Below are 112,970 nucleotides of genomic sequence, written 5' to 3' on the forward strand. Positions count from 1 at the left end.
TCCTGCCCCAGGAGCGGCTGGGCGCCGCGGTCTACGGGATCGCGCACGCCCGGCAGATCCTGGACGAGACGCTCGAGTACACCAAGGAGCGCACGGCGTTCGGTCAACCCATCGGCGCCTTCCAGCACAACAAGTTCCTGCTCGCCGAGCTGGTGACCAAGGCCGAGGTCACCCAGGCGTTCGTGGACGAGGCGGTGCTGGCCCACACCACCGGCGAGCTGTCCGCCGTGGACGCCGCCAAGGCCAAGTACTGGGCCTCGGACGTGCAGAACGAGATCCTGGACCACTGCGTCCAGCTCTACGGCGGCTACGGCTACATGAACGAGTACCGGGTGGCCCGGGCCTGGAAGGACGCCCGCGTGAACCGCATCTGGGCCGGCTCCAACGAGATCATGAAGGAACTCATCGGGCGCGACCTCGGGCTCTGAGCCCGCCGCCGGCGCACCGGTGCGTCAGCCATCGGCGTGGCGCCGCGGGGTGCCGCTCAGTCCTTGAGCCGGGTCAGCGCGCTGCCCTTGTGGGCGGCCACGTGATCCGTCTTGTCACTCTTGATCTCGTACTGCGGGTCCTCCGCCGAGGCCCGGCGGGTGTGTCCCTTGTAGTCGAAATCGCTGGTGTGGACCCTCGTGATGGTGCCCGAGACCCGACCGGCCTCGGAGTTCCAGCTCACGTGGTCTCCCACGGAGAACGGGGTGGACCGTCCGGACATGATCGCTCCTGGGGTTGCCGTCACACGCTCCGGGCGGGCCGGGGCGTCTCGTTGCGGCCACCCTATCCCCACCGGCCGCCGGCCCCCAGGCCGGGCCCGGGTGCCCACGTCCTCAGCCGGCCCGGTCGCCGATGCCTCAGCTGGGCCCGAGCGCCTCGCCCCGCGGGGCCTGGCCGACGCGCTTGAGCTCCACGAAAATCGCCCTCGAGGGCGTGTCCCCCGTGTTCTCGCCGGAATGACGCTGGGCGGGCACCCAGTTGACCGTCCCGGCGGGGATGTCCACGTCCCGCTGGTGCTCACCCGCGACCAGTCGGCGGCGGATGTGGCTGAGGGAGTACATGACGCTGTCGGGGTGGTCGTGCGGCGTCGTCCGGTCGCCGGGCCGGTCGGTGTATTCCAGCACCCGCACCTCGTCGTTCTCGAACAGGACGGAGTAGTGCTCCGGATTGGTGACCACGGGATCGAGTTCCACAGCAGCAGTGTCCTCCTGCCGCGGGCCCAGGCCCAGACCTGCCGACCGGAGGCGCGCCCACGGGCCCACGGCACGCACCGGCCCTTCCCCGCGGCCCGGTCGTGCACGATCCTGAACCCGGAGGTGCGTATGCCGGAATGGCTGCTGGCCGGCGGGGCCGGCCTGATCGCCGGTGCGGCGCTGCTGCTGGGCAGCGTCATCGCCTGGTTCGTCGACGTGCCGCGGCGGGTGGTGGCGGCCGTGATGGCCTTCGGCTCCGGCGTGCTGATCTCCGCCCTGACCTTCGAGCTCGTCGACGAGGCCCTGACCACCGGTGGACTCGCCGCCACGGTCATCGGCTTCGCCGTCGGGGCGGTGACCTACGTCGGACTGAACATCGTGCTGGCCCGGTTCGGGGCCCGGCACCGCAAGCGCTCGGGTCACCAGCAGTCCGGACTGGACGGGGACGGTGCCGGCGGGGCGATCGCGATCGGGGCCCTGCTGGACGGGGTCCCGGAATCCATGGTGCTGGGGCTGAGCGTGCTCGTCGGCGGCGGGGTCAGCCTGCCGATGTTCGTGGCCGTGTTCATCTCCAACGTCCCGGAGGGGCTCTCCAGCACGGCCGGCTGGAAACGTGCCGGGCGCGGGCCGGGCTACGTCTTCGGGATTTGGGGCGGCATCGCGGTGGCCTCCGGGCTGGCGGCGCTGGCCGGCTACCTCCTGCTGGACGGCGCCCCACCGGCCACGCTGGCCGTCGTCAACGCGCTGGCCGCCGGGGCCATCCTGGCGATGATCACGGACACCATGATCCCGGAGGCCTTCGAGGACGCCGCCCTGTACTCGGGGCTCATCGCCGCCGCCGGTTTCCTGGCCGCCTTCAGCCTGCACGCGGCGCGCGGGTGATGATGGGATGAGCAGACCACGACGGCGGCGGGAGACGCGCATGGACCGATGGCAGTTCACCGGCCACATCGCCGGGGCCGGGACCTCCGGTGGGACCCGGCTGGTGCTCGGCGCCTGGGACCACAGCCCCCACGGGCCGTTCGCGGACGTCATGGTGGAGCACCCGGACGGCCGGCGCGAGCTGCTGGCCCCGGACGACTGGGTCGCCGACTTCGTCTCGGCCACCTACGTGTTCGACGACGTCCGGCAGGTCCCCGTGTCCGTCGCCGTCGAGGGTCCCGCCTGGACCGTGCGGGCCGGGCCGCTGCACTGGGAGTTCACGGTGGGGCGGCGGACGGCCTGGGGGCACCTGTTGCGCGCCGTCCCGCCCCGGCTGGGCCGCACCCTGACGGTGGCGCGGGTCAGCGACCGGGTGGCCCGGGTGGTGATGCCCGGGGTGCGGACGCTGGGCACCGCGGGGAACGACCGGCTCGAGTGGTACTCCGCCCGGGACCTGCACCGCATCACCGCCTCCACGGCCTCCTGGGGCGGCCGGGACCTGGGCGGCCTGACGGAGATGGACCCGCCACCGCGGTTCGGGTTCAGCTCCACTCCGCGGGAGCCCATGCTCACCACGCTGACCAGCACGGTGCGGTTGCCGCGCTGACGAGGCCACACCCGGGCCGCCGCAGGACTGGCGCGGTTCCGGACGCGGTGCTGTGATGGACCCATGATCCGGCACGAGCGCATCGAGGACTACCTGAACCGCCTGGCCTCCGGCGAGCCGACACCCGGCGGCGGGGCCACGGGCGCGCTGATGGCCGCCCAGGGAGCGGCCCTGGTGGCCATGGCGGCCCGGTTCAGCGATCGGGAGGAACTGGCCGCCCGCTGCGAGCGGATCGCCGTCACCGCGCTGGGGCTCTCGGACGCGGACGAGTCGGGGTTCGCCTCCGTCGCCGACGCCTTCGCGATGCCCCGGGACACCGAGCCGGAGCGTGCCGAACGATCGCGGCAGATCCAGCAGGCCATCGAACGGGCCGCGGAACCGCCGGGGGCCATCGTGACGGTGGCGGCCGACGTCGTGGGCGTGGCGACGGAACTGCTGGAGGACTACAACCAGAACGTGCTCAGCGACGTGGGCGCCGCGCTGGGCGCCGAGCGCGCGGCCCTCATGGCCGCGGTGGTCACCCTCGAGACGGACCTGGCGCCGCTGAAGGATCCCGAGGTCGAGACGCGGTTGCGCAAGGACATCGACGGCGCCGCCCGGCTCATCGACGACGTGGACGCCCTGGTCACGCGGGTGCGCCGGTTGATCCGGGGCGGGTGAGCCGCCCGGTCATCGTCCGTCCGGGTCGAGAGGACATCGCCCCCTGCGTCTCCGCACGGACGTGTCCTCCCGATCCGGACGAACGGGCGGCGGGCAGGACCGGCCGGCGGCACCGCGGACCGGGGCGCGCTCCGGCCTCAGCCGACGTCCCGGGCCCGGGCCGCGGCCAGGCCGAGCGAGCCCAGCGCCGCGCCGGCCTCGAGCGCGGATCCCGCCGGGTCCTCTGTGCGGGTCCGCGGGTGGTAGGCGGCCACGCACGCGGCCGGCCGCCCGGTCCCGACGTCGGCCGGCAGGATCAGCACGGAGGCGCACCCGGGTGCCCCGGGGGGCGTCAGGAGCTCGAGGCCGGAGACGGTGCGGTGCGGGATGGTGCGCGGTCCGAAGCCGGGCAGGGCGCTGGCCAGTCCGGCCGGTTCGAACGCCGTGCCCATCCAGCCCAGGATCCGCTCGGAACGGGCCGTCCCGTCGGTGGCCAGGCGCTCCAGCAGGGTGCAGAGGTCGGCCGGGGTCGTCGTGCCGAGGAGGCCCTCACCCCAGCTCTCCCCCGGCGCGTCCGCGTCCCCGAGGACCGCGGGTTCCAGCGCGGTGAAGGCCGTCGCGTCGAGGCCCAGGCCGGCCACCGCCCGCTGGGCCTCGCCCAGGACGTCCGCTCCCCTGGCCGCCAGGAACTCGAGCAGCGCCACCACGCACGCCGCGTCGCCGGTCCCGACGACCAGGGCGATCGCGTCGTCCACGGTCAGCTGCAGCTCGCCATCCATCCGCCGCAGCGTCCCGGAGCGGGCGGCCGCGCGGTGCTCGCCACGGATGGTCACCGGCTCCGCCGGTAATTCCGGGTCGCGCTCCGCCAGTTGCGCCACGGCGACCGCGAGGAACAGCTTGCCGGTCCCGGCCAGCGGGTGCCGGTCCTCCGCCCCGTGCGCCACCGCGGCACGTGGCGCGCCCCCGGGCGCCGCGGGGAACCGGACGGCGAAGCGCAGCCCGGTCGCTGACGTCGTGAGGTCCTGCAGGGAGACCACGCCGGGGCCGAGCGGGTGCGGTGAGCCGTGTCCAGACATGTGTCCCAGCCTACGAGGGCCGCCCACGTCCGGGTGTGGGAGGCTGGCGGTCAGGCGGAGGGACGACGGCCGGCAGGAGGGACGCGGTGAACGGCACTGAGCTGCAGGACAGTGCGCGGGAGATGGCCGAGGAGTTGCCCGCGTCCACCGTGGGACACCCCTTCGGCCCCGAGCACGAGGTCTACAAGGTCAGGGGCAAGGTCTTCATGCTGCTGACCGACGTGGTGGGCGCGCCCGTCGTGACCCTGAAGGCCGAGCCGGAGGACTCCACGGCGCTGCGCGCGGCCCACGACGAGATCACGCCGGGGTACCACATGAACAAGCGGCACTGGATCACGATCGGCCCGGGCGAGAGCGTGGACAGGACCCTCGTGCGGGAACTGGTCACCGACTCCTACCGGCTCGTGGTGGCCGGGCTGCCGCGCGCCGAGCGTCCCGTGGACCCGGACACCTTCGGGGCCGCGCCGGCGTAGACCCTGCGGCCTGCCGGTCATCCGGCCATCCGATTAGCCGGTCACCCGGCCCGGCGGCCAGGCGGTCAGGCGGTCACGAGCGGTGAGACCGCGTCCTGCACGGCCAGGCCGACCGCGGCGAACGCCTCGAAGACGGCGTTGCGCCCGGGCAGCCCGTCCGGCAACCGGGTGGGGACCGACTCGGCGAACACCGCGAGCGCGGCCAGCGGCGTGCCGTCCCCGTCCAGCGCGATGCCCACCTGGGACAGCGAGCGCAGTCCGCGGCCGTTCTTCTCGGCGAAGCCGATGCGCCCGGTGGCGGCCCCCAGTCGCGGGGTGTGGATCCCCCGCATCAGTTCCACGGCGAACCGGCAGTTCCCGGCGGTCAGCCGCAACGCGGCCGCGGCCTCCTCGTCCGAGACTCCGCGGGCGATCGAGGCCAGCAGGTGGCACTGGTCCGCCGCCGTGGTGACGGTGATGGCGTCCAGCGGGTGGGACCACGTCAGGTCGCCGGTGCGCGGGAAGGTCTCGCGGTGCCACGTGGCGCGCATCCCGGCCCAGGCGCAGTAGTCGTTGACGAACTGCAGTGCGGCCTGCTCCGCGGAGGTCCCGGGCAGGACGAGGTCGACCGCCGAGCCGATCGCCTCGAACACCAGTTGCGTGCAGATGTTGTCACTGGTCGCCATCATCTGCACCAGGCAGTCGCGCAGGCTCAGCTCGATCCCGGCCGAGAGGTTGCGCATGATCCCGGCCTGCACCCCGTCCCTGAGGTCCTCCGTGACGGTCAGCCGCCGGTCCAGACTGAGCCGCCCGGTGCGCACGAGGGCGAGGGCCGCGCAGAGCACGCCCACCTTGCGCGTGGAGAAGGAGGGGACCACGACGTCGGCGCGGCGCGAGAGCGTGAGGCCCCCCGCCGGCGTCGGGAGGCCGCCGGCGGGTGCGGGCCGCGCGGCCCCCAGCGCGGGTCCCAGCAGGCGGACCCGGTAGTGCAGTGCGAAGGGAACGGCGTCGGCCAGGGCGGTGAGGCGGCGCTCCAGCGCGGTCGGTTCCATGGGCCCATCTTAAGTTGTCCAGCTCACACATCCTTCGTACCGTGGAGGCATACCAACGAGAGGAACGCGTCATGCGTCGTCGTCCGGTCGCCCTCGTCGCGGCCACTGCACTGGTCGTCGGGATCTCCGCGGGCGGGACGGCTCCGGCCGCCGCCGTGCAGGCCGGACCGCAGGACGCCGGTCAGGGGCCGCCGACGTCCCAGGGCCAGCCGTTCCTCGACCGGCTGGACCTGCAGGAGCGCCTGGACCTGCAGGAGCGCCTGGAGCAGCGGGACCGCCCGGAACAGCATCGTCAGGCGCCGGGGACTGAGGTCCCCGGGCCCACGCACGGGGACGGGGACCGCGAGTCCCGGCAGCTCGAGCGCGCACTGGACCGGGCCGCCCAGGGACTGGTCGACGACGGCGCCGTCGGCGTGACGGCCCGCGTGGACTCTCCGGACTTCTCCTGGCGTGGCTCGGCCGGGCACCGGGAGATCGACCGCAGGCCGCAGGCGCGGTCGCAGGACCGGTTCCGCGTCGGCAGCATCACCAAGACCATGGTCGCCACGCTGGCCCTGCAGGAGATCGAGCGGGGGCATCTGGCGCTGGACACCAAGGTCGAGGACATCGTCCCCGGCCTGTTCCCCGGTCAGCCGGACGTCACCGTGGAGCACCTGCTCAGTCACCGGTCCGGCGCACAGACCGCCTCGGTGGAACTGATCGCCACCCGGATGACGGACCTGTCCGACTGGAACCAGTTCATCGCCGCCCTCGGCGAGGACTACACGCCGCAGGACCACCTGGACGTCGTCAACGCACTGCCCTGGCTGTTCGCACCGGGCACCGACTTCAGCTACTCCAACGCGGGGTACGTGGCCCTCGGCGTGGTGCTCGAGGAGGTGACCGGGGAGGACCTCGGGGACCTGCTGGAGGACCGGGTGTTCGACGAGGCCGGGATGCGTCACAGCTCCTTCCCGGACGAGCCCCAGCACGGTGGGCGGTTCCTCACCGGGGCCATGTGGACGGGAGGGACCGACGTCGGCGGTCTCGGCTGGCAGTCCCTGCGCGGGTTCGACCCGGACGTCTTCGACGCGGCCGGCGCCGTGGTCAGCACCACCCGGGACCTGAACCGCTTCGCCGAGGCGCTGACCTCCGGAGAGCTGGTCGACGAGGACCTGGTGGAGGAGATGGTCACCCCGCGGACCGGGGACGTCGGCGGGTACGGGCTGGGGATCTACCGCGTGCCGGACCCCTGCACCGGACCGGGCGAGGCACCCCAGTGGCTGTACGGCCATGACGGGCTGACCTTCGGCACCGCGGCCCTGGTGTTCTCCTCCGCCGACGGCACCCGGCAGGTCTCCCTCGGCGCCACGGGCCGGGACATGACCACCGCCCAGCCCCTGACCTACGACGTCAACGAGTTGCTGGTGCCGATGCTGGAGGCGACCTGCGAGACCTGAGGACCCGCCCGCGGCGGGGAGGTCACCTGAGGGTCAGTCGTCGCACTCCGTCTCGAAGGTGAGTCCACTGCCCGGGTCGTAGTGGACCAGCAGCACCTCATCGGGTGCGGAGCCCTGACTGATCAGGTCCGCGCGATAGTCGAAGGTGTAGTCACCCAGGGCGAAGACCTCGCTGTGGCTCTCCTCGAGGACGTACTCGTTGCCCTGGTCACCGACCGCCGTGCCCCGGGCATCGCCCTCGACGCTGATCGACCAGTCGGGCTGGATCTCGTAGGCGGCCTGGAGGGTCCCCTCCCCCCGGATGGTTCCCCCCTCGCAGTCGTCGACAGTGAAGGAGAACGGTTCGACGCGTTCGGTGGCGGCGTTCGCGGCGCCGGCCGGGGCCAGCAGGCTCAGGAAGAGGGCCGCGGGGACAAGGGTTCGGAGGACTGCACGCATGATGACCTACCTAGGACACGGCTGAAGGGCTCTGTGGATGGAGGACGTGCATCGCGAGGGCGTGCACGGACGGGGCAGCATCACTGCCGTCTCACCGCGGTTGAGAAGCCACCCTAGGACCACGGTCGAGAGAAGCGGAAGGGATCAGCGCCCCGTGCCGTGGCCCCGGCTGCGGGGGCTCACCCCGGCTCGGGCTGGTCCCCCGGACCCCGGTGCACCCTGCGCGGCCGCGGCGTGGACCACGGTCGTGATCAGCCGGGCGGCCGTCCGGGCCGTGCGGCCGTCGACGTCGTACCGCGGATTGAGCTCGACGACGTCCAGCACCGCCGTCCTGCCGCTGGCGGCCACCTGCCGGCAGACGGCGTGGATGACGTGGACCGGCACGCCGAACCCGGCCGGGGCGCTCACCCCGGGGGCGACGGCGGCCGGCAACACGTCCAGGTCGACGCTCAGGTGGACGACGTCGGCCCGGCCCAGCGCGTCCTCGACGAACGCCGCGACGCTCTCGGGCCGGTCCGCGCAGTCCTCGTCGGTGAGGTAGTGGACCCCGAGGCGCTCGGCGGTGTCGAACAGCGCCCGGGTGTTGTTCGGTGGGCTGATGCCAAGCACCGCGTAGTCGACGGGGCGTCCGGCGGCGGCCTCGGCCTCGGCGATCTGCCGGAACGGCGTTCCCGAGGTGGCCCGGTCCGCGGCCCGCAGGTCGAAGTGCGCGTCGAGGTTCAGGATCCCGAGCCGGCCGCCGGCCGCGCGGGACGCGGGAGCCTCACCGGACGCGGCGGCCCCACCGGACGAGGCGGCCAGGCGCGAGGAGGCAGCCAGGCCCAGGTAGCTGCCGTAGGCCGCCTCGTGGCCGCCCCCGAGCACGACGACCAGCCGATGGTCCTCCAGCAATCGCGCCACCCGGCGGCCCAGGTGCACCTGGGCGGACTCGAGGTCCTCGCCGGCCACGGTGACGTCGCCGGCGTCGTGGAGGCCGAACTCTCCGTGCACCGCCAGGGGGGCGAGGGCCCGGCGCAACACCGCCGGTCCGGCGGCGGCGCCGGGCCGTCCGTGGTTGCGGCGGACGCCCTCGTCACTGGCGAAGCCGATGAGGGCGACCGTCGCCGGCACCCCGGAGAGGTTCGCGCCACCGGGCGGGCCCGGCACCTCGGACGGGCGGACGGCCCCCGGCCCGCGCACCACGTCGTGCCAGCGCCGGTGTTCCGGCCCCGGGCCGTCGGAGCGACCGGACCACGCCTCACCCCGTGCGCCGGGAGCCGGTTGCTCAGGCATGTCCCCCGTCCCCCTCCCGGTCCGGCCGGTGCCGCGGTGCCCAGCCGGTCAGGGTGTGGCCGAGGTCCATGGCCTCGGCCGCGGTGGCCACGACCGCCCCGCTGGTGACCAGCTCGACCACCGCGGCCAGGTCCGGGGACAGGAACCGGTCCGGCCCGGGCCCGGGCACCCGGCCGCGCACCAGCCGCAGGAGTGCCCCGGTGACCGGTGCCGGAGCGGCTGCGCGCAGCTCGAGGGCGCGGGTGGCGGCGTAGAGCTCGACGCCGATCACGGCGGCCAGGTTCTCAAGGGCGGTGCGCAGCTTCCGCCCAGCGTGCCAGCCCATGGACGCGTGGTCCTCCTGCATCGCCGAGCTGGGGATCGAGTCCACGCTGGCCGGCACCGCCAGCCGCTTGGTCTCGGCGACCATCGCGGCCTGCGTGTAGTGGGCGATCATCAGCCCCGAGTCCACGCCCGGGTCGTGCGCCAGGAACGGTGGCAGGCCCTGGTTCCGGGCGACGTCCATCAGCCGGTCCGTGCGCCGCTCGGTGATCGAGGCCACGTCGGCCGCCACGATGGCCAGGAAGTCCAGGGCGTGGGCCAGCGGGGCGCCGTGGAAGTTCCCGTTCGAGGAGACGGACCCGTCGTCGAGCACCACCGGGTTGTCGATCGCGGCGCGGAGCTCGCGCCCGGCCACCTGCTCGGCGAAGGCCAGGGTGTCCCGGGCGGCGCCGGTCACCTGCGGGGCGCAGCGCAGCGAATACGCGTCCTGCACCAGGTGGTCCGAATCCCGGTGCGAGGCCACGATGGCCGAGCCCCTCAGGGCGGCGAACATGTTGGCCCCGCTGGTGGTCTGACCGTCATAGGGGCGCAGGGGTCCCAGCACCTCCGGCCGGAACACCTGGTCGGTGCCCAGCAACGCCTCCACGCTCGCCGCGGCGGAGAGGTCCGCCACCGTCAGCAGGTTCTCCAGGTCGTCCAGCGCCAGGACCAGCATGCCCAGCATCCCGTCCGTGCCGTTGACCAGCGCCAGGCCCTCCTTCTCCTCGAGCCGCACCGGAGTGATCCCGGCGGCCGCCAGGGCGCCGGCGGCAGGGACGGGCCGGTCCTCGGCGTCCAGGACCTCGCCCTCTCCGGTCAGCACCAGGGCGCACGCCGCGAGCGGCGCCAGGTCCCCCGAGCACCCGAGAGAGCCGTACTCGCGGACCACCGGGGTGATCCCGGCGTTGAGGACCGCCACGTAACCGGTCAGCGTCCCGGGCCGCACGCCGGTCCGGCCCGTGGCCATGGTGCGGGCCCGCAACAGCATCAGCGCGCGGACCACCTCGCGTTCCACCGGCCGGCCCATCCCGGCGGCGTGCGAGCGGACGAGGGACCGCTGCATACGACTGCGCAGCGCACCGGGGATGTGCCGCTGGGCCAGGGCGCCGAACCCGGTGGAGACCCCGTACACGGGGCGTGCGGCCCCGGCGAGCCGGTCGACGTGTTGCCGGGTCGCCCGGACCCGGTCGAGCGTGGCGGCGCTGATCGTCACCGGCGCCCCGAACCGGGCCACGGCGACGACGTCGCGCAGGCTCAGGGCGTCCGGGTCCAGCTCGATCGGTGTCACGGCCAGTCCTGCCCCGCGATCAGGCGACCGCCCCGGTACACCCGCCGGACGAGGTCGACCCCGGGCCGGTAGGCCAGGTACCGGTGGCTGGGCGCGTCCAGGACGATGAAGTCGGCGCGGGCGCCGGCGGTGAGCCGGCCGACGTCGGGCCGGCGCAGCGCGGCCGCTCCCCCGGCGGTGGCGGCCCACACCGCCTGGTCCACGGTGAAGTGCATGTCCCGCACGGCCACGGCGATGCAGAAGGGCATGCTGCTGGTGAAGCTCGAACCGGGGTTGCAGTCGGTGGCCAGGGCGAGGGTGACCCCAGCGGTGAGGTAGCGGCGGGCGTCCGGGTAGGGCTGTCGGGTGCAGAACTCGGCGCCGGGTAGCAGGGTCACCACGGTGCCGGCGCCGGCCAGCGCGGCCAGGTCGGCCTCGGAGGCGAACGTGGCGTGATCGGCGGAGGCACAGCCCAGGCGCGCGGCGAGCTGCAGCGCCCCGCCGGCGGTGAGCTGGTTCGCGTGCAGCCGCGGCATCATCCCGTGCTCCCGGCCGGCCGTGAGGACGCGAGCGCACTGCTCCACGGTGAAGGCCCCCTCCTCGCAGAACGCGTCGACCCACCGGGCCCGTCCGGCCGCCGCCGGGATGATCCGCTCGACCACCAGGTCGACGTAGCCCTCGGGATCGTCGCGGTACTCCGGCGGGACCACGTGGGCGGCCAGCAGGGTGGCGTCCTCCGTGTGCCGGTTGATGATGTCCAGGGCGCGCAGTTCCTCCTCGAGGCTCAGCCCGTACCCGGTCTTGACCTCCACCGTGGTGGTGCCGGAGCGCTCGGCCTGCCGGAGCAGGCGGACGAGGTTCTCCTCGAGCTCTGCCGTGCCAGCAGCGCGGGTGGCGGCCACCGTGGCGGTGATGCCACCGGCCGTGTAGGGCTGTCCGGCCATGCGGGCGGCGAACTCCGCCGAGCGGTCCCCGGCGAACACGAGGTGGGTGTGGCTGTCGACGAACCCCGGCAGGACCGCACCGCCGCCGGCGCTGATGCCCTCCTCGGCCAGTGCCGCCTCGATCGGGGCCTCGGCGGCCGGACCGGCCCAGCGGACCCGGCCGTCCTCGAGGAGCAGGGTGGCGTCGGCGACGACGCCCAGCAGGCCGGGGGCGCCGGCGTCGTTGGTCACCAGCTCGGCGATGTCCGTCACGACGGTGCGCATCAGGTCCCGTTCCCACCGGGCTTCCCGGGCCGGACGGGTGCATCGGGTTCCTCGGCCATCGGGATCCGCACCCCGCGCTCGGCGGCGACCTCCCGCGCCCGGTCGTAGCCGGCGTCCACGTGGCGCATCACGCCCGTGGCGGGGTCGTTCGTCAGGAGCCGTTCCAGCTTCCGGGCGGCCAGCTCGGTGCCGTCGGCCACGCAGACCTGGCCGGCGTGGATCGAGCGCCCCATCCCCACGCCGCCGCCCTGGTGGATGGACACCCAGGTGGCGCCCGAGGAGGTGTTGACGAGGGCGTTGAGCAGCGGCCAGTCGGCCACGGCGTCGGTGCCGTCGAGCATCCCCTCGGTCTCCCGGTAGGGGCTGGCCACCGACCCGGAGTCGAGGTGGTCGCGGCCGATGACGATCGGGGCCGAGACCCTGCCCTCGGCCACGAGGCGGTTGAACAGCAGCCCGGCCCGGGCCCGCTCGCCGTAGCCCAGCCAGCAGATCCGGGCGGGCAGCCCCTGGAACTCGACGTGCTCGGCGGCGGCTCGCAACCACCGGTGCAGGTCCGCGTGGTCCGGGAACAGCTCCATCAGGGCACGGTCCGTGACGGCGATGTCGGCCGGGTCGCCGGACAGCGCCACCCACCGGAAGGGGCCGCGCCCCTCGCAGAACTGCGGGCGGATATAGGCCTTCACGAAGCCGGGGAAGTCGAAGGCGCGCTCGTACCCGGCCGTGCGGGCCTCGTCGCGGATCGAGTTGCCGTAGTCGAAGACCTCCGCGCCGCGGTCGGCGAACCCGACCATCGCCTCCACGTGCCGGGCCATCGACTCGCGCGCCCGCCGGGTGAACTTCTCCGCGTCCTGCGCGGCCTCGGCCCGCCAGGAGTCGACGTCCACGCCCACCGGCAGGTAGGACAGCGGATCGTGGGCGGAGGTCTGGTCGGTGACCACGTCGGCCGGGAACCGCCGGTCGAGCAGCTCGGGCAGGACCTCGGCCGCGTTGCCGACCAGCCCGACGGACAGGGCCCGCCCCTCCGCCCGGGCGGCCAGGACCCGGTGCACGGCGGTGTCCAGGTCCGGGGCGACCTCGTCCAGGTAGCGCTGGTCCCGGCGGCGCCGCAGCCGGGCCGCGTCGACGTCGACGATGAGGCAGGCTCCCCCGTTGAGGGTCACGGCCAGCGGTTGCGCCCCGCCCATCCCGCCGCAGCCGGCGGTGAGGGTCAGGGTGCCCGCCAGCGTCCCGCCGAAGCGCTTGCGGGCGACGGCGGCGAAGGTCTCGAAGGTGCCCTGCAGGATGCCCTGGGTGCCGATGTAGATCCAGGACCCGGCCGTCATCTGGCCGTACATCATCAGCCCCTCGGCCTCGAGGGCCCGGAAGTGCTCCCACGTGGCCCAGTCCCCGACGAGGTTGGAGTTGGCGATGAGCACCCGCGGGGCCCATTCGTGGGTGGTGAGCACCCCGACCGGCTTGCCCGACTGGACGAGCAGGGTCTCGTCGGCTCCGAGGGTGTCGAGCGTGCGCACGATCGCGTCGAAGGCCTCCCAGGACCGCGCGGCCCGGCCCGTTCCGCCGTAGACGACCAGGTCCTCCGGGCGCTCGGCCACCTCGGGGTCCAGGTTGTTCATGAGCATCCGCTTGGCCGCCTCGGTCTGCCAGGACCGGGCGGTGATCTGCGGCCCGCGCGGGGCGCGTACGACCCGCGGGCCCGACGCCGGCGGCGTGTGATGGGTGGCCACGGCTCCTCCTCGGGGTGAGGCGTTACACCCTCATGGTGGCGGAGGACGGCGGCGCCGGGAACAGGCGGGGTCCCGGAGGCGTGGAGGAACCGGGACGACCACTGGCCGGACTGATGACCACGCCCCACCGTCAAAACATTGTGCTCAATTGAATTGTGCGCAATACTTCTGGCATGAGCTCCGCCACGGCACCGAACCTGCACCTCGAGGACCAGGTCTGCTTCGCCCTGTACTCCGCGGCCCGGGCCGCCCAGCAGGCCTACCGCCCCCTGCTGGACGAGCTGGGCCTGACCTACCCGCAGTACCTCGTGCTGCTCGTGCTCTGGGAGCAGGACGGGCTGACCGTCACGTCCCTGGGCGAGCGCCTGCACCTGGACAGCGGCACGCTCTCGCCCCTGCTGCGCCGGCTGGAGGCCCACGGGTTCATCGCCCGCGAGCGCGCCGACGTCGACTCCCGCCGGGTGCTCGTCAGCCTGACCCCCGCCGGCGATGCCCTGCGCGAGCGGGCGGCGGACGTCCAGCGATGCCTGCTGGAGGCGGTCACGCTGGCTCCCGCGGAACTGCTGGCGCTGCGGGACCTGTCCCGGCGCTTCGTGAGCGCCGGAGCCTGAGGGCCCTCCGCCCGCGCGAACGGCGTCCGTCCCCGGGCGATCCGCGCCCATTCCCGATCCACCCCCTATCCATCCACCGAAGGAGATCCCATGAAGACGATCTACACCGCAGAGGCCCTGGCCACCGGCGGCGGCCGCGACGGCCACACCCGGACCGCCGACGGCACCCTGAGCCTGGACCTGGCCGTGCCGAAGGAGATGGGTGGCACCGGTAACGGTGCGAACCCCGAGCAGCTGTTCGCCGCCGGCTATGCGGCCTGCTTCCACTCCGCCCTGCAGATGGTCGCCCGCCAGGCCAGGAAGGATCTCGGCGAGTCCAGCGTGGGTGCCCGGGTGGGCATCGGCCCCAACGACGCCGGCGGGTTCGGCCTCGAGGTGACCCTCGAGGTGGTCATCCCCGGGCTCCCGCAGGACGAGGCCCAGGAACTGGCCGATGCGGCCCACCAGGTCTGCCCGTACTCCAATGCCACCCGGGGCAACATCGACGTCCACGTCACGGTGGTGCAGGACTGATGAGCACCCTGCACGACTTCACGGCCCGCACCGCCGCGGGTGCCGAACAGCCGCTGTCCGCATACACCGGCCAGGTGGCCGTGGTGGTCAACACGGCGAGCAAGTGCGGCCTGACCCCTCAGTTCGAGGGTCTCCAGGAGCTCTACGCGGAGTACAGGGACCGCGGGCTCGTGGTGCTGGGCTTCCCGTGCAACCAGTTCGCCCACCAGGAACCGGGCACCGACGCCGAGGCCGGCGAGTTCTGCCAGCTGAACTACGGCGTGGAGTTCCCCATGTTCGGCAAGGTCGAGGTCAACGGCTCCGGCTCCCATCCGGCGTTCGCCTGGCTGCGCCAGGAGACGTCCGGTCTGCTGGGCGATGCGATCAAGTGGAACTTCACGAAGTTCCTCATCGGCCGGGACGGCCGCGTGATCGAGCGCTTCGCCCCCACGACGGCGCCGGCCAGGATGCGCGGGGCGATCGAGGAGGCGCTGGGGACATAGTCCAACGGAGGGCCGGCGTGGGCCGGATCACGGTGCCCGGATGGTGACCGAGCAGGCCTGTTAGCCTCACCGAGTCCCTGATCCGTCCGTCCCGCCCCGAAAGGCGATACATGTCCTCCCCCGTTTCCGGGCCACCCCACACACTGTCCGACGACTCGAGCGCCGGTACTCCGCCGCCGCCCCGTGCGAAGATCCTCAAGCCGGTCTTCATCCCCGCGGCGGTGATCATCATCGGCCTCGTCGTGGCCTCGATCGTCTTCGCCAATGTGGCCGGTGACGCCCTCACCGAGGCCACCACCGAGCTCAACGAGGCCATCACGAGCGGCGTCGGCTGGTGGTACGTCATCGCCGTGAACGCCTTCCTGGTGTTCGTGCTGTACTGCGCGATCTCCAAGGTGGGACGCATCCGGCTGGGCCGGGACGACGAACGTCCCGAGTTCGGCCTGCTGTCCTGGTTCCTCATGCTGTTCAGCGCCGGCATGGGCATCGGCCTGGTGTTCTTCGGCGTGGCCGAGCCGCTGTGGAACTACGTGGCGCCGCCCGGAGCCTTCGGGAACGAGCCGCTGTCCTCGGACGCCGCCCGCGAGTCCGTGGGCCTGATGATGCTCCAGTGGGGTCTGCACCCCTGGGGGATCTACGCCGTCGTCGGCCTGGGGCTGGCGTACATGTCGTTCCGCCGCGGCCGCCCGATGTCCGTGCGGTGGCTGCTGGAGCCGCTGATCGGCCGCCAGCGCGTGGAGGGCTGGATCGGCCACGCCATCGACGTCATCGCGATCGTCGGGACGCTGTTCGGTGTGGCCACCTCCTTCGGTTTCGGCGTCAGCCAGGTGGTCGACGGGATCGAGTTCTACGGCTGGATGGAGCGCTCCCCGGCGCTGGTCATCGGGCTGATCGCCGTGGTGACCCTCATCGCCACGTGGTCCGTGGTCTCCGGCGTGCACAAGGGCCTCAAGTGGCTGTCCAACTTCAACATGTCCCTGGCCGCCGTCCTGGCGCTGCTCGTGTTCGCCCTGGGCCCGACGATCTTCCTGCTGCAGTCCATCCCCGAGAACCTGGGCCAGTACCTGAGCCAGCTGCCGCAGACCGCCCTGCACGTCGGGCCGTTCTCCGAGGACAACTGGGAGGGCATCTGGACCATCGCCTACTGGGGCTGGTGGACGTCGTGGGCGCCCTTCGTGGGCATGTTCATCGCGCGTATCTCGCGCGGACGCACCATTCGCGAGTTCGTCGTGGGCGTCCTGCTGGCCCCCACCCTGGTCAGCCTGGTGTGGTTCACGATCTTCGGCAACACCGGCATCCTGTACCAGCAGACGGGCCGGGAGATCACGGTGGCGGACGCGGAGACCGGTGAGCAGACGGTGAACAGCACCACCGCCCTGTTCCAGCTGTTCGAGCACTTCCCGGCCGGCATGTTCCTGGGCATCCTGGCCATGGTCGTGGTGATCTTCTTCTTCGTCACCTCCTCCGACTCGGGCTCCCTGGTGATCGACATGATGGCCCACGGCGGGGCGACGTCCACCCCGGTCGTGACGCGCGTGTTCTGGTCCGTCCTGGTGGGCGTGGCCGCGGCGGCCCTGCTCGTGGCCGGCGGCGACGTGGCCATGACGGCCCTGCAGACGCTGGCCGTGTCCACGGCGGCACCGTTCTCGGTGATCCTGGTGATCGCGTGCATCTCGCTGCTGCGGGCCTTCCGGCACGAGACACTGTCCATGCCGCAGCACATCGAGGTCATCCTGCCGGAGGGCGAGGCGGCGCCCCAGACCCCGACGACGGCCGGCGCGGTCGCTCCGGTCGCCCCTGCGGGTGCGGCACCGGCGGGAGCGCCCCGGCGGGACGAGGCCGTCGAGCAGCTGGGGGCGGCCGCCGTGGACGCGGCCAAGCCGCACCGTTATGGCCGGGAGGTGTTCCGCGGCCTGGGCGGGGCGTCGATGTCCCTCAGCGGCCTGGCCACCGTGGTGCCGACCCCCGGGGACGAGCCGGACAAGCACATCATCTCCTACCGCCGGGTGCGGCCCAGCGAGATCACCGTCAACCCGCAGACGGGCGCCGCCGAGCTCGCGGACACCGCCGGTGATCCCCTGGCCGGCGAGACCTTCGACACCCCGGAGTTCGAGTCCTCCCAGGAGTACCTGGACCAGGGCGGGCACCACGATCCCGCCCTGGATGAGATGAGTGCGGACCTCGCGTCCGAGGACGACGACGCGGTCCGGGACGCCCCCGTGGGACGCTGACCGTCCGGGCCACCTAGCCCACCGCGCTCCGCTGACATGACGGCGGCGGCACCCCAGGGGTGCCGCCGCCGTCGTCGTGTCCCCGGCCGGCGCCAGCGCCTCCGGCCGGGGAACCGGGGTTCAGGAACGGACCGCGGTGTCCTCGGCCGGCGCGACGGCAGGAGCGGTGATCTCCGAGCCGGCGGCGGTGGTCCCGTCCAGTTCCTGGATGTCCTCCGTCGAGCGGTCACGGGCCGCCAGCAAGGACACCAGGCTCATGGCCGAGAAGGCCATCCACAGGCAGGCCACCAGCCACAGGGATCCGCCGCCGGCCATGACCAGGGCCGTGGCGATCATCGGGGTGAAACCGGCACCCAGCGTGGAGGCCAGCTGGTAGCCGATCGAGGTGCCGGAGTAGCGCACCGAGGTGGGGAACAGCTCGCCGACGAAGGCGCCGTACGGCCCCGAGGTGAAGCCCTGGATCACGGACAGGCCCAGGAAGATCGCCAGCATGAAGGCCACGGTGGATCCCATTTCCAACAGGGACATCACCGGGAAGGCGAGCGCGATGGCGGCCAGGTTGCCCCAGATGAGCACCTTGCGCCGGCCCAGGCGGTCGGAGAGCCGGGAGGCGATGATGATCATCAGGATGGTGGCCACGCCGCCGAGGGCCTTGATGTTGAGCACCTCGGTCTGGGCCAGCACGGCCTGCTGGACCGCGAAGGAGATGGCCCACGCACCCATCAGGCCCTGGGCCATCTGTCCGGACAGGCCCGAGCCGATGGCGATCAGCAGGGACTTGGGGTGCTCGCGGAACAGTTCCGCGGCGGGGACGGGGCGCTTCTTGGCCTCCACGGCCGTGGAGAGCTCCTGGAAGACGCGGGACTCGGAGACCTTCATGCGGATGAAGATCGCCAGGCCCATCAGCACGGCCGACAGGATGAACGGCACGCGCCAGCCCCAGTTGAGGAACTGGTCCTGCGGCAGCATGGACATCAGCGAGAGCATCAGCGTGCCGACGATCGTGCCGGCGGGGGCGCCCATGTAGGCGAAGGACGCGGCGAACCCGCGGGACTCCTTCTTGGAGTTCTCGAAGGCCAGCAGCATCGCCCCGCCCCACTCCCCGCCGACGGCGATGCCCTGGGCCAGGCGCAGGGACACCAGCAGGATCGGCGCCCAGACGCCTATCTGCTCGGAGGTGGGCAGCAGGCCGATGAGGGTGGAGGCGATGCCCATGATCAGGACCGTGCCGATCAGGATGGCCTTGCGTCCGATGCGGTCACCCAGGTGGCCGAACAGGAGGCCTCCGAGCGGACGGGCGACGTAGCCGGCGGCGAGGGTGCCGAAGGAGACGAAGAGTGCCGCAGCGGGATCGAGACCGGAGAAGAACACCTGGTTGAAGACGATCCCCGCCGCCGTGGCGTAGAGGATGAAGTCGTAGTACTCCACGGCGGTGCCCAGGAAGCTCGAGAAGAGGATCCTGCGCATGTCCCGCGGAGAGGCGTGGTAGGTGCCCGCCGGCGTCGCCGGGGTGGGTGGTGGAGTCGTCATGGGATGTCCTCGGTTCCTGTCAGAGGCTGAGCGTAGGAGTGCCGGCGGCCTGCAGCGACGGGGTGTCGCCGGTGCCGCCGAAGGGGATGACGTCGAGATCCTCGGGGATGCTGAGGGGGCCGTCGAACGTGGTGCGGGCCTCGTCCCAGGCCTCGGGCGGCGAGTAGCTGGGGACGAGGTGGTGGAGTGCCAGGTGCCCGACGCCGGCCACGGCGGCGATGCTGCCGGCCTCGGCCGCCGTGGTGTGGGCGCGGCGATGGTGGTCCATGGTGGCCTGCATCATCTCGGCGTCCGTGTACTGCGCCTGCAGGATGTCCAGGTTGATAGCCTCGTGCAGCAGCAGGCTCGCTCCCCGGGCCAGGCGCACCATGTTGGCACAAGGGGCGGTGTCCCCCGAGATCACGACCGCACCGGCCTCGGCGTCGAACCGGAAGGCGTAGGCCGGAGCAGTGGGGTGGTGGGAGACGAGGATGGCGCTGACGGTGACGTTCTCGTCCCGGAACACCTCGATCGGCTCCATCTCCGGGGCGACGTCGGTGTCCGGGTCGAAGCCCAGGTCCCCCGGCAACTCGATCTCGCGGGGCTCGAACTGCTCGGCCGGGCTCTTGGCCAAAGAGTCGAAGATGCGGTCGTTGCAGTCCGTGGCGTAGGCGGCCAGCAGCCCGTGGACCAGCCCGTCGACCCCGGGGGTGGGTCGCTCCGGGGCGATGGGCGTCGGCACGGAGGCGGCCCGGGGGGACAACGGCGGCAGCTTGCCGCGGTCTCCCGGTCCGATGACGGGGATGGTCCCGGCGGGTGCGTTCTTCAGTTCGAACGCCCCGAAGAGCAACAGGGACGGCAGGTCCACCGTGTGGTCCGAGTGCATGTGGGTGATGAAGATCCCGCCGAGGTCGGCCATCCGCAGTCCGGCGGCCGCGGCCTGGCGGCCGGCGCCCTGTCCGCAGTCCACGAGATACCACGTCCCGTTCACGACGACGGCGGTGGCGATACCGAAACGGGGCTGGCCCTGGTGGTCGTTCCACCACCTCGGCCCGCCGGCCGTGCCGAGAGTGACCACGTAGGGCCGGTCCCTGTGCTGCTCCACGATGACTCCTGACGGGGGTGACTGAGCGGCTGGTCTCACAGTCGAGCCTCGTGGCGCGCGTCACATTTGTCTAGCTAAGATAACTGGTGAGAGTCATAAGGGGAGATGATGAGCGAACTGACCCTGCGCCAGCTGGAATACTTTGCCGCCATCGCGGAGACCCGGTCGATCACGGAGGCGGCCAGGAGGTGTCACGTCTCCCAGGCGGCCGTCAGCCTGGCGCTGGCACAGCTGGAACAGGCCGTCGGCGCCTCGCTGGCCATCCGCCGTCGGGGCCGCGGCATCGCCCTGACCGCGGAGGGGCAGGTCGTCGCCGCCCGCGCCCGGCAGGTGGTCGAGCAGGTCGCGGACATCGGCTCCGCCGTGGAGGGAGCACATGGCCGGCTCTCCGGCCGGTTGACCGTGGGGGTGTTCAGGACCCTGGCCCCCCATGTCATCCCTCCCCTGCTGGACTGGTTCACCCACCGGCACCCGGCCGTGGAACTGGACTTCATCGAGGCCGCCGGCCCCGAGGTGCAACAACTCATGCTGGGGGGCGTGGCCCAGCTCAGCGTGATCTACGAAGCCCAGGCGCTGCCGGACTGCGCGACCGAGGTGCTCCAGGAGGCGCGCCGCCAGGCCGTACTGAGCCCCGAGCACCCGCTGTCCGACCGGGAGACCGTGAGCCTTGAGGAGCTGGCCGCCCACCCGGTCATGCTGATGAGCGAGGAGCCGGCCCTGCAGCGCACGCTGGCCGAGTACGCCAAGGCCGGGGTGGAGCCCCATGTGCTCGGCCGGTCGGCCAGCGTGGGCGCCATCCACAACGTCGTGGGCCGGAACCTCGCCTACTCCCTGCTGATGCAACCGGCAGCGGCCAGCCCGGAGGGCAGGCCGCTGGTCTTCCGCCCCCTGCAGGGAAACGTCCGGACAAACTCCGTGGTGGCCGCCCTTCCCATCGGCGTGACCCGCAGCGCCCTGGTCACGGAGGCGATCACCGCCCTGCACGAGCACTGGGGGACCGCCACCCCGGAGGACCGGCACGCGCCACCGCCCCCTGGGTAGCGCCTCGTCGCAGGGTGTTTCCGGGACCGTCAACAGGTCGGACCGGCACCCGTTTAGGACCGGTTGCGTCTCATCCGGCGTGTCGCCCGGCGTGGCGTTTTCGCGCCTCCGGGGACGCGTGTAATGTCCTGCCCAATGCCCGCTCTGGGCAGGACCAGAGGCCATATCTTGGCCGGTTCAGATCCCACTCATGGAGGACGCTCATGTCCGCTTTCCTGCCCTCCTTCACTCCCGTCTCCCGAACCGCGCTGACCGGTTCGCCGAGCACCGACGTCGCCGCGTTCTGGGCGATCACCGGCGTCGTCACGCTCGCCGCGGCCGCCGGCGTCGTCGAGGTCATCGTGCACATGATGGGGTAGACCGACTGACGGCATGACGTCCTGAGCACGGCCCCCGGCGATCCTCGCCGGGGGCCGTGCCGCATCTTGAGTCAGGTCCACTCACCTTTCTTGACCTCCTCGCGGTGGTTCGGGAACATTTCCTGGAACACCCGCGTTACTTGAGCTGAACACACTCAACTCTCGCTGAGCATGTCTCGAGGAGGACCAATGCCCGCATTCTTCGGCCCCGCCGGCTCCCACGGCGATTCCTTCGACGAATTCTTCACCCGCTACCTGCAGGGTCAGCGGGTGGGCCGTCAGGGACGCCCCGTCGACATCACCCGCCTGCTGAGCAAGCGGACCCACGACGTCATCGCCGCCGCCGCGCGGTTCGCCGTCGAACGCGGCCAGACCGAGGTCGACGCCCTGCACGTCCTGCGCACCATGCTCGGCGAGGATCCGGCCGCCGCCGGCGTCCGCGCCTCCGGCGCCGACCCCCAGGCCCTCATCGCGGCCGTGGACGAGCGCCTGCCCGCTCCCGTCGAGGGGAAGGACGAGACGTCCGCGGCCCTGAACGCCTCGGCGCAGAAGGTCCTGCTGGACGGCTACCAGGTGGCCCGCGCCTTCGGCTCCACGTACATCGACCCGGAACACGTGTTCTTCGCCTTCGTGCTGAACCAGGACTCCCCCGCCGGGCACCTGCTGGCCCAGGCCGGTGTCACCCCCCAGTCGTTGCAGGCCGCCGCCCAGCAACAGGCCCAGCCGGGACAACCGAGTCACGGGCCGGGTGAGGGCCCGGGTCAGACCGGCGCCGAGGGATCCGTGCTGGAGAAGTTCGGCCTCGACCTGACCGAGGAGGCCCGCGCCGGCCGGCTGGACCCGGTGATCGGCCGCGAGGACGAGATCGAGCAGACCATCGAGGTCCTGGCCCGCCGGACCAAGAACAACCCGGTGCTGATCGGCGAGGCCGGCGTCGGCAAGACCGCCATCGTCGAGGGCCTGGCCCAGGCCATCGCCGACGACGAGGTGCCCGCCCAGCTCAAGGGCCGGCGCGTCATCACGCTGGACCTGGCCGGCATGGTCGCCGGCACCCGCTACCGCGGCGACTTCGAGGAGCGGCTCACCACCGCGATGGATGAGATCGCCGAGGACGGCAACACCATCGTGTTCATCGACGAGCTGCACACCGTCGTCGGCGCGGGGGGCTCCGGGGAGTCCGGCGGCATGGACGCCGGCAACATCCTCAAGCCGCGGCTGGCCCGCGGGGACCTGCACATGGTCGGCGCCACCACGCTCAAGGAGTACCGCAAGATCGAGAAGGACGCCGCCCTGGAGCGCCGCTTCCAGCCGGTCACCGTCCCGGAGCCCTCCGTGGAGGACACCGTGCAGATCCTGGCCGGGCTGGCCGGCCGCTACGCGGACCACCACCGGGTGACGTACACGGACGAGGCGCTGCGCGCCGCCGTCGTGCTCTCGGACCGGTACATCACCGACCGGTTCCTGCCGGACAAGGCGATCGACCTGATCGACCAGGCCGGGGCACGGTTGTCGCTGCGGCGCGGCCCGGTCGAGGGCGGCGCACCGGTGGACGTCGACGCGTTGCGCGCCACGCTCGCGGGGCTGGAGGCCGAGAAGAACTCCGCCGTCAACGCCGAGAACTATGAGCGCGCCGGCGAGCTGCGCGACGAGGTCAACCGGATCAACGAGCAGCTGGCCGAGGCCGCCGCACGGCAGAACGCGGGCGGGGCCGGTGACGTCGTCGACGAGGGCGCCATCGCCGAGATGGTCTCCCGCGCCACCGGCATCCCGGCCGCGCGGATGACCGAGGCCGAGAAATCGCGCCTGGCCCGGCTCGAGGATGAGCTGCACCACCGGGTGGTCGGCCAGGACGACGCGGTCACCGCGATCGCCCGGTCCGTCCGACGGTCCCGGACCGGGATGGCCGACCCCTCGCGGCCGGTCGGGTCCTTCCTGTTCCTCGGTCCCACCGGCGTCGGCAAGACCGAGCTGGCCAAGGCGCTGGCGCAGTCGCTGTTCGACGACGAGCACGCCATGGTCCGGTTCGACATGTCCGAGTTCGGCGAGCGCCACACGGTCTCGCGCCTGGTCGGTGCCCCTCCGGGGTACGTCGGCTATGACGAGGCCGGGCAGCTCACCGAGCAGGTCCGGCGCCGCCCGTACTCGGTGATCCTGCTCGACGAGATCGAGAAGGCCCACCCGGACGTGTTCAACCTGCTGCTGCAGGTGCTCGACGACGGCCGGCTCACCGACGGCCAGGGCCGCACCGTGGACTTCCGCAACACGGTGCTGATCATGACCTCGAACTTGGGGTCCGAGTTCCTGTCCTCGGGCGGGACGTCCCTGGGGTTCGCCTCCGCCGACGCGGCGGCCGCCCAGCGGGACGTGCGCCAGAAGGTGATGGGCCGGGTGAAGGAGTTCATGCGGCCGGAGTTCCTGAACCGGATCGACGAGACGGTGCTGTTCTCCCCGCTCTCGGCGGCGCAGTTGCGCGAGATCGTGGGACTGCAGCTGCGGGCCTCCGAGGCCCGGCTCGCCGCCCAGGGCATCGCCCTCGAGGTCGATGACGCCGCCCGCGACTGGATCGCCGAGGCCGGGTACGAACCGGCCTACGGTGCGCGCCCGCTGCACCGGGTCATCCAGCGCGAGCTGGACGACCGGGTGGCGGACCTGCTGGTCTCCGAGACCGTGGCCGAGGGGGACGCGGTGCGGGTGACCGTCGAGGACAGCCAGCTGCGCGCGACGCCGGTCCGCACGCCGGAGGCGCTGGCGGCCTGAGCCGCGGCCCGCGCGTCGTGCTCCCGGCGGCGGCGCTCCCCGCACCGTGCTCTTGGGTCACGGTCACGCCGCGCGGTGGGACACGCCAAGGAAACCACCGCGCGCCGTGATCATGACTGCCGGGGCCGGGGTGTTCGTTGACTCGCGTCAGCGAACACCCCGGGCACGTGCGGGGCGGCGCGGGCCCCGGCACGCTCACCGGGGCAGCCCCCAGTTCCCGGGCGGTTGAGACTAGCCTTGAACCGTGACCGGCCTCGAGGACTTCGCCGACGCCGCAGACGTGCTCGCCTGGGTCAGCCCGGGGATCGGGCTGCCATTGTTCGTGCTGGGCATGCTCCTGCGTTCCACCGACCGTGGGTTCGTCCCCACGCAGATCGTCATCATGGGCCAGCCGCACCAGCCCCGGGCACGGTGGTTCACCGCCGAGGACATCTACGAACGGCGCCTCCGTGCCCCGGAACGCGCCCGCCTGGGCGGCAGGGACCACGCCCTGGCCTACGTGAGCCCGGACAAGCCCACGCTGATGAGCCTGGGGCGTCGCCGGCCCATCACCAGCGTGTGCCTGTCCCTGGGGGCGACCCTGATCGTCATCGGGGTGGGCGGGCTCGTGCTCTCCCTCATCCGGGCCTTCACCCTCTGAGGACCCGCCCACCCCGCCCGGGTCAGCCCTTGGCGGCGGCGGTGCGGCGCAACCGGGTGTTGACGAACTCGCCCATCCCCCAGCGGCCGAGCTCGCGGCCGAAACCCGAGCGCTTGACGCCGCCGAAGGGCAAGCCGGGCAGCGTGGTGCCGTGCTCGTTGACGTAGGCCATGCCCACCTCGAGACCGTCGGCGACCTCCTGGGCGCGATCGATGTCCTGGCTCCAGACGGATCCGCTGAGACCGAAGCTGACGTCGTTGGCGAGCTCGAGCGCCTCCTCCACGGAGTCCACGCCGTAGACCACGGCCACCGGCCCGAAGATCTCCTCCGAGTAGGCGTCCATCTCCGGGGTGACCCCGGTCAGCACGGCCGGGGCCATGAAGGCGCCCTCGCCGTCCAGCGGCTGGCCACCGGTGTGCAGGGTCGCACCCTGGTCCACGGCCCTCTGCACCTGCTGGACCACGGTGTCCCGTGCCGTGACGGAGGACAGCGGCCCGACGGCGGTGCCGTCCTGGGTGGGATCGCCCACCGCGGCGCCCTCGAACGTGGACACCACGGTGGCGACGAACTGGTCGAGCTTGTCGTTCGGGACGATCATGCGCTTGGGCGAGTTGCAGGCCTGGCCGGCGTTGGAGAGCCGCCCCTGGGCCGCCGTCCTGGCCGTCGACTCGACGTCGGCGTCGTCCAGCACGATCATCGCGTCCGAGCCGCCGAGTTCCAGGACGGCCTTCTTGAGGTTCTCGGCCGCCGTCTTGGCGACGGCGGTACCGGCCCGCTCCGAGCCGGTGAGCGAGACGCCCTGCACGCGCGGGTCGGCGATCATCGTGGCGACCTGCTCGTTGGTGGCGTAGACGTTGATGTAGGCATCCTGCGGGACCCCGGCCTCGTGCAGGATCTGCTCCATCACCGCGGAGGACGCACCGCAGATCGGGGCGTGCTTCAGGATGACGGTGTTGCCGGCCATCAGGTTGGGGGCGGCGAACCGGGCCACCTGGTAGTAGGGGTAGTTCCACGGCATGATGCCCACGAGCGAACCGAGCGGCGTGGTCTGCACGATCGACTCGACGGCGCCCTGCGGGTCCAGGGTCTCCGTCTGCAGCAGTTCGGGGCCGTGGTCGGCGTACCACTGGTAGATCTTGCCGGCCAGTTTGGCCTCGCCGATGGCCTGGCGCAGCGGCTTGCCCATCTCGGTGGCGATCAGCCGGCCCAGTTCCTCGGCGCGGTCGCGGTAGGCCTGGGCCACATCGGCCAGCACCTTCGCCCGGTCCTGCGGGGAGGTCGACCGCCATCCGTCGTAGGCGGCATGGGAGCGGGCCAGGACCCCCTCGACCTCGCCGTCCTGCAGGGTGGGGAACTCGCGTTCGATCTGTCCGGTGGTCGGGTTCGTGGTGGTGTACTTGCTCATCCGTCCACCCTAGGGACCGGTGGGGTGCGGACGAAAGGGGGTCCGCTCCACGCGGACATGACCTCTCCCCGGGGTGGGCCGGTCCGCGGGCGACACGGACCGCGGACGCCGTGCCACGGGCAGGACCGGCTGGTTCACCCGTGAGACGTCGCGGTCACCGGCCTGTCTCGGACATGTCGTACCTGCACGCGGCCACGATGGACCGGACCAGGACGTCGAGCATGGGCTGGGGCTGAACCAGTTCGGGGCTGGCGACGTAGAGCATGCTCAATCCATCGATCCCGGCGATGAACAACTGCGTGATCAGCAGCAGGTTGTTGGGTACCGGTTCTCCCGCCTCCTCGGCTGCCCTCGCGTAGATCGAGGACGTCGACCGGAACCAGGCCTGGTACATCTCCAGGTTCGCCTGGGCCTGCGACTCTGAATCCTCCTGGCTCTGCCGATAACGGCGCAACAGCAGCTCGAAGGTCGCCACCTGTTCTTCGGGATGCTCGGTGATCCGCTGCCACACCCGGTCGGCATGGGCCGCTATGGCGGCCTCCAGGCCACGGACCTCCGGCGGCAAAGGGGGCAACCGCGAGGCGAAGTCACGGCTCAGGTACTCCTGTACGGCCTCGAGGAGCTCCTCCTTGCTGTGGAAGCAGTAGTGGAGCGCAGCAAGCGGGGCGCCCGCCTCCTGGGCGATGCGACGCGTAGTCGCCCGCTCGACCCCCTCCTGGGCGATCACCCGCGCCGCCGCCTCGATGAATTCCTTTCGGCGCTGCTCAGCGGGAATGCGCTTCGACATGCGTGCTCCGTTCTCTCAGGCGGTCTCGGGACCGTGGGGTCACTTCGACGTGCCGTGCATGGAATACATCGTACGACCGAAGTTGGTCATATGTCTTGATCACTTGACCAACTTAATGCTCCAATGTGAGGGCGCTCACATCCGTGGGTCACCACCGCGCAGTACGGACAGGAGGAACCCATGACCCCCAGGGCGGACCTGTACATCCATGGCGCGGACCTGCCCACGGTCCTGCGGGCCCCGGGTTCTGGTCCTGCCCCGGATGCCGTCGCCGTCTCACAAGGGCGCATCACCGCCGTCGGCCCCTCGTCCGAGGTGGGCGCCCTGGTCGGACCGGGCACCCGCGTCGTGGATGCCGCTGGTGGCGCGCTGATCCCGGGCATCAATGACGCCCACCTGCACTTCACGGTGCTCGCCAGCATCCTCTATGGCTGCGTCGACGTCTCGGCGCATCGCTGTCCCACGTGGAACGAGGTCGCCCACGCGCTGCGCCAGGCGGCGTCGGCGCGACCGGCAGTCGTCAAGGCGCACGGGTGGGATGAGTTCCGCCTCGGCGCCGCCGGGGTGCAGATGCTCGCCGGCCTCGGTGTCGACGTCCCCGTGGTCGCCTTCGACCAGACGGGTCATCAACTCCTGGCCAATGAGGCGCTGATCCGGATGGCCGGCGTCACGAGTTCGACTCCGGACCCGCCCGGCGGTGTCATCGGACGCCACCCAGACGGAAGGCCGAACGGGCTGTTCGTCGACGCCGCCATGGAATTGCCCCTCAGCGCCATTCCCGCCCCGAGCACTGCTGAACTGCGCCGGGTCCAGTTGAAGTGCCAGTCGTTGCTGCACTCCTGGGGTATCACGTCACTGACGGAGCCCGGCCTCGGCCCCGGGGGCTCCGGACTGCTGGATGGCTCTCCCACCACGGGAGCCCTCGAGTCACTGGCGGCACTGGCGCAGTCACAGGAGCTGGCCCTGAGGGTCAACGTCCTGATGCTGTTCGCCGGCACCGGTGGCATCAGCTCCGAAACCGTCCGCAGCGGCCTTGAATCAGACCTCCCCCGACTGCTGGAGGAGCGCGCCATCGACCCCCAGTTGCTGCGCATCGGTGGAGTCAAGGTGTTCGCCGATGGGACCCCGCGCAGCGGCACCGCGTGGATGTCCGCTCCCTACGGGACCGAGTGCTCGCACGGACAGCTCGTCGTGGCCGGCGCGAGCGACGAGGCGCGCATCACCGAGCTCAAGGAGATCATCGCCCTCATCCACCGGGCGGGGCTCCAGTCGGGGGTGCACGCCACGGGCGACGCGACCACATCAGCGGTCGTCGACGCGGTGGCGGCAGCCCAGGAAGGCGGCCCGTCCGACCGCCGGCCGGGGGCCACAGGGGATCCGAGACACTATGTCATCCATGGCGCCTTCAACGGTCCGGACGCGCCCCGGGAACTCGCCCGCATGGCAGCTCACGGCGTGGGCCTGTGCACGAACCCACTGATCCGTTTCGGCGGTGGCGCCTCCCTGGAGCGGCTTCTCGGCCCGGAACGCTTCGCCTGGCATCAGCCCCTCGCCAGTGCGGCCAGAGCTGGCGTGCGGTTCACGGCGACCTCGGACGCACCCGTCTCGTCAGTCGACTGGCGCGGCGAGATCATCGCGATGGTCACCCGGATGACGCGGGACCACGATCTCCCCGTCAACCCCGCCGAGCGGATCAGCTCGCGCGAGGCACTGGCGGCGATGACCTCCACTCCCGCCTGGCAGGACCATGCCGAGACCCTCAAGGGAACCCTGGCCCCCGGCCAATTCGCCGATCTCTGCCTGCTGGAGAGTCCGTGGCCTTCCGACCACGAGATACAGGACCTCAGTTCCAACCCCGTCCGATCCACGTGGCTGGGTGGGCGCCTGGTCCACGGACCGGCCTGACACGGGCCATCGACCAGTCCATCCGTCCCCCGATGCCTCCTCCGGCATCGGTTCCACCGTCTCCACCTCGATTCCCATACCCCAGGAGAACACCATGAACACCCGTCGAACCTTCCTGTCCGTCGCCGCCGTCACGTCTCTGGGCCTCGGCCTGGTCGCCTGCGGCGGCAGCACCACGGCCGAGTCAGGACAGACCCAGTCCGGCTCGTCGGGGGGCACCGTGACGGTCGGGGCCCTCGGCCTGGCATCCGATGCCTCGCTGCGCCTGGCCGAGGAGCAGGGATACCTCGAGGAGGCCGGCATCAACAGCATCGAGGTGAAGACCGTGGCCAACCCGCCGGCCGCCATCGCCGCGGTCCAGAGCGGTGACATCGACGTCGCCTACACCCCCTCGGTTCCCTTCTTCAACGCCCTCAACCAGGGCATCGACCTGACCGTCGTCGCCGCCGCCGACGGTTACCCCGACGACGCCCTGGAGATGGATGCCGCCGAATTGGACGACACGGGCGTGTACGTCGCCGCCGGAAGCGACATCTCGTCCCCGGCTGACCTCGAAGGACGCAAGGTCTCCGTCCCGGCTCGCAAGGCCCAGATGGAGGTCACCATCAGCGAGACCATCCGCCAGGACGGTGGCGACCCGTCCAAGGTCCAGTGGATGGTGCTCGACCCCGCCTCGGCACTGGACTCCCTGAAGAACGGCCGGATCGATGCCGCTGCCCTCGTCTCCCCCTTCACCGAGCAGGCCGGCGCCCAGGGGAACACCCTGCTCTCCTCCCCGGGCGTGGCCTTCTTCGAGAAGGGCGCCGTGGGGCTGTGGGTCGCCGGAACCGACCAGGTGGAGCAGGACCCCGCCAAGTACGAGGCCTTCCGTGAGGCCATGGTCAAGGCCTTCGAATACGGCAACGAGAACACGGAGGAGGCCCAGAAGCACGCGGCGGAGATCACCGGCGTGGACCTGGAGACGATCCGCCAGGGAGCCACCACCTACTGGCCGCTGGAGACGAGGCTCGAGGACATCAACCGTGCCAACGAGAAGATGACCGAACTCGGTTACCAGCCGCAGAACGCGCCGCTGACCGAGGACTCGATCCTGGGGGCTGAATGATGACGGGGCACTACTGGCGCCACAACTCCCGGCCGCTGGCCTATGGCGCAGCCGGCGTGGGCCTGTTGCTCATCGTCTGGCAGGTGCTGGCGACTGGTCCGCTGTCCGGTACGTCCCTGCCCACCGTGGGGCAGGCGCTCAGCGCCCTCGGGGAGATGCTGGGTGACGGTGCGTTCTGGGAGGACACCGCCGTCACGGCGGGGACGGCCCTGATCGGGCTGGCGGCCTCGATCGTCGTCGGGGTGGTCCTGGGCATCCTGATCGGCACCTCACAGCTGCTGCGATTCGCCACGTCCGCGGTGCTCGAATTCCTGAAGCCGATCCCGCCGATCGTGATCCTGCCCATCGTGGTGCTCATCCTGGGTCCGACGACGGAGATGACCATCGTGCTGGCCATCATCGGTTGCGCGATCCCGATCCTGATCCAGACCGTTGCCGGCGTCTTCGATGTCGATCCGGTGCGCACTGACACCGCCCGCTCGTACGGCATGGGCCAGGTCGAGATCCTGGGGCGGGTCATACTCCCGGGCGCCTCGCCCTTCATCGCCACCGCCATCCGCGTCTCCGCACCGGCAGCCCTGGTGGTGACCGTCGTCGCCGGGCTGCTCGGGGGCGGACCGGGTCTGGGCCAGAGCCTGTACCAGGCCCAGACCGCCGGGGACTCGGCGCGGATGTACGCGCTGATCATCGTGCTCGGCGTCCTCGGCATGGCCTTCCAGGCCGCGTCCCAGCTGGTCGAGGCCAAGGCCCTGCACTGGCATGAATCGAAACGTGAGGTGCAGGCATGACCACCGCAGACATCACCGTCAACCACCTGACAGCGCGTCGGCGTCCCCGCCGGAGGTCGCGTCGCGTACCGTCCTGGCTGAAATGGGCCCTGGCCGTCGGCACGCCCACCCTGCTGCTGGCCGCCTGGTGGGTGGCTTCAGCGAGGTCCTCCAGCACCTTCTTCCCGCCACTGGAAGAGATCCTGACCAGGTTTCAGCAGTTGTGGCTGTTCGCCCACTTCCCCACCGATGTCGTCCCCAGCCTGGCCAACCTGGCCGGGGGTTACGCGCTGGCGGTCGTGGTGGGCATCGTCCTCGGGTTCGTCCTTGCCCTGGTCCGGCCGCTGCGCTGGTTGCTGGAGCCGATCATCCACTTCGTGCGGTCCATCCCGCCCGTCGCCCTGGTGCCGATCTTCATCACCATGATCGGCTTCGGCAACGACATGCGCATCACCTCGATCGCCCTGGCGGCGACGTTCCCCACCCTCATCGCCACCATGGACGGGATCCGTTCCGTGGACGGCACCCTGAAGGACGTCAGCGTCGTCTACCGGCTGACCCGTACGGAGAAGTTCACCCAGGTGTACCTCCCGGCCGCTGCACCCCAGATCTTCGCCGGGTTGCAGGTGAGCCTGCAGATCGCGTTCATCGTGATGATCGCCTCGGAGATGCTCGGTGCCTCGACCGGCATCGGTGCGTTGACGCTGACCGCGCAGCAGTCCTTCATGATCGCGGACATGTGGGCCGGGGTGCTCCTGCTCGGTGTCCTGGGATTCGTGATCAACAAACTTTTCGACCTCGTCAAGGCCAGGATCCTGGCCTGGTACTTCGGCGCCAAGGAGGCCCAGCGTGACTCTTGACTCCACCATCCGCACTGACACCCGACCACACCACGGCGCCACGTCCGCCCACACCCGAGGAGCTTCCATGGACCACGCCACACCCGTCCCTCGACTGGCCGTCGACAGGCTGTGCAAGTCCTACGGGAGCGGCCCCCAGGCCAAGGAGATCATCCGGGACCTGTCCTTCGAGGTCGCCGCGGGAGAGGTCGTCTGCATCGTGGGGCCCTCCGGTGTCGGCAAGACCACGCTGCTGAAGTGCATCACCGGACTGCAGCCACTGACCTCCGGCGAGGCCAGGATCGACGGCCAGCCCATCGACGGGCCACCGGAGCAGATGGCCCTCGTCTTCCAGGACTACCACCGCTCCCTGATGCCGTGGCTGACGGTACGCAAGAACATCCGGCTTCCGTTGCGGCACCTCCGACTGGGCCGGGCCGAGGAGAACCAGCGCATCGACGAGGCGATCGAGGCCGTGGGGCTCAGCCATGCCACCGAGCTCTACCCGTGGCAGCTCTCCGGTGGCATGCAGCAGCGCGTGGCCATCGCCCGCGGCCTGGCCTACCGGCCGGAGATCCTCATCATGGACGAGCCGTTCGCCTCGGTCGATGCCCAGACCCGGTTCGAGCTCGAGGACCTCTGCCTGCGGATCCGGGAACAATTCGGCATGACCATCCTGGTGGTCACGCACGACATCGACGAGGCCGTGTACCTCTCCGACCGCGTCGTCGTGCTCGGTTCCAAGCCTGCCCACGTGGTCGAGGTCGTCACCGTGAACCTGCCCCGGGAGCGGGACCAGATCACCACGCGCGCCACCAAGGCGTTCGTGGACGAGCGCACGCGCGTGCTGTCCCTGATCAAGAACCCCCACCGTCAGGAGATGGCCGATGCGTGAGCGACCTGACCCGAACCCCGCAGCCGGCCGCCCCAACGTCCTGGTGATCATCGCGGACCAGCTCCGCCCGGATCACCTGGGCTTCGGTGGCCACCCGCTGGTGTCGACGCCCCATCTGGATGCCCTGGCCGCCGAGGGCGTGGCCTTCGGCAACGTCCACGTCACCAACCCCACGTGCATGCCCAGCCGGGCCAGCCTGATGACCGGTCGGTGGCCCCAGCAGCACGGCACCCGGTGCAACGGGTTGCCACTCGACCCGGACGTCTCGACCCTGCCGGGAGACCTGGCGTCGTGCGGCTACCGCACCAGCGCGGTGGGCAAGCTGCACCACCAGAACATGGGCTGGGACTTCGAGCCGGAGCAGCGCGAGCAGATCATGCTCTCCGAACCCCAGTTGCTGGAGGACTGCCTCCCGGATGCCCGCCGACCCGTCCGCGACGCCGGCTGGGACCGCTGGGAGGATTCCCTCCTCCACAGCGAACAGCCGGTGACGATGCCCGGTGACTACTACGGCTACCAGGAGGTGGACCTGGTGGTCGGTCATGGGGACCGCCCCAGCGGTCACTACGTGCACTGGGCGCGCGAGCGCGGTTTCGACCCCTTGACGGACGCCGGACCGCAGCGGGCACTGGACGATCACGGCGGGCACTGGGCGCAGGTCTACACCTCGGCCGTTCCGGCCGGACTGCACCCCAGCGCGTACGTCGCCGAGCGGACCTGCGCCCGCCTCGAGGACCATGCCGCGGACGGCGAACCGTTCTTCCTGTTCGCCTCCTTCCCCGATCCCCACCATCCGTTCGCGCCGCCGGCCGGATACGACCGCCTGTACGACCCGGCGGACGTCCCGGTACCTGATACGTTCCACCAGGATCACTCGGATTCTCCCGAACACGTCCGGCGCATGGCCGAGCGACGGGGGATGCCCGGCGAGGACCCGACCATGACGTGGATCGCCACGGAGGAACAGTACCGGGTGGCCTGCGCGGCGGAACTGGGTCTGATCACCTTGCTGGACGACCAGGTGGGCAGGATCCTGCAGACGCTGGAACGCACCGGACTGGCGGAGAACACGGTGGTCGTCTTCACCTCGGACCACGGGGACATGTTCGGCGACCACGGCATGATGCTCAAGCACTTCACCCACTACCGGGGCGTGACCAACGTGCCACTGGTCATGAGGGTGCCCGCGGGACTGCCGGGGGCCGGCGTCGGGATCTCCCCGGCGGCGCGGACCGCGGCCTCGACGGCCCTGGTCTCGAACGCGGACCTGGTGCCCACCCTGCTGGAACTCACCGGGGTCTCGGGACACCGCGGCATCCAGGGCCGCAGCCTGGTCCCGCTGCTGCGGGGCGAGGCCTCCGTCCACCGCAGGGCACTGATCGTCGAGGAGGATCAGCCGTTCGGCCTCGACGGGCTGCCGGCCCCCGTGCACATCCGTTCGGTCATCACCCCCGAGGCCCGCTACACGCGGTACTTCGGCACCGACGCCGAGGAGCTGTACCTGCTCGACTCGGACCCGGAGGAGGCCCACAACCTGGCCGCCAGGCCGGGGTGCGAGGAGGTCGTGGACCGCATGCGCCAGCTGATGCTGGACGAGTTGCTGGCGCTGACCGACCACGGGGTCCGGGTGCGGGCGGCGGCCTGACCCGTCAGCCGACGGTCCGGAAGCCGCAGTTGCTGCTCGAGGAGTCCGGACTGTTCCTGCTCCGCGCTGCCACCCGGTACCGGTTGCAGTAGGAGTCGTGGCAGAGGAACGACCCTCCGCGCATGACCCTGCCCTCGCCGAACGGCGGCCCGGGGGGATTCTCCTCGGGACTGCGCCGGTAGTAGCGCGGCAGGAACCAGTCCTGGCACCACTCCCAGACGTTCCCGGCCATCTGGAACAGGCCGAACCCGTTGGCCGGGAACGTCCGCACCGGGGCCGTGGAGAGGAAACCGTCGTCGATCGTGTTCTCCACGGGGAAGCGTCCCTGGAAGATGTTGCAGTGGTGCTCGCCGCCCGGCACGAGCTCATCGCCCCAGGCGTAGCGGTGGCCCTGCAGCCCGCCGCGGGCCGCGTACTCCCATTGCGCCTCGTGCGGCAGGCGGCGCCCGGCCCACGCGCAGTAGGCCTGGGCGTCATTCCAGCTGACGTGGACCACCGGGTGGTCCTCGTCCGCCCGGGATCCCGGTCCGAGCGGGGCATGCCAGCACGCCCCGGGCACGTTGACCCACCAGGCCGTCCCCGGGACCGGGTTCGCGCCCGCCGGGTTCAGCCGACGAGCAATGAGTTCCAGGTGGAAGACCGCCGAGGACCCGAACCGTTCCGCCTCCGTGACGTACGCGGTCTGCTCCACGAACCGCCGGAAGTCGTCGACCGTCACGGTGGTGGCGTCCATGGAGAAGCCGTCCAACCGCACCGCGTGCACGGGCGTCTCACCGTCTGCGGGGTACCCCTCACCGAAGTGGTCCCCCATGAGGAACCGACCGGCGGGAACCTCAACCTGCTCGATGCCGTGGGTGGAGCTCGACTGGACCGGGCCCGTGTGGACGGCCCGAGACGCAGGCTCCCGCGGATCCATGTGCTGCGCACGTCCCGGCTCGGTACCGCCGGCAGCGGGATGACAACAGTCCACATCCACCTCTCAGGGCCGATTCGTCGTGCAGGTGCTCAGCCGGACAGCTCAGACAGGCAGGGCTTTTCCATTATGGTGCGCCGCCACGGCCGGTCACGTCAGCCGACCGAGATGACCCCGCCCCTCCCCCGGCACTAGACTGAAGGTTCAACGACAGGGGAGCGCCAGGCCGGCGCTGAGAGTGCGCACACCGCAGACCCTCGAACCTGCCCGGTTAGCACCGGCGAAGGAAGTCGAGCTTTCTCTCCTCGGGTCGGCGCACCCGCCGCCCCGTCCCCTCCAGAGGTATTGGAGGAACTCATGCACCACCTTTCCGCAGCGCCCACCAGCAGACGCCGTGCCCGTGGCGCCCTCGCGATCCTGGGCATCGCCGCGCTGGCCCTGACCGGCTGCTCGGTCGCGGACCAGTCCGGCGCGGGCGACGGCACGGCGCCGGCCACCACCGACGGCGCGAGCGGCGCCTCGGGAGCCGGCACCGGTGGCACGGTGACCGTGATGACCCACGACTCCTTCAACATCACCGAGGAGCAGATCGCCGCCTTCGAGCAGGAGTCCGGCTACGAGCTCACCACCACCGCCCCGGGCGACGCCGGCACCCTGGTCAACCAGCTGATCCTGTCCAAGGACAACCCCACCGTGGACGCGGTCTACGGCATCGACAATCTCTCGGCCCAGCGCGTCATCGACGAGGGCGTCGTCGCCGAGTACGCCTCCGGGGCGCTGCCGGAATCCGCCCAGGACCTCGTCGTCGAGGACCGGCTGACCCCCATCGACCAGGGCCAGGTCTGCGTCAACGTGGACGAGCAGTGGTTCGAGGAGAACGACCTCGCCGCGCCGACCACCCTGGAGGACCTGGCCAGGCCCGAGTACGCGCGGCTGTTCGTCACCACCAATCCGGTCACCTCCTCCCCCGGCCTGGCCTTCCTGGCCGCCACCGTGACCGAGAAGGGCGAGGACGGCTGGCAGGACTACTGGCAGCGGTTGCTCGAGGGCGGCACCAAGGTCGCCGCCGGCTGGTCGGACGCCTACTACTCCGACTTCTCCGCCGGCGAGGGCCAGGGCGCCTACCCGCTGGTGCTCAGCTACTCGTCCTCCCCCGCCTTCGCCCCGACCACCGGGGTCGTCGAGGACACCTGCACCACCCAGGTCGAGTACGCCGGCGTCGTGGAGGGCGCGAAGAACCCCGAGGGCGCGCAGGCGTTCATCGACTTCCTGCTCGCCGAGGACTTCCAGGCCTCGCTGCCGGAGAACATGTTCATGTACCCGGTGGACGAGTCCCTCGAGCTGCCGGCCGAATGGGCGCAGAACGCCACCCTCGTCGAGGACCCGATCGAGGCGGACCTGCGGCAGATCGCCGAGAAGCGCGAGGCCTGGCTCGAGGACTGGAACGCACTCTACGAGGCCGCGAGCTGATCGGCATCCCCCACCGGACAGGACGCGACGGATGAGCCTGGTCCCGGGAGACCCGGCCCTGGTCCCGACGCCGGCCCCCACCCGGGTGCCGGCGTCCGGTCGGGCCCCGGAGACCGGAACCGCCCCGCCGGGCGGTGACCGGGCGGACGTCGTGCCCGGGCGGTGGAGGCGTGCCGCCGGCCCGGTGGGCCGCGGGCTGGTGTGGACGGTGGTCGCCGCCGTCCCGCTGGCGTTCCTGGCGGTGTTCTTCCTGTGGCCCGTCGGGTCGATGCTGGCCCGTGGCGTGACGAACGCCGCCGGGCAGCTCGACCTCGGCGCCTTCGCCGAGGTGCTGGCCGAGTCGCGCACCTGGCGGCTCGTGGGGCAGACGCTGGGACTGGCGGTGGCCGGAACACTGGGATCGCTGCTGCTGGGGCTGCCCGGGGCGTACGTCCTGTACCGGTGCCGGTTCCCCGGGCGGAACCTGCTGCGCGGGCTGTCCACGGTGCCCTTCGTGCTGCCGACGGTGGTGGTGGGCACCGCGTTCCGGGCGCTGCTGGCCGAGAACGGCCCGCTGGGGTTCCTGGGGCTGGACCAGACGCTCACGGCCGTCGTGCTGGCGATGGTGTTCTTCAACTTCTCCGTGGTGGTGCGCCAGGTCGGTGCCCTGTGGTCCACGCTGGACCCGCGCACTGGGGAGGCCGCCCGGATGCTGGGGGCCTCGCCGTGGCGGACGTTCGTGACCGTCACCGTCCCGGCGCTGGGACCGGCGATCGCCTCGGCCGGGTCGCTGGTGTTCCTGTTCTGCTCGACGGCGTTCGGGATCGTGCAGACCCTGGGCCGGCCGGGCGTGGGCACCCTGGAGACCGAGATCTACATCCAGACGACGGCGTTCCTGGACCTGCGCACGGCGGCGGTGTTCTCCACGCTGCAGTTCGTGGTGGTGATCCTGGCGGTGACGCTGGCCAACCGGTTCCGCGCCGGGACCGAGACGGCGCTGCGGTTGCGCGAACCGACCTCCCACCCGCTGCGGCGCGCGGACGCGGTGCCGTTCGCGGTGACGATGCTGACCGTGGTGCTGCTGATCGCCGCGCCGATCGTGGCGCTGGTGGCGCGGTCCTTCCAGTCCTCGCAGGGCTGGGGGCTGCGCAACTACGAGCTCCTCGGCTCGAGCGCCGGGTCCGGGTTCGCCGGCGGGACCACGGTGCTGCAGGCCCTGGAGCACTCGGTGAAGATCGCCCTGGACGCCACGGTCATCACGCTGGTGGTCGGGGTGCCGCTGGCGCTGCTGCTGACCCGGCCGGTGCGCTCGCGGTGGGCGGTGCGGGCCCAGCGGCTGTTCGACGCGGCGATCATGCTGCCGCTGGGGGTGTCCGCGGTGACGGTGGGCTTCGGGTTCGTGGTGTCCCTCGTGGCCTCCGCCCCGCAGCTGGCGTACTCGGGCGCGCTGGTGCCGCTGGCCCAGGCCGTGGTCGCGCTGCCGCTCGTCGTCCGTTCGCTGGTGCCGGTGCTGCGGGCCGTGGACCCGCGGTTGCGGGAGGCCGCGGCCGTGCTGGGTGCCTCTCCCGGGCGGGTGCTGCGGACCGTGGACGGGCCGTTCCTGGCGCGCGGACTCGGGCTGGCCGCCGGGTTCGCGTTCGCGGTGTCCCTGGGCGAGTTCGGGGCGACGACGTTCCTCGCCTCCCCCGACTACCAGACCCTGCCGGTGCTCATCGTGCGCCTGCTGGGCCGGCCCGGGGAGGACAACTACGGGATGGCGATGGCCGGGTCGGTGATCCTGGCGGTGCTGACCGCGACGGTGATGCTGGTGTGTGAGCGGTTGCGCCCGCGGGGCGCGGCCGGGACGGGAGCGGGGTTCTGATGGGTGTCGAGACAGAGCGGGCGCTGGTGTGCGAGGGCGTGTCCGTGGCGTACCCGAACGGGTTCGTGGCGGTGCGGGACATGGACCTGGCCGTCGACGCCGGCGAGATCGTCGCGCTGCTGGGCGCCTCGGGCTCGGGCAAGTCGACGCTGCTGCGCGGGATCGCCGGGCTGGAGCGGGTGTCCGCCGGAAGCCTGTGGATGCGCGGCCGGCGGATGAACCGGGTGCCCGTGCACGAGCGCGGGTGCGGGATGGTGTTCCAGGACGGGCAGCTGTTCCCCCACCGGTCGGTGGCGCGGAACATCGGCTACGGACTGGAGACCTCGGGACTGAGCCGGGCCGAGCGGCGCACACGCGTGGACGAGATGCTGCGGCTCGTGGGACTGGAGGGCTACGGGAACCGCGCCGTGCAGACGCTCTCCGGCGGCCAGGCCCAGCGCGTGGCCCTGGCCCGCTCCCTGGCGACCAGGCCGCGGCTGCTGCTGCTGGACGAGCCGCTGTCCGCCCTGGACCGGGCGCTGCGCGAACGCCTGGCCGTGGACCTGCGCAGGATCCTGACGAGCACGGGGACGACCGCCGTGTACGTGACCCATGACCACGCCGAGGCCTTCACCGTGGCGGACCGGATCGCCGTCATGGGCGAGGGCCGGGTGCTGGCGGTGGGGACGCGGGCGGAACTCCTCGGTGTCGCGGCGGGAGCGGCCGGCGGCCCCGGGCGCGCGGACGGCACGACGACGGTGGCCGGATCCGCGGACGGCCGGTCCGCGCTGGCCCCGGACGCGGGTGCCGCCGGCGTGGCCGAGGTGCTCGGCAGCAGCGGGCGGCTGCGCGGGGTGGTGCTGCGCCCCACGGACGCCGGCGCCGTCGTCGAGCTGTACGCCACCGAGGTGGAGGTGCCCGGCCTGCGGGCCGAGCCCGGCGCCGAGGTGCTGTTGCGGGTGGGGTGACGTGCACGCCCCCGGCCGCGCACCGAGGGCGGTCGGGGGCGTGCACGTCACCGGAGCAGGAGCGGATCCCGGTGGGGTCGCACCGCGGCCTCAGGCGGCGTCGTCCGCGTAGTCGCGGTGGGTGCGGTACCGGGTCAGCGCCAGGGTGCACGCCAGCATGACGAGGCAGGCGACGACGACGTATCCGGCCACCGACCAGCTGGTCCCGGTGCGGGCCAGCAGCGTCGTGGCGATCAGGGGTGCGAAACCCCCGCCGACGATGGCACCGAACTGGTAGGCCATGCTGATGCCGGAGTAGCGGACCCGCCCCGGGAACGCCTGCGTGAGGATCGGCGGGACCACGGCCCAGGCGAAGGACGTGGAGGCGTGCGCCAGCAGCGTGGCCAGGGCGGCCAGCCAGATGTTCCCGGTGTTGAACAGGGGGAAGAACAGCAGCGCCCCTGCGATCATGAGGGTGGCCCCCGCCACCGCCATCCTGGTCAGGCCGGTCCGGTCCGCCCGCCGGGCCAGGAGGGGCACCATGACGATCTGCAGGACGCAGCACGCGATGCCGATCCAGAGCAGTGCGGACTGGGAGTAACCGATCTGAGTGGTGCCGTAGGAGAGGGCCCAGGTCAGCACGATGTAGGACAGGATCGAGGGCACGCCGGCCACGAAGACCGTCAGGAGCAGTTGCGGGGTGAAGCCCCTGAAGACCTCCAGGAAGGGCACCTTGGCCGGTTCGTTCTTCACGGACTCCTCGAACAGCGGGCTCTCACCCAGCCGGCGGCGGGCCCAGATCCCCACGACGACCAGCAGGAAGCTGATCACGAAGGCGATCCGCCAGCCCCACTCCAGGAAGGCCGGACCGGTCACGGCCATCAGGATGATGAGCATCAGGTTGGCGAGCATCAGTCCGGCCGGCAGCCCGATGGTCGGGGCGGCACCGTAGAGGGACCGCTTGTTCGCGGGGGCGTGCTCGATGGCCATCGTCACGGCACCACCCCACTCGGCGCCCACGCCGAGGCCCTGGATGAGCCGCAGCAGCGTCAGCAGGATCGGCGCCCAGATGCCGATGGTGGCATAGGTGGGGATCAGGCCGATCAGCACGGTGGCCCCGCCCATCAGGTACAGGGACAGGATCAGCATCCGCTTGCGGCCGATCCGGTCTCCGAAGTGGCCGGCGAGGATGCCGCCGATCGGCCGGGCGATGAAGCCGAATGCGAAGGTCGCGAAGGCTCCGATCTGGCTGGCCGTGGCGTTGTCCGAGGGGAAGAACTGGGGTCCGAAGATCAGTGCGGCGGACGCCGCGTAGAGGAAGAAGTCGTACCACTCGATCGTGGTGCCCAGGAACGTCGCACCGATGACGCGGCGGGCCTCCCGGGCCCTGGCCGGGTCGGTCGCGGATACCGGGGTGCCGGGGGCCCGGGGTATCGGGCCGGCCGCCGTCGGGCTGTCCGGGGATTGCTGACGGGTGTGTTCGGGAAGGTGCGTCATGGAATGCTGCTCCAGTTCATCCGGCCTGCGGCGCAGGGGTGGTGAAGAGGGACTGATGGGTGAGGTGATGAGAGGGGTGAAGGGGGTGGGAAGAGGTGATCGGAACCCTCCTGTCTGCTAGACGAAGGCCCCATGGCCGGTGATGTCCCGTCCGACGATCAGGGTGTTGATCTGGTCCGTGCCCTCGAAGGTGTAGAGGGACTCGGCGTCCGCGTGGAACCGGGCGGCCTGGTGCTCCAGCAGGATGCCGTTGCCGCCCAGCAATTCCCGGCCCAGTGAGGCAGTGTGGCGCATGTGGCGGCACACCCAGGTCTTGGCCAGGGCCGCCTGAGCGTCGCCGACGCCGTCGCCGTCGGCGAGCTGCGCCAGGCGGACCGCGAGCGCCAGGGAGGCGTTGGCGTTGCCGAGCATGGTGACCAGCTGGTCCTGGACCAGCTGGAACGACGCGATCGGCCGGCCGAATTGCTCTCGCTGCCGCGTGTAGTCGAGCACGGTCTCGAAGAGGCCGATCTGCAGGCCGGTGGCGTTCCACACCGCGTCCGGACGCAAAATCCGGAAGGCCCGGTTGAGGTCGGCGAAGGAGTTGATCTCCTGCAGGCGGTGTGAGTCCGGCACCCGGACGCCGTCGAGGGTGATGTCGGCGTTGTCCACCATGCGCAGGGAGGTCTTGCCGCGGATCGTGGTGATGGTCATGCCCGGATCGTCGGTGCGGGCCAGGAAGACCTTGACCTGGTGGTCCTCGGTGTCGCGGGCGGCCACTGCTACGTAGTCGGAGGACGCAGCGTTGCCGATCCAGCGTTTGGCTCCGGTGAGTACCCAGTCGCCACCGTCGCGGCGGGCCTCGGTCTGGACGCCACGGGCGATGTCGGAACCGTGCTCGGGCTCGGTCAGGGCGAAGCACCCGGTCATCCGGAACTCCGCGATGTCCTCGTCCCATGCGGAAAACTGTTCCGGGCTGGCCCCGGCCTGCACCACGGTGCGGAACATGCCGGCCTGGCCGCCGAACAGGATGGCCAGGGACCCGTCGACGCGGGAGAACTCCAGGTTCCGGAACCCGGTGAACAACGGCCGGACGGCCTCCCCGGCGTCGCGGATCTCCGCGGGGTCCACCAGGTCCAGCCTCGCCAGTCGGTCCCGCAGGAACAGCGGCGCCTCGCCCCGTTCCCAGTGGTCGGCCAGGACCGGTGCGGCCTCGGTCAGCAGGAACTCCCGCAACCGCCGCAGCACGGTGCGTTCGGCCCCGCTCAACTGCTCGGCGAACCCGTAGTAATCGGCCGTGCCGAGGAGGCCGGTGCTCATACCGTGCCCGCCCGCTTCGGGCCGGCGTCCGCCACGGCGGTCTTGATCGCCCTCATGTCCAGCTTCCCGCTCGGTCTCCGCTCGAGGGTGTCGCGCAGGACCAGCGTGCGCGGTTTCTTGTATCCGGCCAACCGGGGTGCAACGTGGTCCAACAGGTCCTGTGCGGTAGTGCCCGACCCCGGGGCCACGGCGACGACGGCGGCCACTCGCTCGCCCCAGCGCGGGTCCGGCACCCCGAAGACGACGGCATCGGTCACCGCCGGGTGGTCCAGCAACGCCTCCTCGACCTCACCCGGAAAGACCTTCTCCCCGCCCGTGTTCACCACGGAACTGCCCCGCCCGAGCAACTCGATGAAGCCATGCTCGTCTACCCGGACGTAGTCCCCGGGTGAACAGTGACGGACCCCGTTGATGACCGGGTAGCTCTCCTCCGACTTCCGCGGGTCGTCCAGGTAACCCTTGGGCAGGGCCCCGCGGTAGGCCAGCACGCCGGTCGCACCTGGCACGTCCTGCACCTCGCGCCGCGCCTCGTCCAGCACCACGGCGTCCTCCGCGAGACGGAACCGAGCCGGGAGGTCCTCGGCGCGCGTTGTGGTGGCGATGGCGTAGGGACCCCCTTCCGTGGAGGCGAGGATGTCCACGATCGCCACCTGCCCCAATCGGTGGATCCGGCGCTTGGTCTCGTCACTGAACCGCATCCCCGAACTGATCACGGACGTCAGTCCGGACCGGGCGCCCTGCAAGCGTGTTTCAAGGGCCTCGACGATGGGCACGGCCACGGCGTCCCCGGCTACGATAAGCCGGCTCACCCGTTCGTCGATGATCAGTCGCACCACGTCCTCGGGGACCAGGCTGGGGTCCGGGTTGATGATCACCGTGCCGCCCAGGGCCAGGGTGTTCATGACGCTGAAGAGGGCGGTGGCGTGGATGAACGGCGCCAGCGGCAGGGTGGTCACGGCCGGGCGGTCCGCGGACACCGCCACGGCGACGGCGGCCTCCACGTCCGCGGGATACTCCAGCCCCAGTGGTGCGTAGATCGAGGACTGCTGGATGTGCAGGAGGTCTCCGATCCCCCAGACCACGGCCTTGGGAGTGCCCGTGGTCCCGCCGGTGAAGATGTAGACCTCGGCGTCCCGGCCCGGGTCGGGCAGCGAGGCCGGGACTGCGGCCACCAGGTCCGCATAGGCCAGGCGCGCCACGCGGGGAGGAAGGACCACCGGCTCCCGGACCGGTGCCCCGTCCGCACGTCCGCCACCGGCCACGACCACGAACCGTGGTGAGGCCTCCGTCCCGGCGACCCGCTCCAGTGCGTCCTGGACGACGGCAACGGTGCCCGGGGCGTGGACGAGCGCGGCGGGGCGGGCCACCGCCAGTAATGCGGCCACCTCGGCACCGCGGTAACGGTAGTTGATGGACACGGGAATGGCCTCGAGCTTGAGACAGGCGTAGAAGAGCACGAGGTACTCGACGGTGTTGTGCAGGAAGAACGCCACCCGGTCCCCGGCGCACAGGCCCTGGTCCCGCAGCGCCGTTGCGGCGGCCCCGGCTCGAGCCTCGAACTCCTCGTAGCTGACGGACTGCCCGTCGGACCGCAGCGCGACGAGCTCCGGGCGGCGTCTGGCTATCCGGTTCCAGAGGACTGCGTAGTTGTCGTACATCCGAACGCTCCTGTACCGCGAGGGAGGACGCCGCCCATGTGACGGATCCCACAAGTAGTTTCAGGTGTCCTGAAATAATCGTCAAGGCCCTCGAGCCCTGGCCTGCTTCCAGGAGCGCAGCGCACCGTCAACGCGCAGAGTGGTTCGGCCCTGCGGTCCCTGCGCGCAGGTCCGACCAGCCCCGGGGTACGCACCCGAACGCCAAGGGGGCACATCCGCGGCCCCAGCACTGCCAGCACTGGAAGTGGAAGGTGTGGTCCTCAGAGGCTGAAGATCTGCCGGTCGGCCGCCAGGGTGTACGAGCCGTCGTAGTGCGCGCCGATGCCGGTCAAGTCCGCATGCGAGAACACCCCTGCCACGTGGCTGACCACCACGCTCTTCGCACCGGCCTCGGTGGCGATCCGCCCAATACCCTCTGGGGACGTGTGGCTGGACTCCAGGTGATGCAGGTATTCCTCGGTGAAGCCCCGGTCGCGGTAGTAGTCCATATTGATGACCTCGTGGACCATGATGTCCGCATCACGACTCAGCCGCGCCACGTTGGAGTGCTCGGCGGTGTCCCCGGAGAACGAGATGACCCCGTGGTCGGACTCGAACCGGAATCCGAAAGAAGGAAAGACCGGCAGGTGTTCCACGAGTGTCGCCTGAACTCGAACGCGGTCGTCCTCATAGATGGTGAACGGCTCCATCTCCGGCACAGGATGACGGTCCGGGTCGGCCTTCAGTCCGCGAGGCAGGTCGATGTCCACGCCTTCAAAGAGTTCGTCGAGCGGAATGCGCGCCTCGTCGGTGGTGCGGATATTGATGTCATAGCCATTGGCCTTCAGCAGATGGTCGACGACATCCTTCATGCCGGTCTGGCTCGGTTCGACAACAGGCCGGAACCCTTGGGGCAGGCGGGCTCGGCCGGGCCCCATGATCCCCACCCTCGACGTCACGCCCTGCACCGGGGTGTCCCAGTTGTAGAGCATGTAGGCGCTCAGCTCGGAGACATGGTCCGAGTGCAGGTGGGTGACGAACGCCTGGCGAAGCGTACTGCCGGTCAGCCCGGCCTCGCTGACCTGCCTCGGCATGCCCAAACCGAAGTCCACGAGGTAATGCAGGCCATCCACGATGACAGCGCTCGATATCCCGTGCCGCGACCCGCGGATGGCCGGGCCGGCTGCGGTGCCCAGGGTGACCAGGTGCATTCCCGCCTCCGGGACCTTGCCCGGAGCAGCGAGCACCGGGGTCTCGTCCGCTGACGCGCCACCAGCGGCCAGGAAGGGGGCACCAAGGGCCATCGCTCCCCCAGCACCCAGAATGGCGCGGCGAGACGGTCGAGGGGATCGCGGGGTGGATGCCATGGTTCCTCCAAAGGGTTGAGAGCCAGAACGCCGAGCTGCCTATATTTCAGGCTGGCTGAAACATTCGGCTGCTCACCCACTATGGAGGAGGGGTTCTCCTGAGACAAGGCCCCGGGAGGCTGCGCTCCCCGCCCGAAGACATCAGGGCTCCCCGATACTCACGCGCGGTGATGCGGCCTTCCCACGATGGGGTCACCGTGGATCGCGAAGAACTGCCCCGTGGACCCCTGGATCGCCCTGGCCACCGTGGTGAAGATCCAGTCCAGTGCCGCCGTCTGCTGCGTGGTCGCCCGACGGTAGAGGCGGACGTCCACGGCCGGCATCTCGAAGGGCAGGGGCTGTACGACGATCGGCCACGTGGTCGCCCATCCGGCGGCGATGGTGTCGGGGACGGTCGCGATCAGCCCCCGGTCCCCCGCCAGCAGGGACGGCAGGGAGGTGAAATGGTTCACCGTCACCTGGGGGGTGATGACCGCGCCCAGCCGGCCCAGGGCGGCTGCGAGGTTGGGCAGGCCGGAATCACTCCCCACCGCGACGTGCTCGGCCGAGACGTAGTCCGCCAGGGAGACCGGCGCCATGGCGAGCGGATGGTCCGCGGACATCGCCACCCCGTACGACTGCGACTTCAGGGCCACGTGGTCGAAGCCACCCGGGACCGGGGAGGGCGTCACAGCCAGGTCGACGGTCCCCCGGGAGAGCCATTCCGGCAGCGCCTGGACGTCCATCGCCACGACATCGACGCCAACCCGGGGCGCCCGCGCCCGGACGGCCCGCAGGATGGACGGCGCCCACCCGATCTCCCCGAGTTCGGACATGGCGATGCGGAAACGACGGTCCGTGAGTGCCGGGTCGAAGCCGTGGATCTCGTCCAGGGCACGGTCGACCCCGGACAGCGCCTCACGGAAGGCCGGGAACACGGTGGAGGCCACCGGGGTGGGACGCATGGTCCTGCCGTCCCGCTCGAACAGCGGGTCGTCGAGTTCGCGGCGCAGCCGACCCAGGGCCTGGCTCACCGCCGGCTGGGTCACGAAGAGCCGGCGCGCCGCCGTGGTGAGGCTGCCCGTCTCGTAGACCGCGACGAATACGCGCAACAGGTTCAGGTCCACGCCACGCGCCTCGTGCCACTAAGTCCCGCTGCTCGATTCATAAGCAATCATTATCCCCAACCCCTGGGAACATGCGTCTGGCTACGTAACATGGATCACAGCCCGCCGTGCTCGACCCCTTCACCCGCATTCCAGGAGCAACCATGACCGTTTACGCCCCGCAGGCCGCGACGACCGAATCCGCGGCCCAGGCCATCGCCCGCGTCGGGAGCCCCGTGGAGATGCTGCGCAACGCGCAGTCGCGCCCCACGATCTTCCCCGTCACCCCAGAGTTCAGCAATTGGCGTTCGGAGCAATTGGCCTGGCGCGACTCGGTGGCCCTGCTCGACCAGTCCCACCACATGACCGACCTGTTCATCTCCGGCCCGGATGCACTCAGGCTGCTCAGCGACACCGGCGTGAACAGCTTCGCGACCTTCGGCGTGGACAAGGCCAAGCAGTTCGTCGCCGTCAACCACGAGGGCTACCTCATCGGCGACGCCATCCTGTTCCACCTCGAGGAGGACCGTTTCGACCTCGTGGGCTGGTTCATGGTGCTCGACTGGGTCCAGTACATCGGCGAGACCGGTGACTACGACGTCACGTTCGAGCGCGACGCCAACTCCCTGATGCGCACCCCGGGTCAGGATCCCGCCCTCTACCGCTACGAGGTCCAGGGCCCCCGGGCACTGGACCTGATGGAGAAGGTCACCGGGGCCCCGGTGCCGAAGACCAGGTTCTTCCACATGACCACGTTCACCATCGCCGGCGTCGAGGTCCGCTCGCTGCGCCACGGCATGGCCGGCCAGCCCGGCTTCGAGCTCTTCGGCCCCTGGGCCGAGGGCCAGCGTGTCCGGAAGGCACTGATCGAGGCCGGCGCCGAGTTCGACCTCGTGCCGGTCGGGGCCAAGGCCTACTCCTCGGCCAACCTCGAGTCGGCCTGGGTGCCCTCTCCGCTGCCGGCGATCTTCACGGGCCAGGGCATGGACGCGTACCTCGACTGGCTGCCCGCCGCCCGGACCGGTTCACTCGCCGGAAGCGCTACCTCCGAGGACATCGAGGACTACTACCTCACTCCCTACGATCTCGGTTACGGCCGCAGCGTCGCCTTCGACCACGACTTCATCGGGCGCCGCGCCCTCGAACGCCTGGCGCAGGAACCGCAGCGCACCAAGGTCACGCTGGTGTGGAACCCCGAGGACGTCGCCGCCGCCCAGCGTTCGCTGTACGAACCGGGGACCCCGGCGAAGTACATCGACTTCCCCAAGGCCCGGTACGGCGTCTATCAGGTCGACCGCGTGCTGGCCGGGGGCGCGGACATCGGCATCTCACACGACGCCGGGTACATCACCGGCGAGCAGGTCTTCGTCTCCCTGGCGAGCGTCGAGGCCTCCCACGCCGAGCCCGGGACCGAGGTCAGCGTGATGTGGGGCGAGGAGCCGAACTCCGCCAAGCCGACGGTGGAGCGTCACCGTCAGGTGCAGATCCGCGCCACGGTGTACCCCGCCCCGTACTCGTCCTACGCCCGGGAGGACTACCGCAGGGACTGATCCTCCCCGCTACCGGGGCCTCGTGTCAGTCGAGACCGAGCAGTGCCACCGCGTTGTCCTTGAGGATCTTCCGGGTGGCGCCGTCGGGGATCTGGAGCTCCCGGTAGTCGCGCATCCACCGCTCCGGCGTGATGGCCGGGTAGTCCGACCCGAACAGGACCTTGTCCTGGAGGTACGTCCGGGCCGCGCGCACGAGTTTGGGCTCGAAGTACTTCGGCGACCACCCCGAGAGGTCGATCCACGTGTTGGACTTGTGCGTGGCGATGGCGATCGCCTCGTCCTGCCACGGCACGGAGGGGTGGGCCATGATGATCCTCAGTCCGGGGTGCCGGGCGGCGAGGTCGTCCAGGTGCATGGGGTTGGACAGGGACAGCCGGATGCCGTATCCCCCGGGCATCCCGGCCCCGATGCCCGTCTGTCCGGTGTGGAAGACGCAGGGCACCCCGAGCTCCTCCAGCACGGTGAAGAGCGGGTCGAATTGCGGGTCGCTGGGCAGGAAGTCCTGGACGCTCGGATGGAACTTGAATCCCCGGACGCCAGAGTCCCCGTGCAACCGACGGGCGTCCTCGATGGCCGCCGGCCCGCACCATGGGTCGACGCTGCCGAAGGGGATCAGCACATCGTTGTTCCGGGCGGCCCCCTGCGCGATCTCGGTGCTGCTGTTCGGCATGGTCTTCATGGCCGTGCGGGCGTCCACGGTGAAGACCACCGCCGCCATGGACAGCCCCCGGTAGTAGTCGGCCACCGCGTCCAGGCCCGGACGGTCTCCGTCGCGCTTGAAGTAGGCGTCCATCGCCTCCGTCAGCTCGCCCGGCAGGGCCCCGTGTCCGCAGGCGTCGGCCTCGATATGCACGTGGGTGTCGATGGCGACGATGGACTCCAGGTCGATCCGTGGTTCGTACACGGGGGCCTCCTCGGTTCGGTTGATAACGGTGCGGGAGTTCACGCGTAGTACCGCAGCAGCAGGTCGGCCACGCAGGCAGGTTTCGCCGAACCCTCCACCTCGAACGTGACGCGCACGGTGACCTGCTGTCCGGCAGCGAGGGGGACGGTGCCCAGGACCTCGCCCCGCAGACGGATAGTGCTGCCCACGGGCACCGGAGCCGGGAACCGCAACCGGTCCAGGCCGTAGTTCATGCCGGTGCCCATGTCGGTCACCTCGAATACCTCTGCCATGAGCGGCACCACGAGGCTCAGGGTCAGGTAACCGTGGGCGACCGTGCGCCCGAAGGGGCTCCGCGCCGCTGCCTCCGGGTCGACGTGGATGGGGTTGTGGTCCCGCGACACCTGCGCGTAGGCGTCCACGTCGTCCTGGGTGACCCGGAACCACGAGGATGGGCCGAAGGTGCGACCCACCAGTTCCGGGAGCCCGTCGATCGTTGTCCTGAGCGTGCCGCTCTCGCGTACGTCCATGAGGCCCTCCTACGCTTGACGACCACGGCCGATGGGTAGCGGCCGGCCACGATGCCGACACTGCTCCTAAGTTTCAGGTAACCTGAAATGACTGTCAAGGACGTTCGACTGTGAGGGCCGACTGGAGCGGGGACCCGGAGGACGCGGGGCGGGAGGCCACCGGGATGCCCTAGCGACGCCGGTTGACCGGCGGCAGGCGGCGGTGGCCCGCGTGCTAGGTTGACCCCGAGCGCGGGTGGTTCCCGCCACAACGGACGAGGGAGTGGAATGGACACCGAGCCGGATCAGGAGAGCCACTCACCAGCCACCGCGCCCCCGGGCCTGGTCGAGGGATGGTTCATCTACACCATCAAGCAGCTGGAGTCGGGGTTGCGCGCCCCGCTGGAACAGGCCGCTCAACAGGCCGCCGGACTGACCACCGCCCAGTACACCGCACTGGCCGTCCTGGCCCGCTGGCCGGGGATCACGTCCTCCGAGCTGGCGCGTCGCTCCTTCGTCCGGGCCCAGACGATGGCCGAGACCATGACGCCCCTGCTCGAGGCGGGGTACGTGCGCCGGTCCGAGGATGCCGCCAGCGGCCGCCGCATCCCCCTGTACCTCACGGACGCCGGCCGCGAGGTCCTGGAATCCCTGAGCGGACCGGTGTCCGCGCTCGAGTCCGCCCTGCTGGCGGCGATCCCGCCGGCCGAACGCCAGTCGTTCGCCAGCAACCTCCGGGCCTGCCGCACGGCGCTGGCCGGACTGCCGCGCTGAGCACGGGGCCCGCCGCGCCCGACTACGCTGGCCCCGTGCCCTTCACCCTGGAGACCCGTGAGGCCGGCGGCATCACGGCCGCCGAGCTGTACGCCCTGCTGCGCCTGCGGACCGACGTGTTCGTCGTGGAGCAGGACTGCCCCTACCCCGAGCTCGACGGCCGGGACCTGCACGAGGGCACCCTGCACGCCTGGGCCCACGAGGGCGGCGACGTGCTCGGGACGATCCGCGTCCTGGACGTCCACGGCACCGCCCCGGCCATCGGTCGCGTGGCCACCGCCCCGGCGACGCGGGGCCGCGGCGTCGCCGGCCGGCTGATCCGCCATGGCATCGACCTGTGCCGGCCGGACGCCGTCATCCACCTGCACGCCCAGGCCCACCTGGAGGGCTGGTACGAACGCTTCGGCTTCCGGCGCGCGGGAGATCCCTATGACGAGGACGGGATCCCGCACGTGCCCATGCGGCGCGCCCCCGCCGCGGGCTCCGGAGGATAGGCGGACGCGATGGACCCCTTCCGTTTCACGCTGCGGCAACTGCAGCACTTCCTCGCGGCCACGGACGCGGGGACCGTGACGGCGGCCGCCGAGTCGGTGCACATCTCCCAGGCCGCGATGTCCCAGTCCCTGACCGAACTCGAGCGGGCGGTCGGCCAGCAGCTCATGGTCCGCACCCGCTCGCACGGCATCCAGCTGACCTCGGCCGGGCGCCGCTTCCTGGTGGACGCACGCGAGCTGGTGCGCCGTGCCGCCGACGTCCAGCAGGAGATGGCGGACCGGGCCGGCCAGCTCGTGGGTCCGCTCAGCATCGGGTGCTACACCGCCGTGGCGCCGTTCTGGGTCCCGTTCATCGCCGAGCGGTTCATCGTGCCCCATCCCGAGGTGTCCGTCCAGATCGTGGAGGGCGACGGCCGGGACCTGCAGCGGCAGATGCTGGAGGGACGGTTCGACGCCGTCATCACCCACACCGGGCACCTGATCGACGGCGTGCACCACGAGGTGATCCGCCGGGGTCAGGGGTACGCGCTCGTGCACCCCGGGCACCGCCTGGCGTCCCGGGAGGCGGTGGAGGTCGCCGAGTTCGGTGACGACCCGTTCGTGCTGCTGGACGTGCCCGCGGTCCGGGACAACCAGATCCCCAAGCTGCGCGCCCTCGGCCTGGAGCCGAACATCCGCTGGCGCTCCACGAGCCTCGAGGCGGTCCGCGGGCTCGTCGGGCGCGGGCTGGGGTGGAGCGTCCTCGTGCAGCGTCCGCCCGTGGACATGTCCTATGACGGGTTCCCCATCGTCCCCATCCCCCTGCTGAACTTCGAGCCCAGTGACATCTGCTTCGCCTACGTGCAGGAACGCCGCAGCCGCCGGCTGCGGGAGCTCATCTCGCTGTGCACGGCGGAGGGCGCGCGGCTGGACGAGCAGATGCCGTCCGGCCGCGCGCCCGGGCACGGGTAGGAGCTGTCAGCGCATGTCGCCCTCGAGGTCCGCGTCGCGGCCCTCCTTGACCGCCAGGGTCGCCAGGACGGCCACCAGGTACACGACGATCCACACGGCGCCGATGAGCCACAGCGAGCCGCCGGCGAAGGCGACCAGGCCCGAGGCGATCATCGGGGTGAAGCCGGCGCCCAGGGTCGAGGAGGCCTGGTAGACCAGCGACGAGCCGGTGTACCGGATGCGGGTGGGGAACAGTTCGGCGCAGAAGGCACCGAAGGGACCGAAGATGGTGCCCTGCACGAAGCCCTGGGTCAGGATGAGGGCCAGCAGGAACGCCCAGAGGGTGCCCAGGTCCAGCAGCTGCATGACCGGGAAGGCGGCGGCCGCGCCGATCAGCATCCCGACGATCATCACGGGGCGCCGGCCCACCCGGTCGGACAGCCGGGACGCGAACCACACGACGACGACGGTCGAGGCCGCCCCGAGCGCCTTGACCCAGAGCGTGTGCGTCTGGTCCAGGCCCTCGTTGATGACGTAGGAGATGGCCCAGACGGTCATGAGTCCCTGCACGGTGTAGGAGCTCATCCCGGCGACGATGCCCAGGGTGAGGTTCTTGGGGTACTTCGTGATCACCTCGAGCAGCGGGATCTTGCGCTCCTCGGCCGTGTCCTCGAGCTTGGCGAACAGCGGTGACTCGTGGACCTTGAGGCGCACGACCAGGCCGATCAGGACCAGCACCGCGCTGAGCAGGAACGGGACGCGCCAGCCCCAGCTGATGAACTGGTCGTCCGGGAGCATGGTGAACACGGACATCACCACGGTGGCCAGGATCGCCCCGGCGGGACCGCCCATGTTGGCGAAGCTCGCGGCGAACCCGCGACGCTGGGCCGGGGCGTGCTCCAGGGCGATCAGCATGGCCCCGCCCCACTCCCCGCCGACCGCCAGGCCCTGGATGACCCGGAAGACGGCGAGCAGGATCGGCGCGGCGATGCCGATCATGGCCGTCGGCGGCAGCAGGCCGATGGCCACGGTCGTGGCGCCCATGAGCATCATCGAGGTCACGAGCACGCCCTTGCGGCCGAGCCGGTCGCCGAAGTGGCCGAAGACGACGCCGCCGAGGGGACGGGCGATGTAGCCGACCGCGAGGATCGTGAAGGAGACGAACAGGCCGAGTCCGGGATCGATGCCGGCGAAGAAGACCTGGCTGAAGACGATCGAGGCCGCGGTGGCGAAGAGGATGAAGTCGTAGAACTCGATCATCGACCCCAGGAAGCTCGAGGCGAGGATGCGGCGCATCATCGTCGTGTTGAGCGAGGTCGAGATCTCCATGGCCTCCGGGCCGGGCGTCGTTGCAGTGTGCGTCATCGCAGGGCACCTACCTTCAGGGCAGCAGTATGGGCGTCCGCAGTCGTGCGGGCAAAGGGGATGGTGGCCAGGTCCTCGGGGACGAAGAACTCGCCGGAGAACTCCGAGGCCAGGTCCCGCCACCGCTGTTCCGGCGTGTGGCCCGGGACGAGGTGGTGCAGGGCCAGGCGGGCGGCGCCGGCCCGTTCGGCGAGCTCGACGGCCTGTTCGGGGCTCGTGTGGGACTTGCGGTGGTGGTCGATCGAGGCGCGGTCGGCCTCGGTGGGGCTGCCGCCGTACCGGGCCTCGACCCAGTCGAAGTCGATGGCCTCGTGGAGCAGCAGGTCGGTGTCCCGGGCGAGGGTGACGAGGTTGTCGGTGGCCGTGGTGTCACCGGAGATCGTCACCGAGCCCGCCACGGTGTCGAAGCGGAAGGCGAAGGCCGGGGCGACCGGCGGGTGCTCGACGAGGATGGCCGTGACCGTCACCAGCTCGTCGCGGTAGACCTCGAAGGGGGCCATGCCCGCGGGGGTGGGGTTGGCGTTGGGGTGGTATCCGATGCCCTCGGGGATGGCGATATCGGTGGCGGTGAAGCAGTCGAACGGCGAGGGACGCAGCGCGTCGAGCACCCGGTCGTTGACGTCGGTGGCGTAGGCCTGCACGAGCGAGTCCACCATGCCGCGGATGCCCGGCGTCGGGTTCTGCGGGAACACCGGCTGAGGGGCGACGTCGGCCCGCGGCGAGACCGGGGGCAGCGCACCGCGGTCGCCGGGGCCGATGATCCTGATCGGGTCGAGGGCCGCGAGGTCCCGTTCGTACAGGCCCATGAGCAGGAGGCTGGCGAGATCGACCGTGTGGTCCGAGTGCAGGTGGGTCACGAACACCGCGCGCATGCCGTCGAAGGACAGGCCGGCCTTCTCGAGCTGCCGTCCGGCACCCAGCCCCACGTCCACCAGGTAGTACGCGTCCCCCACCACCACGGCGGTGGCGATGCCATGCCGATGGCGGCCTTCCTGCGAGGCCCACCAGCGTGGGCCGCCGGCGGTGCCGAGGGTGACGATGCGCGGCGCGAGGCCGTTCTCCGGTGCTGGCTGCACGGGTACTCCTTGAGGACAGCGGATGGGGATGCCGCGTCAGCGCGGCGTGATGTAGACCACTGTGTCCCCGATCGCTGATGAAGTAAAACTGAATCATTCAATAACTCTCATAGGATGAACCTATGAAGTCCCGACACCTTGTGACAGCGCAGGTCAGACTGTAGCCACCGGGGCACGGCCACCGCGCCCGGCCCGGCCCGTGAGCCAGGTCAGCGGGAGCAGGAGGATGAGGGCCAGGAATCCGGCCAGCACGACGGTGACCACCGCGGCGGAGTCCCCGAAGTTCGCCACGGCCACCAGCGTGGCCACGCCCATGTTGCGCTGGGAGGCGGAGATGCCCACGATCGGGCCAACCCCGGGCTTGATGGCCCCCAGCGCCCACCCGGCCGCGAGGTTGGCCAGGGTGAACAGCACGATCGCCAGGACGGTCCCGGTCCCGATGAGCCCGGCCAGTTCCCGGTGGCCGGCGAGGAACTGGTTGGCGAGCATCACGAGCATGGACCAGAAGCTCAGGCGCTGGACCGGCCCCTGCAACCGCGCCGCCAGTCCTGGACTGAGCTGGCGCACGGCGATGGACGCGCCGAGGGGCAGCAGCATCGTGGGCAGCAGGACCGCGGCGATGCTGGCCGGCGAGACCTCCGCCCCCGGCAGCAGCATCGGCAGCACCACGGGCATGAACAGCGTGGTGGCCACGAGCATGACGGCCAGCAGCGCGGAGGCGGAGGGCATGTCCCCCCGGGCCAGCCGGGTCAGCTTCAGCGCGAAGGGAGCGCCGGCCGCGCAGGCCAGGACCATCAGCCCCATGCGGGCGTCCGCGGGGATGGGCAGGACGGCGGTCAGCACCAGGGCCAGGGCCGGGGCGATGAGGAAGTTGGCCACGGCGCCGGAGACCAGGAGCCGGCCGCTGCGCAGCGGGGCGATGAACTGGCGCACGGTCTGGCCGAGCCCGACGGCGGCCATGCTGGTGACGGCGAACAGGGGGACCGACACGGCGCCCACGAGGTCACTGATCGCCTGAAGGTCCATAGGGTCATTCTGGCCACCGGGGCCCGTAGACTATCCCCAGTTTTCCATCCAGTGATAAGGCGGGTCCGTGGCCGGCAACGCACACGCTCCAGGACGCTCCGTGACCTCGCGGGCGCTCGAGGTGCTGGGCTCCTTCGACGCCCAGCACGTCCGCCAGAACCTGTCCCAGATCTCCCGCCGTACCGGCATGCCCGTGGCCACCTGCTACCGGCTGCTGCGGGACCTGGCCGAGTGGGGGGCCCTCAGCCGCGGCGAGGACGGCTCCTACGCGGTGGGGCCGCGCATCGCGCAGCTGGGCCTGCTCGCCCCGCTGGAGCGCGGGCTGCGCCAGACGGCCGCGCCCTACATGCAGGACGTCCTCTTCGCCACCCGGCAGATCGTGAACCTGTTCATCCTCGACGGCACCGAGGCCCTGTTGCTGGACCGGATCGCCGGCACTCGCGTCGGCGCCCCGATCGCGCGCCCCGGGGACCGGTTGCCCCTGCACACCAGCGCCGGCGGGAAGGTGCTGCTGGCGCACGGTCCCGCCGAGGTGGTCGAGGCCGCCGCCGCGCGGTTGACCCCGGAGACCCGCAAGAGCATCGCCGACCGGCCCCGCCTGGACGAGGAGCTGGAGCGGGTGCGCGAGCGCGGGTACGCCACCACGGAGGGGGAGCACTCCTCCGGGGCCTACGGCCTGGCGGTGCCGGTCCGCGGGATGGAGGGCGAGGTGATCGCCGCGCTGGGGATCGTCAACCTGTCCCGTATCACGGACTTCCAGCGGATCGTGCCCGCCCTGCAGGTGGCCTCCGCGGCGATCACCCGGTCCCTGAACCGGTCGGTCTAGGACGGCTCAGGTGGACGTGCCCACACCCGCTCCCGCCAGGGTCCCGCTGCCGACGACCTCGAAGACCGTGCCCGGCCGGGCCACGGTGACCGGCCCGTCGTACTCGGTCCGCACGCCCGCCGTCCACTGCTCGTCCGTGGCGACGCCGGCCAGGTGGGAGAGCACCACGCGCCCCGCCCGGGCCGCGGTGGCCACCCGGCCGACCCCCTCCGGGGTGGTGTGGGCGATGAGCTGGTGATTGAGGAACTCCGGGCCGAAGTCCCGTGCGCGGTAGAAGTCGAGGTAGACGCTCTCGTGGATGAGCAGGTCCGTGCCGGCGGCGAGCCGGACCATGTTCTGGGACTCGGTCGTGTCCCCGGAGACCACCACGGATCCGTAGGCGGTGTCGAAGCGGAACGCGTAGGCCGGGAAGATCGGCGGGTGCTCCACCAGGATCGCGCTGACGCGCACCCGCTCGTCCGCGTAGACGAGGAAGGGCTCCATGGCCGGCGTCGACTCCCCCGTGGCGCCGGCGGCGGAGCCCGGCAGGCGGATCTCCTCCACGGTGACGAGGTCGTACAGCGGCGGGCGGCCCTCGTCGACGATGCGCACGTCGATGTCGTAGGAGTAACCGCGCAGCACGTGGTCGACCAGCCCGGCCAGGCCCACGGCGCCCGCCTCCGGGTCCGCCGAACCGGGCCCGAGGATCTTCACGGGCTCGGTGAAGCCCTGCACGGGCTGGCCCCAGTTCCACAGCAGGTAGGCGGGCAGCTCGGCCACGTGGTCGGAGTGCAGGTGGGTCACGAAGCAGGCCCGCAGGTTCTCCCCGCGCAGTCCGGCCTCGTGGGAGGCCCGGGTGATCCCCAGGCCGAAGTCCACCAGGTAGTGGACCCCGTCCACGATGATCGCCGTGGCGATGCCGGCGCATTCGGAGCGGATCGCCGGTCCGGCCGCCGTGCCCAGGGTGACGACCTTCAGCCCGGTCCGGTCCTGGTCGGGGTGCGCGGTGCTGCGGTGGTCGTCCATGTGGGGGCCTTCCGTGGTTCCAGTGGTTTCCCCCACTGTGCCCGACCATCCGCCTCCCCCTCAGGCCCACTTCTCACTGGACGAAAAGCCACCTATGTGCCCCAGTTCACACGCTCCTAGATTCGCCTGCAGACGTTCCTCACCGACCCCCACGGTCCCCTCACAGGAGAATCCGATGACCCTCACCCAAGCGCCCACGGCGCAGACCCGCTTGCCGAGCGCCCCGCCCTTCGACAGCGGCGACCCCCGGTACTGGTCCCCCCGCAAGCGCACCCGGTACGCGTGGATGCTGACCGGGCTGCTGCTGTTCCTGATGATGCTGAGCTGGGCGGACAAGGCCGTGCTGGGCATCGCCGCCGTGCCGCTGATGGAGGAACTGGACATCACCCCGGAGCAGTTCGGCCTGGTCTCCAGCGCCATGTTCCTGACCTTCGGGCTGGCCCAGCTCGTGGCGGCCCCCCTGGCCAACAGGATCAAGGCCAAGACCCTGCTGCTGGTGATGTGCCTGATCTGGTCCCTGTCCGTGATGCCCGTGGTCGTCTTCGCCACGCTGCCCGCCCTGTGGATCAGCCGGCTGGCCCTGGGCGCCGGCGAGGGCCCGCTCGCACCGGTGCTGATGCACGCCATCTACAAGTGGTTCCCCTCCAAGAAGGGCGCCACCCCCGCCGCGGTGGCCTCCTCGGGCGTGACGCTCGGCATCGTGGCCTTCGCGCCCGTCCTGGCCTGGGTGGTCACCCAGCACGGCTGGCGCACCGCCTTCGTGGCGCTGGCCGTGGTCGGCGTGGCCTGGTGCGCCGTCTGGATGTGGCTGGGCAAGGAGGGACCGTACACGTCCCTGGCCGTGGAACGGGAGATCGAGGGCACCGCGGTGCAGGCCCCGCTGCCCGAGGCCCCGCGCGTGAGCGAGGAGAAGGTCCCGTTCTTCAAGACCATCGCCAATCCCACGTGGCTGTTCGCGGTCCTGGCGTCCTTCTTCGGCTACTGGACCTTCACCCTGGCCATGTCCTGGGGCCCGGCCTACTTCCAGAACGTCATGGGCTTCTCCGGCCAGCAGGCCGGTGCGCTGATCGCCCTGCCCGCCGCCTGGGGCGTCGTGGCGACGATCGGGCTCAACGCGATGATCCAGCGCCTGGACCAGCGGGGCGTGCCGAGCCGGCGCTCCCGCGGCTGGACCCTGGGCCTGGCCGGCACCGCGGCCGGACTGTCCCTGCTCACCTCCACCCTCGTCGCCTCCCCGGTGCTGGCCCTGGCCCTGATGAGCTTCGGCTTCGGCACCGCCCCGGCGCTGTTCGCCATCACCTACCTGATCGTCGGTGAGCTGACCACGATCTCCCAGCGCGGGGCCCACCTGAACGTGGCCAACGCGGTGCTGACGACCGGCGGCGTCTTCGCCCCGGCCATCGGCGGCTTCCTCATCGGTCGGGCCGTGACGCCGGCCGACGGCTACCAGCTGGCCTTCCAGGTCACCGCGGTGCTGCTGACGGCCTTCGGTCTGCTGGCCCTGGTCTTCGTCAACCAGCAGCGCCAGCGCCGCAAGCTCGGCATCGAGGCCTGAGCCCGCCCGACGACGGCCAGGCCGCGTCGCAGGGCACCGCGTGCCAGAACGCCCGGTGGGGATCTCCCCGCCGGGCGTTCCGCGTGGGCGGCCCGCCGGAGCGGCCTGCGTGGGCGGCCCCTGTACCACCGGGGCGCCGAGGGTCGAGGGCCGAGGCGTCCGCCGCTGGCCCGGCACGCAGGGACGGACGGCACGCAGCACAGTGGCCCCGCACCGTTGGGTGCGGGGCCACTGTGCTGCGTCTGGGGACCGACGCGCGGTCCGCGAGCCGGCCGTGCGGCTCGCGGACCGTGGGGCTCAGTCCGTGTGGGACCGGGCGTTGACGGTGCGCGGCTCGAGGTACTCCGCCAGGCCCCAGCGGCCGCGCTCGCGGCCCAGGCCCGAGCCCTTCCAGCCGCCGAAGGGCGCGTCCAGCTCGACGACGGTGTGCTGGTTGATCCACGCGGTGCCGACCTCGAGGCGGGAGGCCACCGCGTGGGCCCGGTCCAGGTCCGGGGACCAGACCGAGGCCCCCAGGCCGAACTCCTGGGCGTTGAGTCCCTCGATCGTGGCGTCCAGGTCGTCATAGGCGACAACGGGCAGCGCGGCGCCGAACTGCTCGCAGGAGACCAGCTCCGAGGACGCCGGGGCGTCGGCCACGATCGTCGGCTCCAGGAAGTACCCGGGGAGGGTCGTCCCGTGCCGGCCGCCGTGGGCGATCCGCCCGCCCTGGGCGACGGCCTGGTCGACGTAGTCGTTCACCAGACGCTGCTGGGCCTCGGTGTGCATCGGGCCCATGGTGGTGCCCTCGGCCACGCCGTGGCCCACGCGCAGCGCGGAGGCCGCGGCCACGAGCGCCTCGGTCAGCTCCGCGCTCTGCGCACGCGGGACGTAGACCCGCTTGACGGCCATGCAGACCTGTCCTGCGTTGCGGAAGGCCGAGGCCACGATCCGCCGGGCGGTGACCTGCAGGTCGGCGTCCGGCAGGACGATGGCCGGGTCGTTGCCGCCCAGCTCCAGGGTCACCTTCTTCACCGTGGGGGCGGCCTGCGCCATGATCGCGGCCCCGATCTCGGTGGACCCGGTGAAGGAGATCTTCCGGACGCCCGGCATCTCGGACAGCGCCCGGGACAGGACGCCGCGGCCGGTGACCACCTGCAGCACGTGTGCCGGCAGGAAGCGGTTGAGCACCTCGGCCAGGGCCAGGGTGGACATCGGGGTCGACGGCGAGGGCTTGGCGATCACGGTGCACCCGGTCACCAGGGCCGGGGCCAGCTTCACGGCCAGCAGGGAGATGGGGAAGTTCCACGGGGTGATGGCCCCGACGAGCCCGACGGGGGCGTACTGGACCTGCACCTGGCGCCCGTCCCGCGGGGGCAGCGTCTCGGACAGGTCCCAGTCCAGGTCCGCGTAGTGCCGGAACAGCCCGGCGGCCACCCGGAACTCCTGGGTGGCCTCGGTCCACACCTTGCCCTGCTCCAGGGACAGGACGCGCCCGAGGTCCTCGGCCTCCGCGGCGATGGCGTCGGCGGCGGCCCGCAGGGCCGAGCGCCGGGCCTCGCGGTCCGCGGCCCACGCGCGGGAGGCCTGCCGCGCGGCGGAGATGGCGCGCTCGACGTCCTCGGGCTGGTGGAGCGGAACGTCGCCGACCGGCTCCAGGGTGGCGGGGTCGATCACTGCATAGGTCGCGGTCACGCGTCCTCCTCGGTTCAACGGCTGAAGCACCCACCGGCCGGCGGGCGCGCTTCCTGGGGTCCAGCTTGCGCGCTCGGCTGTGAGCCACCCCACGTGTCTTTTCGTCCAGTAAAAAGTTGGGCTGATGTCCGCGTGCTTAACGCCACATAGTGGGTGGAAACACCGTCACCAGGCATCATCATCCTGTCGCATCCCGCACTCCGGGGCGTCTCGGGAAGGATCGGATGCGGACCACCGGAAGGACATACCCATGAATCTCGATGGGAAGACCCTCGTCGTCACCGGCGTCGCCTCGGGCATCGGCGCCGCCACGGCGTCCCTGCTGCAGCAGAACGGGGCCACCGTGATCGGCGTGGACCGCAATGTCCCCGCCGAGTTCAGCGGCACCTTCATCCAGGGCGACCTCTCCACGCCCGAGGGCGTGGCCGCCGTCGCCGACCGGGTCCCGGAGGGGGTGGCCGGGCTGCTCAACATCGCCGGGGTGCCCGGGACCGCGCCGTGGCAGACGGTGCTGGCCGTCAACGTGTTCGGCGTGCGCGACCTGACCCGCCTGCTCGCGCCGAAGATCGCCGACGGCGGCGCCGTCGTCAACCTGGCCTCGAACGTGGCCGCCGGCTGGGCCGCCCGCCAGCTCGAGGTCGCCCGCTTCGTCCAGGCCGCGGACGCCGCGGAGGCGCTGGCCGCCGTCGCCGGGGATCCGGAGGTCACCGGGAACTCCTACCGCTTCTCCAAGGAGTGCGTGCGCTGGCTGACCCAGGTGCAGGCCTCGGAGCACCTGGGCCGGGTGCGGGTGAACTCGGTCAGCCCCGGACCGGTGCAGACCCCCATCCTGGAGGACTTCAAGAAGGACCACGGCCGCGAGAAGGTGGAGGGCGCGGTGGCCCTGCTCGGCCGGGCCGGCCAGCCGCAGGACATCGCCGAGGTGATCGCGTTCCTGCTCAGCCCGCAGGCGTCCTGGATCAACGGCACCGACCTGTGCGTGGACGGCGGGCTGTCCGCCCACCGCACCGTCACCACCCTGGCCTCCGCGGCCGTCTGAAGGAGGCATCATGCAGAGCATCCCTGACACCGGTTCCAGCACCGCCGCCACGGCCGTGGCCCCTGGGCCGGAGCACGCCGGCCGCTTCGGGCACGACCTCGAGGAGGTCGTGGTCGAGCGGCTCGAGACCCTCGCCGAGGGGGTCCGCCGCCTCACGCTGCGCACCCTCGACGGCTCGGAGTTCGCACGCTGGGAGCCCGGCTCCCACATCGACCTGGTGCTGCCGGACCACGTGCGCCAGTACTCCCTGTGCTCACCGCTGGCCGACCGCAGCCGCATCCAGGTCTCGGTGCTGCACACCCGGGACTCCCGCGGCGGCTCCGAGTACGTCCACCGGTCCCTGGCCGAGGGCGACGTGATCCGGATCAACGGACCGCGCAACAACTTCCCCTTCGTGGACTCCCGGAAGTACCTGTTCATCGCCGGGGGCATCGGCATCACTCCCATCCTGCCGATGATCGAGGCCGCCGAGGCCGCCGGGCGCGAATGGCGCCTGGCCTACGGCGGGCGCTCCCGCGCGTCGATGGCGTTCGCGGACGAACTCATCGAGCGGTACGGCGAGCGGATCCTGCTCTTCCCCGAGGACGAGGTCGGTCGGATCGACCTCGAGGGCCTGCTGGCCCTGCCGCGGGCCAAGATGCTCGTGTACGCGTGCGGCCCGGAGCCGCTGCTGCGCGTCATCGAGGACTACTGCATGGGCTGGCCCCCCGGGGTCCTGCACACGGAGCGGTTCGTGGCCGCGAGCCTGGACGCCGGCGCGAGCGCCGAGCCCTTCGAGGTCGAGCTGACCCAGACGGGCAAGACCGTCACCGTGGCCCCGGACCAGACCATCCTGGAGGCCGTGGAGGAGCACGGCGTCCGGGTCCTGTCCTCCTGCCGCGGCGGGATCTGCGGCACCTGCGAGACCCACGTGGTCAGCGGGGAGGTCGAACACCGCGACGCCATCCTCAGCGAGGACGAGAAGCGGTTCGGCGACTGCATGATGGTCTGCGTCTCCCGCGCGGCCGCCGGTTGCCCCAAGCTCGTCCTCGACCTCTGACCCGACGCCACCAGGAGAATCCATGACCGTCACGATGTCCCCCACCAGCGTCGTCTCCCTGCCGGACGACCCCTTCACGATCGAGAACATCTCGAACCCCTACCCGCTGCACGAGAAGCTGCGCGAGGCCGGACCGGTGGTCTGGCTGGAGAAGCACGGCTGCTACGCCGTCACCCGCTACGAGTGGGTCTACGAGATCCTCACCGACTTCGAGTCGTACTGCTCCAGCGGCGGCCTGGGCCCCAAGGACATCCGCAAGGAGGCCGAGTGGCGCCCGCCGTCGATCCTGGAGTCCGACCCGCCCACGCACACCGTCATGCGCCGCGGCCTGGCCGGGGTCATCTCCCCCTCGACCATGCGCCGACTGCGCGAGCAGTTCGCGCCGTTCGCCGAGGAGCTCGCCGAGGAGGTGGCCCGTCGCGGTGACGTGGACGGCATCGTGGACATCGCCGAGCGCTACCCGCTGAAGGTGTTCCCGGACGCCGTGGGCCTGCGCCCGGACGGACGCGAGAACCTGCTGCCGTACGGCTCGATGGTCTTCAACGCCTTCGGGGCGGACAACGACATCCGCGCCGCGGCCTTCGAGGAGGGCGAGCGCGTGGCCGCCTGGGTCATGGACAGCTGCGAGCGGAAGAACCTGACCGAGACCGGGCTCGGGGCGGACATCTGGACGGTCGCCGACGAGGGGCGGATCGAGCCCCAGCAGGCCACCCTCCTGGTCCGGGCCCTGCTCTCCGCCGGCGTGGACACCACCATCTTCGGCATCGGCAACACCCTCTACAACCTGGCCAAGTACCCCGAGCAGTGGGAGAAGCTCAAGGCCAAGCCACAGCTGGCCAAGTTCGCCGTGGACGAGGCGCTGCGCGTGGAGTCGCCCTTCCAGATGTTCCACCGCACCAGCACCGTGGACACCGAGATCGGTGGGGTGCACATCCCGGCGGACTCCAAGATCCTGCTGTTCATGGGGGCCGCGAACCGGGACCCGCGCAAGTGGGGCGAGGACGCCGACGTGTTCGACCTGGACCGCAACGCCTCCGGCCACGTGGCCTTCGGCATGGGCCTGCACCAGTGCGTGGGGCAGCCGATCGCGCGCACCGAGATCGAGCTCATGCTGCAGGCGCTGGCCACGCGGGTGGACCGGATCGAGCTGACCGGTGAGGTCACCCCGTGGATCCACAACGTGCTGCGCGGCTTCGCCCGGATGCCGTTGCGGTTGGTGCCGAACAGCTGACACCCGGCGTCGCCCGGCGAGAAGGCCGCACTCCCCCACGGGCGTGCGGCCTTCTCCGTGCTACCTCACTCGCACATCCTCACTCGTACATCGCGATGAACCGGCCGATCACGCCGCCGGTGCGCAGCTTGTCGATCGCCTCCGGGATCTCGGCGTGGGAGATGTGGTTGATCGGCGGGGTGAGCTGGCCGGAGCGCATCAGCTCGTAGATGCCCGCCAGGTCCTCCTTGGTGCCGGACTTCGAGCCCTTGATGCTCAACTGGTTGACGATCAGCGGATAGGTGTTGATCGTCGACTCCAGCCGGCCCATGCCGACCTGCACGAGCGTGCCGAACTCCGCCAGCGTCTCGAGCGCGGCAGAGGTGGTGGTGCCGAAGCCGGCGTAGTCCACGATCAGCTCCAGGCCCTGGTCCTTGAAGGCGTCGATCGAGTCGGCCACCCCGGCCAGTCCGATCTCGTCGGCCAGCTTCTGCGTCTCGGGGTTGATCTCGGCGCCGTAGACCTCCGCGCCCGTCAGCGCGGCCACCCGGGCGCCGATGTAACCCAGCCCGCCCAGGCCGATCACGCCGACCTTCATGCCCTTCCTCGCCCCGCCCACCGTCATGATCGCGTGGTAGGAGGTCAGGCCGGCGTCGGTGGCCATGGCCCCGAGGTCGAAAGGGACCTCGTCCGGCAGGGCGACGAGATTGTCGTCCGTGGCGCGCAGCTTGGGGGCGAAGCCGCCGTCCCACTTGCCGTAGCCGAGCGCGTCTCCGTCGGACATCACCGGGGCCAGGCCCACGCGGTCCCCGACCTTCCAGTGCTCCATGCCCTCGCCGACCTGGCTGATCACGCCGGCCGACTCGTGGCCCATGGTGCGCGGCAGGCCGTGCGGGAACAGCGCCATCCAGCCGGGATCGTCGATGGTGGTGACGTCCGAGTGGCACACGCCGGAGGCCTTGACGTCCACGACCACCTCACCGGGGCCGGCGGTCGGCTCCGAGACCTCGTTGAACTCCAACGGCTCGTCCGTTCCCACGAATTGCCAGGCCTTCATGCCATCAACCTCTCTCCACACTGAACTGCGGGGCGATGTCCGTCCCGGCGTCGCCCTCGACGGCGGCGCACACGGCCAGCGTAGACCCGGGTGAGGTGGCGATTCCGGGGGCTCCGCTACCGGCGCAACCCCGCCCCGCTCCTCGCTCCGGTCATCCCGGGACGAGGGTCAGGGCGCGGGGACGACCTCGGCCAGGCTGCCGGCACCCTCCCCGGCCGGGGCCTCCAGGTGCAGCTGCACGCGCTCGCCGCCCTCGGCGGTGAACGCCGTGTTGACCACGTCCCGCCCGCACCGCAGCCGACTGGCGGAGACCTCGAGGCCGTCCACCGTCAGCCGGTAGCGCATCCAGTCGTGGCCGGCGCAGGCGGCGTGGACCACGTAGGTCACCCCGGCCGCGGCCGGGGTGAGCGTGGCGGCGACGACGCGGTGTTCGGAGCCCTCGGCGACGGCGATGGCGTCCTGGCGCCGCTCACTGACGGTGAACTCCTCCCCCGCGGCGTTCGAGGTCCCATCAACCGCCGGGTGGGGGGTGGCCTGCCCGCTCGCGACGGGGGTGGCCGGGGTGGCGGCCTCGCCGGGATGGGTGGGCGTCGCGGCCTGCGGCGAGGCCACGGAGCAGGCGACCAGCAGGGCGCCGGCCGCGGCCAGGCCCAGGATCGTGGACAGCGCGCGCACCCGGTCACGCCGCAGTCCGGGAGTCAGTCCGCCTGCACCCGCGCCCGGGCCCGCGTCCATGGCCTAGCTCCCCGTCTCCCAGTAGTACCAGCCCTCGGAGTCGCTGGGGTACTGGATCCTGCCGCTGGCCAGCGTGGTGCGGGTGCAGTCCCGGTTGATGCGGAACTTCTGGTAGGAGACCTCCTGGCCCCAGGAGACGTACCGGGCGTTGCCGTACCGGTCCCGGGAGATGTGGCGCTCGTAGGTGTTCGTGGAGGCGGTGGAGTTCGCGCTGGCCAGGGACGTGCTCAGGGACGCCGTGGCTCGGGCCAGCACCGCGCCGACCTCGGCCTCCGCCCCGGCCACCACCTGCGCGGAGACGCTGCCCGAGTACGACCGGGCGACGACCATCTTCCCGCCGGGGCCGTTCTTGAACGTCGGCACCCCGCTGAAGGGCATGCGCACGCCCTTGCTGGCCAGCGAGTAATTCGTCTGGGTGACGCAGCAGACCCCCGTCTGGGCGCTGTCCGGGTGGGAGGTTCCGCTCCCGGCCATACAGGCGTCGGTCTCCGATGAGGCGGTGGCGGGGGCCAGGAGCGTGGCGCTCAGGGACAGGGCGGCCAGCACTCCCACGGCCCCCCGGTGAAAGAACATTGTCTACTCCGGTGGAACGCTATAGGTGCTCCCATGATGAAATCATTGCTTCACACCGTCAATGGACATTGCGTACCGATCCGGTCACGAGGCACCAGCGATCTCCGAGAGACGGCGGCTGCGCGCGGGCGCACCGCGCGGCCCGGTTTCCGGGCACAGCAAAGCGGCCGCCCTCCCGATGGGGAGAGCGGCCGCTTCGTGCGTCTGACTAGATCAGAGCGGGCGGACCGAGGAGGCCTGCATGCCCTTGGCGCCCTGGGTCGCCTCGAACTCGACCTTCTGGTCCTCCTGCAGCTCCTTGAAGCCGGAGCCCTCGATGGCGGAGAAGTGAACGAAGATGTCAGCGGAGTTGTCGTCCGGGGAGATGAAGCCGAAGCCCTTCTCAGCGTTGAACCACTTGACGGTACCGGTGGCCATGGTGGCCTCTTTTCTATTCGGGGTGTAACCCACTGAAGGTTCCAGCGGGGGCGAAGCGGCATGTTGCGAACCGCTTCTCGACGCCCCGTTCGGCCCCGAGGGGCTTCCCGGTCCGCAAATGTGACGGACTTACTGCTACTACTACTTCTGGTACCACCGTACGGCACAAATCGTCAGGGACCTAATGCGCTCCCCGACGCGTGCTGCACGCCCGCGCCCACCGGCGGACCGGCGAGCGCGGGCAGCGGTCAGCGGGTGTGCGTGCGGTTGCGCCCCACCAGGGTCTCCGCGACGCCGATCAACAGCACCGCGGCGATCACGGCCACCACGAAGCCCAGGACGTTGAGCTCGAAGATGTCCCCCGTGCCCAACAGGTTGGCCACCACACCGCCGATCACCGAACCCGCCAGCCCCAACAGCAGGGTGGCCACCAGGCCGAGGTTCTGCTTGCCGGGCTTGATCAGGCGGGCAAGGGCGCCGATGACAAGTCCTGCCACGATAAATCCGATCACACTGGGTCCTCTCTCGATGATGAACTGGTCTGTTCCGGCCCCGATGAACCGGGTCTCGCCTCGTCAGGGCCGACTCTCGAACCTAGCGGACATCTTCATCGACGCCGCACGCGAACCGGTGTGACCTTCGTTCCGGGGCCGCGGCCGGGACGCCTCCCCTAGGGGGTGGGGGCCGCGAGTTCGTCGTCGATGTACCCCGGGCGGCTGGCACGGAATCCGGCGATGGCCATGGCCACGGTCCCGGCGACCAGGGCCAGCAGGATGGCCGACCACTGGCCGGTGACGTCGTAGACGATGCCGACCAGCAGCGGGCCGGCGGCGGCCACGAAATACCCGAACGGCTGGACGAACCCGGACAACCGGGCCGTGACCAGCGCGGTGCGACTGCGGGCGGCGATCAGTGCCAGGGCGGTGGGGAAGCAGAACCCGCCCAGGCCCAGCAACAGCGCCCACAGCAGGGGCATCAGGTCCGCAGCGACGTACAGCCCGAGGTACCCCGTGGCCGAGAGGGCGGAGAACAGGACGGGGAACAGGGTCAGGTTGTGCACCCGGCTGATGAGGAAGGGCATGACCAGGCCGCCCACGATGTTCAGTGCGCCGATCAGCGCAAGGGCGACGGCTCCCACGGAGGCCGGGGCCCCACTGTCGATGTAGATCTGCGGCAGCCAGCCCATCTGCACATAGGCGTTCATCGACTGCAGGCCGAAGAACGCCATGAGGAACACCGCCGTCGGGGCCTTCCACAATGACCCGCCCGGTTCGGCCCCGCTCACGCTGACCGAGGGGAAGTCGAAGCCGGTGCGCGCCGAGATGATCACCCACACGACCACCTGCACGGCCGCGAACGAGGCCCAGACGAACAGGGCCCACCGCCAGGCGTCCTCGCCGTGGAAGAACAGGGCGCTCAGCGGGCCGATGGCGCCTGAGACCCCCAGGACCCCGGTGTAGACCGTCATCAGCACCACCGTGCGGTGCCGGCCGTGGTTCTTGATCCAGGCCGGCAGGAGCACGTTGGCCAGGGCGATGCCCGCCACCACGAACGCGGTGAGGACGATGAACACCCAGATCTGCCCCACCCAGGGGCGCACCGCCAGTCCGATCAGCGTCAGGACCATGCCGGCCGTCAGGGCGGTGCTCAACCCCAGCCGTCGCGCCAGCGGAACGGCGGCCAGGCCCATCAGGGCGAAGAACAGTCCCGGGATGGCCGTCACCACTCCGGCCAGCCAGCCGGCGGCGTCGAAGGCGTCCAGGACATCGCCGAGGACGGGCCCCAGGGAGGCGATGCCGGCGCGCAGGTTGATGGCCGCCACGAACACGGCGATCACGGCCAGCAGGACCGGGACGGTCCCCAGGGTGCGCCGCGACTGCGCAGCACGGGCCGGAGCCACACCGTCCGCTGCGCGAGCAGCACCCGGCCGGTCGCGGGGAGCGAGGAATCGCACAGCGCCTTCTTTCATCGATCAGCAGGTCGCGGGCCGCCCGCACGCATGCGGGCGGAGTCTACTCCCATAATGCCCACGACCGGGGGCGAGCTCGCTGCCACCTACGGGGAGCTGCCCCGGGGCCCACGACGCGGAAGGGGCCCGCGCCCGACGAGGGAGGCCCGGCATGGGACCGATCTCACCACCTCTCGCCATCACCCCTCGTCACGATTGTGATGGCGGTCACAACATCGGCTAAGCTGGTGCATCATGAACGGGAACGATGTCACGCGAGCGCTCCATGAGCTGTTCGAGACTCAGGTGATCAATCACGGGGACTACAGCGTGGTCTACGCGGAGTCCTGCACCCCCGGCGCGGCCCTGATGGTCGGATACCGCCACACGCCCCTCGAGCTCGTGCTCGTCCCGGTCGAGTTGACGCGCCCGCCACAGGCCGGTGGCGACGAGCCCCGCGTGACGGCCCGTGCGGCCGGCCCGGTCTCCAGCATCGACCTCTCGAACGTGGCCACCCTGGCGGACACCGGCACCGGGTACCGCGTGGAGACCGTCACCGGTTTCCGCACGGGCTTCGAGGTCGAGGACACCGCGCGCATCTCCCTCGGCGCTTCTGCCGGCGACGACGCGCAGATGCTGCGGCAGGACCAGGAGGCCGAGGACTTCCACGAGTTCATGACCCACTTCATGGACGTCCTGGACGGGTTCTATCACGTGCCCGAGGCCCCCGAGTTCCTCGAGGACGCCACCGCGCACTCCCTGGCCGCCTGAGGGCCACGGGCACCCTCCAGTCATCACCACCGCAGCCCGCAGCCCCAGGACTCGGGGAAGCCCGCACGCCCCCATGACGGCGCCGCGCCGCTCCAGGAGTCCCACCGGCCCCTCAGCGGACAGCCGCGACCGCGGCGCGCCACGAGGATGCGCCCACCGTCCACCAGGCGCGCCCACCCCACCCCATGGCGTCATGTGATTGACCGCTCCGGTGACCACTGATACTTTCCTGTGACGTGGATCACTGACCGAACGGTCAGTCAGCCACGCGATCGCAGGGGGCTCGCATCCGAGCCGAGGGGGCCCGGCATCCACCAGCTGCCGGGAGCGCGATCACCCGCTATAGGCACTCGAGTGAGGTACTCACGCATGAACAACGTCAAGCGCACCGCTGGTGTGGCGCTCACCCTGACCCTGTCCCTGGCCGCGCTCGCGCCGGCCGCGGCCACGACCGGCACCGGCGCCGGCACCACCGCTGCCCCTGTGGCCTCGGCCGCCACCGCGGGCGAGGTCCAGCACCCGTCCGAGGACGTCACCATCAAGCGGGACCAGTACGGTGTCCCCCACGTCTACGCGGACACCACCTTCGACCTGTTCTACGGCTACGGATACGTGGTGGCCCAGGACCGGTTGTTCCAGATGGAGATGGCCCGCCGGGCCGTGCTCGGCACCTCGGCCGAGGTGCTGGGACCGGACTACGTGGAGATCGACCGCCGCACCCGCGCCACCTTCGATCCGGCCGCCATCCGCGCCCAGCTCGAGGACCTGCCGAAAGAGCACATGGACGTGCTGGCCGGTTACGCCGAGGGCATGAACCGGCACCTGCGCCAGGTCGAGGCGGACCCCGGCACCCTGCTGCCCAAGCAGTTCTCCGACCACGGTTTCACCCCGCAGGAGTGGACCGCGTACGACGTCGCGATGATCTGGATCGGCACCATGGCCAACCGCTTCTCCGACTCGACCGGTGAGGTCGCGAACCTGCAGACCCTGCAGTCCCTGATCGACGAGCACGGCGAGGAGAAGGGCCGGGAGCTGTTCGACCAGATCCTGTGGACCGAGGACCCCACCGCGCCCACCACCCAGCCACGCAAGGACACCCGGGCGCCGAAGCACCTACCCAGCGGGCAGGCACGCGAGGCGGCGGCACCGGTGAGCGCGACGGCGTCGGGCCTGTCCCCCATCGACACGAACCTGAGCGACGACGGCGTGGAGCGGATGCGCGCCAACGGCGGGGGTTCGGCTCCCGGTGACCGGCCGGAGGCCTCGAACCTGTGGATCACGGGGGAGAAGAAGACCCGGGGTGGCGGCTCCACGCTGGTCAACGGCCCGCAGTTCGGCTGGTTCAACCCCTCCTACGTGTACGGCATCGGCCTGCACGGCGCGGGGTACGACGTCACCGGGAACACCCCCTTCGCCTACCCGGCGGTCATCTTCGGCACCAACAAGAAGACCTCGTGGGGTGCCACGGCCGGGCCGCTGGACGTCAACGACGTCTACCAGGAACAGCTGAACCCCAAGGACCCCACGCAGTACCGGTACCAGGGCCAGTGGCGGCAGATGGAACAGCGGCAGGAGACCATCGAGGTCAAGGACGGCGAGCCGGTGACCCACACCGTCTACTCGACCGTGCACGGCACCGTGACGAGCATCGACACGGAGAACAACTCGGCGTACGCGAAGAAGCGGTCCTGGACCGGTACCGAGGTGCAGTCGCTCATGGCGTGGGTGGACGTCACCAAGGCCCACGACTGGGACGACTTCCTGGACGAAGCCCAGAAGATGGGCATCAGCATCAACTGGTACTACGCGGACCGGCGGGGCAACATCGGCTACGTCTCCCCCGGCCGGATGCCGAAGCGCCCCGAGGGTCAGGATGCCCGGGTGCCCGCCACCGGTGACGGCTCCATGGAGTGGGAGGGCATCCGGGACTTCTCGGAGAACCCGCAGACCTACAACCCCAAGCAGGGGTACATCGCCAACTGGAACAACCAGGCCGGCCCGGGTGCCGTGGGTGACAGTGGCAACTGGTCTCCCGTGGACCGGGTCCAGGAGATCATCGCCGAGCTCGAGTCCCAGCGGAGATTCACGCCCGAGGAGTCCTGGGACATCATCGAGACCACCAGCTTCGCGGACCTGAACATCCGCTACCTGCGCCCCTCCCTGGAGAAGGCCGCGAAGACGTACCACCCGCGCAGCCAGGAGCGCGAGCTGATCGACCTGGTCCTGGACTGGGACGGCCAGGCCCGGGACGACGACGGCGACGGCCTCTACGACGATCCGCAGCCGGCGATCATGCGCGCCTGGCTGCCGCGGCTCTTCGAGGAGGTCCTGGCCGACGACCTGCCCGAGGATGTCTATCGGCAGTACGCCCAGAACATCTATCCCGAGGCGGGCGTCGCCCGGCCGGCCAACGGCACCAAGCTGGTCTACAACGCCCTGCTGGGGCGCAAGGCCGGCGTGGAGCAGCACGTGGACCTGTTCGACGGCGAGCACGGCCCGAGCGTGCTGGCCGCCACCTACCTGGAGGCGATCGACCAGCTCGAGGCCGAGCACGGGAGCGATCCGGCGGACTGGGAGGCGCCCATGGCCCAGCACACGTTCAGCCATCAGAACTTCATCGGCGTGGACCAGGCCGGTGAGGACGAGCGGTTCACGGCACTGAATTACATGAACCGCGGCACGGAGAACAACATGGTGCACCTGGACGGGCGCGACGCCGAGATGTGCACCGTGGCCCCTCCGGGCCAGAGCGGGTTCATCGCCCCGGACGGCACCCGGGACGAGCACTACAGCGACCAGCTGGAGATGTACGGGGACTTCGAGTGCAAGGACGAGCACCTGACCCGCCGATCGGTGGACCGGGCCGCGGAGTCCACGACCGTGCTGACCGAGGACGGGGAGGTCATCGAGTCCGCACGCTGAGCGGGGTCAGGTCCCGCCCGGAGCCCGCGCCCCCGAGCCGCGCGCTATCGGGCGGGACCGCTGGCCGGCTGCGCCGCGCCCCGAGTACTGCGCTGCCCGATCCAGGCCAGCGCCGCATCCACGGCCATGGCGAACCCGTCCAGCTTGCGCGTCTCGGTGTCACGGCTCGCCACGGGGCCCGTCAGCCGGGTGAACTCCGGTGCGACGTTCTGCCAGAGCGGAACCGGTGACGAGGCGTCCAGGGCGGACCCCAGGACGATGACGTCGAGCATGGTGGCCGCCGCCATCCACTCGTCCTCCGGCAGCCCCGCCTCCTCGAGCAGGGCGAACAGGACCTCGTAGATGGCCTGCGTTGGCCGATCGTCCACCGGCTGGCCCACCACGACCGGGAGCAGCCAGGGCGCCCCGGCCGTGGCCTGCCGATAGGCGTAGGCCCAGCCGCGCAGGCGCTGCTCCCACGGCATCCCATGGTCTGACAGGGACTCGAGGTCGATCCCCGCGTACAGCTCGGCGCGCATCAGGTCCACGATCTCGTCCCGGCCACCGGGGATGTGGTGATAGAGGGAGGAGGGGTGCACCTTCAGTTCCGCGGCCAGGGCCGGGATCGTGAACTCCCGCCCGCGGCGCAGCATCTCCAGGGCGGTCCGGACGATGCGCTCGCGGGACAGGATCTTCTGCAGGGGGCGCGCCATGACAGGAGTATGGCACTCAGCCGCGCGGGCCCGGGCCGGCGCGGTGGTGCCGCCGGCGGTCACTCATGGAGCACCACCGTCCGGCCGCGAGCGCCGGCACGCATGTCCTCGAACGCCTCGTTCACCTCGTCGAGGGGCCGGCGACGGGTGATCAGCTGGTCGATCGGCAGCCGGCCGGACCGGTACAGCCGGGCCAGCAGGGGGAAGTCCCGCGCGGGGACGGTGCTCCCGTAGTTGGAGCCCAGCAGGCGTTGGCCGTTCTCGGCGAAGGCCAGCAGGTCCAGGGCCACCGGTCGGTCCTGGGGCGGCAACCCGACGACCACCGCGGTTCCGCCCCGGGTGAGGAAGGGCGGCATCTGCTGGATGGTCTCCACCCGGCCGATGGCCTCGAACGCGTAGTCCGCTCCGCCGTCGGTGAGCTCCCTGATCTCCCGGGCGACGTCCTCGGTGGTCCTGCCGGAGGAGTTGATGGCGTGGGTGGCCCCGAACCCCTGGGCCAGCTCGAGGGACGCGTCGTTGACGTCGACGGCGATGATCGGCTCGGCGCCGGCCAGTCTCAGTCCCATGACGATGCACAGGCCCACCCCTCCACTGCCGATGACCACGGCCGAGCGGCCCGGCTTGACCTCGGCGTCGTTCACGACGGCGCCCACGCCGGTGGCGACCGAGCAGCCGATGAGTGCGGCGACGTCGAAGGGGACGTCCGCGGGGATCCGCACCGCGGCCTGCACCGGCACGACCGCGTACTCGGCCATGGAGCCGACGGCGAGGTAGGGGTAGACGGCCTGGCCGTCCATGGACAGCGGGGTCGTGCCGTCGGGCAGGAGGCATTCCTCCGAGCGCGACCCCGTGCAGACCCAGGACCGTCCCTCACGGCACGCGGAGCAGGACAGGCAGGGGTAGAACCAGGTGAGGACCACGTGATCACCCGCCTGCAGCTCCGTCACGCCGGGGCCCACGGACTCCACGACGCCGGCACCCTCGTGGCCCATGATGGTGGGCGAGGGAAGCGTCCAGTCGCCGTCCAGCACGTGCCGGTCCGAACCGCAGACCCCGGAGGCCCGCAGCCGCACGCGGACCTGTCCCGGCCCGGGGACGGCGACCTCCACCTGGTGCAGCGTCATCTCCTGCCCGGACCCTGCGTGCACCGCCGCGCGAGCCGTCAGCGTGTCGATCGTGGTGGTCATGCGCGGCCTTCCTTCGCCTGCGTGGGTGCGGTGGATGTGGTGCCAGTCGTGACCGGCACCGCCACGGGCTCGGGGCTGAGCCGGCGGCCGCGGTGGATGAGGGCTGTGGCCAGCAGGTAGACGACGGCCGCCACCAGCGCCGCCGGGAAGGAGGCGGTGATCACCGAGAAGACCGGCTGCGTGTCCAGGGTGATCGGGTTGTAGAGCCACAGGTAGAACGCGGCCCCGGCCACCAGCCCGAGCATGCCGGCCCCGTTCACCCCACCGGGGTAGGCGTACAGCTGACCGTGCTGGGCCAGGTGCAGCTCGCGCAGGTCCATGCGCTGGCGGCGCAGGAAGAAGTAGTCCGCCACGGCCACGCCGCACACGGCCGTCAGGAAGGCTCCGGAGACGGACACGAAGACCATGAACTGCTCGTACATGAACTGGGGGAAGAAGGACAGGATCGCCGGGAGGACGAAGAACGACGCCGTCAGCACGGTCCAGGGGATGCGCGCCAGGAGCCGGCCGGAGGACTGGCGGATGGCGAGGATCGTGGAGTAGATGATCGAGGACATCGAGGTGATATTCGCGAAGGCGATGAAGACGAGCACCGCGACGCCGAGAACGGGCCCGCCGAAGGGAACCATCCACAGGGTCGGGTCCGAGTCGCCCAGCGTCAGAGCGGCGCCCATGCCCACCATCTGGGCGATGAGGGTCGCCACCAGTAGTCCGCCGTACGCCGGCCACACGGCGGCCTTGCGGGAGACGGTCATCCGGGCCAGTGATCCCATGACGGGGTACCAGGAGACCCCCACGCCCACGTTGAACTCGACGGCCACCATGAAGTTCAGGGTCGCGTCGTCGAAGGGCGCCAGCGGGGCCGCGTCCAGCAACGCGCCCCACGAGGTGTTGACCACCAGGAACCCGAACATGACCACGGTGATCACGGCCAGGCCGGGGGCGATCCACTTGTTGAACTTCCCGATCGTCACGGGACCGCGGGACAGCACGAACCAGGCCAGGAGGATGGCCAGGAGCGCACCGACCACCACGGCCGGACCGTACTGGTCGAGCTCGACCCCGCTGACGGTGGAGGCCACCTGCGAGGCGGCCCGGCCGGCCATGATGGCCAGCAGCGCGGACCAGCCCATCTCCGTGACGAGGATGACGGTGAAGACGAGGATGCCCACCCCCACCACGCCGAAGGCGCCCCGGAGCAGCGTGTACTGCTCACTGCCGTAGCGCTGCGAGGCGACCACGGAGGCCAGCACCATGAAGCACAGGCCGATGGCGTTGCCGATGATCATGGCGGCCACCCCCTGCTGGAAGCCGACCAGCAGTGCGGTGGATCCGCCCACGAGGAAGGCCCAGGTGGCGATGGCCAGCGCGGTGTTCACCCACGTGAAGTCCCAGCCGGACCAGGTCCGCTCGTGCTTCAGCAGGGGGAAGGTGCCGTAGGAGGACTCCCGGTCCAGTTCCTGCTCCGCCGATTCCCTATGGTGACGGGTCGCGCGCGCCTCGCCCGCCTCACCCGTCTCGCTCACGCGATCACCACCAGCAGGCCGAGGAGGCAGATGGCCACGGTCGTCAGGACGTACCCCGTCAGCTCCCGTGCGGACAGGGGCCGGCGCGAGTCCTCGCCGGTGGCCTCCTCGTGGGCCACGGCGGCCATCCTGCGTTCGAGTTCGTCCGCCACGTGGGCGGGCATCCCGACGTCGGTCAGCTCCGCCGTGGCGGTGAGGCGTGGGGGCGCCCAGGCGAGGGCGTCCTCCCGGTGGGGGAATTCGTGGCGGCGGGAGTTCATGGCAGCTCCTGGGGGCCGGGGCTTGGATTATCCAATGGCATTTGGTTATGAAAGTGTTAGCGCTCACACTGGAGGTGTCAAGAGCCAGCGCGGGCCGGGGTCCGCGTCCGTCCAGGGAGGTCCGAGATGTCGCAACGTCAGATGAGGGTGGGCATCGTCCAGGCCGCGGCCGGTCCCGGCGAGGTGGACCGGAACCTCGCGGTCCTGGAGCGCTGGGTCGGTGAGGCCGCCGCGCAGGGCGCGGACGTGGTGGTCACTCCCGAGCTGTTCGCCACCGGATACGACCCCGCCACGGCGTGGACCCACGATGCCGAGCAGATCCGGGGCCGCCTGGTCCGGGTCGCCAGCCGGGCGGGCGTCGGGCTCGTCGCCTCCACGGTGGACACCGCCGGGGGCCGGTCCCACATCTCCGCCTCCTTCTTCGATCCCGACGACGGTGAGATCGGCCGGGTGCGCAAGCGCCACCTCTACGGGGCGACCGAGCGGCAGTACTTCGCCCCGGGTGATGACTACGGCCTGCCGGTGGACTGGCGCGGGCTCCGCTGGGGGCTGGGGATCTGCTACGACGTCGAGTTCCCCGAGTTCGCCCGGGCGCAGGCGCGGCACGGCGTCCAGGTCCTGCTGGTGCCCACCGCGGTCCCGGTCCTCGACGACCCCGGTCCGCTTCCGTTAGACGGTGAGGCCCCGGCTCCGGAGGACCGGTACTCGGCGACGCTCACGTCCACCCTCCAGGTCCCCTCGCGGGCGCTGGAGAACGGTCTCTACATCGCCTACGCGAACCACGCCGGTGAGGGGTTCACCGGCTACTCGTGCATCGCCACGCCGGCCGGCCGCCATGCCGTGCTGATGGACGCCTCGACCGAGGGGGTGGCCGTCGCCCCGGTGCGGGCCGCCATGGTCGAGCACGCCCGCGGGCTCAACACCTATCTCGAGGACCTCGGCCGCTGATGGGGGTGCCGGACCGCTGACACGGAAGACCCGCCCCGCACCGCGGCCCGGCGTGGTTCACTGTCCCCATCGGGATCGAGCCCCCCAGATCGACCCCCAGATCGACCCCCAGGAGGACCTGCATGTCACAGGAGGGAATCCACCGCGCCGGCGGTGCGCTGTTCCGCGGCCCGGGCCAGGACGGCCTGCTGCACCGGGCGTTCCTGCGCGGTGAGGGGTTCAGCGCCGAGGACGTGCGCCGCTCCCCCGTGATCGGCATCGCCACCACTGCCAGCGAACTCAACCCCTGCAACGCGGGACTGTCGTCGCTGGCCGAGGAGGTCAAGGCCGGGGTCCGGGCGGCCGGCGGGCTGCCCCTGGAGTTCCCCACCATCTCGATCTCCGAGCCGTTCTCCCGGCCCTCGAGCATGTACCTGCGCAACCTGCTGTCCATGGACGTCGAGGAGATGGTGCGCGCCTCCCCCATCGACGGCGTCGTCCTGCTCGGCGGGTGCGACAAGACCATTCCCGCCCAGATCATGGGCGCCCTCAGCGCCGGTCTGCCCGCCCTGGTCGTCGCGGCGGGCCCGCGCCCCGTGTCCTGCTTCCAGGACAATCCCGAGTTCACCGTGGACGACGTCTGGCCCCTGTGCGAACAGCGCCGGGTGGGCGCGCTCGACGACGGCGCCTGGGAGAGACTCGAGGGCTCGGTCAACGTGGGTGTGGGGACCTGCAACGTGATGGGCACGGCGACCACGATGGCGGCGGTCGCCGAGGTGCTCGGCTTCGCCCTGCCGGGGTCGACCCTGCCGGCGGCGGTGAGCCAGGCCCGCCGCGCGGTGGCGCGGGACACCGGGGAGGCGATCGTGGCCGCCGTCGGGCGCGGGGAGGTGCCCGGTGAGCTGGTGACGCTGCAGTCCCTGGAGAACGCGTTCCGGGCGATCACGGCGATGGGCGGGTCCACCAATGCGGTGATCCACCTGGAGGCGATCGCCGGGCGGGCCGGGCTGCGGATCGGGCAGGAGCGGCTGGACGAGTGGTCGCGCACCACCCCGGTGCTGGCCGACGTGAGGCCCGGCGGGCGCTACCTGCTGGAGCACTTGGACCAAGCCGGTGGCGTGGTGGAGGTGCTGCGCCGGCTGGGCGAGCGGATCCACCTCGAGGCGCGTGGCGCGGGCGGGCGCCCGTGGGGTGAGGTCCTCGCGGGCACTCCCCCGGCGGACGACCATCCGGCGCTGCGGAGCGTGCAGTACCCGGTGGCGCCGCGGGGCGCGCTGCGGCTGATGCGCGGGTCCCTGGCCCCGGAGGGCTGCGTCATGAAGCTGGCCGCCGGGGCACCGGCACGGCACCGGGCCCGGGTGGTGGTGTTCGACGGGCTGGAGGACCTGCACGCGAGGATCGACGACCCGGACCTGGACATCGACGCCGACTCGGTCCTGGTGCTGCGCGGGCTCGGGATGGTCGGGGCGCCGGGGATGCCGGAGGTCGGGCACCTGCCCATCCCGGCCAGGCTGCACCGCCAGGGCGTGCGGGACATGGTGCGGATCTCGGACGCGCGGATGAGCGGGACCTCGACCGGGTCCGTGGTGCTGCACGTCAGCCCCGAGTCCGCGGTCGGCGGGCCGCTGGCGCGGCTGCGCACCGGGGACGAGGTGGTGATCGACGCCGAGGCCGGCGAGTTGAACCATTGCGTCCCTGCGGAGGAGTTCACCGCGCGGGAACCGGTGGCCCCGCCGCCGCTGCCGGCCCGCGGGTTCGCCCGACTGCAGGCCCAGCACGCCCTGCAACCGCATGAGGGCTGCGACCTGGACTTCCTGGTCGCCGTGCCGGACGGGTCCCCGCAGGTGAGGCAGCCGCAGCAGACCGGCCAGACGAGGGAGCACGCATGAGCAGCATCGGGTTCATCGGCGCCGGGGCGATGGGCGAGCCCATGGCCGCCCGCTTGCAGCAGGCCGGGCACGGTGTGCTCGTCTGGGCGCGCCGCCCCGAGCGGGCGCGCGAGCTGCAGGACGCCGGGTTCGCGACGGGCACGCTGGAGGAGGTGCTGGCCCGGCCGGTGCTGGTCAGTTGTCTGCGGGACGCGGCGGCGGTGAGGGAGGTCTTCCTCGACGACGACGGCGCCGCCTCTAGTCTGCGCGCCGAGGTGGTGATCGAGCACGCGACGGTGGACCCTGCGACGGCCCGAGAAGTCGCCGCCGCGCTGGCCGCGCGCGGGATCCACTTCGTGGACGCGCCGGTCTCCGGCGGGCCCGCCGGCGCCGCCGCGGGGACGCTCGTGACGATGTGCGGGGGCACGGACGAGGCGGTGGCGGTGGCCCGGCTGTACCTGGAGGCGATGTGCGCGCGGATCGTGCACGTGGGTGGTCCGGGCACCGGGGTCTCGGTCAAGCTCGTCAATCAGTTGCTCGTGGCGGCGCACTCGGTGGCCGCGGCGGAGGCCGCCGCTCTCGTGCGGACGTTGGGCGTCGATCCCGAGGTAACGCTGGAAGCGCTGATGGGCGGGTGGGCCGCCTCGAAGCGGTTGGAGTTGCAGTTCACCGATTCGGTGCGCGGGAATGTCCAGCCAGACGGCGCGGGGCTGGAGAAGTTCCTCAAGGACCTCGACCTGGCGGATGAGGCCCTGGCCGGGGCCGGTGTCATCAGCACGCTGTTGCCCGCGGTCCGGAGGACGTGGGAGACGGCGGCCGCGATGCACCCCGAGGCGGGGTTCGCGGCGCTGACGGAGGCGTACGCTGCACACCCGGACGAGATCGCGGAGTAGCACGTCGCACCCATCCGAGGCAGATACGCGACTGCCCGAACGTCGGACGGTTGATGCGATCTCAAATCCGGACTTTGAGTTCGCAGTCTTGGCGCACCAGGCGGTGTGCTGAGTCTTGGATTGAGGTGGGGGGGCCTATGCCCCCGGTGGCCGCCTCGCGTTTCCGAACTCTGTCCGAGCCCCGGACATCTGAGACTCACTAGTACCGATATTCCAGACAGCTCAATGGGCCGTAATTAAGTATGGGAAACAGTGCGCACGGCGCCCCTCCCCGCGTCAGCCCGGGGCCATACTGGGTGATCAATCCATGACCCGTGCCCCACGCTTTGAGGTGTTTCCATGCCTGAACCCCGCCCTGACACTGCTTCTTCGCAGAGGGTCTCACGCCGTCGAGCCCTCGGCCTGGCCTCAGCCCTCGGCCTGGCACCGGTGATCACCGCGTGCACGCCGGGCGGGGATGAGCCGCAGGCCACGGGAGCGACGGAGGGCGCGGCCGGGTCGGCCAGTGCCACCCCCTCGGTCACCGCAGGCGCCGGGCGTGCGCCCCTGACCACCGATGCGACGAACCGCCTGGTACTGCTGGGCACCAGCGGTGGCCCGCCGTGGTGGAACGACTCCCACCGGGAGGGCGTGGCCTCGGCGGTCGTGGTGGGCGACAAGTACTACCTCGTGGACGCCGGGGACGGGGTCGGCAAGCAGATCAAGAAGGCCCGGCTGGGCACCTGGGACAAGGACATGCGCGGCCCGCTGGATGCCCTGGTCGCCGTGTTCCTCACCCACCTGCACTCGGACCACATCTCCGACCTCTACAACCTGGTCGGCACCGGCCTGCAGAACGGGGTCGCCATCCCGGACCGGGTCCTGGAGATCTACGGACCGGGTGACCGTGGAGCCCTGCCGGTGAACTACAAGGGTGAGAGCATCCCCGCCGACCAGGTCGTGAACCCGAAGAGCCCCACGCCGGGCACCCGGGAGACGATCGAGGCCATGATCAAGACCTTCGCGACCGACTTCAACGACCGAATCGTCGACTCGGGATACCCGCCGCCGCGGGACTTCTTCGTGGGCCGGGACATCGAACTGCCCGCCGGCCTGATCGATGACCCCAACGGGGACCCGCACCCGCGCATGCGCCCGATCGAGGTGTTCGAGGACGACCGGGTCAAGGTCACGGCCACCCTGGTTCAGCACGCCCCCGTCTTCCCGGCCTTCGGCTTCCGCTTCGACACGGACTCCGGTTCGGTCACCTTCTCCGGGGACACCGGTCCGAGCGAGAACCTCGTGGAGCTGGCAAAGGGCTCGGACATCCTGGTGCACGAGGCCATCGCCGCGCAGTGGGTCGCCCAGCGCCACCCCGAGCCGCGCGATGCCGCAGCCGAGGCGGAGTACCAGCACCTGATCGGTGCGCACACCACCATCGAGGACATCGGTTCGATCGCCGAACAGGCCGGGGTGAAGAAGCTGGTGCTCAATCACCTGGTGCCGGGCAACTGGCCGGTCGAAGAATGGCAGAAGGCCGCGACCGGTTTCTCCGGCGAACTCGTCATCGGAGAGGACCTGGACGCGATCGCCATCGGCTGAGCCCAGCGGCAGGAGCGTCCGGCTGACCTAACGCCCTCCCCGGGCACAATCACCAGTCATCGAAAGCCGTCGGACAGGCCTGGCCTGCCAGATCTTCTCCGTGCCGGGAGTGTTCGGCCTACTAGTCCTGCTCAATCCCAGTAAAGGCGGGCGTCATCGACCGGGGCGGGGGGAACCTGCCACCCGCCCCGGGGAACGCCGGTGCACGCGTAACCGCGACTCCCATTGTTGGCTGAGCCGCTTTCTCGACCGCCATACCGGTACACGCAATGGGCACAGCCGGTCCGCCCCAAGCCATGTCTCAGCCACCCTCGTTGGGGCAGGGAACGTAATTCCGGGAATGCCGGATGAGTAGGTCTTGAGCGTGACCGGGTGCCCGGCCACGCTTAACGAAAGAATGGTTATCGGCCTCAGAGTGGGACCAGTAGAACCAGATGAGATGACTCGTCTCCGTCTGTCATTCCAGGGTCCGCCCATGTCAGCACGCAGCCCTATGTCGCTCACAGCGGCGGAGCGAATCGCAGGAGCTAGTGCGACCCTGCAAGCCCGCGACGGGAACTCTCGTCTAATGCGAGATTTCCGCGCACGGTGTGGCGCACGGAGGCGCTGCCGGGCCGGGTTCCCGCGTTCCCGCGTTCCTGGATGACGATGCCATTGGCCTGTTGCGCGCCGAGGACCGCGCACTCGGAAATCCGCCGGCACAAACACTGAGCCAATTTGGTCGATGACCTTGACCAGCCACTCGTCTCATCTCAACACGTCCCTCTACCAGTTTATAGGGGCAGACCCAACGGACTGAAGTAACTGAAAGGTGTCCGCCAAACCCATGGAACCGTTTCCTCAGTTTTCCGCCGATCCCGTAGCCTCGACACTGTCATCAGAGGTCAGAGGGGGTCCTGATGAAATCAACTATCCGTGGGGTCGCGGGCCTGGCGTGCTCGGCGGCTGTCCTGACCGGGTGTACGGCGAACACTGCACCCGGCCCCAGCGGGGCGAACACCACGCATTCCAGCAGCCCGGTGGCCACCGCTACGGCGACGGTTCCCGCGCTCAGGCCTCAGGGCAACGTGGATCCGATGGTCAGCGGCATCTGGGCCGGTGAGAAGTACGACCAGTTCCTGGAAACGACCGGTGAGACGTACTCGGGGGAATGCGGGGACGCCAGCACCCCGGCAGGGCTGCGGGCCTGCGCCCCGTTCGAGCCGTTCGCCTACGTCTCCGCCGTCGAGTCCCCCACCCCCGGAGATCTGCTGGTAACCATCACCCCCGAGGCGTGGGGCGGCGGGCCGTATGACCCCGAACAGGTCTTCACCCTGGAATACGTCGCCGGGAACATGGCCCTGCGCATGGCTCACCACGACGACGATGTCCAGACGCTGACCGTCACCACGCCCGGTGGCGCCCATACCTACACCGATCACTGGCAACCCCACTACGCCAGCGTCTTAGGATCCTGACTGATGACCCTGCACTTGGATCGGCTGAACGAGCACCGCGATCCATCCAGGCGAACATCAGGAACCCTGGGCCATCAACACCCAGAAACTCCCCTCCTTGGCAATCCGTTCCTTCTTCGACAACACGCGCAACACCTCATCAGTGGGGGGGGGGTGTTGCAACGACCGATTGAGCTCGCCGATCCTCAGACGGACGCTATGTCGCTGATGCTGCACGTCCCACTGCATGGGCTACAACGGGACGATGGGATGGCTCGATAAGTGGTTTGGCTTGGACGAAACGGACTGGCCGCAGGATCCGAAACTGAACATGTTTCGTGAGGCGGTGTGGCAGCTGTCGCTGGACGGTGAGGTCCGCGGATGGGTGACGACCTCTGTGATGCCCATGCGTTCGCTGCCGTTCTTCTGGGATAAGCAGGAACAGATGTGGACCCAGGTGCATTGGGTGGACGGCCGGCACGAGTACTGCGAAGAAGACTACGGCCCCGAATGGTATGCGGTGGAGGAACTACGCCACGGACACTTCTCTACGTGGGATCCGGCGGTCGATGAGGAAGTCGACTTCGACGCGACGCTCGTCACCGGCGCCGAGCGAGACCGCCTATGGACAGAGTTGAACCACGGGCTCGAGCCTCACAGTCGGAGTTAAGAAGAGGCCCACACATATATATCCGCGTGGATTGACTGGGCCCAAGTGTCCGATGGTGGATCCCTCAGCGGTGTGGTGTTCAGCTTGGGATCGGAGTCTGCTGGTACGAGGCGAGAGCCCACCCGTTGCCTTGACGGACGTACACGCTTGCCATCAGAGCAACGAATGCCGGTGCTGTGCCGTCACGGTAGGCGGTACCGCGGTAGACGAGCACGGCGGCGGAGTCTCCGAGTGGGATTAGTCGTTCCTCATCGATGTCGTAGGAACGCCATGGTGGTGCTTCGTTGAGTGATTCGACGACGTCCTGTCGACTGAACACCTGACCGTGGGCCAGGACCATAACGCTGTTGTCTGTCATCAGTCGGCCGTAGAAGTCGGCTCCGGTGCTATTGCACAGCGATTGCCAGCCCTGATGCTCCAGCTCCATCAACTCCTGCAAGCTCATGCGGCCACGGTAGCCGCCGCTGCACGGCACTCGCTTGCCGGAGCGTCGCATGGACCTTGGTAGTGCGCCGCAAGCGGATCCCCAGCGAGACGGTCAAACCGGACCGCGGCCCCACGATGGTGGCTCGATTTCGTCCTGGGCGCGGCTGGCCACGTGCTGGACGGCTGGCCGCTGCCACCCGATTGATGTCCTACTAGAGCGACGGCTCACGACACGCTACCTTGGGGGCACCCCGAAGCAGAGGAGCGCCCGGTGGGCAAAGTGGTCATGTACGCCGCGGTGTCGGTGGACGGCTTCATCGCGGACGAGAACGACCAGCCCGGACCGCTGTTCGACTGGTTGACCAGCGGTGACGTGCCGTTGGACGAGAGTGGCGTGTTGACGGTGTCGCAGACGTCCTACGACTACACCCGGCCGTACTGGGACCAGATCGGGGTGACCATCGCCGGCCGCCACGTCTTCGACATCACGGACGGCTGGGACGGGACGCCTCCGGCCGGGGTGGACCACGTCGTCGTCGTGACCCACCGGGGCAGGCCCGAGGGCTGGGACCCCGAGGCCCCATTCCAATTCGTCGACGGCATCGAGGCAGGCGTGGCCACCGCGCAGGGACTCGCCGGTGACCGCATCGTCGAGGTCGCCGCCGGCGACGTCGGCGGCCAGGTGCTTGCCGCGGGCCTGGTCGACGAGGTGCGCATGGACGTCGTACCCGTCGTGTTCGGGTCCGGCAAGCCCTACTTCGGGTCGGTCCAGGGGCACCACCTGTTGGAGGATCCCGACGTGATGCTTCAGGGCCACCGGGTGCTTCACCTGCGCTATCGGGTGCGCCGTTGACCGATCCCCTTGCGGCAGGCTTCGGGACTATCTGCCCGGGTGTGCCCGCCGATCCGGTGGTCTTCAGCGCTGTGCCCGGCAGACCGACTCGCGGCGCCGAGCGAGGGCCGCTCCCGCAGCGGACCGTCGGCCCCGTCAGTGGTGACGATGGCCCGGTAAGTGCGCCTTCTCGCCGTCCTGGTCGAAGATGGTCAACAGCTCGACGGGTCCGTGATGCGCCTGGAGTAGGTGCGGGGTCATGGTGGAGAACTCCACAGCCTGACCCGGGTGGACCAGGATGGTCCGCGTGCCGAGCTGGAGCCGGATGGTGCCGCTGAGCACCGTGAACCACTCGTAACCGGGGTGCACGCGGGGCTCGTGCACCTCATGGTCGGCGGCCAGGCGCATCTTGGCGATCGTGACCCCCCGCCGGTCGCGTTCCCGCGAGAGCAGCCAGAACGTCGCACCGCCCATGGATTCGGGCTCCGGGCGAATCACCACGTCCTCGTCCCCCTCCGGCTCCACCAGCTGATCGAGGGAGGTGCCGAGCGCCTTGGCAATGGCCACGAGTTGCTCAAGCGCGATCCTCTGGTGACCGGTCTCGATGCGGCTGAGCGTGGACGGGGACAGGAAACAGCGGGCCGCGAGCGTGTCCAAGGTCCATCCGCGCGCTAGGCGCAACCCACGGATGCGCTGCCGGACGATGGACTCTGCCGATTCTTGCGTCATACGCAAGAGTGTATTCGTATTGTGGGAGACGGCCGTAATGTGGATGCCATGACTGCTCATCACCACGACCCTTTCGGCCACGAGGCTTGGCACGAGCTCCCCGACGGTTTCGCCGAGTACCTCGAGCTCGAAACCCGGCTGAACGCCCCGCTGCGTGATGCCGTCCTCGACCGTGTCGCCGGTGCCCTCGACGCAGACCCGGCCGTCGTTCTCGACCTAGGTTCCGGCGCCGGTGCAGACGCCGTGGCACTGGCCGGCCGGTTCCCCACCGCCCAGGTGCACGCCCTGGACGTCGCCCCGGAGCTTCTGGACCGTCTCGCGGGTGCGGCGACCGAGGCCGGACTGGCGGACCGGATCCACGGGCACCGAGTGGATTTGGACGGGGGCTGGCCGGCGGAACTCCCACAGGACGTGGACCTGGCCTGGGCGGCGCTGTCCCTGCATCACGTCAGCAACCCCGCCGCCGTGCTGCGGCGCGTGTTCACCGCGCTGCGGCCCGGCGGGGTACTCGTCCTGACGGAGCTCACCGGTGAGGAGGGGTTCGAACCCACAGATCTCGGCACCGACCGTGAGGGGCTGGCGCGCGCCCTGGCACAGCGCGCCCCGCACGCGATGGCGGACTGGGACCGGCTCTTGAACGAGGCCGGGTTCTGCGCGGTGAACCGCCGCGACCACGAGTTCGTCGTCCACGCAGAGACGGATGAGGGCGCCCGGTACCTGCAGCGGAGGGTGCAGTCCCAAAGGGAGCGGCTTACCCCGCAGCTGACCAGCACGGACATCGAGGGGCTCGACGGGGCCCTGGGTGCCCTCAAGGATGGGACGTCGGAGATCACCCTGCGCTCCGGCCGCGCGGTGTGGATCGCGACGCGCCCGTCGACGTCCAATGCCCCCACCGGGCATGCGGCCCGAGAACCGCTCCGTGTACGGGCCCAGGAGAGCAGATCTCAGAACGGCCGGTCCGACGCGGCGGCCGAGGACCTGGAGGCGGAGGTGGTCGTCCTGGGCGGCGGTCCCGCGGGGCTTGCGGCCGCCGTCGCGCTGGCCCGGTCGTGTCGCTCCGTCGTCGTGGTCGATGCTGGCGAGCCTCGTAACGCCCCCGCCGCGGGAGCCCACAACCTGCTCGGGCACGAGGGCATCGCGCCGGGGGAGTTGCTCGCTCGAGCCCGTACGGAGGCCGAGGCCTACGGTGTGCGGATCGTTCCGGGACGAGCGACCGGGATCTCGGGTGCAGTCGATGACTTCACCGTAGAAGTCGATGACGGGGCCTGCCTGGTCCGCGCGCGCCGGGTCATCCTCGCGACCGGGCTGGTCGACGACCTCCCGGACATCCCCGGGGTCCGCGAGGGCTGGGGTCACACCGTCTTGCACTGCCCGTTCTGCCACGGCTGGGAAGTCCGGGACCAGCAGATCGCCATCCTCGCGCGGGACGAGGTGGCCATCCACCAGGCCATGCTGTTCCGCCAGCTCAGCGACCGGGTCACCGTGTTCCTGCACGAGGCGCCGGAGCCCACCGAGGAACAACGAGACCAGCTGGCGGCGCTTGGGATCGAGGCCGTGCGGGGCCGGATCGAACGCCTGGTGCTCGAGGGCTCCCAGGTGCGCGCGGTGGAACTGGAGGACGGCAGCACCTTCGCAGCCGACGCCGCCGTCATCGCCCCGCGTTTCGAGGCCCGCACCGAGCTGTACGAGCAACTCGGGGGCACCATCGAGACGACACCTTTCGGCCGACAGGTCCCCGCCGACCCACGCGGGATGACAGCGATCCCGGGAGTCTGGGCCGCCGGCAATGCCAACCAGCTCATGGCGATGATGGTCGGCTCGGCCGCGGCCGGCGTCACCACGGGTGCCGCCGTCCACGGCGACCTCTGCGTCGCATCCCTCCAGCAGGCCCTCGAGGCCCGTCGGGCCGTCACCGCCTGATCGCGGTCTATCGCGCACGCGGGCCGCCTCTTTGCTACTGAACCACTCCCGCCGACGCCCCGTGGGTTCGTCATTTTCGTAGGGGTAGCCGAGGAACTCACCGCACTGCCAAACATGGATCTCAGCGTGCCCCGGCAACTCAAAGCACCACCCCTTGCATCGCCACCACCAACCGTTCCGAAACGGGATCCCTCGCTGGGACGGTCCTGGCGAAAGGCTTCTTAGTTCCTCGCGGGACCGGTGGAGGTTCCTCTAACGGGCAGGCTGGCACGCGTGGACAGCGCCGCCAACAGGCGACCAAAGAAGACCGCCATTGTGCGATCAAATCCTTAATGCGGTGTTACCGTGCCAGTTGTTCCGTGGCGGCTGCGGCGAGGCCGAGGGCCGGAGCGCGGGGCTGGACTGGTGCATCTGGGACCTGGCGTGAGCACACTGGGGGCATGCATAGTTCCGAGTTCCTCATGACCGCGGACCTGGCCTTGGCGGCCAGGGCACTGGCCCAAGTCTCCGGGGCCTATGTGGCCGACCGCGCCGGGCTTGACCCTGGACGGTTACAGGCGTTCGAGCGGGGTAGTGCCGATCTGGCGATCGGAGAGAAAATGCGGCTGCAACGGGCTCTGGAAGACTGCGGAGTCGTGTTCATCCCCGAGGATGACCAGTCCGGTTATGGCGTGCGGCACCGGTTGACCCGCGCCAAGATGAACCGATTGGAGAACTGGGAGAACGAGGGCGGCCCCGCCTCCGAGCATGACGTCTAGCGCCGGTTCTGATCGGCCGGGTCCGACCGTGAGTCTGGACGCCTGCACCAGCGGTGTCTCAGGCGTTCACATCGAGCTACCCGTGCCGTGTTTGCGCACCGTTTCCTGGTTACGGCCTGTTCGACACGGTTATTCGTGACCTGACGCCCCGCCGCGATCATCACCGCGACGCTGACCCACGGGCATCCGGGCCCGCCCCATCTAACGGGTCGGGGGGAGGGGCTGGAGCTTGAGTTCTCGGGACTACGCTTCCTTCATGGGATCACCCGGGGCCGCCGCCGTTCATGCCGCGATCGTTTACAATCCGGTCGGCAGGCTTCCGCTGGACCGGGTGCGGGGGGCCGTCGAAATCCAGGAGCACCGTCATGGTTGGGGCCGGTCTCGGTGGTACCGGACGAGTCGGGAGGACTCCGGGCGGAGCGCAGCACAACAAGCCCTGGCGGGCGAGCCAGCGGTGGTCATCGTCGTCGGCGGGGACGGGACCGTACGAACGGTCGCCGAGGTCTTGCACGGTAGTGGAACGCCGCTGGCGTTGCTGGCGGCGGGCACCGGGAACCTGTTGGCTCGGAACCTGGGGCTGCCGCGGGGGGATATTGACGCCTCGGTTCGGGCGGCATTCGGCGGGGTGGGCCGTCGGGTCGATGTGGGGGTTGCCGAGCTGGAGGACGAGGCCGGGCACCGCAGCAGTCGGGTGTTTTTGGTCATGGCCGGGATTGGGCTGGATGCCCAGATGGCGGCGGACACCAGCGCGGTGGCCAAGCGACGCCTGGGCTGGTTGGCCTATGTGGATCCGATCGCGAAGTCGATCCTCCGTAATCGGTTGTTCCAGTTGCGGTTCCGGGTCGATGGCGGGGGCGTGCGCTCTGCCCGGGCGCACACGATCATCGTGGGCAACTGTGGCACGCTCACCGGCAGCATGCTCTTGTTGCCGGCCGCCAAGGTGGACGACGGGGTTCTGGACATGGTCATCCTGCGCCCCAAGGGCCGGTTCGGGTGGGCCCGGATCGGCACCCGCCTGGCGCTCCAGGGGGTGGCCCACCGGTCCCGGTTCGGCCGGGCCATGCTGGTGCTGGCCCCAGACCTACAGGCCCTGGCCTATGCCCAAGGACGGGATTTCGCGGTCCGCTTCGAGGTCCCCCACCGCGTGCAGCTCGACGGGGACAGCTTCGGCACGATCGTCGCCGCCCGGATTACCGTTCGTCCGGCTGCCCTGCAGGTCTGCACCGCGAACACAGAACCCTGATCTGCCCCAGGCGCGGGGATGCCACGGTGCCCGGGTCGTTCTCGGTCAGCGGCCCGGCCCGGTCCTACCCCGATGTCCTGCGGGCGGTAGATGCTCGGCCCCAAAGAGCCGCACCAAGCCGGGCAGGCATACCGTTGGTGAGGGGCGGTGGATGGTCAGAGTCGTCGTGCCGGAGGGGTATGGGCGGTGAGGATTAGCGGTGGTGTGAACGGCTGACATGCGTGCTGGGGGGCGCCTATTGTCGGGGCAGGTTCCGTTGATGGCTGTGGCACCGCCGAGTGCTGCCCCACCCTCAGGAGTATTCGATGGGCGCTTCTTCCTCCTCCGATGCCCGACCTGCCGACGAAGGCGCGTCGGACCGCGGGGCTGCGGCCCGTCCCACGCCGGTCGAGGCGATCCAGGGTGCGCGCGCCCACGACGACGCCGCGCACGCGGTGGCCCCGGTTCTCGGGGTCTGGGCGGACGCCCTGGGTCGGGCCGGGTCCCGGGCGGCCCAGACGCTGCTAATCGCCGCGGTCGTGGTGGGCGTGGTCTGGGTGTTGCTGCGGGTAACGCTGGTGGTGATCGCCCTGCTGGTCGCGCTGATCCTGGCCGCGGCGGTGGCACCGGCCGTCAAGTGGCTCGAGCGCCGGGGCTGGTCAGACCTGCTGGCCACCCTGGCCGCGTTCCTGGGGATCCTGGTTTTGGTCGGTGGGGTGCTCACCGGCATCGTGTTCTCCGTGCGCAGCGAGTGGGACACCCTCACCACCCAGGCCGTGGAGGGCTGGGAGGAGCTGCAGCGGTTCGTCACCGCCGGACCGGTGCCCATCGACACCGCCGCCATCGACGAGGCCGCCCGCCAAGTAGGGCAGTTCCTGTCCAGCGGGGCGGCCGCCAGTGGGGCGATCAGCGGGATCTCCGCGGCCACCCAGGTCATCACCGGGGCGGTGCTGGTCATCGTCATCCTGTTCTTCTTCCTCAAGGACGGGGAAACGATGTGGAACTTTTTGTTGCGCTGGACCCGGGGGGAACGCCGGGCCAAGCTGGCCGAGTCCATCGACCGGGGCTCGGAGGTCCTCGGCGGCTACGTGCGCGGCACCGCCGCGATCGCCCTAGCCGATGGCATCCTCATCGGCGCCTTCCTGGTGATCTTCCGGGTGCCCCTGGCCCTGCCCCTGGCCGTGATCGCCTTCGTCACCGCCTTCATCCCCGTGATCGGGGCAACCATCGCCGGGGCCCTGGCCGCCCTGGTCGCTCTGGTGACCAACGGCCCGCTCATCGCCCTGGCGCTGATCGCCTGGGTCATCATCGTCAATCAGATCGAGGGCAACATCCTGCAACCGATCATCATGGGGCGCACCCTGAGCCTGCACCCACTGTTGATCCTGCTGGCCTTGACCGTGGGCACCATCGTGGGCGGGATCTTCGGGGCCATCCTGGCCGTACCGTACACCGCGGTGACCTGGGCCATCCTCCAGGTCTGGGCCACCGGCTACCAGGCCGGCCCCGACCCGGTCCTCGGGGCAGACCCGCTGGATCCCAAGGACCAGATGCGGGACAAGGCCACCCTCGCCCAGCGCTTCCGATACCAGCGCATGCGCCTGCAACACCGCCGCGGCGCCCGCCTCGGGGCCACCGAACAGGACACGACCGGGACCAACCCCACGGACAAGACCGACACCGAACACCCCTGACCTCACACCACGCCGCGCCACCGGTGAGGACCCGGCGCCGCGATCACGGCCATACGCTGAGGTTCGCGCTGGATCACTGGTCGTCATGCAGAGCGTCCCCGTGCCGCAGCTGCGGCACGGGCCCTCTAACTGTCCTCGGCTTCCCGGAGTTCGGCCCGGCTCATGCGATGATGCCGCCTTGGTTCTGCCACCAGGCGGCCAGGTCTTCGCGCACGGGCCGGGACATCAGCTCCGCGGCCCGCTTTTCTGCATCCAGCACCGCCGCCCGCACCGATTCCCACACGACCTGGTCGCTCTTCTTGCCCGCCTCGATCCAGCCCGGCGAGACCTGCTCGCGGCGGGCATCGGCGGCCTGGATGGCCGGATCCCCCGACGCCTTACGCAGGTTCTCATAATCTTGCATCAGCTTCTGCGGGCGTTCGGACTCACTCAGAAGCTGGGCCGCGAAAACGATCCCGGTTCCGGTCTTGGTCCCGTGGCGCAGGGCAAGGGCCACCACGTCGGCATGGCGGTGCTCGCTCTGGACGGGGCGCCACTCCAGCAGGTCCAGGTCAATGCCTTCCCGCGCCAAATCGACCAGGGACGCATCGGTATCGGACCACATCAACTCGCTGCCCGGCTGGACTCGATAAAGCATCGTCGGCTCCGATCAGATTGGTGCAGTGAGCCTACCCGCGCCTCGGGCCGATAGATAGGTGCCCACGGGAGCGCCGTCCCACTCACCGAACACCTTATCGCGGCACTTTCGCAATACCGGCGTGCGAGGCCCGGGCAGAGGATGCCCCGCTCAGCGCTATTGCTAACGAGGCCCGGGGGACCCTGCTGGCCGGTGATGCCCTATTCCTTGATCTCACGCACGGGCTTACCGGCGTGCGTGTCCCACACCGACGGGGCACGGTGCACGATGCCGTCCGCGACCGTCTGGAGGCGGATGAAAAGAGCCAGAGGCGGGACTGGGTGGGGCCGGCCGGTCACTGCGGACCACAACACGGATTCAAAGGGTGTGGCTGGGCGAAGCGTGCCGGAGGGCACATCGAGGTCGGCGGTCTTCTGGGCCTCTTCGGCCACGAAGAACGGGCAGTGTCCCACGTGCCGGCACGTCAGCGGGCCGGCCGGGTGCTCGTCCAAGAGCGGCCCGGCACATCCGGGACAGACGGCGACGGAGTTCTCAGTCATCGGGTCTCCTTACGTCCTCGGAGCAGCGTGCAGGGCCCCACGGCCGGCCGGCCCGGAAGTTACGGGCCGGAGCTGGGAAAAATCCATCAGGAGCGACCCAGACGAACCGGTGGGACAGGAACGGGGCTTCATGATCTTCTCCGTCCTCCTTGAGTGGACAGTCTGCGCCATGATGCAGGCCCAAGTAACCCCTGCCCTCAGCCGCGCCGGCGTCATTTTCAAGAGTCGACGGCACTCAAACCAGAAATGGCCTTCACTGATCGCCGAATGACTTCCACACTGCGCCGTAACAGGATCGTCATACGGGGTGAAGAACGGCCCTGAGCGCAGCGCTTTCCTGTTCGGATGACTACTTGGTGGGTTCCAGCATCAGCCGGTAGGGCAGGTTGGTGATCTCGATGCCCTCATCGGTCTGGTGCACGGTGAGTTGACCTTCGAGGGTGGCGACGGCCTTGTCTTTCACGGCCTGGGCTTGTGCGCCGCACCCTTCCGCGGACTCCACGTCGGTCTTCACGGTGGTCCAGACGTCTCCGTCGACGGCCGTGATCTCGAAACCGGGGTTATTGCAGACGTGGCCGGGCCGGATGACGCCGCCGACGAGGGTGTCTGGCAGGTCCACGTCCGTCCACCCGGTGATGTCGACGGGTTCGTTGTCCTTGGTGAGGGACTGGACCTGGTAGGTGATCGACGGCTCGGCGATCGGTTGGTCGGTCGTCGGGGGCGCAGTGCCCATCTTCGGTTCCCCGGGGCCGCAACCGGTGAGCACGAGCAGGGCACCGACGACCAGGATGCTCGCGGCTTCACGTCCTCTGGTCCTCATCGGGTGTCCCTTGTCGATCAGTGGCCGATGCTGTGGTTCCTGAGCGTACCGGTCATATGCGAAGGTGCGCGGTGGCTCAGCCACCGGTGCCGACGCCTTGTCACCGGACCCCACCGGCGCGGCCTGTGCCCACAACTTCGGCGTCACCTCGGGCGTCGGCATGATCCTCAGGATCAGCGGGCCAGCTGCCAGGCAGAGCCGGCCCCTGGGGCGAGTGATTGTTGAGAGGGGTAGACGGCCTCGGCCTCGGTCTCCCGCGCGCTGATACCTATGCTGGCGGCATGAGGTGGCGGAGGCGTGGGCGCCGGGTGTGGATCGTGCAGCAGGACGAAACGCCTGACAATGTCGTCTTGGGGGTGTTCGACGACCCGGGTGACGCCGATGAGTTCGCGGAAGCGATCCAGGACGAGTTTCCCGGGCGTGTCATCATCGAGCAGTTCCCCATCGGCTACAAGTACACCGACGGCTCGGCCCGGTATTCCGATTTCTCATAACCATGGTCTACCGATGTGGTTTGAAGATGGCGCCCGTCAACGGTGCAACGGCGAACCACTCGGAGTTATCTGCGTCAGGAGCAATTGCAGCATTGTCGGATCTCTGCTGCTCCGCGATCAGAGCCGCTTCTAGCTCTCCGAAGGCAGCGGCGGCTCGAGGATTGAGGCCCGAGCGCGCCCCACGGAACCTGTGCGGTGGGACACCCGGTTCGTAGGAGCTGAACTGGACTTCGTAGCCGTCACCCAGTTCATCTGCCACCCGTTGGGCCAGACGGTTGCCTTCCGCGGTGAACTGGCGGGCCAGTTCTGCTGACTTCCAGTCTTCGTCGGGCGTCAGTGAGTCGTAGTAGGACTGTTCCCAATCCTCTAGTTCTCGTACCAGCCCTTCAGTGAGGCCGGATTCGTCGTACGGCACGGGCTCACCGAACCACAGAACGGTATCGGCGTAGTCCGGGAACATCCGCACCATAGGAGGCTGACCGTCGCTGTCGTTCATATCGCGACGCTACTACGAGGGGATGCAAACGAGCTGTGCCTCAAGAGGTGCTCCGGTGACCGGGACTGCTGCACGAATAGGTGACATCTGATCTGTGACGCCGTGAGGCGTCACTGGAAGGATGTACACCGTGCCCAAGCCCCATCCCCAGGAGTTCCGCGACGACGTCGTGAACGTCGCCCGCAACCGTGAACCCGGCCAGACCATCAAGCAGATCGCCGCGGATTTCGGCATCGCGGAGTCTTGCCTGCGCAACTGGATGCGCCAGGCCGACGTCGAGGACGGTGCCCGGCCCGGATCGACCGCCGCCGAGAACGCCGAGCTGCGCGAGGCCCAGAAACGCATCCGGCTGCTGGAGCAGGAGAACGAGGTGCTGCGCCGGGCCGCGGCCTACCTGTCGCAGGCCAACCTGCCGTCAAAAGGCTCTACCCGCTCGTGAAGGAGCTCGCCGCCGACGGGGTGCCCGTCACGGTGACGTGCCGGGTCCTGAAGCTCTCCCGCCAGCCCTACTACCGCTGGCTCGCCACCCCGGTCACCGCCGCCGAACTCACCGAGGCCTACCGCGCCAACGCCCTGTTCGACGCCCACACCGATGACCGGGAGTTCGGCTACCGGTACCTGGTCGAGGAAGCACGGGATGCCGGTGAGTCGATGGCCGAGCGCACCGCCTGGCGGATCTGCTCGACCAACGGCTGGTGGTCTGCGTTCGGCAAGAAGCGCGGCAAGAACGGCACCAAGCCCGGTCCGCCGGTCCACGACGACCGGTGCGCCTACCTCGACGAGCACGGCGTGACCCGTCACCGGTTCACCGCCGAGAGGCCGAACGAGTTGTGGCTGTCCGACATCACCGAACACCGCACCGGTCAGGGCAAGCTCTACCTCTGCGCGATCAAGGACGTGTACTCCAACCGGATCGTGGGCTACTCCATCAGCGACCGGATGAAATCCCGGCTCGCGGTCGCGGCGCTGAACAACGCCGTCGCCCGCCGCGGTGAGGTGGCCGGCTGCATCGTTCACACGGACCGAGGGTCTCAATTTCGATCCCGGAAATTCGTGCGCGCCCTGCACCGCCACGCCATGGTCGGTTCCATGGGCCGGGTCGGGGCGGCCGGCGATAACGCCGCGATGGAGAGCTTCTTCGCGCTCCTGCAGAAGAACGTCCTGGATCGCCGCCCCTGGACCACCCGCCAGGAGCTACGGCTCGCGATCGTCACCTGGATCGAGCGGACCTACCACCGACGCCGCCGGCAAGCATCCCTGGGCCGCTTGACCCCCATCGAATACGAGACCATCATGACCACACCGGCCGCTCAGGCAGCCTGACCCACCCTGTCACCTATCGGTGCAGCAGTCCCACCTGCTGTCAGGTTCAGAAGTGGGCTTCACTAATGTCAGAAGCGCGCTGCACTCGATTCCCCCGTCGTCTCCGCGTCGATGAGTAGTCATCGACAGCGACCTTGATCAGTCCGGCTTCACGCCGGTGGGATGCTCGGTCCAGCCTTGTTCTTGTTAGCCGGTTCTGTCACACGGTCCGGCCCGGCGAGCCCGTTGAGATCTGGTTCGTCGAAGGTCACTGATGTCGCGGGCTGCGCGCGGGAGCTTTGCCTCGACGGGGTGCCTTCTCCTAGCAGGGAGGAGCGAGCCCCGGGCCTTTCCATTCTCTCCGGTCAGGCCTTAGCGGTGTCTGACTTGGGTGCTGGTTTTGGGGTGGTCCTGGAGGGATGAAGCGTTAGGAACGCTGTGCGGCGCCTGCCGTGCCCGTCGGAGCAGGGGTGGCCTGGTCGTCGGTGCCGTTGTGGTCTTCGCTGAGGCTGTAGAACCAGGTGATGTGGTGGTGTAGGGCGTCGGCGGCGTCGTGGCCGCGTCGGTCTCGGAAGGCTTCCAGGATGGTTTTGTGCTGGTCTTGAAGGGTGCACCGTACGTCGGTCCAGTTGGGTAGGCCTGCGACGGTTTCCTGGACGTAGCTGATGGTGGCCTGGCGGAGGGAGTCCATGATGGTTTCGACCACCACGTTTCCGGCCAGGGAGCTGAGCAGGGTGTGGAACTGGGAGTCGTGTTCGTGGAACCACCCGGAAGGCAGATCCGGGTCATCCATGGTCTGGAGCAGTTCAGCGGCCTGGTTCAGGATTTCTGACCGCTGATCGGAGTCTGGGGCGGCGGCTGCGTCGAGGGCCGACTGGGTTTCCAGCAGGAGTCGTGTTTGGACGATGTCCTGGACGGGCAGGGAGCGGGTGGCGATGTGCATGCGCAGCGCCCAACCCAGGGCCTTGGAGGGTTCGGAGATGACCACGGCGCCGGCGGTGGGTCCGGAGCCGGTGGCCGAGCGCACCAGGCCCATGGCGTCGAGGATGCGGACGGCTTCGCGGACGGAGGCGCGGGAGATCCCGAATTGTTCGGCGAGGTGGCGCTCTCCGGGCAGTTTGTCGCCCACGCTGAGGTGTCCGGTGCGCAGTTGGGCCTCTATCCAGTCGAGGACCAGGGTGTAGGCGGCGGGGGCTGATGGCACGGACGGCTCCTGGGGTAAAGGGGTAGGACCTCATTCTAGAGAGGCTCACCGATCCCCGGACCGTGGGCTGGTCTGGCCCACGGTCCGGGGATGGGCCCGCGGGTTTAGGTCCTCACCCGCTCGGTCCGGAGCGGGGCGGGGGTGTTGTGCCGCATCATCCACCACGCGACTAGGGCCAGCCCGGCCAGCAGCAGGATGAGCATGATGGTCCCGGGGTTGGCCCCGAGGCCGTGGATGAACAGGTAGGCCACCACACCGCCGGCCAGGCAGTAGTAGGTGGTGACCAGGATGGTCTGGCGCAGCAGGTCACCCTCTCGGCCCAGGAGGCCGACGGTGGCGGAGGCGGCGACGATGTTGTGGATGGAGATGGGGTTGCCGCCGGCGCCACCGACGGCCTGGGCGGCCACGACGAGTTCGGGTTGGGGCACGCCGATCTGGACGCCGGTGGAGAACTGGAACTGGGAGAAGGTCAGGTTCGAGACGGTGTTCGATCCGGCAACGAAGGCGCCCAGGGCCCCGATCCAGGGTGCCAGCAGCGGCCAGGCGCCCCCCGAGATCGCCGCGGCCCCTTCGGCGAGGGTGACCGGCATGCTGGACAGTCCCGAGGCGTTCAGTTCCGGGCCGGACTGGATGAGTACCCGCACCAGGGGCAGGGCGAAGAGCAGGGCCACGGCGGTGCCGGCCAGCTGGCGACCCGAGACCTTCAGGGTGCGCAGGACCTGTTGGCCGTTCATGCGGTGCAGTAGGTAGGCGAATACCGCGGAGAGGATCAGCAGCAGGGCCGGAGAGTAGAACGGTTCGATGCGGGTGCTGACCCCGGTGCCGAGGATGTTCTCCACAGGGATGGCCAGGCTGCGCAGGAACTCGGTCACGGGGGTGACGATCCGGGTGATCACCAGCAGTGCGGCGAGCAGGGCGTAGGGCGCCCAGGCCCGGACCAGGCTCATCTTCCGGGACACCGGCGGGACCTTCTCGGGGTCCAGGGTCCCGGTCCAGCGCCCGACCCAGGAGTCCCGGGGGCCAAAGTCGAAGTGGTCCTTGGGCATCAAAAAGCCCTTGCTGGAGGTGAACATCACCAGCGCCAGGCCGATCAGCCCGCCGAACAGGGACGGGAACTCCGGGCCGAGGAAGCGGGCCACGAGGGTGTAGGGCACGGTCATGGCCAGGGAGGCGTAGATCGCGAAGGGCCACACGGCCAGCCCGTCGCGGAAGCGGCGCTCGGGTCCGAAGAACCCGGTGAGCAGGCAGACCAGGATCAGCGGGATGAGGATGCCCACGATCGCGTGCATGACCGCCACGGAGAACCCGATCGAGTCAACGAACTCCGGCATGCTCAGCCCGAGCACGCTCGCCCGTTCGCTTACCGCCGGGTCACCGCCCAGCCCGTTGGCCACCCCGACCAGGATGGGGGTGCCGACCGCCCCGAAGCTCACCGGGGTGGACTGGACGATCAACCCGACCATGACGGCGGCCATCGCGGGAAAGCCCATCGCCAGCAGCAGCGGGGCCACGACCGCGGCCGTGGTGCCGAACCCGGAGGCGCCCTCGATGAAGCTGCCGAAGAGCCAGCCGATGATGATCGCCTGGACCCGCCGGTCCGAGGAGATGTTGTCGAACCCGGCCCGGATGGTGGCCATCGCCCCGCCCACGGTCAGGGCCGAGAGCAACAGCAGGGCCCCGAAGACGATGTACAGCAGGGTCAGGGCCACGATGAGCCCCTCGATGGAGGCGGCGATCACCCCGGCCGGACTCATCTGCCAGACGGTCAGCGCGATGGCCACGACCGCCACATACCCCACGGGCATGGCGTACTTCGCGGGCCAGCGGAATCCGGCCAACAGCACGCCCACCAACAGCAGGGGCAGCAGCGCTAGAAGGCTCAGCACAGCGAGATTGTCCACGAGGGGTGTCCTTTCTGGGGGACAGGATCTGGCGGGGCCCGCCATCGAGACGCAATGCCTCGACGCCGGCCGGCAGGGGTTGCAGCGAGGGGTTCCCGACACCGCCCCGGCTGTGGTCGGACCACAGTGGTCAGGCCACATAAGTTATATGAGGTGCATCACACCGGTCAACCCCCACCGGCGCGGCGCACCGTCGGGCGGGCCACCGGACACCCCATCCCGCCCCTCGTTGGGCGCCACCCCCGGGCAGCACCCGGACACTCGGGCGGGCATCTAAGGGGGCGCTCGAACCGGACGCCGGAAGGGGGTGTGGTTGTGCGGTGCCTCACACTGCCCTACAGTGGTCAGACCACACGGTCTGTTGGGCCGTCCAGCACTGCTCCCCGACGGAGGTCGCATGAGAATCGCCTTGTTCGCCACGTGCATCGTGGACGCGATGTACCCGCGGGTCGCTCTGGCGACCGTGCGGGTCCTGGAGCGGCTGGGCCACGAGGTGGTGTTCCCGCCCGGGCAGGGGTGTTGTTCGCAGATGCACGTCAACAGCGGCTACCTACAGGACGCGCTGCCGGTGGTGCGCAACCACGTGAAGGCCTTCAGTGCCGCGGACTACGACGTCGCGGTGGCGCCCTCGGGGTCCTGTGTGGCCTCCCTGGGGCACCAGCAACCGATGGTCGCCCGGGCCGGCGGGGACGAGGACCTGGCTCGGCGGGCCGAGGCGGTGGCCGGGACCACTTATGAGCTCTCCCAATTGCTGGTGGACGTGCTCGGGGTGTCCGATGCCGCCGAGCAGCTGGGGTCGTGGTTCCCGCACACGGTGACGTATCACCCGTCCTGCCATGGGATGCGGTTGCTGCGCCTGGGTGACCGGCAGAAGGACCTGGTGCGTTCGGTGGCCGGGGTGGAGTTCACCGAGTTGCCCGACGCCGAGGAGTGTTGCGGGTTCGGCGGCACGTTCTCGTTCAAGAACCCGGATGTGTCCGCGGCGATGGCCGAGGAGAAAATCGGCAACATCACCGCCACCGGCGCCCAGGTCTGCACCGGTGGGGACGCCTCCTGCCTGATGCACCTGGGCGGGGCGATCTCCCGCACCGGTGCGGGGGTGGCCACCGTGCACTTCGCCGAGATCCTGGCCTCCACCCGGCAGAACCCGCTGGAGGTGACCGGGCCGGTGGAGCTGTCCATCCCCGGCCCGACCGGACGACGCCACCGGACCCAAGCCGCCGCCGGTTCGGCCGCCGGTTCGGCCAGTAGTGATGCCCCCGCGGCCGTGGCCGCCGATTCAGGAGAGAGCCGATGAGCCGCACCGCCCTCGGGATGCCCGCCGTCCGCCCCGTGCACGGGCAGGGGAACCTGCACGCCGAGACCGCCTTCCCGGCCGCGGCCCGGACCGAGATGGGCAATACCCAGATGCGGGCCAACATCCGCCACGCCACCCACACGATCCGCGGCAAGCGCGCCAACGTGGTCAACGAGCTCCCGGACTGGCAGGCGCTGCGCTCGGCCGGCTCTGCCCTCAAGGAGTCGGTGATGGCGAACCTGCCCGAGCTGTTGGAGCAGTTCGAGGCCAACGTCACCGCCCGCGGCGGCACCGTGCACTGGGCCCGGGACGCCGCCGAGGCCAACCGGATCATCACGAACCTGGTCCAGGCCACCGGCAGCACCGAGGCCATCAAGATCAAATCCATGGCCACCGCGGAGATCGACCTGGAACGCCACCTGGCCGAACACGGGATCATCGCCACCGAAACGGACCTGGCCGAACTGATCGTCCAGCTGGGCCACGATCGCTCCTCTCACATCCTGGTCCCGGCCATCCACAAGAACCGCCACGAGATCCGCGAGATCTTCCTGCGGGAGATGACCGAGACCGACGAGACCCTCACCTCCGAACCGCGCGACCTGGCCGAGGCAGCCCGCGCCCACCTGCGCGAGAAGTTCCTCTCGACCAAGGTCGCGATCTCCGGGGCGAACTTCGGGGTCGCCGAGACCGGCACGCTGACCGTGGTGGAGTCCGAGGGCAACGGACGGATGTGCCTGACCCTGCCCGAGACGCTGATCACCGTGATGGGCATCGAGAAACTCGTCCCCACCTTCGCCGACCTGGAGGTCTACCTGCAGTTGCTGCCTCGGTCCTCCACGGGTGAGCGGATGAACCCCTACACCTCGATGTGGACCGGTGTCACCCCCGGGGACGGGCCCCAGGACGTGCACGTGGTGCTGCTGGACAACGGCCGCTCCGCGGTGCTCTCGGACCCGGCCGGCCGCTCGGCGCTACACTGCATCCGTTGCTCGGCCTGCCTGAACGTGTGCCCGGTCTACGAACAGGCCGGCGGACACGCCTACGGCTCGACCTACCCCGGCCCGATCGGGGCGATCCTCTCGCCCCAGCTGACCGGTATCACCTCCGCGGAGAACGCCTCCCTGCCGTACGCCTCGACCCTGTGCGGGGCCTGCTACGACGTGTGCCCGGTCAAGATCAACATCCCCGAGATCCTCGTGCACCTGCGCGACGAGGACGTGCGCACCAAGCACGGCCAGCGCCCCACCGCCGACGCGGTCCCCACCGAAGACGGCGCCACCGCCGCCCTTCAGACTCCGGCCGGCCCCCAAGCCACCGCCGAGAACACCGACGGTGGCCGCAGCACCGGATCGGCGTCGGGACCGGCCCCGGGCCGGGTGCGCCGGTTGTTCCAGCGGCTGCCGCACCCGCCGTCCGAGATGGACCTGATGATGAAGGGCGCCTCGATGGTGATGTCCTCCGGACGGCGCATGGCCCTGGCCGAAAAGGCCCTGCCCCTAGGCCGGGCCGTGGCCGGCCACGACCGACGCATCAGCTGGCTGCCCGGCATGGCGGGTGGCTGGACCGACGTCCGCGACATCCCGGCGCCACCCCGGGAGTCGTTCCGCAACTGGTGGGCCCAGCACGCCGATGAAACACAAGACCGGGTCCGTGCGGACGGGGTGGTGCCCGGCACCGGCCCCGGTCAGCCCGCCGGCCCGCGCCAGTCCGAGGAGGATGACCGATGAGCACGGAAGCAAAGACCGAGATCCTGGCCCGCATCCGTGGCGCCCTGGCCGACCAGCCCGCCGCCCCGAAGGTGGAACGCACCTACCGGACCGTCTCAGACCGGCCCGCCGCGGAGGTCCTGGAGATGCTCGAGGACCGGCTCGTCGACTACAAGGCCACGGTCCACCACGAGAGCGTGGAGACCCTGCCGGGCCGCATCGACGAGCTGCTGGGCTCATCTGCCCGCTACGTGGTTCCGACCGGACTGGAGGCGTCCTGGCTGCCGGCCGACACCGACACCCGCCAGGCGGTCTGGGAGTCCACGGATGAACGCGGACGGGTGCTCGGGGTCCGGGAACTCAACGCCGTGGACGCAGTGGTCACCTCCTCCACGGTCACCTGCGCCGAGACCGGCACGATCTTCCTCACCGCCCGCTCGGACGAGGGGCGCCGGGCCATCAGCCTGGTCCCGGACCACCACATCTGCGTGGTTCCGGCCGCATCGGTGGTGGAGCTGATCCCCGAGGCCCTGGCCCGGGTCGAGCCCACCGCGCCGATCACCATGATCTCCGGGCCCTCGGCGACCTCAGATATCGAACTCGAACGCGTCGAGGGCGTCCACGGCCCCCGCCGGCTGGACGTCATCCTGCTCGGCTAAAATCTCCCGGCCCCACCGGGCCGCCGTAACCTGCTGGCCGCCGGTCCCTGCCGGAGCGCCGGGGCCTGGCGGTCGGTGGCCTGACCGCGGGGGGTCGATCACCGGGGGACCTCACCGCGCCCCTAGACCGGGGGGCGCCCGGTCCTCTTGTACCTTTGGACCACTCCGTGCCTCCTCCCGAGGTTCGCACGGCAGCGAAACGGAGTGATGTTCATGGTCCAGAAGATCCTGGTGGCCAACCGGGGCGAGATCGCCATCGGCGTGTTCCGGGTGGCGGTCGAGCTCGGAGGCCCGAGGTGTGGGGTTCGCCAAGGGGTGTTGTCGTGGGTCGGGTTGGATGAAGCGGGCATATCGCTCAGCGTGGGGGACCGGTAGCGTGAGACAGAGCCCCGATGACGCCCGAGTTGGTCACCGAGGATGCGGTGCGCGATGGGTTCTCGGGCCAGGATGTCTTGAGGGGCCCAAGACGTCATCCGCCGCCCACCAGAGGAGGTTCGATTATGAATCCCACCACTGCCCGCGCCGCCGTGCGAGGCCTCACCGGTCTGGGACTGGCAGCCACACTGACGGTGAGGGCTACCGGGTGCAGTGTCGTCAATGAGCAGGCCACCCTCGACGTGTACGCTCCCTCGGACGGGATCATCGCGAACGTCGGGGATGCCGAGCTGCGCAACCTCCTGCTGGTCTCCAAGGCCCCGTCCTCGGAGGCCCGCTTCCTGGGCTCGGCGTTCAACGACTCCGACGAGCCCCTGGGGGTGGTCATCACCATCGAGGGCACGAGCACGCCCCTGAACGAGCCCGCCGGTGAGCGCCTCGAGCTCGGCGAGCCGCAGAACGAGCACATCATCCCGGACACCGGCACCTTCCCCTGCGGCCTGGCCGAGGCCACCATTCAGGCCGGAGACGCCAGCCAGGATGATCAGATCCCCGTGCTGGACGGCACCCTGGAACACTACCGGCCGTACGTGCCCGGAGGCTGGGACCCGGCCACCCTCGACCACCTCTACACCACCCCTGCCGCACCGGCAGGCGCAGCACACTGAATGCGGGCCCCCCGATGACCGATGCCCACGGGGCGCGGCGTTCCAGGACAGGCACCCCACGCGGGGCGAGGGGACCGGGCCTGGGCATGACCGCGCTCGTGAAGGAGGAACTGGCCCGAACGGGGCTGGGGCCGCTGGCGGAGTGCAGGGCCGAGATCGCGGCGATGCTGCGCTTCGGCGGTGCCTTGCAGCTGGTCTCCGGCCGCATGGTCGTCACCGCGGACCTGGACCGGATCGTCACGGCCCGCCGACTGCGCGCGGGGTTAGCAGGGGCCTACGGGGTTGACAGCGAGATCTCCGCACACTCCGGCACCGTGCACCGCGGTGGCGGTTACACGGTCCGGGTGGATCCGGGCGGGACGGACCTGACCCGTCAGACAGGACTGGTAGACGCCCGAGGCCGCCCGATCCGAGGCCTGCCGGCGGGGCTGGTCCAGGGTTCTGTGGAACAGTTACGGGCCCTGTGGCGCGGCGCCTTCCTCGCCCACGGCTCGATGGACGCAACCGGCCGTGCGATCGCGCTGAGGGTCGACTGCCCGACCATGGAGGCGGCCCTGGCCCTGGTGGGTGCCGCCCGACGGCTCGGCCTCCCGGCAGAGGCCCAAGACCTCCGGGACACCACCCGGGTGAGGATCCGCGAGGCCCACGCCATCCGCTCGCTCCTGGACCAGATGGGCGCCAAGCACGCGGCCCGCACCTGGGACCAGCACCAGGCGGCTCGACCCGCCCGGTTCACCGCACCTCAACGCGCGAGCATCAGCGACGCGAACGCCCAGCGCTCGGCCCGGGCCGCGGCCGCCACCGCGGACCGTGTCGGACGGGCCCTGCAGGTCCTGGGCGACGGCGTCCCGGAGCACCTGCGCCGGGCTGGTGAGCTGCGGATCGCATACCGTCAGGCCTCCCTGGACGAACTCGGACGGCTCGCCGAGCCACCCCTGAGCAAGGACGCGATCGCCGGCCGGATCCGTCGACTGCTGAATCTGGCCGACAAACAACCGGACCCCTGAGGAACCGAGACCCAAGACACCCCAATGAAAGCGGTGTGACAGCCCGAGGTCGGTCGGCGAAAACGCTCAGGGCTTGATTCGAAGCAAAGAATGCTCAGACATGGACTGCACTAACCCTCAGGTGCAATCGCTACACAGTCCGCAAGGGCATCGCGGGTCGGACGCGATGATTCCTCTACTGGGGTGGCCGCTGCGGAAAACCCAGTCAACCCTGTAGAGCCAACCCGGTGGGCGGCAGTTCGACCGGGCAGTGCTGTTTGCGAATCTAGTGCTCGTCGTCCTGGGGTGCGGCGGGCCGGGTGTAGAGGTGCTCGACGGTGTCTGGGTTCCAACCTCCCGGCACGTAGGGTCGGTAGGTCTCCAGGGTTCCGTCCAGCACCGGGATCTGATCATTCTGGCTGGCGTCACCGGCCTGAATGGTGGCCTCGGCCAGGCCGCCGGGGAAGGTGCCGGTATCCGGGATGATGTGTTCGTTCTCGGGCTCGCCGAGTTCGAGGCGCTCACCGGCGGGCACGGTCAACCGCGTGCTCGTGCCCTCGATGGTGATGACCACCTCCAGGGGCTCGTCGGAGTCGTTGAACACCGAGCCCAGGAAGCGGCCCTCCGAAGAGGGGGCTTTGGACACCAACAGTAGGTTGAGCAGTTCGGCGTCCCCGGCCTGCACCTCGATCCCGTCCGACGGGGCGTACTCAAAGATGGTGGCCTGCGGATTGACGGAACTACACGCGGTGGTGCCCACCAGAGCCGCGGCCGCCAAGCCGGCGGCGATGCGGCGGCCGATGGCCTTCGGTGCGGTGGGATTCATGATCGGGCCTCCTCGGGTGAGAGATGATGATGAGGATGATGGGCGGATGGACTGTTGGCAGACTGCTGCCTGCTCATTCTCGCCAGACACCGGGCGGCCTCAGGCTATCGGGCCGCCGAAACGGTGAAAACAGCTCGTGAACCGGCCCCGGACATGACCGTGCCGACCCGCTCGGGACGGAGCCCCACGGTATGGACTGCCCGACGCTGTCGGCCATGCCGGACTCAATCATGCTGAGCCGGAATACGGTTTGAAGCGCCCTGGGTTTCGTTCCGAGTCTCACGAAGGAGAATCGGTACATGCCCAAGAAGTTCACCCCTGAGTTCCGCGACCGAGCGGTGCGGATGGTCTTCGACCGCCAAGCCACGGAAGGTGGTCCTCGTGCGGCTTCGATCCGTGTCGTGGCACAATCCCTGGGCTGTGGCCCGGAAACCCTGCGGAACTGGTGCCAGCGAGCCCAGGATTCAGCACGTCCAGCGGAAGCATCACCGGGTGAGACCCCGGAGGAAGAGCTCCGGCGTTTGCGTCGGGAGCTGACCGAGGCCAGGCGTGCCAACGAGATCCTGAAGAAGGCCTCGGCGTAATCCGTGCGCGGAACAACGTCCGCCCCACGACGAGATGATCCGGTTCATCGACGAACACAAGGATCAGTTCGGGGTCGAGGCCATCTGCCGCACCCTGGGTGCGACGGAGTGTGGGTTCATCACCTCCCGCGGCTACCGCGCCGCGAGGACCCGTCCGGCCTCGGCGCGGAGCCTGCGCGATGCGGTCCTGGCCGAGGAACTGCGGCGGATCCACGCCGAGAACTACGGCGTCTACGGATACCGCAAGATGTGGCATGCCATGCGCCGGGCCGGCTGGGATCTCGGCCGTGACCAGGTCGCCCGGCTGATGAAAGCCGCCGGCCTGCAGGGCGTACGGCGAGGCCGCCGGCCGGTCACCACCAGGCCCGCCGTCGAGCCGGATCACCGTCCGGACCTGGTCAAGCGACAGTTCGCCGCGCAGGCACCGAACCGGCTGTGGGTCGCTGACATCACTTACGTGCGGATCTTGACTGGCTTCTGCTACGTCGCGTTCATCACCGATGCCTGCACCCGGAAGATCGTCGGTTGGGCCGTGGCGGCCACCCTGCACACACAGTCCCTGCCGCTGCAGGCCCTGGAGCACGCGCTGCTGAGCACCGATGCCAGCCTGCGGGACGGACGCCTGGTCCATCACTCGGATCGGGGTGTGCAGTACGTCAGTCTGGCCTACACCGAGACGTTGGCGGTCTACGGTGTCACCGCGTCGGTCGGGTCCGTCGGGGATTCGTATGACAATGCCCTCGCTGAAGCCGTGAATGGCCTCTACAAGGCCGAGATCATCCACAGCTGTCGGGTCTGGCCCTCGGTCACCGCCGTGGAGATGGCCACGATGGACTGGGTGCAGTGGTGGAACACCCGCCGACTGCACGAGAGCCTCGACTACCGGACCCCGGCAGAAGTCGAAGCCTCATACACTCAACACCTGACAGCCGCGCCCGCGGTGGTCTAACCACAGAACGAAACCCAGGGCGCTTCAGTTCACCAGTACCTGCACGGGCACGGAGCAACCTGGAGGAGCACAGGGGCTTGGCTCCGGCTCTGCTTCGGAACCGCCACCCAGGTATGCCCGGGCATACTGCACAAACCGCTCCGGAGAGGGGTCGGCTACCGAGACATGGGACAACATGTAGCGATAACCATCCAAGGCCTGAGAGGCAATCCGAGGACTCAGGGGGTCCGGCACGGCAGCGCCGGAGCGCCAACTGAGCGCCTCGCCAAACATTCCGTTCCCGCAGAGAAGTCTCGGGTCGCGGCAAACGGTGCTCTTCGATAAGTTCGGGGTGCCTCCCCGAGCATTCAAGGTGACTCAGGGGTTATCGCAGGTCTGGGATCTTGGACGGTCCGGTGTAGCGAGGTCGTGTTTGCCGGTGGCTTCTTCGAGGGCGTCGGTGGCGCGGATGAAGCCGAGGTGGCTGAAGGCCTGCGGGAAGTTCCCGGCCAGGCGGTCGCTGGCAGGGTCGTATTCTTCGGCGTAGAGCCCGAGGTCGGTGGCGTGGCCGGTGAGCCGGTCGAGCAGCTCGCTCGCCTCATTTACCCGGCCGGTGCGGGCGTACTGCTCGACCAGCCAGAACGAGCAGATCAGGAAGGGGTACTCGTCTCCGGGCAGCCCGTCGAGGCCGGCTTCAGTGCGATATCGGCGCACCAGCCCGGAGTTGTCCACGAGGTCCTGCTCGATGCGGGCCACGGTGCCGAGCATCCGCGGATCGTCATAGGCCACCAGGCCGGTGTGGGGCAGTTGCAGCAGGGAGGCATCGACCTCGGTGGTGGCGTAGGTCTGGGTGAAGCAGTTCAGGTCCTCATTGAACCCGTGCTCCAGGATCTCCTCGCGCAGGTTCTCCCGGAGCTCCCGCCACCGGTCCACCGGCCCGTCCAGGCCGTGTTCGTCCAGGGCTCGGATTCCTTCGTTGAACGCGGCCCACATCATGGCCCGGCCGTGGACGAAGAATCCCGGGGCTCCGCGCATCTCCCAGATTCCGTGGCCGGGGCGATCGTAGTTCTCTGCGCAGAAGTGCAGCAGGTTCTTCTGCAGGCCCCAGGAGTACTCATCCTCGGGTACCCCGGCGTCGCGCAGGGCGGCCAGGGCGATCATCACCTCCCCCACGACGTCGGCCTGGTATTGGTCGGCGGCCTCATTCCCCACACGCACTGGTCGGGAGTGTTCGTACCCGGTCAGGTGGTCCAGGACGGTCTCGGGCAGCTGGCGTTCTCCGGCGATCCCGTACATGATCTGCAAATCCTGTGGGTCTCCGGCCACGGCCCGCAACAGCCAACCGCGCCAGTGCAGGGCGCCCTCGGTGAAGTCGTGGCCGATGAGCGTCTCAATGGTCAGGGCCGCGTCCCGCAACCAGGTGTAGCGGTAGTCCCAGTTCCGGGCCCCGCCGAAGTCCTCGGGCAGCGAGGTGGTGGCCGCGGCCACGATGCCCCCGGTGGCCCGATGGGTCAACGCGCGCAACACCATCAAGGACCGCAGCACCATCTCGTCGTGGCGGTCGTGGACTTCCACGTGTTCTGACCAGTCCCGCCAGTACGCGATCGTGCGTTCCCGCGCCTGGGCCGGGTCCACCGGGATCGGTGGGTACCGGTGGGATTCGTGCCAAGACAGCACCCACTCCCGGGTGTCACCGGCCTGCAGATCGAACGCCCCGGTGAGCCGGTCGGCCACCGCGCCCTGGTAGTCATCCGGGTGGCCCTGCGGGGAGGCCTCGTGACGGTCCTCCATGCCTTCTTGCGGTTCGCTGCCCTGGTCTTCGTGAGGGTGCAACAGGGGCCCGGTCAGCAGCAGCGCGTCGGGCCCCGCCACCGAGAGCAGTCCTTGCCGATCCGTGCCGTGGAGATCGACCCGCCGGGTCCACGGTTTGGCCCGGTTGTAGTCGAAACGGATCCGCAGGTCATGCTCGATCTGAACCGTCCCGGAAAGACACTGCACCTGTCGTACCAGATCAGCCTGGCCGTCACTGGGCGGCATGAAATCGGTGACCACCGCGACCCCGGTGGCACTGCGCCACGTGGTCTCCAGCACGAAGGTGCGGGGCAGGTACCGCCGGGAGACCACCTCCCCGCCAACAGCGGACAGTCGCCACCGCCCGTCCTCCTCGGTACCCAGCAGGGCGGCGAACACTGAGGGAGAATCGAAGCGGGGGAAGCACAGCCAGTCGATGCTGCCCTCCCGGGACACCAGCGGCCCGGTGCGCAGATCGGACAGGAGTGCGTAGTCCTCCAGAGGGGTGGAGCCACGCTCGAGGTCCTGAGCCATGGCCCCATTGAACCAGCCGCCGTGTCGGGACATCCAGCCGCCGCGGGAGTAGCGTGCTACGGATGGACACCATCGGGACGTTGATCATCCTCGGCGCCACCGGCGACCTCACCGCACGGTTGTTGTTACCGGGCCTGGGCCGGCTGCTCACCGAAGAACCCGACCGCAGGCTGACACTGATCGGCGCCGATCTAACCGCAGACCCCAGCCCATCGTGGCCCGACACCGTCCGAGAGGCCTTCGCCAGCGTCGGGGCCGCCGGTCCGGCGGTGGCCCACACCCTGGCCCACACCGACTACCAGGCCACCGATGCCTCCTCCCCCACCGACCTGGAGTCACTCCTGACCGCCGCGGACGGTATCCCGGCCCTGTACTTCGCCCTGCCCCCGGCCGTAACCACCCGAGCCATCGAGGCCCTCCACGAGATCGAGCTGCCGGACGGCACCATGCTGGCCCTGGAGAAGCCCTTCGGCGTCAACCAACACCGTGCCGCCGAACTCAACCAACACCTGACCTCCCTGGTGAGCGAAGAACAGGTCTTCCGGGTCGATCACTTCCTGGGCAAATCCACGGTGTTGAACATCCTGGGCCTACGTTTCACGAACTACCTGTTCGAACCGCTGCTCAACCGCGACCATGTCGCTCGGGTTGAGATCGTCTACGACGAAGAACTGGGCCTGGAGAACCGAGCCGGGTACTACGATCATGCCGGGGCCATGGTCGACATGATCCAATCCCACCTGCTGCAGGTCATGGCCCTGATCACCATGGACGCCCCACAGTCCCTGCACCCCGAGCAGCTGCGCGCGACCAAGGCCGAAGCGCTGCGCGCGGTGCGGCCCTTCGGCGATGATCCTGCCCACGCCAGCCGACGCGCCCGCTACACCGCCGGCACCATCAACGGCCGACAGTTGCCCTCCTACACCGATGAACCCGGCGTGGACCCGGCACGCGGCACCGAGACCCTGGCCGAAGTCACCCTCGAGGCGGCCACCTGGCGATGGGCCGGAGTGCCGTTCACCCTGCGCTCGGGCAAAGCCCTAAACGCGGACCGGCACGAGATCGTCATTACCTTCCGCGAGGTGCCCCACCAACCGGCCGGCTTCACCGGAGCCACCGAACCCACCGTGCTGCGCCTCAGCTTGGGCCCGGACCAGTTGACAGTGGAACTCAACGTCAACGGACCCGGTGACCCGTTCACCCTGGACCGCGGGCGGCTCACCGCCGACTTCGGCGCCGGCCGACTCAACCCCTACGGTGAGGTCCTCCGCGGTCTACTGGATCGCGACCCCACGCTGTCCATCCGCGCCGAGGGCTCCGAACACGCCTGGCGGATCATCGACCAGATCCGCACGGCGTGGCAGGCCGGAACCGTACCGCTGGAAGAGTACCGAGCCGGCACTACCGGGCCGGCACACTGGCTTCGGCACTCCCCCAGCTGACAGCCGACGCAGGGGCCGAGCACGGCGGCTCCACTCCGTCGGCAAGACCGCGCGGGCCGCGCTTCTCCCATCCTGAAGAAGTGTCATCTCCGCTAGTGGAGGTATCAAAGCGATCATGGCGGCGTCGAGCACGGTCCTTGGCATCAACGGCCCTGAGATAGATTCCGCAAGGATGAGGCGAGGATTCCAGTGCTTCCGGGCAGATGCGCGCGCCTCGCCGACCATAGGGAAGCACCCAGCATCGATCAGCGAAAGAAGGCACTGTGCGACTCTTCGACCCTCGCGATCGCGAGATCACTCCTCAACAAGCACGCCGCTACGCGCTGTTCGAAGTGCTCCATACGATCGTGGACTTCGCCGCGGCGTCCCTATTCATCATCGGCAGCATCCTGTTCTTCTTCGAACAGACCATGCTCCCCGGCACGTGGTGTTTCTTGTTCGGTTCCATCTTCTTCGCAACCAAACCAACGATCCGATTGGCACGCGAAATCTGGTTGGCCAAGCTCAAGGACATCGATCGTCTGGCCAAGATGGCCCCGGAGGGGCCGGGTTCATTCGAGAAGCTGCCCGCAGACAACCAGAACGCAGTTCCCGATAACGGCGGTCGACCTGATGAGGAATATCGACTTAACACGGAAACCAGTACCGGGAGATTCAACCGCGAGTCGTAAGAGCCAGCAACAGTTGCCGATAAGACAGGAAGTACCCTCGGCTGTCCGATCTTGAAACAGGCATAAGTGTTCCAGTTCCTTGGAACCGGAACACCTCTGGCTATGCATCAATGGCAAAGTTTGTCAAACGGTTTATGCTGGTCTCATGGCAACGATGAACGTATCCCTTCCCGACGGGCTCAAGGAGTTCGTCGAAACCCAGGTGGGCGAACGTGGCTACGGCACCAGCAGTGAGTTCGTCCGAGATTTGATTCGACGCGAGCAGGCACGCACGCAATTGCGTGCCTTGCTGGTGGAGGGCATGGGGTCCGGGCCGGGGTCGGAGATGGATGAGGCGTACTTCCAACGGATGCGTGAACGGATCCAACTCTCTGGACCGGCGTGAGCGCGCGCCAGGTCGTCACCACGCGGCGGGCCGATGAGGACATCACCGCAGCCGTTGAGTACTACCTCGGCCAAGGCGCTGCCACCGCAGCCTTGGCCTTTGTCGATGCACTGGAAGACGCCAAGGTCCTCATCGGTGAGCATCCGCAACTGGGCTCCATGCGGCTGGGGGCCGAGGTGGACATCCCCGAGATCCGCACCCTGGCCCTGCGCCGGTTCCCCTACCTGGCCTTCTATACCGACGACGTCGATGCGGTTCGTGTCCACCGGGTGCTGCACACCGCCCGGGACATCCCCTCCGAGCTCCTCGACGTCTGAACGCCCTCCGGCGGCTGCCACCAGTGCTTGTCGGGCGGGTGTATGTGAAGCGCTCTGGGTTTCGTTGCGTGGTCAGAGCGATATTCCCGACAGCGGGCCTGTAAGCCTGACTATGTAAAGTGAAAGTCCAGCGTGGCCATGGAACCTGATCTTCTCCCCAGCGGTGATGTTGCAGTAAGCCCGACGACGTCCCGGTGAACGGCTCTCCGTCGGAAGCCTCGTAGCCGTTGACCTTCGCACGCTGGTGTCCTCGTGGCGGGGAACAGGTGACGCGACAGCCCAAGCCTTGCGGGTGGACGCCTTCAACACGGTCGGGCGCTGACGCACACTGGCCGGACAGCTCAAGCTCTCAGGGACGGTTGAGCGGGATTGATGGCTTTGAGACGCGCTCGGATGGGTAGCTCAGTGAGACGGAGGACGGCGTTCAGACTCCGTCTTCGCGGGGCAATATCGCAGGATGTTGCGGACTGTCGTAGCCGATTGGTCGTCAGCGTCGCGACCATTGTCCGGTGTTATCGATTCTCCGCTGCTATCGCTCGTGAACCGTGGTATTCAGTGGCCCCCACCGCTATCTACAGATCCAGTTGCCAGCGAGGTAAGGAATCTCGGTTGGTCCGTTCGCGACAACGCGGGCGATGCTTCGTCGCGGACCGTCGGATCGGACTTATCCCATAGCAGGTTCAGGCTCCCGATAGGATCACGGACGTGGACACTCGCTGGCTGGAGGCCTTCATCGCCGTGGCTGAAGAGCTTCACTTCGGGCGTGCCGCTTCCAGGCTGCATATGGCCCATTCGCCATTGAGTCAGATGATCCGCAAGCTCGAGCGGGAGATCGGCTCGGACCTTTTCGACCGCAACACCCGATCCGTGTGCATGACCAGCGCTGGATTAGCGTTCCTTCCCTTCGCCCGGGAAAGCCTCGAACGGCTGTCTTCGGGCAGGAAGGCCACCACGGCGGCGGCCGACGTGGTCGTCGGTCGGGTCCGTATCGGTTATTCAGGAGTGTTGAACCACGTCCTGTTGCCGCCATTGACGCGCGGAGTCCACCAAGAGTTGCCCGGTGTCGAACTCGAGCTCATTGGCCGGGTCCTAACGGATGATGCCCTAGTCCAGCTGCGCCACGGGGCCCTGGACCTTGCCTGCGTGGGTTTGCCCATCGCAGCCAGCGCCATGAACACGCGGTTGCTGTACCAAGAGCACCTCGGCGCGGTCCTGCCGGCTGACCACCGACTGGCAGCGGCGGGCACCATCGACGTCACCGACCTCGCCGACGAACCCTTCGTCACCACGTCAACGTCTGGCGGATCGGCCTTGGAGGCCACGCTGATGCAGCAATGCTCTGACGCCGGATTCCGTCCACGCGTGGTGCAGGAGACGTCTGATCCCTACGTCGTGTTGCAGCTCGTGGCTGGCGGCGTCGGTATCACGCTAGCGCCGGAGACCATCGCGCCGATGCTGCCGCCCGGCGCCGTGTACCGCTCCTTGCTGAACCCAACCGTCACCTTGGATCACGGCTTGGCGTGGTCCCTTGGGCCGGGGACACCAGCTCTCCACGCCGTGCTGGACCTCGTTGAGAGGGTTATGGCACATACCTCACGGTGATGAGGATTGTGCTGACCGTGTACATAATCAATCCCGAATTTTGTTCTACACTTATACAGTTTGCATCCCTACGCTTATGTGAGGTCGATCACCGGATGTGGTGGTCCATAGACATAAGAAAGGGGCCATCTTGAGCGCTTCAGTCAGCGATGCCCGCCGTTCTGCGGACGATGCCTCCCTCGCGGGTACCGAGACCGTGGCCGCGCATACCCGTTCCCTCACCGACCCGCGAAACGCGCGTCGGGCGGCCCTGTCGGGATTCTTGGGCAGCACCTTGGAGTACTACGACTTCTTCATCTACGGTTCGGCCGCCGCGCTGGTCTTCAGTTCGGTGTTCTTCGCTGATGACAACGCGACTTCGGTGCTGCTGTCCATCTCCACCCTTGGAGTCGCCTACGTGGCCCGCCCGCTCGGAGCTGTGCTTTGGGGCCACCTCGGGGACACCTTCGGCCGCCGCAACACCCTGATCGCGTGCCTGCTGACCATGGGCGTCTCCACCCTGCTGATCGGCTGCCTGCCCACCTATGAACAGGTCGGTATGCTCGCCCCGATCCTGCTGGTGCTGTTGCGCCTTCTGCAGGGCCTGTCCGCCGGCGGC

The 112,970-nt window shown here is 70.0% G+C and carries 106 protein-coding genes and 1 riboswitch (1 of these 107 running past the window's edge); of the genes, 60 read left to right on the top strand and 46 right to left on the bottom strand.

Translation table 11 applies throughout. The features are described from left to right. A partial coding sequence (locus GGQ69_RS11375) for an acyl-CoA dehydrogenase family protein (protein WP_255459681.1) occupies nt 1–428 on the top strand: 428 nt, incomplete at its 5' end. A 56-nt stretch (nt 429–484) separates the two neighbouring features. On the opposite strand, the gene GGQ69_RS11380 is transcribed toward GGQ69_RS11375, so the two are convergent. Both GGQ69_RS11380 and GGQ69_RS11385 read right to left on the bottom strand, forming a co-directional pair. Next, nucleotides 485–709 carry a DUF2945 domain-containing protein gene (locus GGQ69_RS11380; RefSeq protein ID WP_183528624.1) on the bottom strand — a complete coding sequence of 75 codons (225 nt, stop codon included), beginning with the start codon at nt 707–709 and terminating at the stop codon, nt 485–487. Nucleotides 710–845: 136 nt separating this feature from the next. After that, nucleotides 846–1,181, bottom strand: coding sequence for a cytoplasmic protein (locus GGQ69_RS11385; protein WP_183528626.1), 336 nt, complete (start codon nt 1,179–1,181; stop codon nt 846–848). 129 nt (nt 1,182–1,310) lie between these two features. On the opposite strand from GGQ69_RS11385, the gene GGQ69_RS11390 reads away from it, so the two are divergent. The 3 genes from GGQ69_RS11390 to GGQ69_RS11400 all read left to right on the top strand — a co-directional run bounded on the left by GGQ69_RS11390 (nt 1,311) and on the right by GGQ69_RS11400 (nt 3,369). Next, complete coding sequence (locus GGQ69_RS11390) at nt 1,311–2,063, top strand: ZIP family metal transporter (RefSeq protein ID WP_183529436.1); 753 nt, start codon at nt 1,311–1,313, stop codon at nt 2,061–2,063. Nucleotides 2,064–2,103: 40 nt separating this feature from the next. After that, complete coding sequence (locus tag GGQ69_RS11395; RefSeq protein WP_183528628.1) at nt 2,104–2,709, top strand: hypothetical protein; 606 nt, start codon at nt 2,104–2,106, stop codon at nt 2,707–2,709. Between the two features lie 63 nt (nt 2,710–2,772). Beyond that, nucleotides 2,773–3,369 carry a cyclodeaminase/cyclohydrolase family protein gene (locus tag GGQ69_RS11400; protein ID WP_183528630.1) on the top strand — a complete coding sequence of 199 codons (597 nt, stop codon included), beginning with the start codon at nt 2,773–2,775 and terminating at the stop codon, nt 3,367–3,369. Nucleotides 3,370–3,506: 137 nt separating this feature from the next. Here GGQ69_RS11400 and GGQ69_RS11405 read toward each other — a convergent pair whose 3' ends face one another. Then, on the bottom strand, nt 3,507–4,424 hold the full coding sequence (locus tag GGQ69_RS11405; RefSeq protein ID WP_183528632.1) for a serine hydrolase: 918 nt from the start codon (nt 4,422–4,424) through the stop codon (nt 3,507–3,509). Nucleotides 4,425–4,510: 86 nt separating this feature from the next. Between GGQ69_RS11405 and GGQ69_RS11410 the strand changes: the two genes are divergently transcribed. Continuing rightward, complete coding sequence (locus GGQ69_RS11410) at nt 4,511–4,897, top strand: MmcQ/YjbR family DNA-binding protein (protein WP_183528634.1); 387 nt, start codon at nt 4,511–4,513, stop codon at nt 4,895–4,897. Between the two features lie 65 nt (nt 4,898–4,962). On the opposite strand, the gene GGQ69_RS11415 is transcribed toward GGQ69_RS11410, so the two are convergent. Continuing rightward, the gene (locus tag GGQ69_RS11415; protein WP_183528636.1) at nt 4,963–5,928 is read right to left on the bottom strand and encodes a serine hydrolase; all 966 of its coding nucleotides are present in this window, start codon (nt 5,926–5,928) and stop codon (nt 4,963–4,965) included. 71 nt (nt 5,929–5,999) lie between these two features. On the opposite strand from GGQ69_RS11415, the gene GGQ69_RS11420 reads away from it, so the two are divergent. After that, nucleotides 6,000–7,367 carry a serine hydrolase gene (locus GGQ69_RS11420; protein ID WP_183528638.1) on the top strand — a complete coding sequence of 456 codons (1,368 nt, stop codon included), beginning with the start codon at nt 6,000–6,002 and terminating at the stop codon, nt 7,365–7,367. Between the two features lie 33 nt (nt 7,368–7,400). On the opposite strand, the gene GGQ69_RS11425 is transcribed toward GGQ69_RS11420, so the two are convergent. From GGQ69_RS11425 to hutU, 5 genes are all read right to left on the bottom strand, one after another. Next, nucleotides 7,401–7,805 carry a hypothetical protein gene (locus GGQ69_RS11425; RefSeq protein ID WP_183528640.1) on the bottom strand — a complete coding sequence of 135 codons (405 nt, stop codon included), beginning with the start codon at nt 7,803–7,805 and terminating at the stop codon, nt 7,401–7,403. Between the two features lie 144 nt (nt 7,806–7,949). Further along, nucleotides 7,950–9,077, bottom strand: a complete 1,128-nt coding sequence (gene hutG / locus GGQ69_RS11430; protein WP_183528642.1) for a formimidoylglutamase — start codon at nt 9,075–9,077, stop codon at nt 7,950–7,952. After that, the gene (gene hutH / locus GGQ69_RS11435) at nt 9,070–10,665 is read right to left on the bottom strand and encodes a histidine ammonia-lyase (RefSeq protein WP_183528644.1); all 1,596 of its coding nucleotides are present in this window, start codon (nt 10,663–10,665) and stop codon (nt 9,070–9,072) included. The genes hutG and hutH overlap by 8 nt, the downstream gene beginning before the upstream one ends. Then, nucleotides 10,662–11,852, bottom strand: coding sequence for an imidazolonepropionase (gene hutI / locus GGQ69_RS11440; protein WP_183528646.1), 1,191 nt, complete (start codon nt 11,850–11,852; stop codon nt 10,662–10,664). Before hutI ends, hutH begins: the two co-directional genes overlap by 4 nt. Then, nucleotides 11,852–13,576: a urocanate hydratase gene (hutU, locus tag GGQ69_RS11445; protein WP_183528648.1), complete on the bottom strand. Its 1,725-nt coding sequence runs from the start codon at nt 13,574–13,576 to the stop codon at nt 11,852–11,854. The genes hutI and hutU overlap by 1 nt, the downstream gene beginning before the upstream one ends. A gap of 173 nt (nt 13,577–13,749) precedes the next feature. Between hutU and GGQ69_RS11450 the strand changes: the two genes are divergently transcribed. From GGQ69_RS11450 to GGQ69_RS11465, 4 genes are all read left to right on the top strand, one after another. Further along, a complete protein-coding gene (locus GGQ69_RS11450) occupies nt 13,750–14,187 on the top strand; it encodes a MarR family winged helix-turn-helix transcriptional regulator (protein WP_183528650.1) in 438 nt (145 codons plus the stop codon). A 90-nt stretch (nt 14,188–14,277) separates the two neighbouring features. Continuing rightward, nucleotides 14,278–14,700: an organic hydroperoxide resistance protein gene (locus GGQ69_RS11455; RefSeq protein WP_183528652.1), complete on the top strand. Its 423-nt coding sequence runs from the start codon at nt 14,278–14,280 to the stop codon at nt 14,698–14,700. Next, nucleotides 14,700–15,182, top strand: coding sequence for a glutathione peroxidase (locus GGQ69_RS11460; RefSeq protein WP_183528654.1), 483 nt, complete (start codon nt 14,700–14,702; stop codon nt 15,180–15,182). Before GGQ69_RS11455 ends, GGQ69_RS11460 begins: the two co-directional genes overlap by 1 nt. Nucleotides 15,183–15,292: 110 nt before the next feature. Further along, on the top strand, nt 15,293–17,413 hold the full coding sequence (locus GGQ69_RS11465; RefSeq protein WP_183528656.1) for a BCCT family transporter: 2,121 nt from the start codon (nt 15,293–15,295) through the stop codon (nt 17,411–17,413). Nucleotides 17,414–17,533: 120 nt separating this feature from the next. Here GGQ69_RS11465 and GGQ69_RS11470 read toward each other — a convergent pair whose 3' ends face one another. Together GGQ69_RS11470 and GGQ69_RS11475 are read right to left on the bottom strand one after the other, a co-directional pair. Then, nucleotides 17,534–18,943, bottom strand: a complete 1,410-nt coding sequence (locus tag GGQ69_RS11470; protein WP_183528658.1) for an MFS transporter — start codon at nt 18,941–18,943, stop codon at nt 17,534–17,536. Between the two features lie 19 nt (nt 18,944–18,962). Next, complete coding sequence (locus tag GGQ69_RS11475) at nt 18,963–20,027, bottom strand: MBL fold metallo-hydrolase (protein ID WP_183528660.1); 1,065 nt, start codon at nt 20,025–20,027, stop codon at nt 18,963–18,965. 108 nt (nt 20,028–20,135) lie between these two features. Here GGQ69_RS11475 and GGQ69_RS11480 point away from each other — a divergent pair, with 108 nt between their 5' ends. The 4 genes from GGQ69_RS11480 (at nt 20,136) to GGQ69_RS11495 (ending at nt 24,824) form a co-directional block, all read left to right on the top strand. After that, complete coding sequence (locus GGQ69_RS11480) at nt 20,136–21,068, top strand: LysR family transcriptional regulator (protein ID WP_183528662.1); 933 nt, start codon at nt 20,136–20,138, stop codon at nt 21,066–21,068. Nucleotides 21,069–21,271: 203 nt separating this feature from the next. Then, on the top strand, nt 21,272–21,427 hold the full coding sequence (locus GGQ69_RS11485) for a hypothetical protein (protein WP_183528664.1): 156 nt from the start codon (nt 21,272–21,274) through the stop codon (nt 21,425–21,427). A 189-nt stretch (nt 21,428–21,616) separates the two neighbouring features. After that, on the top strand, nt 21,617–24,184 hold the full coding sequence (locus tag GGQ69_RS11490; protein ID WP_183528666.1) for an ATP-dependent Clp protease ATP-binding subunit: 2,568 nt from the start codon (nt 21,617–21,619) through the stop codon (nt 24,182–24,184). 244 nt (nt 24,185–24,428) lie between these two features. Then, entirely contained in the window at nt 24,429–24,824 is a 396-nt protein-coding gene (locus tag GGQ69_RS11495) for a hypothetical protein (protein ID WP_183528668.1), read from the top strand. A gap of 22 nt (nt 24,825–24,846) precedes the next feature. On the opposite strand, the gene GGQ69_RS11500 is transcribed toward GGQ69_RS11495, so the two are convergent. Both GGQ69_RS11500 and GGQ69_RS11505 read right to left on the bottom strand, forming a co-directional pair. Further along, nucleotides 24,847–26,229 (bottom strand): NAD-dependent succinate-semialdehyde dehydrogenase, encoded by a 1,383-nt coding sequence (locus GGQ69_RS11500; RefSeq protein ID WP_183528670.1) that lies wholly within the window; start codon nt 26,227–26,229, stop codon nt 24,847–24,849. A gap of 154 nt (nt 26,230–26,383) precedes the next feature. Beyond that, a complete protein-coding gene (locus tag GGQ69_RS11505) occupies nt 26,384–27,016 on the bottom strand; it encodes a TetR/AcrR family transcriptional regulator (RefSeq protein ID WP_183528672.1) in 633 nt (210 codons plus the stop codon). Nucleotides 27,017–27,196: 180 nt separating this feature from the next. On the opposite strand from GGQ69_RS11505, the gene GGQ69_RS11510 reads away from it, so the two are divergent. The 6 genes from GGQ69_RS11510 to GGQ69_RS11535 all read left to right on the top strand — a co-directional run bounded on the left by GGQ69_RS11510 (nt 27,197) and on the right by GGQ69_RS11535 (nt 34,172). Next, a complete protein-coding gene (locus GGQ69_RS11510) occupies nt 27,197–28,921 on the top strand; it encodes an amidohydrolase (RefSeq protein ID WP_183528674.1) in 1,725 nt (574 codons plus the stop codon). A 94-nt stretch (nt 28,922–29,015) separates the two neighbouring features. Beyond that, complete coding sequence (locus GGQ69_RS11515) at nt 29,016–30,026, top strand: ABC transporter substrate-binding protein (RefSeq protein WP_183528676.1); 1,011 nt, start codon at nt 29,016–29,018, stop codon at nt 30,024–30,026. Beyond that, nucleotides 30,023–30,814: an ABC transporter permease gene (locus GGQ69_RS11520; RefSeq protein ID WP_255459682.1), complete on the top strand. Its 792-nt coding sequence runs from the start codon at nt 30,023–30,025 to the stop codon at nt 30,812–30,814. The genes GGQ69_RS11515 and GGQ69_RS11520 overlap by 4 nt, the downstream gene beginning before the upstream one ends. After that, a complete protein-coding gene (locus GGQ69_RS11525; protein ID WP_183528678.1) occupies nt 30,811–31,653 on the top strand; it encodes an ABC transporter permease in 843 nt (280 codons plus the stop codon). The genes GGQ69_RS11520 and GGQ69_RS11525 overlap by 4 nt, the downstream gene beginning before the upstream one ends. Before the next feature lie 67 nt (nt 31,654–31,720). Continuing rightward, nucleotides 31,721–32,527, top strand: a complete 807-nt coding sequence (locus tag GGQ69_RS11530) for an ABC transporter ATP-binding protein (protein WP_183528680.1) — start codon at nt 31,721–31,723, stop codon at nt 32,525–32,527. Beyond that, a complete protein-coding gene (locus GGQ69_RS11535; protein ID WP_183528682.1) occupies nt 32,520–34,172 on the top strand; it encodes a sulfatase in 1,653 nt (550 codons plus the stop codon). Before GGQ69_RS11530 ends, GGQ69_RS11535 begins: the two co-directional genes overlap by 8 nt. Before the next feature lie 4 nt (nt 34,173–34,176). Here the strand turns inward: GGQ69_RS11535 and GGQ69_RS11540 are convergent, their stop codons facing one another. Beyond that, a complete protein-coding gene (locus GGQ69_RS11540; RefSeq protein WP_183528684.1) occupies nt 34,177–35,088 on the bottom strand; it encodes a formylglycine-generating enzyme family protein in 912 nt (303 codons plus the stop codon). A gap of 199 nt (nt 35,089–35,287) precedes the next feature. Continuing rightward, a riboswitch (TPP riboswitch) is annotated at nt 35,288–35,391 on the top strand. A 51-nt stretch (nt 35,392–35,442) separates the two neighbouring features. On the opposite strand from GGQ69_RS11540, the gene GGQ69_RS11545 reads away from it, so the two are divergent. From GGQ69_RS11545 to GGQ69_RS11555, 3 genes are read left to right on the top strand one after another with little or no spacing between them, the layout of a single operon-like run. Beyond that, the gene (locus GGQ69_RS11545) at nt 35,443–36,555 is read left to right on the top strand and encodes a thiamine ABC transporter substrate binding subunit (RefSeq protein WP_183528686.1); all 1,113 of its coding nucleotides are present in this window, start codon (nt 35,443–35,445) and stop codon (nt 36,553–36,555) included. A 31-nt stretch (nt 36,556–36,586) separates the two neighbouring features. Beyond that, complete coding sequence (locus GGQ69_RS11550) at nt 36,587–38,395, top strand: iron ABC transporter permease (RefSeq protein ID WP_183528688.1); 1,809 nt, start codon at nt 36,587–36,589, stop codon at nt 38,393–38,395. After that, the gene (locus tag GGQ69_RS11555) at nt 38,395–39,342 is read left to right on the top strand and encodes an ABC transporter ATP-binding protein (protein WP_183528690.1); all 948 of its coding nucleotides are present in this window, start codon (nt 38,395–38,397) and stop codon (nt 39,340–39,342) included. The genes GGQ69_RS11550 and GGQ69_RS11555 overlap by 1 nt, the downstream gene beginning before the upstream one ends. A gap of 90 nt (nt 39,343–39,432) precedes the next feature. On the opposite strand, the gene GGQ69_RS11560 is transcribed toward GGQ69_RS11555, so the two are convergent. The 5 genes from GGQ69_RS11560 to GGQ69_RS11580 form a co-directional block, all read right to left on the bottom strand. After that, nucleotides 39,433–40,818, bottom strand: coding sequence for an MFS transporter (locus GGQ69_RS11560; RefSeq protein WP_183528692.1), 1,386 nt, complete (start codon nt 40,816–40,818; stop codon nt 39,433–39,435). Between the two features lie 117 nt (nt 40,819–40,935). Next, nucleotides 40,936–42,117, bottom strand: a complete 1,182-nt coding sequence (locus GGQ69_RS11565; RefSeq protein ID WP_183528694.1) for an acyl-CoA dehydrogenase family protein — start codon at nt 42,115–42,117, stop codon at nt 40,936–40,938. Beyond that, the gene (locus tag GGQ69_RS11570) at nt 42,114–43,775 is read right to left on the bottom strand and encodes an AMP-binding protein (protein ID WP_183528696.1); all 1,662 of its coding nucleotides are present in this window, start codon (nt 43,773–43,775) and stop codon (nt 42,114–42,116) included. The genes GGQ69_RS11565 and GGQ69_RS11570 overlap by 4 nt, the downstream gene beginning before the upstream one ends. A 260-nt stretch (nt 43,776–44,035) precedes the next feature. Then, nucleotides 44,036–45,121, bottom strand: coding sequence for an MBL fold metallo-hydrolase (locus tag GGQ69_RS11575; RefSeq protein ID WP_221243750.1), 1,086 nt, complete (start codon nt 45,119–45,121; stop codon nt 44,036–44,038). A 158-nt stretch (nt 45,122–45,279) separates the two neighbouring features. Continuing rightward, nucleotides 45,280–46,227, bottom strand: a complete 948-nt coding sequence (locus GGQ69_RS11580) for a LysR family transcriptional regulator (RefSeq protein ID WP_183528698.1) — start codon at nt 46,225–46,227, stop codon at nt 45,280–45,282. 143 nt (nt 46,228–46,370) lie between these two features. Here GGQ69_RS11580 and GGQ69_RS11585 point away from each other — a divergent pair, with 143 nt between their 5' ends. Further along, complete coding sequence (locus GGQ69_RS11585) at nt 46,371–47,756, top strand: aminomethyl transferase family protein (protein WP_183528700.1); 1,386 nt, start codon at nt 46,371–46,373, stop codon at nt 47,754–47,756. A 25-nt stretch (nt 47,757–47,781) separates the two neighbouring features. Here GGQ69_RS11585 and GGQ69_RS11590 read toward each other — a convergent pair whose 3' ends face one another. Both GGQ69_RS11590 and GGQ69_RS11595 read right to left on the bottom strand, forming a co-directional pair. Then, nucleotides 47,782–48,660: an amidohydrolase family protein gene (locus GGQ69_RS11590; protein WP_298041921.1), complete on the bottom strand. Its 879-nt coding sequence runs from the start codon at nt 48,658–48,660 to the stop codon at nt 47,782–47,784. Between the two features lie 38 nt (nt 48,661–48,698). Further along, nucleotides 48,699–49,169 (bottom strand): MaoC family dehydratase, encoded by a 471-nt coding sequence (locus GGQ69_RS11595; RefSeq protein ID WP_183528702.1) that lies wholly within the window; start codon nt 49,167–49,169, stop codon nt 48,699–48,701. Between the two features lie 267 nt (nt 49,170–49,436). On the opposite strand from GGQ69_RS11595, the gene GGQ69_RS11600 reads away from it, so the two are divergent. From GGQ69_RS11600 to GGQ69_RS11610, 3 genes are read left to right on the top strand one after another with little or no spacing between them, the layout of a single operon-like run. Then, nucleotides 49,437–49,922 carry a MarR family winged helix-turn-helix transcriptional regulator gene (locus GGQ69_RS11600; protein ID WP_183528704.1) on the top strand — a complete coding sequence of 162 codons (486 nt, stop codon included), beginning with the start codon at nt 49,437–49,439 and terminating at the stop codon, nt 49,920–49,922. A gap of 35 nt (nt 49,923–49,957) precedes the next feature. Next, the gene (locus GGQ69_RS11605) at nt 49,958–50,416 is read left to right on the top strand and encodes a GNAT family N-acetyltransferase (protein ID WP_183528706.1); all 459 of its coding nucleotides are present in this window, start codon (nt 49,958–49,960) and stop codon (nt 50,414–50,416) included. Between the two features lie 9 nt (nt 50,417–50,425). Beyond that, the gene (locus GGQ69_RS11610; protein ID WP_183528708.1) at nt 50,426–51,367 is read left to right on the top strand and encodes a LysR substrate-binding domain-containing protein; all 942 of its coding nucleotides are present in this window, start codon (nt 50,426–50,428) and stop codon (nt 51,365–51,367) included. A 6-nt stretch (nt 51,368–51,373) separates the two neighbouring features. Here GGQ69_RS11610 and GGQ69_RS11615 read toward each other — a convergent pair whose 3' ends face one another. From GGQ69_RS11615 to GGQ69_RS11625, 3 genes are all read right to left on the bottom strand, one after another. After that, nucleotides 51,374–52,711 carry an MFS transporter gene (locus tag GGQ69_RS11615; RefSeq protein ID WP_183528710.1) on the bottom strand — a complete coding sequence of 446 codons (1,338 nt, stop codon included), beginning with the start codon at nt 52,709–52,711 and terminating at the stop codon, nt 51,374–51,376. Then, entirely contained in the window at nt 52,708–53,787 is a 1,080-nt protein-coding gene (locus GGQ69_RS16890) for an MBL fold metallo-hydrolase (protein ID WP_183528712.1), read from the bottom strand. The genes GGQ69_RS11615 and GGQ69_RS16890 overlap by 4 nt, the downstream gene beginning before the upstream one ends. 153 nt (nt 53,788–53,940) lie before the next feature. Beyond that, a complete protein-coding gene (locus GGQ69_RS11625; protein ID WP_183528714.1) occupies nt 53,941–54,813 on the bottom strand; it encodes a bile acid:sodium symporter family protein in 873 nt (290 codons plus the stop codon). Between the two features lie 100 nt (nt 54,814–54,913). Between GGQ69_RS11625 and GGQ69_RS11630 the strand changes: the two genes are divergently transcribed. Then, the gene (locus GGQ69_RS11630; RefSeq protein WP_183528716.1) at nt 54,914–55,639 is read left to right on the top strand and encodes an IclR family transcriptional regulator; all 726 of its coding nucleotides are present in this window, start codon (nt 54,914–54,916) and stop codon (nt 55,637–55,639) included. Between the two features lie 6 nt (nt 55,640–55,645). Here GGQ69_RS11630 and GGQ69_RS11635 read toward each other — a convergent pair whose 3' ends face one another. Then, nucleotides 55,646–56,644: an MBL fold metallo-hydrolase gene (locus GGQ69_RS11635; RefSeq protein WP_183528718.1), complete on the bottom strand. Its 999-nt coding sequence runs from the start codon at nt 56,642–56,644 to the stop codon at nt 55,646–55,648. 175 nt (nt 56,645–56,819) lie between these two features. Between GGQ69_RS11635 and GGQ69_RS11640 the strand changes: the two genes are divergently transcribed. Next, nucleotides 56,820–58,199, top strand: a complete 1,380-nt coding sequence (locus GGQ69_RS11640) for an MFS transporter (RefSeq protein ID WP_255459683.1) — start codon at nt 56,820–56,822, stop codon at nt 58,197–58,199. A gap of 297 nt (nt 58,200–58,496) precedes the next feature. Here the strand turns inward: GGQ69_RS11640 and GGQ69_RS11645 are convergent, their stop codons facing one another. Next, on the bottom strand, nt 58,497–59,873 hold the full coding sequence (locus GGQ69_RS11645; RefSeq protein ID WP_183528720.1) for an aldehyde dehydrogenase family protein: 1,377 nt from the start codon (nt 59,871–59,873) through the stop codon (nt 58,497–58,499). A gap of 250 nt (nt 59,874–60,123) precedes the next feature. Here GGQ69_RS11645 and GGQ69_RS11650 point away from each other — a divergent pair, with 250 nt between their 5' ends. The 3 genes from GGQ69_RS11650 to GGQ69_RS11660 are packed head-to-tail and all read left to right on the top strand — an operon-like array spanning nt 60,124 to nt 63,182. After that, complete coding sequence (locus GGQ69_RS11650) at nt 60,124–60,912, top strand: coniferyl-alcohol dehydrogenase (RefSeq protein WP_183528722.1); 789 nt, start codon at nt 60,124–60,126, stop codon at nt 60,910–60,912. 10 nt (nt 60,913–60,922) lie between these two features. Then, a complete protein-coding gene (locus tag GGQ69_RS11655) occupies nt 60,923–61,951 on the top strand; it encodes a PDR/VanB family oxidoreductase (protein ID WP_183528724.1) in 1,029 nt (342 codons plus the stop codon). Nucleotides 61,952–61,973: 22 nt separating this feature from the next. Next, complete coding sequence (locus GGQ69_RS11660) at nt 61,974–63,182, top strand: cytochrome P450 (RefSeq protein ID WP_183528726.1); 1,209 nt, start codon at nt 61,974–61,976, stop codon at nt 63,180–63,182. Nucleotides 63,183–63,261: 79 nt separating this feature from the next. On the opposite strand, the gene GGQ69_RS11665 is transcribed toward GGQ69_RS11660, so the two are convergent. The 6 genes from GGQ69_RS11665 to GGQ69_RS11690 form a co-directional block, all read right to left on the bottom strand. Continuing rightward, nucleotides 63,262–64,218 (bottom strand): zinc-binding dehydrogenase, encoded by a 957-nt coding sequence (locus GGQ69_RS11665; protein ID WP_183528728.1) that lies wholly within the window; start codon nt 64,216–64,218, stop codon nt 63,262–63,264. 168 nt (nt 64,219–64,386) lie between these two features. After that, the gene (locus GGQ69_RS11670) at nt 64,387–64,953 is read right to left on the bottom strand and encodes a hypothetical protein (RefSeq protein WP_183528730.1); all 567 of its coding nucleotides are present in this window, start codon (nt 64,951–64,953) and stop codon (nt 64,387–64,389) included. 3 nt (nt 64,954–64,956) lie between these two features. After that, a complete protein-coding gene (locus GGQ69_RS11675; protein WP_183528732.1) occupies nt 64,957–65,526 on the bottom strand; it encodes a hypothetical protein in 570 nt (189 codons plus the stop codon). A 213-nt stretch (nt 65,527–65,739) separates the two neighbouring features. Then, on the bottom strand, nt 65,740–65,943 hold the full coding sequence (locus tag GGQ69_RS11680; protein ID WP_010145090.1) for a cold-shock protein: 204 nt from the start codon (nt 65,941–65,943) through the stop codon (nt 65,740–65,742). A gap of 248 nt (nt 65,944–66,191) precedes the next feature. Further along, nucleotides 66,192–66,440, bottom strand: coding sequence for a GlsB/YeaQ/YmgE family stress response membrane protein (locus GGQ69_RS11685; RefSeq protein ID WP_370577169.1), 249 nt, complete (start codon nt 66,438–66,440; stop codon nt 66,192–66,194). Nucleotides 66,441–66,613: 173 nt separating this feature from the next. Next, nucleotides 66,614–67,843 carry an MFS transporter gene (locus GGQ69_RS11690; RefSeq protein ID WP_370577170.1) on the bottom strand — a complete coding sequence of 410 codons (1,230 nt, stop codon included), beginning with the start codon at nt 67,841–67,843 and terminating at the stop codon, nt 66,614–66,616. 303 nt (nt 67,844–68,146) lie between these two features. Here GGQ69_RS11690 and GGQ69_RS11695 point away from each other — a divergent pair, with 303 nt between their 5' ends. Continuing rightward, a complete protein-coding gene (locus tag GGQ69_RS11695) occupies nt 68,147–68,662 on the top strand; it encodes a hypothetical protein (RefSeq protein ID WP_183528736.1) in 516 nt (171 codons plus the stop codon). A gap of 369 nt (nt 68,663–69,031) precedes the next feature. Then, complete coding sequence (locus GGQ69_RS11700; RefSeq protein ID WP_183528738.1) at nt 69,032–71,584, top strand: penicillin acylase family protein; 2,553 nt, start codon at nt 69,032–69,034, stop codon at nt 71,582–71,584. A gap of 44 nt (nt 71,585–71,628) precedes the next feature. Here GGQ69_RS11700 and GGQ69_RS11705 read toward each other — a convergent pair whose 3' ends face one another. Genes GGQ69_RS11705 through GGQ69_RS11720 form a run of 4 tightly spaced genes read right to left on the bottom strand, consistent with a single transcriptional unit; the run spans nt 71,629 to nt 75,249 of the window. Next, nucleotides 71,629–72,276: a TetR/AcrR family transcriptional regulator C-terminal domain-containing protein gene (locus GGQ69_RS11705; protein WP_183528740.1), complete on the bottom strand. Its 648-nt coding sequence runs from the start codon at nt 72,274–72,276 to the stop codon at nt 71,629–71,631. A 59-nt stretch (nt 72,277–72,335) separates the two neighbouring features. Continuing rightward, nucleotides 72,336–73,463, bottom strand: a complete 1,128-nt coding sequence (locus tag GGQ69_RS11710) for an alcohol dehydrogenase catalytic domain-containing protein (protein WP_183528742.1) — start codon at nt 73,461–73,463, stop codon at nt 72,336–72,338. Next, on the bottom strand, nt 73,460–74,989 hold the full coding sequence (locus GGQ69_RS11715; RefSeq protein WP_370577171.1) for a cytosine permease: 1,530 nt from the start codon (nt 74,987–74,989) through the stop codon (nt 73,460–73,462). Before GGQ69_RS11715 ends, GGQ69_RS11710 begins: the two co-directional genes overlap by 4 nt. After that, a complete protein-coding gene (locus GGQ69_RS11720) occupies nt 74,986–75,249 on the bottom strand; it encodes a hypothetical protein (RefSeq protein WP_183528744.1) in 264 nt (87 codons plus the stop codon). The genes GGQ69_RS11715 and GGQ69_RS11720 overlap by 4 nt, the downstream gene beginning before the upstream one ends. Before the next feature lie 126 nt (nt 75,250–75,375). Here GGQ69_RS11720 and GGQ69_RS11725 point away from each other — a divergent pair, with 126 nt between their 5' ends. From GGQ69_RS11725 to GGQ69_RS11750, 6 genes are all read left to right on the top strand, one after another. Beyond that, nucleotides 75,376–76,197 carry a nitrilase-related carbon-nitrogen hydrolase gene (locus GGQ69_RS11725; RefSeq protein WP_183528746.1) on the top strand — a complete coding sequence of 274 codons (822 nt, stop codon included), beginning with the start codon at nt 75,376–75,378 and terminating at the stop codon, nt 76,195–76,197. 122 nt (nt 76,198–76,319) lie between these two features. After that, nucleotides 76,320–78,065, top strand: coding sequence for a dihydroxy-acid dehydratase (locus GGQ69_RS11730; protein WP_183528748.1), 1,746 nt, complete (start codon nt 76,320–76,322; stop codon nt 78,063–78,065). Further along, nucleotides 78,062–78,937: an NAD(P)-dependent oxidoreductase gene (locus GGQ69_RS11735; protein ID WP_183528750.1), complete on the top strand. Its 876-nt coding sequence runs from the start codon at nt 78,062–78,064 to the stop codon at nt 78,935–78,937. Before GGQ69_RS11730 ends, GGQ69_RS11735 begins: the two co-directional genes overlap by 4 nt. Nucleotides 78,938–79,276: 339 nt before the next feature. Next, complete coding sequence (locus GGQ69_RS11740; protein ID WP_255459684.1) at nt 79,277–80,518, top strand: MBL fold metallo-hydrolase; 1,242 nt, start codon at nt 79,277–79,279, stop codon at nt 80,516–80,518. Between the two features lie 1,076 nt (nt 80,519–81,594). After that, complete coding sequence (locus GGQ69_RS11745; protein WP_183528752.1) at nt 81,595–81,975, top strand: hypothetical protein; 381 nt, start codon at nt 81,595–81,597, stop codon at nt 81,973–81,975. Between the two features lie 244 nt (nt 81,976–82,219). Further along, nucleotides 82,220–82,624 (top strand): hypothetical protein, encoded by a 405-nt coding sequence (locus GGQ69_RS11750; protein WP_183528754.1) that lies wholly within the window; start codon nt 82,220–82,222, stop codon nt 82,622–82,624. 79 nt (nt 82,625–82,703) lie between these two features. On the opposite strand, the gene GGQ69_RS11755 is transcribed toward GGQ69_RS11750, so the two are convergent. After that, on the bottom strand, nt 82,704–83,069 hold the full coding sequence (locus GGQ69_RS11755; protein WP_183528756.1) for a nuclear transport factor 2 family protein: 366 nt from the start codon (nt 83,067–83,069) through the stop codon (nt 82,704–82,706). A 252-nt stretch (nt 83,070–83,321) separates the two neighbouring features. Here GGQ69_RS11755 and GGQ69_RS11760 point away from each other — a divergent pair, with 252 nt between their 5' ends. Continuing rightward, entirely contained in the window at nt 83,322–83,903 is a 582-nt protein-coding gene (locus GGQ69_RS11760; RefSeq protein ID WP_183528758.1) for a dihydrofolate reductase family protein, read from the top strand. A 135-nt stretch (nt 83,904–84,038) separates the two neighbouring features. Here GGQ69_RS11760 and GGQ69_RS11765 read toward each other — a convergent pair whose 3' ends face one another. After that, on the bottom strand, nt 84,039–84,611 hold the full coding sequence (locus tag GGQ69_RS11765) for a helix-turn-helix domain-containing protein (RefSeq protein WP_183528760.1): 573 nt from the start codon (nt 84,609–84,611) through the stop codon (nt 84,039–84,041). Nucleotides 84,612–84,659: 48 nt separating this feature from the next. On the opposite strand from GGQ69_RS11765, the gene GGQ69_RS11770 reads away from it, so the two are divergent. The 4 genes from GGQ69_RS11770 (at nt 84,660) to GGQ69_RS11785 (ending at nt 90,205) form a co-directional block, all read left to right on the top strand. Next, complete coding sequence (locus tag GGQ69_RS11770; RefSeq protein ID WP_183528762.1) at nt 84,660–86,531, top strand: FAD-dependent oxidoreductase; 1,872 nt, start codon at nt 84,660–84,662, stop codon at nt 86,529–86,531. A gap of 440 nt (nt 86,532–86,971) precedes the next feature. Further along, nucleotides 86,972–87,289, top strand: coding sequence for a hypothetical protein (locus GGQ69_RS11775; RefSeq protein ID WP_183528764.1), 318 nt, complete (start codon nt 86,972–86,974; stop codon nt 87,287–87,289). A 256-nt stretch (nt 87,290–87,545) separates the two neighbouring features. Next, nucleotides 87,546–88,532 carry a diacylglycerol kinase family protein gene (locus GGQ69_RS11780; RefSeq protein ID WP_183528766.1) on the top strand — a complete coding sequence of 329 codons (987 nt, stop codon included), beginning with the start codon at nt 87,546–87,548 and terminating at the stop codon, nt 88,530–88,532. Between the two features lie 305 nt (nt 88,533–88,837). After that, the gene (locus tag GGQ69_RS11785) at nt 88,838–90,205 is read left to right on the top strand and encodes an AI-2E family transporter (RefSeq protein ID WP_183528769.1); all 1,368 of its coding nucleotides are present in this window, start codon (nt 88,838–88,840) and stop codon (nt 90,203–90,205) included. 160 nt (nt 90,206–90,365) lie between these two features. Here the strand turns inward: GGQ69_RS11785 and GGQ69_RS11790 are convergent, their stop codons facing one another. From GGQ69_RS11790 to GGQ69_RS11800, 3 genes are all read right to left on the bottom strand, one after another. Then, nucleotides 90,366–90,842, bottom strand: coding sequence for a hypothetical protein (locus tag GGQ69_RS11790; RefSeq protein WP_183528771.1), 477 nt, complete (start codon nt 90,840–90,842; stop codon nt 90,366–90,368). A 200-nt stretch (nt 90,843–91,042) separates the two neighbouring features. Continuing rightward, nucleotides 91,043–91,381, bottom strand: coding sequence for a hypothetical protein (locus GGQ69_RS11795; RefSeq protein ID WP_183528773.1), 339 nt, complete (start codon nt 91,379–91,381; stop codon nt 91,043–91,045). A gap of 349 nt (nt 91,382–91,730) precedes the next feature. Then, nucleotides 91,731–92,201, bottom strand: a complete 471-nt coding sequence (locus GGQ69_RS11800; protein WP_183528775.1) for a hypothetical protein — start codon at nt 92,199–92,201, stop codon at nt 91,731–91,733. A 317-nt stretch (nt 92,202–92,518) separates the two neighbouring features. Here GGQ69_RS11800 and GGQ69_RS11805 point away from each other — a divergent pair, with 317 nt between their 5' ends. Continuing rightward, a complete protein-coding gene (locus GGQ69_RS11805) occupies nt 92,519–92,695 on the top strand; it encodes a hypothetical protein (RefSeq protein ID WP_183528777.1) in 177 nt (58 codons plus the stop codon). A 7-nt stretch (nt 92,696–92,702) separates the two neighbouring features. Here GGQ69_RS11805 and GGQ69_RS11810 read toward each other — a convergent pair whose 3' ends face one another. After that, nucleotides 92,703–93,191: a hypothetical protein gene (locus GGQ69_RS11810; protein WP_183528779.1), complete on the bottom strand. Its 489-nt coding sequence runs from the start codon at nt 93,189–93,191 to the stop codon at nt 92,703–92,705. A 130-nt stretch (nt 93,192–93,321) separates the two neighbouring features. Here GGQ69_RS11810 and GGQ69_RS11815 point away from each other — a divergent pair. Continuing rightward, nucleotides 93,322–94,514 (top strand): IS3 family transposase gene (locus GGQ69_RS11815; RefSeq protein ID WP_183528781.1). Its coding sequence is split into 2 segments (ribosomal slippage): nt 93,322–93,606 and nt 93,609–94,514, totalling 1,191 coding nucleotides; the frame shifts between segments, so codons are not numbered across the junction. A gap of 406 nt (nt 94,515–94,920) precedes the next feature. Here GGQ69_RS11815 and GGQ69_RS11820 read toward each other — a convergent pair. Together GGQ69_RS11820 and GGQ69_RS11825 are read right to left on the bottom strand one after the other, a co-directional pair. Further along, complete coding sequence (locus tag GGQ69_RS11820; protein WP_183528783.1) at nt 94,921–95,697, bottom strand: FCD domain-containing protein; 777 nt, start codon at nt 95,695–95,697, stop codon at nt 94,921–94,923. 104 nt (nt 95,698–95,801) lie between these two features. Beyond that, entirely contained in the window at nt 95,802–97,598 is a 1,797-nt protein-coding gene (locus GGQ69_RS11825; RefSeq protein ID WP_370577172.1) for an L-lactate permease, read from the bottom strand. A 397-nt stretch (nt 97,599–97,995) separates the two neighbouring features. Between GGQ69_RS11825 and GGQ69_RS11830 the strand changes: the two genes are divergently transcribed. From GGQ69_RS11830 to whiA, 6 genes are all read left to right on the top strand, one after another. Continuing rightward, nucleotides 97,996–98,895, top strand: coding sequence for a (Fe-S)-binding protein (locus GGQ69_RS11830; protein ID WP_137772478.1), 900 nt, complete (start codon nt 97,996–97,998; stop codon nt 98,893–98,895). Further along, nucleotides 98,892–100,625 (top strand): lactate utilization protein B, encoded by a 1,734-nt coding sequence (locus tag GGQ69_RS11835; protein ID WP_183528787.1) that lies wholly within the window; start codon nt 98,892–98,894, stop codon nt 100,623–100,625. Before GGQ69_RS11830 ends, GGQ69_RS11835 begins: the two co-directional genes overlap by 4 nt. Then, entirely contained in the window at nt 100,622–101,263 is a 642-nt protein-coding gene (locus tag GGQ69_RS11840; protein ID WP_183528789.1) for an LUD domain-containing protein, read from the top strand. Before GGQ69_RS11835 ends, GGQ69_RS11840 begins: the two co-directional genes overlap by 4 nt. Nucleotides 101,264–101,476: 213 nt before the next feature. Further along, nucleotides 101,477–101,638 (top strand): hypothetical protein, encoded by a 162-nt coding sequence (locus GGQ69_RS11845; protein ID WP_183528791.1) that lies wholly within the window; start codon nt 101,477–101,479, stop codon nt 101,636–101,638. A gap of 125 nt (nt 101,639–101,763) precedes the next feature. Further along, nucleotides 101,764–102,306, top strand: coding sequence for a hypothetical protein (locus GGQ69_RS11850; RefSeq protein WP_183528793.1), 543 nt, complete (start codon nt 101,764–101,766; stop codon nt 102,304–102,306). Nucleotides 102,307–102,392: 86 nt separating this feature from the next. Continuing rightward, nucleotides 102,393–103,313, top strand: a complete 921-nt coding sequence (whiA, locus tag GGQ69_RS11855) for a DNA-binding protein WhiA (protein ID WP_183528802.1) — start codon at nt 102,393–102,395, stop codon at nt 103,311–103,313. A 265-nt stretch (nt 103,314–103,578) separates the two neighbouring features. Here the strand turns inward: whiA and GGQ69_RS11860 are convergent, their stop codons facing one another. Beyond that, entirely contained in the window at nt 103,579–104,118 is a 540-nt protein-coding gene (locus GGQ69_RS11860) for a hypothetical protein (RefSeq protein WP_183528804.1), read from the bottom strand. 299 nt (nt 104,119–104,417) lie between these two features. Here GGQ69_RS11860 and GGQ69_RS11865 point away from each other — a divergent pair. Then, a protein-coding gene (locus GGQ69_RS11865; RefSeq protein ID WP_370577173.1) for an IS3 family transposase occupies nt 104,418–105,651 on the top strand; the annotation gives its coding sequence in 2 pieces (ribosomal slippage) (nt 104,418–104,699 and nt 104,701–105,651; 1,233 coding nt in all). Nucleotides 105,652–106,008: 357 nt separating this feature from the next. Here the strand turns inward: GGQ69_RS11865 and GGQ69_RS11870 are convergent. Next, entirely contained in the window at nt 106,009–107,955 is a 1,947-nt protein-coding gene (locus GGQ69_RS11870; protein ID WP_221243755.1) for a glycoside hydrolase family 15 protein, read from the bottom strand. Between the two features lie 62 nt (nt 107,956–108,017). On the opposite strand from GGQ69_RS11870, the gene GGQ69_RS11875 reads away from it, so the two are divergent. From GGQ69_RS11875 to GGQ69_RS11900, 6 genes are all read left to right on the top strand, one after another. Then, nucleotides 108,018–109,397, top strand: coding sequence for a glucose-6-phosphate dehydrogenase (locus GGQ69_RS11875; protein ID WP_183528809.1), 1,380 nt, complete (start codon nt 108,018–108,020; stop codon nt 109,395–109,397). A 263-nt stretch (nt 109,398–109,660) separates the two neighbouring features. Continuing rightward, entirely contained in the window at nt 109,661–110,068 is a 408-nt protein-coding gene (locus tag GGQ69_RS11880; protein ID WP_183528811.1) for a YrhK family protein, read from the top strand. Nucleotides 110,069–110,213: 145 nt separating this feature from the next. Continuing rightward, nucleotides 110,214–110,453, top strand: coding sequence for a type II toxin-antitoxin system ParD family antitoxin (locus GGQ69_RS11885; RefSeq protein ID WP_183528813.1), 240 nt, complete (start codon nt 110,214–110,216; stop codon nt 110,451–110,453). After that, nucleotides 110,450–110,770, top strand: coding sequence for a type II toxin-antitoxin system RelE/ParE family toxin (locus GGQ69_RS11890; protein WP_183528815.1), 321 nt, complete (start codon nt 110,450–110,452; stop codon nt 110,768–110,770). The genes GGQ69_RS11885 and GGQ69_RS11890 overlap by 4 nt, the downstream gene beginning before the upstream one ends. Before the next feature lie 705 nt (nt 110,771–111,475). Beyond that, a complete protein-coding gene (locus tag GGQ69_RS11895) occupies nt 111,476–112,372 on the top strand; it encodes a LysR family transcriptional regulator (RefSeq protein ID WP_183528817.1) in 897 nt (298 codons plus the stop codon). Between the two features lie 262 nt (nt 112,373–112,634). Continuing rightward, nucleotides 112,635–112,970: the 5' portion of an MFS transporter gene (locus GGQ69_RS11900; protein WP_255459685.1), read on the top strand. The gene runs 942 nt beyond the window's last position; the window shows 336 of its 1,278 coding nt (coding positions 1–336); it begins with the start codon at nt 112,635–112,637; its stop codon lies off the right edge, out of view.

Origin of the sequence: Micrococcus sp. TA1 (assembly GCF_014199555.1) — a bacterium.
Classification (GTDB): domain Bacteria; phylum Actinomycetota; class Actinomycetes; order Actinomycetales; family Micrococcaceae; genus Citricoccus.

Coding starts and splice junctions, on each gene's coding strand:
- GGQ69_RS11750 (WP_183528754.1), top strand. CDS start 82,220: ATGGGATGGCTCGATAAGTGGTTTGGCTTGGACGAAACGGACTGGCCG.
- GGQ69_RS11525 (WP_183528678.1), top strand. CDS start 30,811: ATGACCACCGCAGACATCACCGTCAACCACCTGACAGCGCGTCGGCGT.
- GGQ69_RS11415 (WP_183528636.1), bottom strand. CDS start 5,928: ATGGAACCGACCGCGCTGGAGCGCCGCCTCACCGCCCTGGCCGACGCC.
- GGQ69_RS11710 (WP_183528742.1), bottom strand. CDS start 73,463: ATGACCACCACGATCGACACGCTGACGGCTCGCGCGGCGGTGCACGCA.
- whiA (WP_183528802.1), top strand. CDS start 102,393: ATGACCGCGCTCGTGAAGGAGGAACTGGCCCGAACGGGGCTGGGGCCG.
- GGQ69_RS11660 (WP_183528726.1), top strand. CDS start 61,974: ATGACCGTCACGATGTCCCCCACCAGCGTCGTCTCCCTGCCGGACGAC.
- GGQ69_RS11675 (WP_183528732.1), bottom strand. CDS start 65,526: ATGTTCTTTCACCGGGGGGCCGTGGGAGTGCTGGCCGCCCTGTCCCTG.
- GGQ69_RS11840 (WP_183528789.1), top strand. CDS start 100,622: ATGAGCACGGAAGCAAAGACCGAGATCCTGGCCCGCATCCGTGGCGCC.
- GGQ69_RS11725 (WP_183528746.1), top strand. CDS start 75,376: ATGTCGCAACGTCAGATGAGGGTGGGCATCGTCCAGGCCGCGGCCGGT.
- GGQ69_RS11500 (WP_183528670.1), bottom strand. CDS start 26,229: ATGAGCAAGTACACCACCACGAACCCGACCACCGGACAGATCGAACGC.
- GGQ69_RS11465 (WP_183528656.1), top strand. CDS start 15,293: ATGTCCTCCCCCGTTTCCGGGCCACCCCACACACTGTCCGACGACTCG.
- GGQ69_RS11720 (WP_183528744.1), bottom strand. CDS start 75,249: ATGAACTCCCGCCGCCACGAATTCCCCCACCGGGAGGACGCCCTCGCC.
- GGQ69_RS11665 (WP_183528728.1), bottom strand. CDS start 64,218: ATGAAGGCCTGGCAATTCGTGGGAACGGACGAGCCGTTGGAGTTCAAC.
- GGQ69_RS11885 (WP_183528813.1), top strand. CDS start 110,214: ATGGCAACGATGAACGTATCCCTTCCCGACGGGCTCAAGGAGTTCGTC.
- GGQ69_RS11625 (WP_183528714.1), bottom strand. CDS start 54,813: ATGGACCTTCAGGCGATCAGTGACCTCGTGGGCGCCGTGTCGGTCCCC.
- GGQ69_RS11390 (WP_183529436.1), top strand. CDS start 1,311: ATGCCGGAATGGCTGCTGGCCGGCGGGGCCGGCCTGATCGCCGGTGCG.
- GGQ69_RS11470 (WP_183528658.1), bottom strand. CDS start 18,943: ATGACGACTCCACCACCCACCCCGGCGACGCCGGCGGGCACCTACCAC.
- GGQ69_RS11550 (WP_183528688.1), top strand. CDS start 36,587: ATGAGCCTGGTCCCGGGAGACCCGGCCCTGGTCCCGACGCCGGCCCCC.
- GGQ69_RS11775 (WP_183528764.1), top strand. CDS start 86,972: ATGCATAGTTCCGAGTTCCTCATGACCGCGGACCTGGCCTTGGCGGCC.
- GGQ69_RS11875 (WP_183528809.1), top strand. CDS start 108,018: ATGGACACCATCGGGACGTTGATCATCCTCGGCGCCACCGGCGACCTC.
- GGQ69_RS11455 (WP_183528652.1), top strand. CDS start 14,278: ATGAAGACGATCTACACCGCAGAGGCCCTGGCCACCGGCGGCGGCCGC.
- GGQ69_RS11870 (WP_221243755.1), bottom strand. CDS start 107,955: ATGGCTCAGGACCTCGAGCGTGGCTCCACCCCTCTGGAGGACTACGCA.
- GGQ69_RS11575 (WP_221243750.1), bottom strand. CDS start 45,121: ATGGCATCCACCCCGCGATCCCCTCGACCGTCTCGCCGCGCCATTCTG.
- GGQ69_RS11380 (WP_183528624.1), bottom strand. CDS start 709: ATGTCCGGACGGTCCACCCCGTTCTCCGTGGGAGACCACGTGAGCTGG.
- GGQ69_RS11830 (WP_137772478.1), top strand. CDS start 97,996: ATGAGAATCGCCTTGTTCGCCACGTGCATCGTGGACGCGATGTACCCG.
- GGQ69_RS11785 (WP_183528769.1), top strand. CDS start 88,838: ATGGGCGCTTCTTCCTCCTCCGATGCCCGACCTGCCGACGAAGGCGCG.
- GGQ69_RS11640 (WP_255459683.1), top strand. CDS start 56,820: ATGACCCTCACCCAAGCGCCCACGGCGCAGACCCGCTTGCCGAGCGCC.
- GGQ69_RS11735 (WP_183528750.1), top strand. CDS start 78,062: ATGAGCAGCATCGGGTTCATCGGCGCCGGGGCGATGGGCGAGCCCATG.
- GGQ69_RS11730 (WP_183528748.1), top strand. CDS start 76,320: ATGTCACAGGAGGGAATCCACCGCGCCGGCGGTGCGCTGTTCCGCGGC.
- GGQ69_RS11845 (WP_183528791.1), top strand. CDS start 101,477: ATGGTCCAGAAGATCCTGGTGGCCAACCGGGGCGAGATCGCCATCGGC.
- GGQ69_RS11700 (WP_183528738.1), top strand. CDS start 69,032: ATGAACAACGTCAAGCGCACCGCTGGTGTGGCGCTCACCCTGACCCTG.
- GGQ69_RS11610 (WP_183528708.1), top strand. CDS start 50,426: ATGGACCCCTTCCGTTTCACGCTGCGGCAACTGCAGCACTTCCTCGCG.
- GGQ69_RS11740 (WP_255459684.1), top strand. CDS start 79,277: ATGCCTGAACCCCGCCCTGACACTGCTTCTTCGCAGAGGGTCTCACGC.
- GGQ69_RS11425 (WP_183528640.1), bottom strand. CDS start 7,805: ATGCGTGCAGTCCTCCGAACCCTTGTCCCCGCGGCCCTCTTCCTGAGC.
- GGQ69_RS11755 (WP_183528756.1), bottom strand. CDS start 83,069: ATGAGCTTGCAGGAGTTGATGGAGCTGGAGCATCAGGGCTGGCAATCG.
- GGQ69_RS11450 (WP_183528650.1), top strand. CDS start 13,750: ATGAGCTCCGCCACGGCACCGAACCTGCACCTCGAGGACCAGGTCTGC.
- GGQ69_RS11790 (WP_183528771.1), bottom strand. CDS start 90,842: ATGCTTTATCGAGTCCAGCCGGGCAGCGAGTTGATGTGGTCCGATACC.
- GGQ69_RS11745 (WP_183528752.1), top strand. CDS start 81,595: ATGGTCAGCGGCATCTGGGCCGGTGAGAAGTACGACCAGTTCCTGGAA.
- GGQ69_RS11515 (WP_183528676.1), top strand. CDS start 29,016: ATGAACACCCGTCGAACCTTCCTGTCCGTCGCCGCCGTCACGTCTCTG.
- GGQ69_RS11510 (WP_183528674.1), top strand. CDS start 27,197: ATGACCCCCAGGGCGGACCTGTACATCCATGGCGCGGACCTGCCCACG.
- GGQ69_RS11420 (WP_183528638.1), top strand. CDS start 6,000: ATGCGTCGTCGTCCGGTCGCCCTCGTCGCGGCCACTGCACTGGTCGTC.
- GGQ69_RS11490 (WP_183528666.1), top strand. CDS start 21,617: ATGCCCGCATTCTTCGGCCCCGCCGGCTCCCACGGCGATTCCTTCGAC.
- GGQ69_RS11650 (WP_183528722.1), top strand. CDS start 60,124: ATGAATCTCGATGGGAAGACCCTCGTCGTCACCGGCGTCGCCTCGGGC.
- GGQ69_RS11695 (WP_183528736.1), top strand. CDS start 68,147: ATGAACGGGAACGATGTCACGCGAGCGCTCCATGAGCTGTTCGAGACT.
- GGQ69_RS11395 (WP_183528628.1), top strand. CDS start 2,104: ATGGACCGATGGCAGTTCACCGGCCACATCGCCGGGGCCGGGACCTCC.
- GGQ69_RS11670 (WP_183528730.1), bottom strand. CDS start 64,953: ATGGACGCGGGCCCGGGCGCGGGTGCAGGCGGACTGACTCCCGGACTG.
- GGQ69_RS11600 (WP_183528704.1), top strand. CDS start 49,437: ATGGACACCGAGCCGGATCAGGAGAGCCACTCACCAGCCACCGCGCCC.
- GGQ69_RS11780 (WP_183528766.1), top strand. CDS start 87,546: ATGGGATCACCCGGGGCCGCCGCCGTTCATGCCGCGATCGTTTACAAT.
- GGQ69_RS11485 (WP_183528664.1), top strand. CDS start 21,272: ATGTCCGCTTTCCTGCCCTCCTTCACTCCCGTCTCCCGAACCGCGCTG.
- GGQ69_RS11530 (WP_183528680.1), top strand. CDS start 31,721: ATGGACCACGCCACACCCGTCCCTCGACTGGCCGTCGACAGGCTGTGC.
- GGQ69_RS11770 (WP_183528762.1), top strand. CDS start 84,660: ATGACTGCTCATCACCACGACCCTTTCGGCCACGAGGCTTGGCACGAG.
- GGQ69_RS11595 (WP_183528702.1), bottom strand. CDS start 49,169: ATGGACGTACGCGAGAGCGGCACGCTCAGGACAACGATCGACGGGCTC.
- hutG (WP_183528642.1), bottom strand. CDS start 9,077: ATGCCTGAGCAACCGGCTCCCGGCGCACGGGGTGAGGCGTGGTCCGGT.
- GGQ69_RS11480 (WP_183528662.1), top strand. CDS start 20,136: ATGAGCGAACTGACCCTGCGCCAGCTGGAATACTTTGCCGCCATCGCG.
- GGQ69_RS11570 (WP_183528696.1), bottom strand. CDS start 43,775: ATGTACGACAACTACGCAGTCCTCTGGAACCGGATAGCCAGACGCCGC.
- GGQ69_RS11850 (WP_183528793.1), top strand. CDS start 101,764: ATGAATCCCACCACTGCCCGCGCCGCCGTGCGAGGCCTCACCGGTCTG.
- GGQ69_RS11810 (WP_183528779.1), bottom strand. CDS start 93,191: ATGAACGACAGCGACGGTCAGCCTCCTATGGTGCGGATGTTCCCGGAC.
- GGQ69_RS11535 (WP_183528682.1), top strand. CDS start 32,520: ATGCGTGAGCGACCTGACCCGAACCCCGCAGCCGGCCGCCCCAACGTC.
- GGQ69_RS11705 (WP_183528740.1), bottom strand. CDS start 72,276: ATGGCGCGCCCCCTGCAGAAGATCCTGTCCCGCGAGCGCATCGTCCGG.
- GGQ69_RS11835 (WP_183528787.1), top strand. CDS start 98,892: ATGAGCCGCACCGCCCTCGGGATGCCCGCCGTCCGCCCCGTGCACGGG.
- GGQ69_RS11585 (WP_183528700.1), top strand. CDS start 46,371: ATGACCGTTTACGCCCCGCAGGCCGCGACGACCGAATCCGCGGCCCAG.
- GGQ69_RS11860 (WP_183528804.1), bottom strand. CDS start 104,118: ATGAATCCCACCGCACCGAAGGCCATCGGCCGCCGCATCGCCGCCGGC.
- GGQ69_RS11400 (WP_183528630.1), top strand. CDS start 2,773: ATGATCCGGCACGAGCGCATCGAGGACTACCTGAACCGCCTGGCCTCC.
- GGQ69_RS11655 (WP_183528724.1), top strand. CDS start 60,923: ATGCAGAGCATCCCTGACACCGGTTCCAGCACCGCCGCCACGGCCGTG.
- GGQ69_RS11520 (WP_255459682.1), top strand. CDS start 30,023: ATGATGACGGGGCACTACTGGCGCCACAACTCCCGGCCGCTGGCCTAT.
- GGQ69_RS11680 (WP_010145090.1), bottom strand. CDS start 65,943: ATGGCCACCGGTACCGTCAAGTGGTTCAACGCTGAGAAGGGCTTCGGC.
- GGQ69_RS11800 (WP_183528775.1), bottom strand. CDS start 92,201: ATGAGGACCAGAGGACGTGAAGCCGCGAGCATCCTGGTCGTCGGTGCC.
- GGQ69_RS11795 (WP_183528773.1), bottom strand. CDS start 91,381: ATGACTGAGAACTCCGTCGCCGTCTGTCCCGGATGTGCCGGGCCGCTC.
- GGQ69_RS11545 (WP_183528686.1), top strand. CDS start 35,443: ATGCACCACCTTTCCGCAGCGCCCACCAGCAGACGCCGTGCCCGTGGC.
- GGQ69_RS11505 (WP_183528672.1), bottom strand. CDS start 27,016: ATGTCGAAGCGCATTCCCGCTGAGCAGCGCCGAAAGGAATTCATCGAG.
- GGQ69_RS11540 (WP_183528684.1), bottom strand. CDS start 35,088: ATGGATCCGCGGGAGCCTGCGTCTCGGGCCGTCCACACGGGCCCGGTC.
- GGQ69_RS11560 (WP_183528692.1), bottom strand. CDS start 40,818: ATGACGCACCTTCCCGAACACACCCGTCAGCAATCCCCGGACAGCCCG.
- GGQ69_RS11765 (WP_183528760.1), bottom strand. CDS start 84,611: ATGACGCAAGAATCGGCAGAGTCCATCGTCCGGCAGCGCATCCGTGGG.
- hutI (WP_183528646.1), bottom strand. CDS start 11,852: ATGCGCACCGTCGTGACGGACATCGCCGAGCTGGTGACCAACGACGCC.
- GGQ69_RS11635 (WP_183528718.1), bottom strand. CDS start 56,644: ATGGACGACCACCGCAGCACCGCGCACCCCGACCAGGACCGGACCGGG.
- GGQ69_RS11460 (WP_183528654.1), top strand. CDS start 14,700: ATGAGCACCCTGCACGACTTCACGGCCCGCACCGCCGCGGGTGCCGAA.
- GGQ69_RS11555 (WP_183528690.1), top strand. CDS start 38,395: ATGGGTGTCGAGACAGAGCGGGCGCTGGTGTGCGAGGGCGTGTCCGTG.
- GGQ69_RS11565 (WP_183528694.1), bottom strand. CDS start 42,117: ATGAGCACCGGCCTCCTCGGCACGGCCGATTACTACGGGTTCGCCGAG.
- GGQ69_RS11615 (WP_183528710.1), bottom strand. CDS start 52,711: ATGACGCACACTGCAACGACGCCCGGCCCGGAGGCCATGGAGATCTCG.
- GGQ69_RS11405 (WP_183528632.1), bottom strand. CDS start 4,424: ATGTCTGGACACGGCTCACCGCACCCGCTCGGCCCCGGCGTGGTCTCC.